At 53.1% G+C, this 115,343-nt stretch carries 104 protein-coding genes, 6 tRNA genes and 1 riboswitch (1 of these 111 running past the window's edge); of the genes, 55 read left to right on the forward strand and 55 right to left on the reverse strand.

Annotated features, from left to right (window positions below):
- The 14 genes from tolQ to sdhC form a co-directional block, all read right to left on the reverse strand.
- Positions 1-528 (reverse strand): protein TolQ (tolQ, locus tag ED901_RS10470; RefSeq protein ID WP_122095861.1); only part of this gene is annotated, 528 nt, incomplete at its 3' end.
- Positions 525-929 (reverse strand): tol-pal system-associated acyl-CoA thioesterase, encoded by a 405-nt coding sequence (ybgC, locus tag ED901_RS10475; protein WP_056771664.1) that lies wholly within the window; start codon positions 927-929, stop codon positions 525-527. The genes tolQ and ybgC, both read right to left, overlap by 4 nt.
- Positions 930-1,080: 151 nt before the next feature.
- Entirely contained in the window at positions 1,081-1,374 is a 294-nt protein-coding gene (ybgE, locus tag ED901_RS10480; RefSeq protein WP_056771661.1) for a cyd operon protein YbgE, read from the reverse strand.
- Positions 1,374-1,487 (reverse strand): cytochrome bd-I oxidase subunit CydX, encoded by a 114-nt coding sequence (gene cydX / locus ED901_RS10485; protein ID WP_013576433.1) that lies wholly within the window; start codon positions 1,485-1,487, stop codon positions 1,374-1,376. Before cydX ends, ybgE begins: the two co-directional genes overlap by 1 nt.
- Positions 1,488-1,497: 10 nt before the next feature.
- Positions 1,498-2,637, reverse strand: coding sequence for a cytochrome d ubiquinol oxidase subunit II (gene cydB / locus ED901_RS10490; protein WP_056771659.1), 1,140 nt, complete (start codon positions 2,635-2,637; stop codon positions 1,498-1,500).
- Positions 2,638-2,651: 14 nt separating this feature from the next.
- Positions 2,652-4,220 (reverse strand): cytochrome ubiquinol oxidase subunit I, encoded by a 1,569-nt coding sequence (gene cydA, locus ED901_RS10495; RefSeq protein WP_122095862.1) that lies wholly within the window; start codon positions 4,218-4,220, stop codon positions 2,652-2,654.
- Positions 4,221-4,937: 717 nt separating this feature from the next.
- Positions 4,938-5,810 carry a succinate--CoA ligase subunit alpha gene (sucD, locus tag ED901_RS10500; RefSeq protein ID WP_056771654.1) on the reverse strand — a complete coding sequence of 291 codons (873 nt, stop codon included), beginning with the start codon at positions 5,808-5,810 and terminating at the stop codon, positions 4,938-4,940.
- Complete coding sequence (sucC, locus tag ED901_RS10505; RefSeq protein ID WP_056771651.1) at positions 5,810-6,976, reverse strand: ADP-forming succinate--CoA ligase subunit beta; 1,167 nt, start codon at positions 6,974-6,976, stop codon at positions 5,810-5,812. The genes sucD and sucC overlap by 1 nt, the downstream gene beginning before the upstream one ends.
- Positions 6,977-7,076: 100 nt before the next feature.
- Positions 7,077-8,312 carry a 2-oxoglutarate dehydrogenase complex dihydrolipoyllysine-residue succinyltransferase gene (odhB, locus tag ED901_RS10510; protein ID WP_056771647.1) on the reverse strand — a complete coding sequence of 412 codons (1,236 nt, stop codon included), beginning with the start codon at positions 8,310-8,312 and terminating at the stop codon, positions 7,077-7,079.
- Positions 8,313-8,358: 46 nt separating this feature from the next.
- On the reverse strand, positions 8,359-11,166 hold the full coding sequence (gene sucA / locus ED901_RS10515) for a 2-oxoglutarate dehydrogenase E1 component (protein ID WP_056771644.1): 2,808 nt from the start codon (positions 11,164-11,166) through the stop codon (positions 8,359-8,361).
- Between the two features lie 384 nt (positions 11,167-11,550).
- Positions 11,551-12,267, reverse strand: a complete 717-nt coding sequence (locus ED901_RS10520; RefSeq protein ID WP_112168978.1) for a succinate dehydrogenase iron-sulfur subunit — start codon at positions 12,265-12,267, stop codon at positions 11,551-11,553.
- Positions 12,268-12,287: 20 nt separating this feature from the next.
- Positions 12,288-14,054, reverse strand: coding sequence for a succinate dehydrogenase flavoprotein subunit (gene sdhA / locus ED901_RS10525; protein ID WP_056771638.1), 1,767 nt, complete (start codon positions 14,052-14,054; stop codon positions 12,288-12,290).
- A 3-nt stretch (positions 14,055-14,057) separates the two neighbouring features.
- The gene (gene sdhD / locus ED901_RS10530) at positions 14,058-14,405 is read right to left on the reverse strand and encodes a succinate dehydrogenase membrane anchor subunit (RefSeq protein WP_095921202.1); all 348 of its coding nucleotides are present in this window, start codon (positions 14,403-14,405) and stop codon (positions 14,058-14,060) included.
- Positions 14,399-14,788: a succinate dehydrogenase cytochrome b556 subunit gene (gene sdhC, locus ED901_RS10535; protein WP_056771631.1), complete on the reverse strand. Its 390-nt coding sequence runs from the start codon at positions 14,786-14,788 to the stop codon at positions 14,399-14,401. The genes sdhD and sdhC overlap by 7 nt, the downstream gene beginning before the upstream one ends.
- A gap of 757 nt (positions 14,789-15,545) precedes the next feature.
- On the opposite strand from sdhC, the gene ED901_RS10540 reads away from it, so the two are divergent.
- Positions 15,546-16,829 (forward strand): citrate synthase, encoded by a 1,284-nt coding sequence (locus tag ED901_RS10540; RefSeq protein ID WP_056771627.1) that lies wholly within the window; start codon positions 15,546-15,548, stop codon positions 16,827-16,829.
- Between the two features lie 76 nt (positions 16,830-16,905).
- Here the strand turns inward: ED901_RS10540 and ED901_RS10545 are convergent, their stop codons facing one another.
- The 6 genes from ED901_RS10545 to pxpB all read right to left on the reverse strand — a co-directional run bounded on the left by ED901_RS10545 (position 16,906) and on the right by pxpB (position 22,292).
- On the reverse strand, positions 16,906-18,339 hold the full coding sequence (locus tag ED901_RS10545) for a DUF1996 domain-containing protein (protein ID WP_122095863.1): 1,434 nt from the start codon (positions 18,337-18,339) through the stop codon (positions 16,906-16,908).
- Positions 18,340-18,481: 142 nt separating this feature from the next.
- On the reverse strand, positions 18,482-19,276 hold the full coding sequence (gene nei, locus ED901_RS10550; RefSeq protein ID WP_122095864.1) for an endonuclease VIII: 795 nt from the start codon (positions 19,274-19,276) through the stop codon (positions 18,482-18,484).
- Positions 19,276-19,926 carry a pyroglutamyl-peptidase I gene (gene pcp, locus ED901_RS10555; protein WP_056771620.1) on the reverse strand — a complete coding sequence of 217 codons (651 nt, stop codon included), beginning with the start codon at positions 19,924-19,926 and terminating at the stop codon, positions 19,276-19,278. Before pcp ends, nei begins: the two co-directional genes overlap by 1 nt.
- Positions 19,927-19,979: 53 nt before the next feature.
- Positions 19,980-20,714 (reverse strand): 5-oxoprolinase subunit PxpA, encoded by a 735-nt coding sequence (gene pxpA, locus ED901_RS10560; RefSeq protein ID WP_122095865.1) that lies wholly within the window; start codon positions 20,712-20,714, stop codon positions 19,980-19,982.
- Complete coding sequence (gene pxpC / locus ED901_RS10565) at positions 20,704-21,633, reverse strand: 5-oxoprolinase subunit PxpC (RefSeq protein WP_056771614.1); 930 nt, start codon at positions 21,631-21,633, stop codon at positions 20,704-20,706. Before pxpC ends, pxpA begins: the two co-directional genes overlap by 11 nt.
- Positions 21,627-22,292: a 5-oxoprolinase subunit PxpB gene (pxpB, locus tag ED901_RS10570; protein WP_122095866.1), complete on the reverse strand. Its 666-nt coding sequence runs from the start codon at positions 22,290-22,292 to the stop codon at positions 21,627-21,629. The genes pxpC and pxpB overlap by 7 nt, the downstream gene beginning before the upstream one ends.
- A 303-nt stretch (positions 22,293-22,595) precedes the next feature.
- Here pxpB and ED901_RS10575 point away from each other — a divergent pair, with 303 nt between their 5' ends.
- Entirely contained in the window at positions 22,596-23,996 is a 1,401-nt protein-coding gene (locus ED901_RS10575; protein ID WP_221298088.1) for an MFS transporter, read from the forward strand.
- A gap of 108 nt (positions 23,997-24,104) precedes the next feature.
- Here the strand turns inward: ED901_RS10575 and ED901_RS10580 are convergent, their stop codons facing one another.
- The 5 genes from ED901_RS10580 to ED901_RS10600 all read right to left on the reverse strand — a co-directional run bounded on the left by ED901_RS10580 (position 24,105) and on the right by ED901_RS10600 (position 28,817).
- Entirely contained in the window at positions 24,105-24,848 is a 744-nt protein-coding gene (locus tag ED901_RS10580) for a type 2 GTP cyclohydrolase I (RefSeq protein ID WP_056771606.1), read from the reverse strand.
- Positions 24,849-25,007: 159 nt separating this feature from the next.
- The gene (locus ED901_RS10585) at positions 25,008-25,988 is read right to left on the reverse strand and encodes an MBL fold metallo-hydrolase (RefSeq protein ID WP_122095868.1); all 981 of its coding nucleotides are present in this window, start codon (positions 25,986-25,988) and stop codon (positions 25,008-25,010) included.
- A gap of 34 nt (positions 25,989-26,022) precedes the next feature.
- Positions 26,023-27,453, reverse strand: a complete 1,431-nt coding sequence (phrB, locus tag ED901_RS10590) for a deoxyribodipyrimidine photo-lyase (RefSeq protein ID WP_122095869.1) — start codon at positions 27,451-27,453, stop codon at positions 26,023-26,025.
- Positions 27,454-27,463: 10 nt separating this feature from the next.
- Complete coding sequence (locus ED901_RS10595) at positions 27,464-28,417, reverse strand: DUF523 and DUF1722 domain-containing protein (RefSeq protein WP_056771599.1); 954 nt, start codon at positions 28,415-28,417, stop codon at positions 27,464-27,466.
- Positions 28,418-28,610: 193 nt separating this feature from the next.
- On the reverse strand, positions 28,611-28,817 hold the full coding sequence (locus ED901_RS10600) for a YbfA family protein (protein ID WP_056771596.1): 207 nt from the start codon (positions 28,815-28,817) through the stop codon (positions 28,611-28,613).
- A 296-nt stretch (positions 28,818-29,113) separates the two neighbouring features.
- Here ED901_RS10600 and ED901_RS10605 point away from each other — a divergent pair, with 296 nt between their 5' ends.
- Genes ED901_RS10605 through kdpE form a run of 6 tightly spaced genes read left to right on the forward strand, consistent with a single transcriptional unit; the run spans position 29,114 to position 37,003 of the window.
- Positions 29,114-29,203: a K(+)-transporting ATPase subunit F gene (locus tag ED901_RS10605; protein ID WP_071823630.1), complete on the forward strand. Its 90-nt coding sequence runs from the start codon at positions 29,114-29,116 to the stop codon at positions 29,201-29,203.
- Positions 29,204-30,892 carry a potassium-transporting ATPase subunit KdpA gene (kdpA, locus tag ED901_RS10610; protein ID WP_122095870.1) on the forward strand — a complete coding sequence of 563 codons (1,689 nt, stop codon included), beginning with the start codon at positions 29,204-29,206 and terminating at the stop codon, positions 30,890-30,892. It abuts the gene before it with no gap.
- Positions 30,893-30,935: 43 nt separating this feature from the next.
- Positions 30,936-33,002 (forward strand): potassium-transporting ATPase subunit KdpB, encoded by a 2,067-nt coding sequence (gene kdpB / locus ED901_RS10615; protein ID WP_056771591.1) that lies wholly within the window; start codon positions 30,936-30,938, stop codon positions 33,000-33,002.
- Between the two features lie 17 nt (positions 33,003-33,019).
- A complete protein-coding gene (gene kdpC, locus ED901_RS10620) occupies positions 33,020-33,613 on the forward strand; it encodes a potassium-transporting ATPase subunit KdpC (protein WP_056771588.1) in 594 nt (197 codons plus the stop codon).
- Between the two features lie 7 nt (positions 33,614-33,620).
- Complete coding sequence (gene kdpD, locus ED901_RS10625; protein WP_122095871.1) at positions 33,621-36,317, forward strand: two-component system sensor histidine kinase KdpD; 2,697 nt, start codon at positions 33,621-33,623, stop codon at positions 36,315-36,317.
- Positions 36,314-37,003: a two-component system response regulator KdpE gene (kdpE, locus tag ED901_RS10630; RefSeq protein ID WP_056771582.1), complete on the forward strand. Its 690-nt coding sequence runs from the start codon at positions 36,314-36,316 to the stop codon at positions 37,001-37,003. The genes kdpD and kdpE overlap by 4 nt, the downstream gene beginning before the upstream one ends.
- Here the strand turns inward: kdpE and ED901_RS10635 are convergent.
- The 3 genes from ED901_RS10635 to seqA form a co-directional block, all read right to left on the reverse strand.
- On the reverse strand, positions 36,993-37,709 hold the full coding sequence (locus ED901_RS10635) for a PadR family transcriptional regulator (RefSeq protein ID WP_056771579.1): 717 nt from the start codon (positions 37,707-37,709) through the stop codon (positions 36,993-36,995). The two genes, kdpE and ED901_RS10635, sit on opposite strands and share 11 nt — an antisense overlap.
- Positions 37,710-37,880: 171 nt before the next feature.
- Complete coding sequence (pgm, locus tag ED901_RS10640) at positions 37,881-39,524, reverse strand: phosphoglucomutase (alpha-D-glucose-1,6-bisphosphate-dependent) (protein WP_056771576.1); 1,644 nt, start codon at positions 39,522-39,524, stop codon at positions 37,881-37,883.
- A 24-nt stretch (positions 39,525-39,548) separates the two neighbouring features.
- A complete protein-coding gene (seqA, locus tag ED901_RS10645) occupies positions 39,549-40,106 on the reverse strand; it encodes a replication initiation negative regulator SeqA (protein WP_122095872.1) in 558 nt (185 codons plus the stop codon).
- Positions 40,107-40,342: 236 nt separating this feature from the next.
- Here seqA and ybfF point away from each other — a divergent pair, with 236 nt between their 5' ends.
- Both ybfF and ybfE read left to right on the forward strand, forming a co-directional pair.
- Complete coding sequence (gene ybfF, locus ED901_RS10650; protein WP_122096113.1) at positions 40,343-41,125, forward strand: esterase; 783 nt, start codon at positions 40,343-40,345, stop codon at positions 41,123-41,125.
- A gap of 263 nt (positions 41,126-41,388) precedes the next feature.
- Complete coding sequence (gene ybfE, locus ED901_RS10655) at positions 41,389-41,670, forward strand: LexA regulated protein (protein ID WP_056772022.1); 282 nt, start codon at positions 41,389-41,391, stop codon at positions 41,668-41,670.
- Positions 41,671-41,745: 75 nt separating this feature from the next.
- Here the strand turns inward: ybfE and ED901_RS10660 are convergent, their stop codons facing one another.
- Positions 41,746-43,410 carry a methyl-accepting chemotaxis protein gene (locus tag ED901_RS10660; RefSeq protein WP_122095873.1) on the reverse strand — a complete coding sequence of 555 codons (1,665 nt, stop codon included), beginning with the start codon at positions 43,408-43,410 and terminating at the stop codon, positions 41,746-41,748.
- Positions 43,411-43,828: 418 nt separating this feature from the next.
- On the opposite strand from ED901_RS10660, the gene fldA reads away from it, so the two are divergent.
- On the forward strand, positions 43,829-44,356 hold the full coding sequence (fldA, locus tag ED901_RS10665; RefSeq protein WP_056771565.1) for a flavodoxin FldA: 528 nt from the start codon (positions 43,829-43,831) through the stop codon (positions 44,354-44,356).
- Between the two features lie 314 nt (positions 44,357-44,670).
- Positions 44,671-45,126: a ferric iron uptake transcriptional regulator gene (fur, locus tag ED901_RS10670; protein ID WP_013576469.1), complete on the forward strand. Its 456-nt coding sequence runs from the start codon at positions 44,671-44,673 to the stop codon at positions 45,124-45,126.
- Between the two features lie 137 nt (positions 45,127-45,263).
- On the opposite strand, the gene chiQ is transcribed toward fur, so the two are convergent.
- The 4 genes from chiQ to nagE all read right to left on the reverse strand — a co-directional run bounded on the left by chiQ (position 45,264) and on the right by nagE (position 51,347).
- Positions 45,264-45,605: a ChiQ/YbfN family lipoprotein gene (gene chiQ / locus ED901_RS10675; RefSeq protein ID WP_122096114.1), complete on the reverse strand. Its 342-nt coding sequence runs from the start codon at positions 45,603-45,605 to the stop codon at positions 45,264-45,266.
- Positions 45,606-45,618: 13 nt separating this feature from the next.
- Positions 45,619-47,031, reverse strand: a complete 1,413-nt coding sequence (locus ED901_RS10680; protein WP_235533394.1) for an OprD family outer membrane porin — start codon at positions 47,029-47,031, stop codon at positions 45,619-45,621.
- 468 nt (positions 47,032-47,499) lie between these two features.
- A complete protein-coding gene (glnS, locus tag ED901_RS10685) occupies positions 47,500-49,170 on the reverse strand; it encodes a glutamine--tRNA ligase (protein WP_122095874.1) in 1,671 nt (556 codons plus the stop codon).
- Between the two features lie 224 nt (positions 49,171-49,394).
- Positions 49,395-51,347, reverse strand: a complete 1,953-nt coding sequence (nagE, locus tag ED901_RS10690) for a PTS N-acetyl glucosamine transporter subunit IIABC (protein WP_056771555.1) — start codon at positions 51,345-51,347, stop codon at positions 49,395-49,397.
- 397 nt (positions 51,348-51,744) lie between these two features.
- Between nagE and nagB the strand changes: the two genes are divergently transcribed.
- From nagB to ED901_RS10745, 11 genes are all read left to right on the forward strand, one after another.
- Positions 51,745-52,545 carry a glucosamine-6-phosphate deaminase gene (nagB, locus tag ED901_RS10695; protein WP_056771552.1) on the forward strand — a complete coding sequence of 267 codons (801 nt, stop codon included), beginning with the start codon at positions 51,745-51,747 and terminating at the stop codon, positions 52,543-52,545.
- An 84-nt stretch (positions 52,546-52,629) separates the two neighbouring features.
- On the forward strand, positions 52,630-53,769 hold the full coding sequence (nagA, locus tag ED901_RS10700; protein WP_056771549.1) for an N-acetylglucosamine-6-phosphate deacetylase: 1,140 nt from the start codon (positions 52,630-52,632) through the stop codon (positions 53,767-53,769).
- Positions 53,770-53,789: 20 nt separating this feature from the next.
- Complete coding sequence (locus ED901_RS10705) at positions 53,790-55,013, forward strand: N-acetylglucosamine repressor (protein WP_056771547.1); 1,224 nt, start codon at positions 53,790-53,792, stop codon at positions 55,011-55,013.
- Between the two features lie 57 nt (positions 55,014-55,070).
- A complete protein-coding gene (locus tag ED901_RS10710; protein WP_056772017.1) occupies positions 55,071-55,823 on the forward strand; it encodes an HAD-IIA family hydrolase in 753 nt (250 codons plus the stop codon).
- Between the two features lie 349 nt (positions 55,824-56,172).
- Complete coding sequence (gene asnB, locus ED901_RS10715; RefSeq protein WP_122095875.1) at positions 56,173-57,837, forward strand: asparagine synthase B; 1,665 nt, start codon at positions 56,173-56,175, stop codon at positions 57,835-57,837.
- Positions 57,838-58,065: 228 nt separating this feature from the next.
- Positions 58,066-58,142 (forward strand) — tRNA-Met (locus ED901_RS10720).
- Positions 58,143-58,150: 8 nt separating this feature from the next.
- Positions 58,151-58,235: transfer RNA gene (locus ED901_RS10725), tRNA-Leu, on the forward strand.
- Between the two features lie 23 nt (positions 58,236-58,258).
- Positions 58,259-58,333 (forward strand) — tRNA-Gln (locus tag ED901_RS10730).
- 64 nt (positions 58,334-58,397) lie between these two features.
- Positions 58,398-58,472: transfer RNA gene (locus ED901_RS10735), tRNA-Gln, on the forward strand.
- A 90-nt stretch (positions 58,473-58,562) separates the two neighbouring features.
- A tRNA-Met gene (locus ED901_RS10740) sits at positions 58,563-58,639 on the forward strand.
- Between the two features lie 60 nt (positions 58,640-58,699).
- Positions 58,700-58,774: transfer RNA gene (locus tag ED901_RS10745), tRNA-Gln, on the forward strand.
- Between the two features lie 105 nt (positions 58,775-58,879).
- Here the strand turns inward: ED901_RS10745 and ubiF are convergent.
- Complete coding sequence (gene ubiF, locus ED901_RS10750) at positions 58,880-60,064, reverse strand: 3-demethoxyubiquinol 3-hydroxylase (RefSeq protein WP_122095876.1); 1,185 nt, start codon at positions 60,062-60,064, stop codon at positions 58,880-58,882.
- A 192-nt stretch (positions 60,065-60,256) separates the two neighbouring features.
- Between ubiF and miaB the strand changes: the two genes are divergently transcribed.
- The 9 genes from miaB to ED901_RS10795 all read left to right on the forward strand — a co-directional run bounded on the left by miaB (position 60,257) and on the right by ED901_RS10795 (position 69,696).
- Positions 60,257-61,681 (forward strand): tRNA (N6-isopentenyl adenosine(37)-C2)-methylthiotransferase MiaB, encoded by a 1,425-nt coding sequence (gene miaB / locus ED901_RS10755; RefSeq protein ID WP_056771538.1) that lies wholly within the window; start codon positions 60,257-60,259, stop codon positions 61,679-61,681.
- 317 nt (positions 61,682-61,998) lie between these two features.
- Positions 61,999-62,997 (forward strand): PhoH family protein, encoded by a 999-nt coding sequence (locus ED901_RS10760; protein WP_371414304.1) that lies wholly within the window; start codon positions 61,999-62,001, stop codon positions 62,995-62,997.
- Positions 62,994-63,467, forward strand: coding sequence for an rRNA maturation RNase YbeY (ybeY, locus tag ED901_RS10765; protein ID WP_122095877.1), 474 nt, complete (start codon positions 62,994-62,996; stop codon positions 63,465-63,467). Before ED901_RS10760 ends, ybeY begins: the two co-directional genes overlap by 4 nt.
- 111 nt (positions 63,468-63,578) lie before the next feature.
- On the forward strand, positions 63,579-64,457 hold the full coding sequence (corC, locus tag ED901_RS10770) for a CNNM family magnesium/cobalt transport protein CorC (protein WP_056771527.1): 879 nt from the start codon (positions 63,579-63,581) through the stop codon (positions 64,455-64,457).
- A 6-nt stretch (positions 64,458-64,463) separates the two neighbouring features.
- Positions 64,464-66,005 carry an apolipoprotein N-acyltransferase gene (gene lnt / locus ED901_RS10775; RefSeq protein WP_122095878.1) on the forward strand — a complete coding sequence of 514 codons (1,542 nt, stop codon included), beginning with the start codon at positions 64,464-64,466 and terminating at the stop codon, positions 66,003-66,005.
- A 457-nt stretch (positions 66,006-66,462) separates the two neighbouring features.
- Complete coding sequence (locus ED901_RS10780; RefSeq protein WP_056771522.1) at positions 66,463-67,359, forward strand: amino acid ABC transporter substrate-binding protein; 897 nt, start codon at positions 66,463-66,465, stop codon at positions 67,357-67,359.
- Positions 67,360-67,553: 194 nt separating this feature from the next.
- Positions 67,554-68,294, forward strand: a complete 741-nt coding sequence (locus tag ED901_RS10785; protein WP_056771518.1) for an amino acid ABC transporter permease — start codon at positions 67,554-67,556, stop codon at positions 68,292-68,294.
- Between the two features lie 2 nt (positions 68,295-68,296).
- On the forward strand, positions 68,297-68,974 hold the full coding sequence (gltK, locus tag ED901_RS10790; protein ID WP_122095879.1) for a glutamate/aspartate ABC transporter permease GltK: 678 nt from the start codon (positions 68,297-68,299) through the stop codon (positions 68,972-68,974).
- The gene (locus tag ED901_RS10795; RefSeq protein WP_056771512.1) at positions 68,971-69,696 is read left to right on the forward strand and encodes an amino acid ABC transporter ATP-binding protein; all 726 of its coding nucleotides are present in this window, start codon (positions 68,971-68,973) and stop codon (positions 69,694-69,696) included. Before gltK ends, ED901_RS10795 begins: the two co-directional genes overlap by 4 nt.
- A 52-nt stretch (positions 69,697-69,748) precedes the next feature.
- Here the strand turns inward: ED901_RS10795 and ED901_RS10800 are convergent, their stop codons facing one another.
- Entirely contained in the window at positions 69,749-70,243 is a 495-nt protein-coding gene (locus ED901_RS10800; RefSeq protein ID WP_056772013.1) for a zinc ribbon-containing protein, read from the reverse strand.
- A 270-nt stretch (positions 70,244-70,513) separates the two neighbouring features.
- Here ED901_RS10800 and leuS point away from each other — a divergent pair, with 270 nt between their 5' ends.
- From leuS to lipA, 14 genes are all read left to right on the forward strand, one after another.
- On the forward strand, positions 70,514-73,096 hold the full coding sequence (leuS, locus tag ED901_RS10805; protein ID WP_056771509.1) for a leucine--tRNA ligase: 2,583 nt from the start codon (positions 70,514-70,516) through the stop codon (positions 73,094-73,096).
- 14 nt (positions 73,097-73,110) lie between these two features.
- The gene (gene lptE, locus ED901_RS10810; protein WP_122095880.1) at positions 73,111-73,758 is read left to right on the forward strand and encodes an LPS assembly lipoprotein LptE; all 648 of its coding nucleotides are present in this window, start codon (positions 73,111-73,113) and stop codon (positions 73,756-73,758) included.
- The gene (gene holA / locus ED901_RS10815) at positions 73,755-74,780 is read left to right on the forward strand and encodes a DNA polymerase III subunit delta (protein WP_056771502.1); all 1,026 of its coding nucleotides are present in this window, start codon (positions 73,755-73,757) and stop codon (positions 74,778-74,780) included. Before lptE ends, holA begins: the two co-directional genes overlap by 4 nt.
- A gap of 29 nt (positions 74,781-74,809) precedes the next feature.
- Positions 74,810-75,478, forward strand: coding sequence for a nicotinate-nucleotide adenylyltransferase (gene nadD / locus ED901_RS10820; RefSeq protein ID WP_205965096.1), 669 nt, complete (start codon positions 74,810-74,812; stop codon positions 75,476-75,478).
- Positions 75,479-75,686: 208 nt separating this feature from the next.
- Entirely contained in the window at positions 75,687-76,004 is a 318-nt protein-coding gene (rsfS, locus tag ED901_RS10825) for a ribosome silencing factor (protein WP_056771497.1), read from the forward strand.
- A 3-nt stretch (positions 76,005-76,007) separates the two neighbouring features.
- Entirely contained in the window at positions 76,008-76,478 is a 471-nt protein-coding gene (gene rlmH / locus ED901_RS10830) for a 23S rRNA (pseudouridine(1915)-N(3))-methyltransferase RlmH (RefSeq protein WP_056771495.1), read from the forward strand.
- 43 nt (positions 76,479-76,521) lie between these two features.
- A complete protein-coding gene (mrdA, locus tag ED901_RS10835; protein ID WP_122095882.1) occupies positions 76,522-78,426 on the forward strand; it encodes a peptidoglycan DD-transpeptidase MrdA in 1,905 nt (634 codons plus the stop codon).
- A gap of 6 nt (positions 78,427-78,432) precedes the next feature.
- Positions 78,433-79,545, forward strand: coding sequence for a peptidoglycan glycosyltransferase MrdB (gene mrdB, locus ED901_RS10840; protein ID WP_056771490.1), 1,113 nt, complete (start codon positions 78,433-78,435; stop codon positions 79,543-79,545).
- A 9-nt stretch (positions 79,546-79,554) separates the two neighbouring features.
- On the forward strand, positions 79,555-80,691 hold the full coding sequence (rlpA, locus tag ED901_RS10845) for an endolytic peptidoglycan transglycosylase RlpA (RefSeq protein WP_122095883.1): 1,137 nt from the start codon (positions 79,555-79,557) through the stop codon (positions 80,689-80,691).
- A gap of 139 nt (positions 80,692-80,830) precedes the next feature.
- Positions 80,831-82,039, forward strand: a complete 1,209-nt coding sequence (dacA, locus tag ED901_RS10850; RefSeq protein WP_056771485.1) for a D-alanyl-D-alanine carboxypeptidase DacA — start codon at positions 80,831-80,833, stop codon at positions 82,037-82,039.
- A gap of 125 nt (positions 82,040-82,164) precedes the next feature.
- Complete coding sequence (ybeD, locus tag ED901_RS10855; RefSeq protein ID WP_056771481.1) at positions 82,165-82,428, forward strand: DUF493 family protein YbeD; 264 nt, start codon at positions 82,165-82,167, stop codon at positions 82,426-82,428.
- Between the two features lie 57 nt (positions 82,429-82,485).
- Entirely contained in the window at positions 82,486-83,184 is a 699-nt protein-coding gene (gene lipB / locus ED901_RS10860; protein WP_122095884.1) for a lipoyl(octanoyl) transferase LipB, read from the forward strand.
- A gap of 168 nt (positions 83,185-83,352) precedes the next feature.
- A complete protein-coding gene (locus ED901_RS10865; protein WP_056771474.1) occupies positions 83,353-84,291 on the forward strand; it encodes a YbeF family transcriptional regulator in 939 nt (312 codons plus the stop codon).
- Positions 84,292-84,651: 360 nt separating this feature from the next.
- Positions 84,652-85,617: a lipoyl synthase gene (gene lipA / locus ED901_RS10870; protein ID WP_056771471.1), complete on the forward strand. Its 966-nt coding sequence runs from the start codon at positions 84,652-84,654 to the stop codon at positions 85,615-85,617.
- A 131-nt stretch (positions 85,618-85,748) separates the two neighbouring features.
- On the opposite strand, the gene tatA is transcribed toward lipA, so the two are convergent.
- The 6 genes from tatA to ED901_RS10900 form a co-directional block, all read right to left on the reverse strand.
- Positions 85,749-85,955 carry a Sec-independent protein translocase subunit TatA gene (tatA, locus tag ED901_RS10875; protein ID WP_056771468.1) on the reverse strand — a complete coding sequence of 69 codons (207 nt, stop codon included), beginning with the start codon at positions 85,953-85,955 and terminating at the stop codon, positions 85,749-85,751.
- 240 nt (positions 85,956-86,195) lie between these two features.
- Positions 86,196-86,993 (reverse strand): amino acid ABC transporter ATP-binding protein, encoded by a 798-nt coding sequence (locus ED901_RS10880; protein ID WP_122095885.1) that lies wholly within the window; start codon positions 86,991-86,993, stop codon positions 86,196-86,198.
- Positions 86,990-87,973 carry an amino acid ABC transporter permease gene (locus tag ED901_RS10885; RefSeq protein ID WP_122095886.1) on the reverse strand — a complete coding sequence of 328 codons (984 nt, stop codon included), beginning with the start codon at positions 87,971-87,973 and terminating at the stop codon, positions 86,990-86,992. The genes ED901_RS10880 and ED901_RS10885 overlap by 4 nt, the downstream gene beginning before the upstream one ends.
- Positions 87,970-88,878, reverse strand: coding sequence for an ABC transporter substrate-binding protein (locus tag ED901_RS10890; protein ID WP_122095887.1), 909 nt, complete (start codon positions 88,876-88,878; stop codon positions 87,970-87,972). Before ED901_RS10890 ends, ED901_RS10885 begins: the two co-directional genes overlap by 4 nt.
- A 193-nt stretch (positions 88,879-89,071) precedes the next feature.
- Positions 89,072-89,866 (reverse strand): deaminated glutathione amidase, encoded by a 795-nt coding sequence (locus tag ED901_RS10895; protein ID WP_056771460.1) that lies wholly within the window; start codon positions 89,864-89,866, stop codon positions 89,072-89,074.
- Positions 89,867-89,883: 17 nt separating this feature from the next.
- The gene (locus ED901_RS10900) at positions 89,884-90,843 is read right to left on the reverse strand and encodes a nitrate ABC transporter substrate-binding protein (protein WP_122095888.1); all 960 of its coding nucleotides are present in this window, start codon (positions 90,841-90,843) and stop codon (positions 89,884-89,886) included.
- Positions 90,844-91,074: 231 nt separating this feature from the next.
- Between ED901_RS10900 and ED901_RS10905 the strand changes: the two genes are divergently transcribed.
- The 4 genes from ED901_RS10905 to ED901_RS10920 all read left to right on the forward strand — a co-directional run bounded on the left by ED901_RS10905 (position 91,075) and on the right by ED901_RS10920 (position 95,228).
- On the forward strand, positions 91,075-92,418 hold the full coding sequence (locus ED901_RS10905) for an aminotransferase class I/II-fold pyridoxal phosphate-dependent enzyme (RefSeq protein WP_122095889.1): 1,344 nt from the start codon (positions 91,075-91,077) through the stop codon (positions 92,416-92,418).
- 22 nt (positions 92,419-92,440) lie between these two features.
- A riboswitch (Fluoride riboswitch) is annotated at positions 92,441-92,503 on the forward strand.
- 64 nt (positions 92,504-92,567) lie between these two features.
- Complete coding sequence (crcB, locus tag ED901_RS10910) at positions 92,568-92,951, forward strand: fluoride efflux transporter CrcB (protein ID WP_122095890.1); 384 nt, start codon at positions 92,568-92,570, stop codon at positions 92,949-92,951.
- A gap of 423 nt (positions 92,952-93,374) precedes the next feature.
- On the forward strand, positions 93,375-94,031 hold the full coding sequence (locus ED901_RS10915; protein ID WP_122095891.1) for a TetR/AcrR family transcriptional regulator: 657 nt from the start codon (positions 93,375-93,377) through the stop codon (positions 94,029-94,031).
- Positions 94,032-94,040: 9 nt separating this feature from the next.
- The gene (locus ED901_RS10920; RefSeq protein ID WP_056771445.1) at positions 94,041-95,228 is read left to right on the forward strand and encodes a multidrug effflux MFS transporter; all 1,188 of its coding nucleotides are present in this window, start codon (positions 94,041-94,043) and stop codon (positions 95,226-95,228) included.
- 86 nt (positions 95,229-95,314) lie between these two features.
- Here the strand turns inward: ED901_RS10920 and cspE are convergent, their stop codons facing one another.
- The 5 genes from cspE to ED901_RS10945 all read right to left on the reverse strand — a co-directional run bounded on the left by cspE (position 95,315) and on the right by ED901_RS10945 (position 101,082).
- Positions 95,315-95,524 (reverse strand): transcription antiterminator/RNA stability regulator CspE, encoded by a 210-nt coding sequence (gene cspE / locus ED901_RS10925; RefSeq protein ID WP_056772010.1) that lies wholly within the window; start codon positions 95,522-95,524, stop codon positions 95,315-95,317.
- Positions 95,525-95,700: 176 nt separating this feature from the next.
- Complete coding sequence (locus ED901_RS10930; RefSeq protein ID WP_122095892.1) at positions 95,701-96,438, reverse strand: DUF2076 domain-containing protein; 738 nt, start codon at positions 96,436-96,438, stop codon at positions 95,701-95,703.
- Between the two features lie 203 nt (positions 96,439-96,641).
- Positions 96,642-97,772 carry an ABC transporter substrate-binding protein gene (locus ED901_RS10935; RefSeq protein ID WP_056771439.1) on the reverse strand — a complete coding sequence of 377 codons (1,131 nt, stop codon included), beginning with the start codon at positions 97,770-97,772 and terminating at the stop codon, positions 96,642-96,644.
- Between the two features lie 207 nt (positions 97,773-97,979).
- The gene (locus ED901_RS10940) at positions 97,980-100,034 is read right to left on the reverse strand and encodes a prolyl oligopeptidase family protein (RefSeq protein WP_122095893.1); all 2,055 of its coding nucleotides are present in this window, start codon (positions 100,032-100,034) and stop codon (positions 97,980-97,982) included.
- A 34-nt stretch (positions 100,035-100,068) separates the two neighbouring features.
- Entirely contained in the window at positions 100,069-101,082 is a 1,014-nt protein-coding gene (locus ED901_RS10945) for a Ppx/GppA phosphatase family protein (protein WP_122095894.1), read from the reverse strand.
- Between the two features lie 341 nt (positions 101,083-101,423).
- Here ED901_RS10945 and ED901_RS10950 point away from each other — a divergent pair, with 341 nt between their 5' ends.
- The gene (locus ED901_RS10950) at positions 101,424-101,669 is read left to right on the forward strand and encodes a hypothetical protein (RefSeq protein WP_056771428.1); all 246 of its coding nucleotides are present in this window, start codon (positions 101,424-101,426) and stop codon (positions 101,667-101,669) included.
- A 70-nt stretch (positions 101,670-101,739) separates the two neighbouring features.
- Here ED901_RS10950 and ED901_RS10955 read toward each other — a convergent pair whose 3' ends face one another.
- From ED901_RS10955 to ED901_RS10975, 5 genes are all read right to left on the reverse strand, one after another.
- Complete coding sequence (locus ED901_RS10955) at positions 101,740-102,258, reverse strand: cupin domain-containing protein (protein WP_122095895.1); 519 nt, start codon at positions 102,256-102,258, stop codon at positions 101,740-101,742.
- 22 nt (positions 102,259-102,280) lie between these two features.
- The gene (locus ED901_RS10960; protein ID WP_235533382.1) at positions 102,281-102,631 is read right to left on the reverse strand and encodes a hypothetical protein; all 351 of its coding nucleotides are present in this window, start codon (positions 102,629-102,631) and stop codon (positions 102,281-102,283) included.
- Positions 102,632-102,673: 42 nt separating this feature from the next.
- The gene (locus ED901_RS10965; protein ID WP_240993911.1) at positions 102,674-103,699 is read right to left on the reverse strand and encodes a diguanylate cyclase domain-containing protein; all 1,026 of its coding nucleotides are present in this window, start codon (positions 103,697-103,699) and stop codon (positions 102,674-102,676) included.
- A gap of 260 nt (positions 103,700-103,959) precedes the next feature.
- Positions 103,960-105,015 (reverse strand): NAD(P)-dependent alcohol dehydrogenase, encoded by a 1,056-nt coding sequence (locus ED901_RS10970; protein WP_056771415.1) that lies wholly within the window; start codon positions 105,013-105,015, stop codon positions 103,960-103,962.
- A 131-nt stretch (positions 105,016-105,146) separates the two neighbouring features.
- Positions 105,147-105,557, reverse strand: a complete 411-nt coding sequence (locus ED901_RS10975) for a cupin domain-containing protein (protein WP_122096115.1) — start codon at positions 105,555-105,557, stop codon at positions 105,147-105,149.
- A gap of 473 nt (positions 105,558-106,030) precedes the next feature.
- Between ED901_RS10975 and ED901_RS10980 the strand changes: the two genes are divergently transcribed.
- Positions 106,031-107,281, forward strand: coding sequence for an MFS transporter (locus ED901_RS10980; RefSeq protein ID WP_122095897.1), 1,251 nt, complete (start codon positions 106,031-106,033; stop codon positions 107,279-107,281).
- Complete coding sequence (locus ED901_RS10985; protein ID WP_122095898.1) at positions 107,278-108,717, forward strand: glycoside hydrolase family 32 protein; 1,440 nt, start codon at positions 107,278-107,280, stop codon at positions 108,715-108,717. Before ED901_RS10980 ends, ED901_RS10985 begins: the two co-directional genes overlap by 4 nt.
- Here the strand turns inward: ED901_RS10985 and ED901_RS10990 are convergent.
- The 3 genes from ED901_RS10990 to ED901_RS11000 all read right to left on the reverse strand — a co-directional run bounded on the left by ED901_RS10990 (position 108,714) and on the right by ED901_RS11000 (position 111,195).
- Complete coding sequence (locus ED901_RS10990; RefSeq protein ID WP_122095899.1) at positions 108,714-109,724, reverse strand: LacI family DNA-binding transcriptional regulator; 1,011 nt, start codon at positions 109,722-109,724, stop codon at positions 108,714-108,716. The genes ED901_RS10985 and ED901_RS10990 overlap by 4 nt on opposite strands.
- A gap of 396 nt (positions 109,725-110,120) precedes the next feature.
- The gene (locus tag ED901_RS10995) at positions 110,121-110,684 is read right to left on the reverse strand and encodes a DUF1440 domain-containing protein (protein WP_056771403.1); all 564 of its coding nucleotides are present in this window, start codon (positions 110,682-110,684) and stop codon (positions 110,121-110,123) included.
- 205 nt (positions 110,685-110,889) lie between these two features.
- The gene (locus tag ED901_RS11000; protein WP_122095900.1) at positions 110,890-111,195 is read right to left on the reverse strand and encodes a hypothetical protein; all 306 of its coding nucleotides are present in this window, start codon (positions 111,193-111,195) and stop codon (positions 110,890-110,892) included.
- Positions 111,196-111,426: 231 nt separating this feature from the next.
- Between ED901_RS11000 and ED901_RS11005 the strand changes: the two genes are divergently transcribed.
- Entirely contained in the window at positions 111,427-112,140 is a 714-nt protein-coding gene (locus tag ED901_RS11005) for a DUF2461 domain-containing protein (RefSeq protein WP_056771397.1), read from the forward strand.
- Positions 112,141-113,651: 1,511 nt separating this feature from the next.
- Positions 113,652-114,359 carry an SOS response-associated peptidase family protein gene (locus ED901_RS11015; RefSeq protein WP_122095902.1) on the forward strand — a complete coding sequence of 236 codons (708 nt, stop codon included), beginning with the start codon at positions 113,652-113,654 and terminating at the stop codon, positions 114,357-114,359.
- On the opposite strand, the gene ED901_RS11020 is transcribed toward ED901_RS11015, so the two are convergent.
- Positions 114,356-115,343, reverse strand: the 3' portion of a protein-coding gene (locus tag ED901_RS11020) for a Y-family DNA polymerase (RefSeq protein ID WP_122095903.1). 278 nt of this gene lie beyond the right edge of the window; 988 of the gene's 1,266 nt are visible here — the last part of the coding sequence; its start codon lies off the right edge, out of view; its stop codon occupies positions 114,356-114,358. The genes ED901_RS11015 and ED901_RS11020 overlap by 4 nt on opposite strands.

The raw sequence follows: 115,343 nt of genomic DNA on the forward strand, positions 1-115,343 counted from the left end.
AATCAGTGCTTCTGCAATACCTGGTGCAACCATTTGCAAGGTGGCTTGTTTCACAGAACCTAAACCGATAAAGGCGTGCATGATCCCCCAGACCGTACCAAACAGGCCGATATACGGGCTGATTGAACCGACGGTACCGAGGAAAGGAATGTGCATTTCAAGGGATTCGAGTTCACGGTTAAAGGAAATACGCATCGCGCGCGAAGAGCCTTCAATCACAGACTCAGGCGCATGGCTGTTCGCACGATGAAGACGCGCAAACTCTTTAAAACCGGAATGGAAGATTTGCTCTGCCCCGCTCAGGGTTTCGCGACGGCCCTGGCTTTCCTGATACAAACGGGAAAGCTCAATACCGGACCAGAATTTATCTTCAAACGCTTCTGCCTCACGGGTGGCGGCATTCAGTACCTTCGTACGTTGAATGATGATCGCCCAAGACGCGACAGAGAAGCACACCAGGATAAGCATAATCAGCTTAACCAGGATGCTGGCCTTTAAAAATAAATCAAGCATGTTCATGTCAGTCACTGCTTAAACTCCGCGACAATAGACTTAGGAAGCGCACGTGGCTTCATTTGGTGTGGATCAATGCACGCAATTAACACTTCTGCAGAACTCAGAAGGTTTCCATGCGAATCAAGAATTCGTTGTGCAAAAGTAAGAGAAGCTCCGCGAATGGACGTAATCTCACTCTGAACATCCAGCATGTCATCTAAACGAGCTGGTGCAAAGTATTCGACCGTCATGCGGCGGACAGCAAAAGCGACGTGTTCTCCCAGCAACTGCTGCTGGTGAAAATTGCGTTGGCGCAACATCTCTGTGCGAGCCCTTTCATAAAAGGCGACGTATCGGGCATGGTAGACCACACCTCCCGCGTCTGTGTCCTCATAGTAGACACGAACCGGCCATCGGAACAACGAATTACTCACTCTACATCCCGTAATGCAATTTGACGGCACTACTATACTCAAGAGGACTGGGGTTGGGAATGGGTTGCATTGCTGGAATGAAAATAATTATGGGCCAGAACGGCCCATAGGAGTTTTACTGTAAATCTGTGTATTTAATCGACAATAAAAGTCAGCTAAAGAAGTAAAACAGACCGGCAGCCAACGCAATCATGGCCAGCAGAGGGCAAAAGAACGCTTTCCACAACGACTTGTGCGGGCGAAACCCCACACCGTGGATAACGCCGCTGCACACGGCCCAAATCAGAATGATCCCATGCCAGACTTCCAGCTGGCTGGTCGACGAGGCAAACATGCCCGGCTTCCAGAAAACGCAGCCGGCAAGCAGCAGTGACATCACCAGTGAAAGGGCCCGCAAGGGGCCCTTGTCGGTGACGGCGTAGAGCTTATCCGCGATCACACTCATTACTTCTCTTCTTTCGCAGCTTTATTGGCTTCGCTGTGCTCAAACGCCAGCGCGGTAATGATACCAAACGAGCAAGCCAGTAAGGTGCCGAGGATCCAGGCAAAATACCACATGGTGTTCTCCTTAATACAACGAATGCTTGTTGTTCTCGATGTAGTGTTTATCGAGGCGACCGAACATCTTGTAATACGCCCATGAGGTGTAAATCAGGATGAGAGGCACAAAGATACAGGCTACAACGGTCATCACTCTCAGCGTCAGCAGTGTGGATGTCGCATCCCACATGGTCAGACTGGCGTTTGGCTCAGTGATGGATGGCATCACGAACGGGAACATCGTGATACCCGCCGTCAGGATCACACAGGCGATGGTCAGTGAGTTACTGATAAACGCCAGTGCACCTTTATTGATGCGTGAGAACAGGATAGTCAGCAGTGGCAGAATCACGCCAAGAGCCGGAATAGCCCACAGGCCTGGCATCTTATTGTAGTTAGCCAGCCATGCACCTGCTTCATGAGAAACCGTTTTGCGCAGCGGGTTAGACGGGCCCGCGTGATCCATTACGGAAGTCACGGTGAAACCATCAATACCTTTTACTAACCAGATCCCTGCCAGCAGGAAGCACACCATCATCACCAGCGCAGAAATCTGCGATGCAGTGCGGGTACGCAGGTGCAGCTCACCCACGGTACGCATTTGCAGATAGGTTGCGCCCTGGGTGATCAGCATGGTCAGGCTGACCAGACCGGCCAGAATACCGTACGGGTTCAGCAGGCCAAACAGATTGCCGGTATAGAACAGACGCAGATCGTTGTCGATATGGAACGGCACACCCAACAGCAGGTTACCGAATGCCACACCGAACACTAATGCAGGCACGAAGCTACCGATGAAGATGCCCCAGTCCCACATGCCACGCCAGCGCGCGCTGTCCAGTTTTGAACGATAGTCAAAGCCCAGCGGACGGAAGAACAATGCACATAGCACCAGCACCATCGCGGCATAGAAGCCGGAGAATGCGGCAGCATAGACCATCGGCCAGGCAGCAAACAACGCGCCGCCTGCGGTGATCAACCAAACCTGGTTGCCGTCCCAGTGCGGGGCGATGGCGTTAATCATGACCCGGCGGTCAGTATCGGTTTTACCGATAATCCGCACCAGGATGCCCACGCCCATATCAAACCCATCGGTGACTGCGAAGCCGATAAACAGCACGCCAATCAGCACCCACCAGATGAACCTTAGCGATTCATAATCAAACATAATTCGACTCCCTTTTACCGAGTTTGCTCAAGTGGCGCTGGAGTTTGTTCAAAATGATAGCGGCCCGTTTTCAGGCTGCTTGGGCCCAGGCGTGCATATTTGAACATCAGGAACATTTCAGCGATCAGGAACAGGGTGTACAGGCCACAAATCAGAATCATTGAGGTCAGTACATCACCTACCGTCAGCGAAGAGTGTGCAACCGCAGTCGGTAACACTTCACCAATCGCCCAAGGCTGACGACCGTATTCCGCCACAAACCAACCCGCTTCCACAGCAATCCACGGTAATGGCAGGCCGAGGAACACCGCGCGGTGCAACCAACGTTTCTGACCAATCTTGCCGCGAACAACGGCCAGGAAGGACAGACCAATCAGCACCAGCATCAGGATGCCGCAGGCAACCATGATACGGAAGGCGAAGTACAACGGCAGGACGCGTGGAATAGAATCTTTGGTCGCTTTCTGAATCTGGACGTCTGTCGCATCAGCCACATTGTCGGTATAGCGTTTAAGCAACATACCGTAGCCCAGATCCTGCTTAGCGTTTTCGAAGTCGCTGCGCACTTTCGGGTCGGTGTTACCTGAACGCAGTTCTTCCAGCAGGGTGTAGGCTTTCATCCCGTTGCGGATGCGCACTTCGTGTTGCGCCATCAGGTCTTTCAGACCGGTGACCGGCGTGTCCACAGAACGCGTTGCGATAAGGCCAAGCAGGTAGGGGATCTGAATAGAATATTCATTTTCCATTTTATCCTGATTCGGCATACCGAACAGCGTGAAGCTGGCAGGTGCAGGCTGGGTATCCCACTCGGCTTCGATAGCGGCGAGTTTGGTTTTCTGCACGTCACCCATTTCATAACCGGATTCATCACCCAGCACGATAACGGAGAGCACGGCAGCCAGACCGAAACTGGCTGCGATGGCGAATGAACGCTTCGCGAAACCGATGTCACGGCCTTTTAACAGGTAGTAAGAGCTGATAGCCAGAATGAACATCGCACCCGTCACATACCCTGACGCTACGGTGTGAACGAATTTAACCTGCGCAACCGGGTTCAGCACCAGCTCGGAGAAGCTGACCATTTCCATACGCATGGTTTCGTAGTTGAAGGTCGATGCAATCGGGTTTTGCATCCAGCCGTTCGCCACCAGGATCCACAGAGCGGATAAGTTCGAACCGAGCGCGACAAACCAGGTCACGGTCATGTGCTGAACTTTTGAAAGTCGATCCCAACCGAAGAAGAATAGGCCAACTAATGTAGATTCAAGGAAGAACGCCATTAAACCTTCAATCGCCAGAGGCGCACCAAAGATATCACCGACGTAATGTGAGAAATATGACCAGTTAGTCCCGAACTGGAATTCCATGGTTAACCCGGTGGCAACGCCCAATGCAAAGTTAATTGCAAAGAGTTTGCCCCAGAATTTGGTCATATCTTTATAGATTTGTTTGCCCGAAAGCACATAAACCGTTTCCATAATTGCCAGTAAAAACGCCATACCCAGCGTTAATGGGACAAATAGGAAATGGTACATGGCTGTTAAAGCAAACTGTAAACGCGACAGTTCAACGATATCAAACATCTTGACCCCTTGCTCCTCGGAGGAAGACCCCAACTTGCGATCTCTGACGAAACGGTTGCCCGTTGCGCCTCATGACTACCAGAATTCAAATCAAATGTGTGCAGAACAGACATACCGGAAATCAGGCGGATACGCCCTCTCGCAGGCATTCTGAACCCCGGAAAAAAACTCGCCTTTAAGCCTCGAACCGGGCCTGGCGGACGGGAGAAATTTCGGGGAAAGTAAACATACAAAAAACTGATGTTACAGAGCCAATATGTTACGCCACTAATTCCACACAATAAATAGGTTTTTTAGTGACCCAAAGCGGATTTACGCGTACAGGTCAATTAGCGTGCAGATCTGCTTCATGCGCTGAAATTGATCTGACGCAATTTAAGCCTATCTCATTGTTTATTTCTATATTAGTGGCAGCAAATTTCGAAAAAATATTTCAGGATGTTACTTGTGAGTTTCAATAGTCTTTATTGATGACTTTATTGTTAATTAATTGTGTTTTTATGGTTGGCGATAATATCCAAATTGCTACTTTAGCAATCCTATTTATTAACCTTTTATTCTCAATGAACCTATCGTGCGTTGTTAATAAAAATGACTGAAATCAGTTATTGTTAAACATTATAGCAGCAATAAAAAAGGTCACCCGAAGGTGACCAACATGTCGAAACGTTGTTTTGCCTCATCCGCCAGGATTTTAACCCGCGGAGAGCATTTTTCTTACTGTGGCAGCAGTGATTTCACCGCTTCGCCGATATCAGCCAGGCTGCGAACGGTTTTCACGCCAGCGGCTTCAAGCGCGGCGAATTTGTCGTCTGCAGTGCCTTTACCACCGGCAATGATGGCGCCAGCATGGCCCATACGTTTGCCTTTTGGCGCAGTCACACCCGCGATATAACCCACAACCGGTTTAGTCACGTGCGCCTTGATGTATGCAGCCGCTTCTTCTTCCGCGTTACCACCAATTTCACCGATCATCACGATCACTTCAGTCTGTGGATCTTCCTGGAACAATTTCAGGATATCGATGAAGTTAGAACCAGGGATCGGGTCACCGCCGATACCGACACACGTTGACTGGCCGTAGCCGTAGTCCGTGGTCTGCTTAACCGCTTCATAGGTCAACGTACCAGAGCGGGAAACGATGCCCACTTTGCCCGGCAGATGAATGTGTCCCGGCATGATGCCGATTTTGCATTCGCCTGGAGTGATAACGCCCGGACAGTTTGGCCCGATCATCACCGCGTCGCTTTGATCCAGCTTCATCTTCACGACCAGCATATCCAGCGTCGGGATGCCTTCAGTGATACAGATGATCAGTTTGATGCCTGCATCCAGTGCTTCCAGGATGGAGTCTTTGCAGAACGGAGCCGGAACATAAATCACAGACGCCGTCGCGCCAGTGGTTTCTACGGCTTCGCGCACGGTGTTGAACACCGGCAGACCCAGATGCTCAGTGCCGCCTTTGCCCGGCGTTACGCCGCCGACCATTTTTGTTCCGTAAGCGATGGCTTGTTCGGAGTGGAAAGTCCCCTGGCTACCGGTGAAACCCTGGCAGATAACTTTGGTGTTCTTGTTGATTAAAATGGACATTATTTCCCCTCCACTGCCGCGACAACTTGTTGAGCCGCATTTGTCAGGCTGGTCGCTGCAATGATGTTCAAACCGCTGTCTGCCAGTTTTTTGGCACCCAGCTCGGCATTGTTACCTTCAAGACGTACCACAACCGGCACGCTGACGCCCACTTCTTCCACCGCACCGATGATACCGTCGGCGATCAGGTCGCAACGAACGATACCGCCGAAGATGTTGACGAAGACAGCTTTCACTTTTTCATCTGACAAGATGATTTTGAAGGCTTCGGTCACGCGCTCTTTGGTCGCGCCGCCGCCAACATCCAGGAAGTTAGCCGGTTCGCCGCCGTGCAGTTTCACGATATCCATGGTACCCATTGCCAGGCCGGCACCGTTGACCATGCAACCGATGTTACCGTCGAGCGCAACGTAGTTCAGTTCCCACTGCGCAGCCTGCGCTTCGCGGGCATCTTCCTGACTGTGGTCGCGCATTTCGCGCAGTTCTGGCTGACGGAACAAGGCGTTGCCGTCTGCACCCAGTTTGCCGTCGAGGCAGATCAGGTCACCCGCGGTAGTGACCACCAGCGGGTTGATTTCGATCAGCGCCAGATCGCGCTCAAGGAAGATGTTCGCCAGACCCATGAAGATTTTGGTGAACTGCTGAACCTGCTTACCGGTCAGACCCAGTTTGAATGCCAGTTCGCGGCCCTGATACGGCTGCGGACCTGCCAGCGGATCCAGTGCCACTTTGTGGATCAGGTGCGGGGTTTCTTCCGCCACCTTCTCAATTTCCACGCCGCCTTCTGTCGACGCCATGAACACCACGCGACGGGAGCTGCGATCGACTACCGCACCGAGGTACAGTTCTTTATCGATGTCAGTGGCTGCTTCAACCAGGATCTGGTTAACCGGCTGGCCCTGTGCGTCTGTCTGGTAAGTGACCAAGCGTTTGCCCAGCCAGTGTTCTGCGAAAGCACGAATTTCTTCTTTGCTTTTCACGACTTTCACGCCGCCCGCTTTACCGCGACCACCGGCATGAACCTGACATTTTACCACCCACGGACCGGCACCGATTTTCGATGCAGCCTCTTCCGCTTCACGCGGGGTGGAACAGGCGAAGCCTGATGGTGCTGGCAGGCCGTAGCGCAGGAAAAGCTGTTTCGCCTGATACTCATGTAAATTCATGATGTTCTATCCATTCTTATTCAGTAGGAGGGCTTTATCAGTGACACGGTGAACCGTGCCACTGAGGGTCGAGATCTCTTTTACTTACCGCAACCGGGGACTAAACGTCCAGCAGCAGACGGGCCGGATCTTCCAGCATCTCTTTAATGGTCACCAGGAAGCCGACGGATTCGCGGCCATCCACCAGACGGTGATCGTAGGACAGTGCCAGATACATCATTGGCAAAATCACCACCTGACCATTGACTGCCATCGGACGATCTTTAATGGCGTGCATACCCAGGATCGCGCTCTGCGGTGGGTTGATGATCGGGGTAGACATCAGGGAGCCGAAGACGCCGCCGTTAGTTACGGTAAAGTTACCGCCGGTCAGCTCTTCCACTTTCAATTTGCCGTCACGACCTTTGATCGCCAGCTCTTTGATTTTCTTCTCGATGTCAGCCATGCCCAGCGTATCCACATCACGCAGAACCGGCGTAACCAGACCACGCGGCGTCGATACCGCAATGCTCACGTCGAAGTAGTTGTGGTAAACCACGTCTTCGCCATCAATAGAAGCATTCACTTCCGGATAGCGTTTCAGTGCTTCAACCACGGCTTTCAGATAGAAGGACATGAAGCCCAGACGCACGCCGTGACGTTTTTCGAAACCATCACCGTACTGCTTACGCAGATCCATGATCGGTTTCATGTTGATTTCGTTGAAGGTTGTCAGCATCGCAGTGCTGTTTTTCGCTTCAAGCAGACGCTCGGCCACGCGTTTACGCAGGCGGGTCATCGGTACGCGTTTTTCGCTGCGTGAACCCAAAGCCGGTGCCGGAGCATCGTTGCCAGCAGCAGGCGCGGAGGCCGGTGCGGCGGCAGGTTTTGCCTCTTTAGCTTTTGCCAGATGTTGCTCAACGTCTTCACGGGTCAGACGTCCGCCAACACCGCTGCCTTTGATGGCATTGGCATCAAGAGAATGTTCGGCAATCAGGCGGCGGATAGCCGGGCTGAGGGCGTCGTTGCTCTCTTCTTCCAGCGCAGCTGTGTGGCGTGCAGCAGGAGTCGCTTCTTTATCGGAGCTTTTCTCGGTGCTTGGTTTGCCAGAGCTGTTACCCGGACGAATGCGCGCCAGAATCTGACGGGAAATGACCGTTGCGCCTTCATCTTCGATGATGCTGTCCAGAATACCCGCTTCGCTCGCCGGGACTTCCAGAACTACTTTATCGGTTTCGATTTCTACCAGTACATCGTCACGCTCAACACTGTCGCCCGGTTTTTTGTGCCAGGTGGCAACCGTCGCATCCGCAACGGATTCAGGAAGGTCAGGGACCAGAATATCTACGCTACTCATTATCAATCCTTCTTATGTTCCATTTAGTTAACTGACGCCAACGCGGTTATTTAACGTTCAGCGCATCGTTAACCAGATCTTGCTGCTGCTTCTGGTGAACGGACATGTAGCCGACTGCCGGAGAGGCAGAGGCCGGGCGTCCTGCGTAACGTAAAGAAGCCCCGAAAGGAATCACTTCACGGAAATTGTGCTGGCTGCAATACCACGCGCCCTGGTTCAGCGGCTCTTCCTGACACCAGACGAAATCATGAACGTGTGAGAATTTCTCAAGCACTTCCTGAATTGCCTTGTGCGGGAACGGATACAGCTGCTCGATACGGACGATCGCGACGTCGGTTTTTTCGTTCTTACGACGTTGTTCCAGCAGGTCATAGTAGACCTTACCTGAACACATCACGACGCGCTTAACCTCTTTCGGATCCAGTTCGTCCACTTCACCAATCGCCGGCAGGAAGCTGCCGTTAGCCAGTTCGTCCAGCGTGGAAACCGCCAGCGGATGACGTAACAGAGACTTCGGTGACATCACGATCAGCGGACGGCGCATACCGCGCAGAGCCTGACGGCGGATCATGTGGTAAACCTGTGCCGGGGTCGACGGGATACACACCTGCATGTTTTGCTCAGCGCAAAGTTGCAGATAACGTTCCAGACGCGCGGAGGAGTGCTCCGGGCCCTGCCCTTCGTAGCCGTGCGGCAGCAGCATCACCAGGCCACACATGCGGCCCCATTTCTGTTCGCCGGAGCTGATGAACTGGTCGATCACCACCTGCGCACCGTTGGCGAAGTCACCGAACTGCGCTTCCCAGATGGTCAGGGTGCGCGGTTCAGCCGTGGCATAACCGTATTCAAACGCCAGCACCGCTTCTTCGGAAAGCACGGAGTCCCAGACGTTGAATTCGCCCTGGCTGTTATGAATGTTCGACAACGGCACATATACCGAACCGTTTTTCTGGTTATGGATCACCGCATGGCGGTGGAAGAAGGTGCCGCGGCCGGTGTCTTCACCGGACAGACGGATAGGAATGCCTTCGTCAACCAGTGTGGCGTACGCCAGGTTCTCGGCACCGCCCCAGTCAAACTTCTTATTCCCTTCGGCCATCTCGTTACGGTCGCCGTAAATTTTGGCAACGCGTGACTGCATTTCGATCGCATCCGGCACATGGCTGACGCGACGCGCCAGTTCCTGCAGACGTTTAAACTCAACCTTGTTCGGATAAGCTTCGTCCCACTCATGGTTCAGATACGGCGACCAGGTGAAAGTGTGCATATCGTTCTGACGCCACTCTTCCACCACACACTCACCGGCATCCAGCGCATCACGGTACAGATTGACCATTTCCGTGGCGTCTTCCAGGCTGGCAACATTCTGCTCAGTCAGGATATCGGCATAGATTTTGCGCGGGGTCGGGTGCTTCTTGATCTTGTTGTACATCAGCGGCTGGGTTGCGCTCGGTTCGTCGGCCTCGTTATGGCCGTGGCGACGGTAGCAAACCAGATCGATCATGACGTCACGTTTAAAGGTGTTACGGAAATCCAGCGCCAGACGGGTGACGAAAGCCACGGCTTCCGGATCATCCGCATTGACGTGGAAAATCGGCGCCTGCACCATTTTCGCGATATCAGTACAGTAATCAGTAGAACGCGCATCTTTTGGATTCGAGGTGGTAAAGCCCACCTGGTTATTAATGACGATACGCACGGTACCGCCCACTTCATAACCACGAGCCAGTGACATGTTCAGCGTTTCCTGAACCACACCCTGGCCGGTAATTGCCGCATCACCGTGAATGGTGATAGGCAGAACCATGTTACTGCGCGCTTCGTCCAGACGGTCACGTCGTGCACGAACGGAACCGATAACTACCGGGCTGACGATTTCCAGGTGCGACGGGTTAAACGCCAGCGCCAGGTGAACCATTCCGCCTTCGGTTTCCACATCAGACGAATAGCCCATGTGGTATTTCACATCACCGGTACCCAGGTGTTCTTTATGTTTGCCCGAGAACTCGTCAAACAGGTCCTGAGGTTTTTTCCCCAGCACGTTAATCAGCACGTTCAGACGACCACGGTGCGCCATACCCAGCACCACTTCACGCGTCCCATTTTTGCCCGCGTGACGGATCATGTCTTTCAGCATCGGCACCAGAGCATCGCCGCCTTCCAGCGAGAAGCGTTTGGCACCGGGGAATTTCGCGCCCAGATAACGTTCCAGACCTTCTGCTGCGGTCAGCTCTTTCAGGAACGTTTTCTTCTCTTCATCAGTGAAATTCGCACGACCGGCCACGGATTCGACACGCTGTTGGATCCAGCGTTTCTCTTCGGTGTTGGTGATGTGCATATATTCCACACCGATGGAGCCGCAATAGGTTTGCTTCAGGGCTTTATACAGCTCGCCGAGCTGCATGGTTTCCTTGCCAATGGCAAAAGAACCGACGTTGAAGGTTTCCTGGAAATCAGCTTCAGTCAGATGGTGGAACGCAGGGTCCAGATCAGGCACATCGTCCAGTTTCCACAGGCCGAGCGGATCAAGGTTTGCGTTCTGATGGCCACGGAAGCGGAAGGCATTGATTAACTGCAACACCTTAACTTGCTTGGCATCCGTTTCAGGATCGCTGATGGAGGAGTTATAACGTGACGCGTCTTTCGCCAGACGGCGGAAGTAGTCCCGTGTTTGAGAATGGAGTTGCTCTGGTTTCACACCCACTGTTGGTAGCTGTTTAAAAATTGAACGCCAGCTATCGTCAACGGAACCAGGATCGGTTAAGTAGTCTTCATAGAGTTGTTCTATGTAAGACTGGTTTGCACCCGCCAGATAGGAGGAATCCAGCCAGGCCTTCATTGCGCCGTTCTGCATCGTGATCCCTTAAGCTTTGAAGCTTTAGTTTTCGCCGTGGTTAATAATAATGACCGTGATACACCGCGGTAAAACGGTTTTCCTTACTAAAACAGTTCGTTGGTTGAGCGTTTGGCTCTTCAAGGAACCTTCAAAAATCCGCCATGCGCGTGACTGACTTTTGAAGTTGCCCTGCTGTCTTTCCTCCTTCTTGGTGCAAATACGCCTGAGATTGATGCCCCTGATTTTTACCCGACTATCTTACTCCAGTCAGGCGCAACTTTGTTGCACTTGTTGCTACTTTGTTATTAAAAATTTACTTATTTGCTATCAGCGCCTCAGTTACTGCATTTGTAACTAAAGAAAGCGGGAACCTGAGTTCCCGCTGTCGCGTGGCTTATATCATCAGGCACCGCGTTGTAGCAGCATCGACTTGATATGACCGATAGCTTTGGTCGGATTCAGCCCCTTCGGACACACACTCACACAGTTCATGATGCTGTGGCAGCGGAATACGCTGAAAGCATCGTTCAGATCGTCAAGACGCGGTTGTGTTTCAGTGTCGCGGCTGTCGATGAGGAAACGGTAAGCGGCCAGAAGACCTGCCGGACCGACAAACTTGTCCGGGTTCCACCAGAAGGACGGGCATGACGTCGAGCAGCAGGCGCAGAGAATACATTCGTACAATCCGTCCAGCTTTTCGCGCTCTTCCGGCATCTGCAAATGTTCACGCGCCGGAGGATTTTTCCCATCATTCAACAAGTAAGGCTTAATCTTCTCATACTGCTTATAGAATTGCCCCATGTCCACCACCAGGTCACGGACAACCGGTAAGCCGGGCAACGGACGGATAACAATTTTTTTGCTGCCATGACGTAAGGTCGATACCGGCGTGATACAGGCCAGACCGTTTTTGCCGTTCATGTTCAGACCGTCAGATCCGCACACGCCTTCACGGCACGAACGGCGGAAGGCCAGCGTCGGATCCTGCTCTTTCAGCAAAATCAGCGCGTCCAGCAACATCATGTCGCGCCCTTCCTGAGCTTCCAGCACATAGTCTTTCATGTACGGCACGTCATCGACGTCCGGGTTATAGCGATAAATCGAAAATTCGAGTTTCATATAATGTCCCAGCTCACGCCCTAGTAAGTACGCGCTTTCGGCGGGAACGCCGCGCGAAGCTTAGGCTGCATGTTCACCTCACGGCGTGTCATGCTCTCGGTTTCCGGCTGATACAGCGTGTGACATAACCAGTTCGCATCATCACGATCCGGGAAGTCAAAGCGGCTGTGTGCGCCACGGCTTTCGGTGCGGTAGTTGGCGGAGACAGCCGTTGAAAACGCGGTTTCCATCAGGTTATCCAGCTCCAGACATTCAACGCGCTGCGTGTTGAATTCTGTTGAAGTATCGTCCAGACGGGCCGTTTTCAGGCGCTCACGGATCACTTTCAGCTGTTCCAGACCTTCTGCCATCGCATCGCCTTCGCGGAAGACCGAGAAGTTATTCTGCATACAGGCTTGCAGATCTTTGCGGATCGCCACCGGATCTTCACCTGAACGGGTGTTGTTCCAGCGGTTCAGACGTTCCAGAGAGACATCGATATCGTCCTGAGACGCATCGCGGCTGTCGCCCTGTTCGGCAATCGATTCCTGCAAGTGCATGCCGGCGGCGCGACCAAACACCACCAGATCCAGCAGTGAGTTGCCACCCAGACGGTTTGCGCCGTGTACGGAAACACAGGCAATTTCGCCAACCGCAAACAAACCTGGGATCACCACGTCTTCGCCCTTCTCGTTCACACGCAGCGCCTGACCGGTCACTTTGGTCGGAATACCGCCCATCATGTAGTGGCAGGTTGGCAGAACAGGAATCGGCTCTTTGATCGGATCAACGTGAGCAAAGGTGCGGGACAGTTCCAGAATACCCGGCAGGCGGGATTCCAGCACTTCACGACCCAGATGATCGAGTTTCAGTTTGACATGCGGGCCCCACGGACCTTCGCAGCCACGACCTTCGCGGATTTCGATCATGATGGAACGCGCCACCACGTCACGACCGGCCAGGTCTTTCGCATTCGGCGCATAACGTTCCATGAAACGTTCGCCGTCTTTATTGAGCAGATAACCGCCTTCACCACGGCAGCCTTCTGTGACCAGAACGCCCGCGCCGGCGATGCCGGTCGGGTGGAACTGCCACATTTCCATATCCTGCACCGGCACGCCTGCGCGCAGCGCCATACCCACACCGTCACCGGTATTGATATGGGCGTTCGTGGTGGACTGGTAAATACGGCCCGCGCCGCCGGTCGCCAGCACGGTCGCTTTGGCTTTGAAATACACCACTTCACCGGTTTCGATGCAGATGGCGGTACAGCCGACGATCGCGCCGTCCTGATTTTTCACCAGATCCAGTGAATACCATTCGGAGAAAATCGTGGTGCCGTTTTTCAGGTTTTGCTGATACAGCGTGTGCAGCAACGCGTGACCGGTACGGTCGGCCGCTGCCGCAGTACGTGCCGCTTGTTCGCCGCCGAAGTTTTTCGACTGGCCGCCAAACGGACGCTGATAAATACGACCGTCTTCAAGACGGGAGAAAGGCAGCCCCATGTGCTCAAGTTCCAGAATCGCTTCTGGCCCGGTTTTACACATATATTCAATGGCGTCCTGATCACCGATGTAGTCGGAACCTTTTACGGTGTCGTACATATGCCATTCCCAGTCGTCCTCATGGGTGTTACCCAGCGCAACGGTAATACCGCCCTGCGCTGACACCGTATGCGAGCGGGTCGGGAAGACTTTGGAAATCAGGGCACAGGACTGGCCCGTTTGTGAAATCTGTAATGCTGCACGCATACCGGCGCCACCTGCACCGATCACCACAGCATCAAACTCTCTGACTGGCAGATTCATTTACTACGCTCCCCAAACAACAATTGTTCCGTAAAGTAGGTAAACCACTAACGTCACGACAATGGCCAGTTGCAGCACAAGCCGAACAGCTACCGGTTTGACATAGTCCGTTAACACCTGCCACATGCCGATCCACGCGTGAATCAAAATCGACAACAGCGCCAGCAGTGTGAATACTTTGGTGATGGAGGAAGAGAAGAAGCCATGCCAGACATCAAAAGTCAGTTCCTGAGCCAGAACCACGAAGCCCAGAATATAAAGGATGTAAAGGGTGAGGATGATCGCGGAAGCACGCAGCAACAACCAGTCGTGCACACCATTGCGTCCTAATGCAGAAACGTTGCTTACCATACGAGGACTCCAGCCAGAATTGACAGCACGACGGTCAGACCGATTGCCACCTGGGCAGAACGGGTACCGGCAGCCAAACTCTCTTCGATATAGCCAAAATCCATCAGCAAGTGGCGGATGCCACCGCAGACGTGATAGGCCAGCGCAGTAAGTATTCCCCAAAAGATGAATTTGACGACGTAGCTATTCATGATGGCAGCCGCTTGCGCAAACCCTTCAGGAGAAGAGAGAGACAGGCCTAACAGCCAGAGGAGGATACCGACGGCGACGAAGGTTATTACGCCAGAGACTCGGTGTAAGATGGACGCTATCGCAGTAACGGGAAACCGGATCGTTTGCAGATCCAGATTGACAGGTCTTTGTTTTTTCACGGTTTTGCCCACACAGCTCTTATTATTTTACTTCCTCCGGTCTGGAGCAGTGTCAGACAGCATTAAGACTGTTTAGCCTTCATCCCTCGCGCTCAAACAACGACATCCAATGTGCTTAAACGGCGCGTGATGCATTTTCAAAGTTTTGCGTTTGGGAAACGTAAAATGCTCAGAAAACAACGCTGGGTGCTCCTACTTCAGGGTTTGCCCGGAGACCTCGTTGAAGTATAGGTTGATCACATTCCCATTACAATTGCCCTACAAATGCTTTATTCACATTTCTGCGAAACAGTGAGTTAGCTCCCAAATTCAACAAATCGCACAAAATAAATTATCGAGTTTGACATTTGATCAACATTTCCATTACATATGTCCCATCCCTGAAGGACTGTGATACTGAGCACATACCGGCGTTACCCTGACGCACCAAAAAGGGGAAAGTATTAAGAGAATCAGTGGATCACACAATCGTAAGACGGGGTCTTCCCTGTCGGGCCAAGTTATGCAAAAGTGGTGATTGTGTAAATCCTCATACTCTTCACAGGTACTGAGCGACAGAACAGTAATGATTTACCGAATCTTTAACAACGATGAAACGCCGCTTGTTTGTCACAGAGCAGTCTGAGACTGCGATTCGACTCAGCTCTACGTTCCCTTCCCATACGATCGCAGAGTTAAGGCTGATAATAATAATGACCTTACAAGGCGTCGCTTCCAGGCATTTCTGTTGTTATCGATTTTTAAAAATAAGGCGCTAAGGAGACTGTAAATGGCTGATAAGAAAGCGACACTTACCCTACAAGGTCACGACCCGATTGAACTGGATGTGCTGTCCGGCACGCTGGGCCAGGATGAAATTGATATCCGCACCCTCGGTTCAAAAGGCCTTTTTACCTATGATCCCGGTTTTACGTCTACCGCATCCTGCGAATCCAAAATCACCTACATTGATGGTGACGAAGGGATTTTGCTGCACCGTGGCTTCCCGATTGATCAGTTGGCGAAAGAGTCCAACTTCCTTGAAGTCAGCTACCTGCTGCTGAACGGTGAAACCCCAACGCCGAAGCAATTCGAAGAATTCAAAACCAATGTGACCCGTCACACTATGGTGCACGAGCAGATCACCCGTCTGTTCCACGGTTTCCGTCGTGATTCTCACCCGATGGCCGTTCTGTGCGGTGTGACCGGCGCGCTGGCTGCGTTCTATCACGATTCCATTGACGTCGAAAACGAACGTCACCGCGAAATCGCCGCCTACCGTCTGCTGTCAAAAATGCCGACCGTGGCCGCAATGTGCTACAAATATTCCATCGGCCAGCCTTTCGTATACCCGCGCAACGACCTCTCTTACGCCGGGAATTTCCTGCACATGATGTTCTCTACGCCATGTGAAGAATACAAAGTGAACCCGATTCTGGAACGTGCCATGGACCGCATTCTGATCCTGCACGCTGACCACGAACAGAACGCCTCAACCTCTACCGTGCGTACCGCCGGTTCTTCTGGCGCTAACCCGTTTGCCTGTATCGCCGCCGGTATCGCGTCGCTGTGGGGGCCTGCTCATGGCGGTGCCAATGAAGCCGCACTGAAAATGCTGGAAGAAATCAGCAGCGTTGATCACATTCCAGAATTTGTGAAACGTGCAAAAGACAAAAATGATTCATTCCGCCTGATGGGCTTCGGTCACCGTGTTTACAAAAACTACGACCCGCGCGCCACCGTGATGCGTGAAACCTGTCATGAAGTGCTCAAAGAGCTGGATCTGAAAGACAACCTGCTGGAAGTGGCGATGGAGCTGGAACACATCGCGCTGAATGACCCGTATTTCATCGAGAAAAAACTCTACCCGAACGTCGATTTCTATTCAGGCATTATCCTGAAAGCGATGGGTATCCCGTCTTCCATGTTCACCGTCATTTTCGCCATGGCGCGTACGGTGGGCTGGATTGCACACTGGAGCGAAATGCACCAGGACGGCATCAAAATTGCCCGTCCACGCCAGCTGTATACCGGCTACGACAAACGTGATTTCCACTCCCAGCTGAAAAAATAAGCTCGTCTCTTTTCAGCAGTAAAAAAAACGCCAACTTTTACGTTGGCGTTTTTTATGGCTGAAAAACATTATTTCTTTATTCGTTCTGCACGCCGACCAGCATCAGTTGTGGTGGATACGTTGTTTCCTTGGTGTTAAAGGTGAAAATATTGGTATTGTTGTTCCCGCCTGTGCTGATACAAAAAGCGATCTGCTGTTGTCCCTTTTGCTGGGCCTGTTTAACCAATGTCGTGACATCAAAATCGCGGTATTGATTTTTCTCATCCAGATACAAGGTAGAGGCCGTCTGGTAATCACAAACAGGATGATTATTCCAGGTGACGGTATTTTCATCCCAGTCCGTGGTGGTCGGGTACATATAAATTGTCATACCACCGGTTGACGTAGTTCTTCCGCCATATATATGGAGTTTATATTTAAACAGCGCTGTCAGCTCATCTGAATACGTCGTTGGCATTGGCGGGATCTGATATTTTAGCAATGTCATTTTTTGCGGATTATTAGTTTCTGACGTATTTTTCGTATTACCCTGTACTAATAACTGTGTGGCTGAACCAAAGTTTTTATCACTCTCTTCCTGATTACTTACATAAGTATCAGCAATAGGATCGTTATAGGCATAAGGCATATAACTTGTGCAATCATAATTATTATTCATGCAGCGTTCCGTCATAAATTTTGCCGCATCTTCTGTCCAGCCGTTAACAAAATCTCCATGCGCGGTATAAACACTGCCCCATTGTTCAAGACGCTGATCGCCGTTCATGATCGGATCCAGTGACAGCTGAACCGTTCTCAGGTCAAGAGATGTTAGCCCGGGGAACAGATAGGCGACATTCATATTTACCGTAGGAATATGCTTCGGATAATCAGCCGGGCAGGCGCCATTATTGTCAGCGTATACCGCGTTAGGCTTATGTGCCGTACCGGAAGGTTTTGCGGCGATGGTTTTACCATCCCAGCAGTTAGGGAACTGAATCCCGATATTAAACTGCAAGGTGTCTCCGTTCGCAGGCTTGGTACAGGTGCGTTCAGCGCTGCTGGAATAACCCGTGCCATCATTACATAAAAAACTAATACGCGGGTTTGGTGACGTGCCCTGGTGATTACCGGCTAAAAGCTGTAAACCGTCCGGAAATGAGGTCAGCGGGTTTTGCGGGCTGTTAACGGTCTGATAATAGGTTTTCTGATACTGAGGCCGGACTTCTGTACCATCCGGCAATTTCAGGGAAGGTGCCCAGTAGGCAGATGAGTCGGCCAGATCTGTACAGGTTGTGGTGGCTTTTTGTCGTAAGGTTGTATATGTCGATGAGGCATCTGTACTTGTATTACCGAAAAAGTCATGCCACATCGCATGCCCCGGCATATTAAACATCATAATAGCGTCATCCCCTAATGTGTGAGAATAAGCACATTGCACACTGGTTTGATAATAATCAGCATGGCTGACAAAGGGAATAACGCTCAGACTACAAATGGAAATAAATAACGCACTGGTACGTTTACGCATAAAACACCCTCAGTTAATTAAACTGCAAAGAGGCAATAAGAGAAAGATATTGCTTTCTTCACTGTATAATTCCCCTGAGGGCATTAAAAATCATACCCGCTCATTCATGAACAGCACAAATCTCATCGCTGTAAATAACATTTTATATCTGGCACACAGGGCACCAGAAAAATGGCCGGGATGACACACTGCCCTTTTCAATCGGATCGCCACACCGCTCGCACGGTTTCCCCGTCCGGCCAAATACTTTAAATCTGAACAGTGCGCCGTGATGCACATTTTCATCCATCGTCCCGCGCGTGGCATAGGACAACCGCGCTACCGACAGGCAAGCATCCGCCAGCGCATCCAGCTCAGCCTCTTTCAGGTCTTTGGGTTTATGCCCCGGCAACAGTTTTGCCAGCCATAAAATTTCCGCCCTCAGGTAGTTTCCCAATCCGGCGAGAAAGGCCTGATCGAGCAACATGCCGCCTAACTGACGGTTGCGAAATTTAGGGGAGAGTAAACGCTCACGAACCTGTGCAACTGTCAGAGAGGCATCGAGTACGTCAGGGCCGATACGCCGCAGGAACGGATGATTCTCTATCTCTGCCGTATCATAAATCCCAATTTCGGACGCGCTGTATAACAGGATCGCCGCATCGGTGGTTTGCAGCTGAACGCGTAACGACCGCTGGGTTTCTTTCGGTATTTCACCGGCATTCACCACCCGCCACACGCCATAAAGCTGATTGTGACTGTACAAGGTAAGACCGTTGGAAAAGTGCGTCAGCAGCGCTTTACCGCGTGTTTCAATGGCCGTGATTTTCGTGCCACGCAGCGCAGACTGATAAGGTTTCAACGAAGGAAAGGCAAACCAGACATCCGTAAGGGGTTTGTTCACCACCGCGCGCACCAGCAGATCGGCCGCGCGGCGAATTTCAGGACCTTCAGGCATCAGTGAGTCGCACCCTCAGCAATTCGCAAATCCTGCTCGGTATGCAGCGCGATGGCGATAGTCAGTTCAAGGGCGTTCATGACAGTGTGTACTGACATACTTGGCTCGCCCGGATGCTTCGCCGCCTGCTCCGGCAAATAAGGAATATGGATAAAACCGCCCTTCACCACGTTGCAGGACGGCTGCGCCAGACGGTGCATCAACCCGTACATCACGTGATTACAGACATAGGTTCCCGCCGTTTGAGATACCGACGCAGGAATGCCCGATTCCCGTAGCCCGTTCACAATCGTCTTAATCGGCAGCGAAGAAAAATAGGCAGCCGGACCGTCAGCGACGATCGCTGCGTCCACCGGCTCATTCCCTTCGTTATCAGGAATACGCGCATCGTCGATGTTAATCGCCACACGCTCAACGCTAAAATCACTGCGTCCGCCCGCCTGCCCTACGCACAACACCATTTCCGGATGCACGTCATCAATCGCGGCATTCAGCGCTTCAATGGCTTTACCAAACACACAAGGCAGCTGGCGCACCACAATCTGCGCGCCCGACAACTCCAGGTCACCCAGTTGTTTCACCACTTCCCACGACGGATTGACGCGCTCGCCGCCAAAGGGTTCGAAACCGGTCACTAAGACTTTACGCATGATAGATCCTTGTTGTAGGGCAAAACGGAACCTCGTCTGGGGTCATGAGATCATTATGAATGAATTTCTATCCCTTGTTCATCAAACGCCTCACGCAACCGCATCGCAAAAGTCAGTGCGTGCTCACCATCACCGTGCAGGCAAACCGTGTCGGCTTTCACCGGCACCCAGACCCCTTCGCGGCTGAGCACTTTCTGCTGCTGAACCATCGTCAGCGTCTGCTCCAGCGCCTGTTGGTCACTGTCAATCATCGCATCGGGCTGACTGCGGGGGACCAGCGCACCGTTGCTCTGGTAGCGGCGGTCGGCGAACACTTCCTGACGCGTTTGCAGGCCCACGCGCTCACCGGCGCGGATCAGTTCGCTGCCCGCAAGCCCCACCAGCCGCAGCGTCGGGTCGACGTCAAAGACCGCGCGGGCAATGGCATCAGCGAGCACGGCGTCGGTCGCTGCCTGGTTGTAGAGCATCCCGTGCGGTTTGACATGTATCATTTTCCCGCCTTCGGCACGGGTAATGGCCGCCAGCGCGCCGAGCTGATACACCACCTGCGCATACACCGTTTCCGGCGGCAGTTGCATGGCGCTGCGGCCAAAGTTTTCGCGATCGGGAAAACTCGGGTGCGCGCCAATTGCCACGCCGTATTTCATCGCCAGGCGCACCGACTGTTGCATGGTCAGGGCGTCTCCGGCGTGAAAACCGCAGGCGATATTGGCGGAACTGACCCGCTGCAACAGCGCCTCATCATTGGCACAGCCTTCACCCAGATCGGCATTAAGATCAACGATCATACAATCCCCGCTTAATCTGTCCGATAAACAGCGACTGTTCGCGTAACGCTTTTTGCGCCTCTTCCGGCGTGCATTTCACAAAATGAATGGGCTCGCCGAGGCGGATCTGCGCCAGATTGTAGAGATCGGCTTCGATCACACAGGCGATACGCGGATAACCGCCGGTGGTCTGCGCATCGGCCATCAGCACAATCGGCTGACCGCCGTGCGGCACCTGCACCACGCCCGGTAACAGGCCGTGAGACAGCATTTCGCGATCCGTTTCCCGTTTCAGCGCGCGGCCATGCAGGCGATATCCCATGCGGTTACTTTGCGGGCTCAGCTGCCATGAGGCGCGCCAGAAAGCATCGCGTGATTCGGCACTGAACTCCTGATATTCCGGCCCGGCTAATGCGCGGATACGATTGCCGAACAGCAACTGTTTGATGCCGCCGGTGCTTTTAGGGGTGTGGAAAGTATCACCGGTTGGCAGCAAATCGCCGTCCTGCAACGCACGCCCGTTAAAGCCGCCGAACTGAGCTTTCAGATCGGTGCTGCGCGAGCCCATCACTTGCGGCACATCAATGCCACCGGAAATCGCCAGATAACTGCGCATTCCGCGCGTCGGCATTTTCATCGTCAGAACCTGGCCCGGCTTCACCGCGTAACGCCAGCCGGTCCAGACGTCTTTCCCGTCGAGCTGGGCGTGGCACCCGGCACCGGTCAGCGCTATCCAGCCTTCGCGATGAAACTCCGCGCTGAACTGCCCGAGGGTGATCTCAAGCCCTGCGGCGTCCTCATCATTTCCGGCCAGCAGATTGGCGATGCGCAGTGCGGGGCCGTCAAGCGCACCGGACTGACTCACACCCTGCTGGCGATAGCCGTTGCGGCCCAAATCCTGCACGGTCGTAAACATCCCGGCGCGTAAAATTTTCAGCATACGCCCTCCTTTTGCGGCACAAAGCGCACGCAGTCACCGGGTAATAATAAGGTCGGCGAGGCGCGCGTGGGGTCAAACATCGCCAGCGAGGTCAGCCCGATCAACTGCCAGCCGCCGGGCGTGGCCAGCGGATAAATGCCGGTCTGGCTGCCGCCGATGCCCACGGAACCTGCGGGTACGGAAAGACGGGGTTCGCCGTGACGTGGTGTCGCCAGCTGTTCCGGCATCCCACCGAGGTAAGGAAAACCCGGCTGGAAGCCCAGAAAATAGACGGTGTAATCAATGCTCGAATGGCATTCCACCACCTGACGCGGCGTCATACCGGTATGGCTGGCGACATTCTCCAGATCCGGGCCCTGCTTCCCGCCGTAAATCACCGGGATCTCAATCAGCCGTGATTCCGGTTCAATGGCTTCACTCTCTTCCCACCAGTTTTGCAGACGTTCAATCGCGTCCAGCGCAGAGCTCTGCGCATCGGTGAGCAGAACCGTCAAATTATTCATGCCGGGAATGACTTCGCGAACGCCAGGATAGGCCGTGCGATCCTGTAAACGTTGGGTCAGTCCCCAGATCCGCTGCTGGCTGGCCAGGGTCACTGGGGGTTCCAGCTCCAGCACTACCGCGCGTTCACCCAGCAGGTAACATCGTGCTCGTTGCACTCAGACACTCCTCAAAGAAGGGTTGTGGATCATCAAGTTATTCAGCAACTCAATATATCGGAATTTGTTTTTAGATTAAGGGTAGTTATGCGGGAAAGCGACTGATGATGTCAACTTGTCCACGGCATGTTCAGGGCGGTGAAGGTTTCCCCTGCCGCCCGCACCTGCTACTCTCGGGGGTGTTGAAGTTTTTTAGCGTTTGGATAACGCATTCTTTACATCAAGAACGTCACAACAAGAAAGGGACGACCCGTGAGAAAACCTTTAGCACTCTTTTTTCCGCTTTATACCACCACATTACTGATGCTGCTCGGTTCCGGCCTGCTCACCACTTACATCTCCCTGCGACTGTCAGCGATACACGTCAGCGGTGCCATGATTGGTGCGATCATCGCGGCTAACTACATCGGGCTGGTGATCGGCGGCAAAGTCGGCCATATCCTGATCGCCCGCGTCGGCCACATTCGTGCGTATGTCTCCTGCTCCGGCATCATCACCGCCGCCGTCCTCGGCCACGGTCTGACCGACATTATTCCGGTCTGGGTGGTACTGCGTCTGATCATCGGCCTGTGCATGATGGTGCAATATATGGTGCTGGAAAGCTGGCTGAACGATCAGGCAGAAGCGAATCAGCGCGGCGTGGTGTTCGGTTTTTACATGGTGGCGTCGTATCTCGGTATGTCGCTGGGCCAGGTGGTGCTGATGCTCGACAGCGGCCTGGGCGTTAGCACGCTTATCATGATTGCACTGTGTTTTGCACTCTGTCTGGTGCCTATCGCCCTGACCACGCGCACCAACGTCGGCCATATGTCGCCCGCCCCCATGGAGCTGAAATTCTTTATCGGCGCGATCCCTAAAGTGCTGGCGATAACCCTGGTGATCGGCATGGTTGTCGGGTCGTTTTACGGCATGGCGCCGATCTATACCAGCCAGCAATCGCTTACCACGCAGCAAACCGGTCTGTTTATGGCGCTGGCGATTTTCGCCGGTCTGCTGGCGCAGTTCCCGCTGAGCTGGCTGTCGGACCGTTATAACCGCAACATGCTGATGCGCATAAACGCGATCCTGCTGGCGGTCGCCGCCCTGCCGCTGGCGCTGCTGACTCACATCTCGTTCCCGCTGCTGCTGGGCATCGGTTTTGTGGTCAGCCTGATGCAGTTCACGCTGTACCCGCTGGTGGTCGCCCTCGCCAATGACATGATCGAACCGGAGCGGCGCGTCTCACTTTCTGCCTGTCTGCTGATGGCATTCGGCGTCGGTGCCTGTATCGGGCCGCTGGCCGTCGGCGCGCTGATGGAGCCGCTGGGCGGCAATATTCTGTACGCCTTTTTCGCGCTGTGCGGTGCCGCCATTGTGGCGCTGAGCCGGACATCGGCCAAAGAAGAAGAGACGGTGATGGCGGTGGATGCGCCGCTGCCGCATATTGCGATGCCGGACAGTCTGAGCAGTTCGCCTCTTTCTCCGGCGCTGAATCCGGCCTTTGACGAGCAGATGATTCAGGAAACCATGCCCGCGCCGGAAAACGTCACCGAACCGGTGGTGGAAGAAAGTGAAGTGGCAGCCGATGAGGAAGAAGAGAGCCCGTATCCGCCGCAGGGCGCAGACCCCGACGTGGATACCGGCTTACAGCGGGCATTTACCTTGCTTGAAGACAGCGTGCCTGATGAAACGACAGAGAAAGCGTCAGCGAAGTCAGAGACGTAAAGCTTGCCGCCCGTGGGGATCCGGCCAGCGCGCAGGAACCGACGCGTACCCGGCGTACGTGACGGTCACCTGCTCTGCCCGGATCCCCCATGGCAAATACGTCAGCCCTTAAGCCGGATTGTCGATGTCGATAAACATGACATCTAATCCGTGATAATCCTGAAGCCATTCGCCCAGCGCTTTCACGCCATAACGTTCCGTGGCGTGATGGCCGGCGGCGTAAAAATGCAGCCCCATTTCGCGGGCAATATGAATGGTTTGCTCGGAAACTTCACCGCTGATGAAAGCATCTACACCAAAGTCTGCCGCCTGCTGAATGAACCCCTGACCACCGCCGGAACACCAGGCGATGCGACGGATCTCATCCGGCCCGCCCTGCGCGCTGTGCAGCACTTTGCGATCCAAAATCACTTCCATACGCTGACGTAATGCTTCACCGGACAGCGGCTTTTTCAGTTCGCCATAAGGCACCAGCGGCATCACTTCTCCCTGCACATCAATGCCGAACAACTCCGCCAGCTGCGCGTTATTGCCCAGTTCAGGGTGCGCATCGAGCGGTAAATGATAACCGTATAAATTGATGTCATTAACCAGCAGGGCTTTCAGCCGGTTGCGCTTCATTCCGCGCACCACCGCCGGTTCATTTTTCCAGAAATAACCGTGGTGCACCAAAATCGCATCTGCTTCCACCGCAATCGCCGCATCCAGCAGATCCTGAGAGGCCGTCACGCCGGTGACCACGCGCTGCACGTTGCGACGCCCTTCGACCTGCAGGCCATTCGGCGCGTAATCATGGAAATTACTGACATCCAGTTTCTGGTTAATCAGGGCTTCGAGCTGGAGATTGTTCATGGTGTTCGGCTTCTCACATAGGGACGATTCTCACGATGATAACCGACATCTCCCCAATGCCCCAAATGCCCGCTGTCTGCCAGCGGGTCTTCTGAGATCCACTGACATTCACGGATTGAAATAAAAAAGGGAAACGTGACCGTTTCCCCTTCCCTGCGTTTACAGCTCGAGCCTGTCGCCCTGCTGCATCCGCACAAACTTCACGCCCAGATTGTTGCCTTTTTCCAGCTGCGCCATGATCTCTTTTTCAGGATCCGCGCCCGCTTTCAGGCTCGGTTTAACATGACTGATAATCACCGTCAGGTCTTTCAGCGAACCGTCGCCGCCCGCATATTGTTGCAGGCTCGCCAGCTCTTTCAGCAGCCAGTGCGGTGTGAGATGGCCATACAGTTTGCTGTCAGGAACATCGTCAGGATAAGAGGTTTCGATGATCAGCCCTTTCAGGCGTTTGGCTTTGATTTCGCTGCCCAGCACGCGCCAGACGGTATCCAGATTCTTCGATTTTTCCACTTCGTCCGGGCCGGTATCCCCGAAGAAGGCAAACGACTGATTGTTGCGGCTCACCAGGATCATGCTCGAAGACGTACCGCCGTGGCTGAGCGGGTAAATATTACCGTCAAGCCCCGTCAGGCCGAGGGAAAAACGTTGTTCAGGGCGCTGTAAGTTCAGGCGATACGTGCCGATGCGCAGACCGCTGCCGGAGTCGGTGAAGTTCGGCCAGACGCGGCCATTGAAGTAATGCTGACGCAGGGTGCCGATGGTGTCGGCGGTGCCATAAATGGGTTTTTTACTGTCTTCCGGCGAACCGATGATCAGCCCCGCCAGATGGTCGAGATGTCCGTGGCTGATAAAATATCCGCCGATCAGGTTGCGGAACACGGCACCCTGCGGGGTCAGCGGCGCGGCATTTTCAGCCGTCACCTGAGGGAAACTGCCCTTCTCCAGCGCCTTACGGATCCCCGGCATCACAGAACCGGCATCCAGCCCGAGGTACAGTTTTTGATCGTCACTGCGCACCAGATACGACGTCAGATTGCCCTCTTCGACCCCTCCGTTGACGCCCAGCGCAACCACATCAAAGGCCGCGATGGCCTGGCTTGCCCAGCACGTCAGCATCAGCGCCAGCAGGTGTTTGTTCATCACATCGCTCCTTGTCGTGGTGATTAGCAAAAGGTCAGTCTGACCGGTTTTTTGCCGCCTCAAACGCCGCCAGCGTGTCTTTTCGCGCCCGTGCGTGATCAATAATCGGCAACGGGTAGTCTAGCACGCGATGGTGTTTTTCTGCCCAGCGATGGGGCTGATGAATGTCTTTTTCCGGCACGTCCGACAATTCTGGTACCCAGGCCTTGATAAATCGTCCGGCTTTGTCGAAGCGTTCGCCCTGCGTTGTCGGGTTAAAAATTCGGAAATAAGGTGCGGCATCGGTACCGGTTGACGCGCCCCACTGCCAGCCGCCGTTGTTCGCCGCCAGATCCCCGTCGAGCAGTTGCGACATAAAATATCGCTCGCCTTCACGCCAGTTAATCAGCAAGTCCTTCACCAGAAAACTGGCGACAATCATACGCAGCCGGTTATGCATCCAGCCCGTGGCATTGAGCTGACGCATGGCGGCATCCACAATCGGGTAACCGGTTTTGCCTTCTTTCCACGCCTGTAATTCGTCCGGGGCATGACGCCAGCGCACACCGTCTGTCCAGGCCACAAAGGGCTGATGCTTGCAAAGCTTCGGCCAGGCCACAATCAGGTGACGGTAAAACTCGCGCCACACCAGTTCGTTTAGCCAGCCAAACGCGCCACCGTCGGTTCTCTCCAGCACCTGCGGGCACTCAGTGCGCAAACGGTTAAGGCACTGACGCGGAGAAAGCACGCCGATCGCCAGATACGGAGACAGAGAACTGGTGCCATCGACCGCCGGTAAATCGCGCTGTTCGAGATAATCCTGCACCCGTTCACGGCAGAAACTGCGCAGCTGATTGCGCGCCGCTTCCTCGCCAATGGGGAAAGCGTCGTCGATGTTTTCCAGCGGATAGTCAAAGGGCATCAGCTTATGCAGCACCGTTTTCTGCCCATGTTCACGCGCTTTCGGCGCAGGCAAAGAGCGGCTGTCGGACTCGGTCAGGCGGGATAAAAATGCCCGGCGAAACGGCGTGTAAACTTTGTACATTTCGTTATTGCCGGTGGTGACAGAACCCGGCGGCAACAGCAGGCTGTCGTCAAAAGCGCGGCACAAAACATCTGCGCTCAGGGTTTTCTCCAGCGCCTCATCACGCAGCCGTTCATTGATTTCATACTGTTTATTGTAAAACAGCGCATCCACCTGTTCGCTGGCACAAAAATCCTTCAGCCAGCTGACGCTCTGCGCAAAATCATCACACTGATGGTAATGCAGCGGGATCCCGCGCTCAGCCAGCGCATGTTGCAGCGCCTGAAGATGCTGATAAATAAACGCGGCCTGACGCGGCGCCATCTCATGCTGTTTCCACTGTTCGGGCGTTGCGACAAAAACGCCAATGACGCGCGCCTGCGGGTCTTCACAGGCGGCGTGTAACGCGCGGTTATCGGTTATCCGTAAGTCATTTCGGAACCAGACTAAATGCGTGGTCATACGTTTCCTTTTAATGTCCGTATCGAAGTCTTAACGCTTCCGGGTAGGGCTCGAAATATCGTTGTCCTGCCAGGTATTCATCCGGATATTCCGACATGTAATGTTTAAGCAAAGTGATCGGCGCCAGCAGCGGTTGCATGCCCTGACGGTAACGGTCGATCAGACCCGCCAGTTCCTGACGCTGTGCCGAACTGAGCTGTTTGCGGAAATAGCCCTGCACATGCATCAGCACGTTGGTGTGATTACGACGGGTGGCTTTGTGATTAAGCAGTTTCATCAGCCGCTGACGGTATTCGATGAAGTAGTCTTCAAGGGATGTCCATTCGGCCATCGCAGCGACAAAGCGCCCCAGCTCACGGTATTCAGGCTGAGAATGGGCCAGTAAAGAGAGTTTGTAACGGCTGTGAAACGCCATCAGTTTGCCGCGCGTCAGGCCGCTTTCACGCAGCTGATTCAGCTCGAACAACGTAAATACGCGCTCGACAAAATTCTCGCGCAGCACCGGATCGTTGAGCCGCCCGTCTTCTTCCACCGGCAGCCACGGATGCTGTTTCATCAGTTCAGCGGTGTAGATCCCCACACCGCTTTTCTTCGCATCCTTACCGTTGGCACTGTACACCCGCACGCGTTCCATGCCGCAGCTTGGCGATTTGGCGCAGACGATGTAGCCGCACAGCGCGGTCAGAGGGGCGACGCGCGTCTCGGAATAGCTCTGCATCTTTTCAGTGATATCAATGGTTTCGTCATTGCTGAAACGCATGGCAACGCCGTCATCCATTCTGACCAGCCGCAGCGCAGGGCGCGGTGTCGGCAAGCCAATCGCCATTTCAGGGCAGATCGGTTCAAAACGCACATACGGCGCCAGTTGCTCCACCGCGAATGCCAGCCGTTTATGCCCGCCATCGAAGCGGACCCTGTCGCCCAGCAGGCATGCGCTGATGCCAATGGGAATCGTTTTAGTCATTGTCAGCTCCGGACGTTGAAAGAGGAAAAGGAGGTGCCCGTAACTCATCACCTGTAGGTATAACCTTAGCACAAGTTATACATAAAAATAATGTTGTACAGGTTTTATCGCGGGCAATAAAAAACCCCGCTGTGAAAGCGGGGTTTCCTGGGTTTCTCAGCCTGCGAAGGGGAGAGGCCGGGAGGGGGCTAACTCAATAAAAATCTTGTGTCGCCATTTCAGCGTGGGTCAGCCAGACCGGTTTGTCGCTGGTTTTCATCCAGACGCGGTGTAAATAGCTGTAAAAACGGGCGCGGTCAGCGCGGAACAGCATGACCGGCAGAGCCAGCACACCGGCTGCGATAACAAAAGCGCGGCGGGCCAGTATGCGGGTCATGGTATATGGCGTGTAATCATTCATGGCGTTGCTCCTGTCATATTTTTCGGAAACTGTAATTGGCGAAAAATATACCGTAATTGATGAAATTTTACCACTCATCTGACCACTTTAATGTGTAAATATTCGCCACTTTTGGCCTGTCGGTGTAATTGAGTTACAGAATGGTTAAATAAATACGCAATTTAGGTTTCTTTTGGGTTTCATTTTTTGCGCATTTTTATACTTTTTTTACACGTTGGGCCGCTTTCTTTTCAGGATCTTTTCCCGCCTTTCCTTATTCTCGCCACAACATAAAAACACACCTGTGGAGGTGGATTGTGAGTGTTGGCGTAATCTGCGGCGCATTACTGGTTCTTCTGCTGCTCGGCTATCTGGTTTATGCCCTGCTGAATGCGGAGGATTTTTAAATGGCTGCAACCGGATTCTTACTGATTGCCAGTTTTATGCTGGTGCTTTTGCTACTGGCAAAACCACTGGGTAACTTTATTGCACAACTGATTGAAGGACAGCCCGGCGCATTTATTCAGCGCATAGAAAACGGTGTTTTACGCACCTCTGGCAGCAGCCATGCCGAAATGACCTGGTGGCAGTACGCGCTGGCGATCATGGTATTTAACATTCTGGGCATTGTTGTCCTGATGGCCATGCTGATGTCGCAGGGCGCATTGCCAATGAACCCGCAGCATTTTGGCGGGCTGTCATGGGATCTGGCGTTTAACACGTCGGTGAGTTTTGTCACCAACACCAACTGGCAGGCCTACAGCGGCGAAAGCACGCTGAGCTATTTCAGCCAGATGGTCGGGCTGACCGTGCAGAACTTCCTCTCCGCCGCGACCGGTATCGCCGTCGCGTTTGCCCTGATCCGTGCTTTTGCGCGCCCTTCAGCGCAGACCCTCGGTAACGCCTGGACGGATTTATGGCGCATCACGCTGTATCTGCTGCTGCCGGTGTCGTTCCTGCTGGCGCTGTTTTTCGTCAGCCAGGGCGTGCTGCAAAATTTCGAAGCGTATCAGCACATCACCACGCTGGAAGGTCTGCAGCAGACGTTGCCGATGGGGCCGGTGGCGTCTCAGGAAGCGATCAAAATGCTCGGCACCAACGGCGGTGGTTTCTTCGGTGCCAACTCTGCCCATCCGTTTGAGAACCCGACGGCGCTGACCAACATGGTGCAGATGCTGGCGATTTTCATCATCCCGTGCGCGCTGTGTTTCGCGTTTGGCCGCGTGGTTGGCGACAACCGTCAGGGCCACGCGCTGGTCTGGGCGATGTCAGTGATTTTCGTGGTTTCCGTGGTGGTGGTGATGTACGCCGAACTCCAGGGCAATCCGCACTTCACCGCGCTCGGTGCCAGCAGCAATATCAATATGGAAGGTAAGGAAAGCCGCTTCGGCATTCTGGCCTCCAGCCTGTATGCAGTGGTCACAACGGCCGCGTCGTGCGGTGCGGTTAACGCCATGCACGATTCCTTTACCGCGCTCGGCGGCATGGTGCCGATGTGGCTGATGCAGATTGGTGAAGTGGTGTTCGGCGGCGTCGGTTCCGGCCTGTACGGCATGTTGCTGTTCGTGCTGCTGACGGTGTTTATCGCCGGGCTGATGATTGGCCGCACACCGGAATATCTCGGTAAGAAAATCGACGTTTACGACATGAAGATGACGGCGCTGGCGATCCTGGTGACACCGACGCTGGTGCTGCTCGGCACCGCGCTGGCGCTGGTCACCGATGCCGGTCGCGCAGGGATTTTAAACCCCGGCGCCCACGGTTTCAGTGAAGTGCTGTACGCGGTGTCTTCCGCCGCCAACAACAACGGCAGCGCGTTTGCCGGGCTGAGCGTCAACACGCCGTTCTACAACCTGTTGCTGGCAGCCTGCATGTTCTTCGGCCGCTTCGGGGTGATCATTCCGGTGCTGGCGATTGCCGGTTCACTGGTGGCGAAAAAGCGCCAGCAGGCAGGCAACGGCACCCTGCCGACGTCCGGCCCGCTGTTTATCGGCCTGCTGGTCGGCACCGTGTTGTTGGTCGGCGCACTGACCTTTATTCCGGCGCTGGCGCTGGGGCCGGTGGCGGAACATTTGCAAGTCTGGTCAGCACAGTAATGCTGCGTAACTCGTTGAACTGATGAATATAGAGACTAAAAAGATGAGTCGTAAACAACGTGCGTTATTTGAACCCCGTCTGATCCGCACTGCCCTGCTGGATTCGGTGAAAAAACTGGATCCCCGCGTTCAGTGGCGCAATCCGGTGATGTTCGTGGTGTATCTGGGCAGCATTCTGACCACGCTTATCTGGCTGGCGATCCTGATGCATCGCACCGATGGCAGCGCGGCTTTTACCGGCAGCGTGTCGCTGTGGCTGTGGTTCACCGTGCTGTTTGCCAACTTCGCCGAAGCGCTGGCGGAAGGCCGCAGCAAGGCGCAGGCGCAGAGCCTGAAGGGCGTGCAGAAAACCAGCTGGGCGAAGAAGATCTACGAACCGCGCCCTGAATCGCCGGTGATTAAAGTCGCCGCCGATACATTGCGTAAAGGCGACTACGTGCTGATCGAGGCCGGTGATACCGTGCCGTGCGACGGTGAAGTTTTGGTCGGCGGCGCATCGGTGGATGAAAGCGCCATTACCGGCGAATCCGCGCCGGTGATCCGCGAATCCGGCGGCGACTTCTCCTCGGTCACCGGCGGGACGCGCGTGCTGTCTGACTGGCTGGTGGTCGAGTGTTCGGCGAACCCCGGCGATACCTTCCTCGACCGCATGATTGCCATGGTCGAAGGCGCGAAACGCCGCAAAACGCCAAACGAAGTGGCGCTGACCATTTTGCTGGTGGCGCTGACGCTGGTGTTCGTGCTGGCGACGGCCACGCTGTACCCGTTCTCGCTGTTCAGCGTGGGCGCCAGCCACGCCGGTATTCCGGTGACCGTCACCGTGCTGGTGGCGCTGCTGGTGTGTCTCATTCCCACCACCATCGGCGGCTTGTTGTCGGCGATCGGCGTGGCGGGAATGAGCCGCATGCTGGAAGCCAACGTCATCGCCACCAGTGGCCGTGCGGTGGAAGCCGCCGGTGACGTGGATGTGCTGCTGCTGGATAAAACCGGCACCATCACGCTCGGTAACCGCCAGGCATCGCAGTTCCTGCCCGCGCCTCAGGTGACGGAACAGGAACTGGCCGATGCCGCGCAGTTATCGTCGCTGGCCGATGAAACGCCGGAAGGCCGCAGTATCGTGGTGCTGGCGAAGCAACGCTTTAACCTGCGCGAACGCGACATTCATTCGCTGAATGCGACCTTTGTGCCCTTCTCCGCACAAACCCGCATGAGCGGCGTCAACGTCGGCGAGCGCAGCATCCGTAAAGGTGCGGTCGATGCGATCCGTCGTCATGTGGAATCCAACGGCGGCACCTTCCCGAAAGCCGTCGATGGCCTGGTGGAAAACGTTGCGCGTAAAGGCGGCACGCCGCTGGTGGTGGCGGAAGGCGGCAAAGTGCTGGGCGTGGTGGAGCTGAAGGATATCGTTAAAGGCGGCATCAAGGAACGCTTTGCCGAGCTGCGCAAAATGGGCATCAAAACGGTGATGATCACCGGGGATAACCGTCTGACCGCGGCGGCGATTGCCGCTGAAGCGGGCGTGGATGATTTTCTGGCAGAAGCCACGCCGGAAGCCAAACTGGCCCTGATTCGTCAGTATCAGTCGGAAGGCCGTTTAGTGGCGATGACCGGCGACGGGACCAACGACGCCCCGGCGCTGGCGCAGGCTGACGTGGCGGTAGCGATGAACTCGGGCACCCAGGCGGCGAAAGAAGCCGGGAACATGGTCGATCTCGATTCCAACCCGACCAAGCTGATCGAAGTGGTGCACATCGGTAAACAAATGCTGATGACGCGCGGATCGCTCACCACATTCAGTATCGCCAACGACGTGGCGAAGTATTTCGCCATCATCCCGGCGGCGTTTGCGGCGACCTATCCGCAACTGAATGCGCTGAACGTCATGCACCTGACGTCGCCGTCTTCGGCCATTATGTCAGCGGTCATTTTCAACGCGCTGGTGATTGTGTTTCTGATCCCGCTGGCGCTGAAAGGCGTGAGCTATAAAGCCATGAGTGCCGCCGCGCTGCTGCGCCGCAACCTGTGGATTTATGGCGTCGGCGGTCTGCTGGTGCCGTTTGCCGGTATCAAGCTTATCGACATGATTCTGACCGTTTTACATCTGAGCTGATTTTGAGGAAGACCACTATGTCCGTAACAAAAATGTCCTATGTCCGTCCGGCTCTGGTGATGACGGTTCTGCTGACGCTGGCGACTGGCGTGGCGTATCCGCTGCTGACCACCGGCGTTTCCGAGCTGGTGTTCCGCGCGCAGGCGATGGGTTCGCTGATGAAAGACAGCGGCAATAAAGTGATTGGCTCACAGCTCATCGGGCAGAATTTTACCCGCAATGATTACTTCTGGGGCCGCCCTTCTGTCACGTCTGATTCGCCGTATAACCCGATGGCCTCGGCGGGCAGTAATCTGGCAGCCAGTAACCCGGCGCTGGATCAGGCGGTGAAAGACCGCGTGGCGGCGCTGCGCAAAGCCAATCCGCAAAGCCCGGCGACGGTGCCGGTGGATCTGGTGACCGCCAGCGGCAGCGGGCTGGACCCGCAGATTTCCGTTGAGGCCGCGCAATGGCAGGCACCGCGCATTGCCACCGCGCGCGGACTGCCACTGGCGCAAGTGAATAAATTGATTGATGATAATACATCATCACCGCTGATAGGTTTCCTCGGCCCCGACGTGGTCAATGTGCTCGGGCTGAACCAGGCGCTGGATGCACTGAAAGCTCAATAAGGAAAATATGACTGACGATCGCCCCGATCCTGACAGCCTGCTGGCGCTTGCCAATGAGAAGCCGCGCGGGCAACTGAAAGTCTTTTTCGGCGCCTGTGCGGGCGTCGGAAAAACGTTCGCCATGTTGCAGGAAGCACAGCGCCTGCGCGCCACCGGTCTCGACGTGCTGGTTGGCGTGGTGGAAACTCACGGACGGCAGGAAACGCAGGCACTGCTGCCGGGGCTTTCGCTGTTACCGCCAAAACGCATTCAACATCGTGGCCGTCAGGTGCAGGAATTTGACCTCGACGCCGCGCTGGCCCGCCGCCCTGCCCTGATCCTGATGGACGAACTGGCGCACAGCAACGCCGCCGGTTCGCGCCACCCTAAACGCTGGCAGGATATCGAAGAATTACTCAATGCCGGTATCGACGTTTTTACCACCGTGAACGTTCAGCATCTGGAAAGCCTGAACGACGTGGTCAGCGGCGTCACCGGCATTATCATTCGTGAAACCGTCCCCGACCGTTTGTTTGATGACGCCAGCGAAGTGGTGCTGGTGGATCTGCCTCCCGATTCCCTGCGTCAGCGCCTGAAAGAAGGCAAAGTTTATATTCCCGGTCAGGCCGAGCGCGCCATCGAACACTTCTTCCGCAAAGGCAATCTGATTGCCCTGCGCGAACTTTCCCTGCGGCGCACCGCCGATCGCGTTGACGATCAGATGCGCGAATACCGCGACGATCAGGGTGTCAACCGCGTCTGGCATACCCGCGATGCGCTGCTGTTGTGCATCGGGCACGGCGGCGGTAATGAGAAACTGGTGCGCGTCGCTTCACGGCTGGCGGCGCGTCTTGGCTGTGTCTGGCACGCGGTGTATGTCGAAACCCCACGTCTGCACCGTTTACCGGAAGGCCAGCGCCGGGCCATTTTGCATTCGCTGAAACTGGCGCAGGAGCTGGGTGCAGAAACCGCCACGCTTTCCGAGCCACATGAAGAACAGGCGATTTTGCGCTACGCCCGCGAGCACCGTCTGGGCAAAATCATGATGGGTCGCCGCCGTGAAAAACGCTGGAAGCCCGGCGGCAGTTTTGCCGACAAGCTGGCCGATATCGGGCCGGATCTTGATCTGATCATTGTCGGGCTGGAAGATTCCCCGGCATCACCGGCGCGCAAAGAGCAAGATTCACGCACTTTCGCCGACCGGTTCAGCCGCCAGCTGTGGGGCTGTTCGCTGGCCGTGGCGCTGTGCGCAGTGATTACGGTGATGTCGCAGTGGCTGGTGCCGACCTTCGATCAGGCCAACCTGGTGATGGTCTATCTGCTCGGCGTGGTGGTCGTTGCGTTGTTTTATGGCCGCTGGCCGTCGGTGCTGGCGGCGGTGATTAACGTCGTCAGCTTTGATCTGTTTTTCGTACAGCCACGCGGTTCGCTCGCCGTGACTGACGCGCAATATCTGGTGACCTTCGGCGTGATGCTGCTGGTCGGGATCCTGATCGGCAATCTCACCGCCGGGGTTCGTTATCAGGCGCGCATCGCCCGCCACCGCGAAAAACGCGCCCAGCATTTGTATGAAATGTCGAAAAGTCTCAGTCAGGCGCTGACGCCGGAAGCCATCGCGCAAACCAGCCGCCACTTTATCTCCTCCAGTCTGCACGCGAAAACCGCCATTCTGCTGCCGCAGGAAAATGGCGAACTGGCGCAGCCCGCCGGAGAGGTCACCGCCATCGTGGTGGACGACGCGATCGCCCGCTGGAGTTTCGACAAAAAACTGCCAGCCGGCGCGGGCACTGACACCCTGCCCGGCGTGCCGTATCAGCTGCTGCCGCTGGTCGCTTCAGGAGAATCGCGCGGGCTGCTGGCGGTCGAACCGCCGAGCATCCGTCAGTTACTGGTGCCGGAACAGCAGCGCCTGTTGCAGACCTTTACCGTGCTGATTGCCAATGCCCTCGAGCGTCTGCATCTCGCCGCCCAAGCCGAATCCGCGCGGCTGGAAACCGAACGCGAGCAACTGCGCAACTCGCTGCTTTCGGCGCTTTCTCATGACCTGCGCACGCCGCTGACGGTACTGTTCGGGCAGGCAGAAATCCTGACGCTGGATCTGGCGTCGGAAGGCTCAAAGCACGCGCCGCAGGCCAGCCAGATCCGCCAGCAGGTGCTGAGCACCACGCGGCTGGTGAACAATCTGCTGGATATGGCGCGCATTCAGTCCGGCGGATTTAATCTGCGCAAAGAGTGGCAGTCGGTGGAGGAAATCACCGGCAGCGCGCTGCGGATGCTGGAACCGGTGCTGGCGCACGACAACATTGAGATCGATTTACCGAAGGAAATGGTGCTGGTAAATTGCGACGCCAGCCTGATCGAACGGGTGCTGATCAATCTGCTGGAAAACGCCCATAAATATGCCGGAACGGGCGCGACGATCGGCATCAAAGCCACGCCGTTCGACGAATGGCTGGAGATTGAAGTCTGGGATAATGGCCCCGGCATTGCGCCGGGCAGCGAACACATCATCTTCGAGAAATTCGCGCGCGGAAACAAAGAGTCGGCCATTCCCGGTGTTGGTTTGGGATTAGCCATATGTCGTGCCATTATTGAGGTGCACGACGGACGGATCTGGGCTGAAAACGGCCCGAACGGCGGTGCACGTTTTCGTTTCAGGTTGCCGCTCGAGGCGTTGCCTGAGATGGAAAGTGACATGGAATCAGACATCAATGAGGTATCGTGAGCGCATCCCCGGTCAATATTCTAATTGTTGAAGACGAAAAAGAGATCCGCCGCTTTGTGCGCACGGCACTGGAGGCGGAAGGCCTGCGGGTGTTTGAAAGTGAAACGCTGCAACGCGGGCTGATTGAGGCCGGAACCCGTAAACCGGATCTGATCATTCTCGATCTCGGTTTACCGGACGGTGACGGCCTGACCTATATTCGCGATTTACGCCACTGGAGCGCTATCCCGATTATTGTGCTGTCGGCACGCACCAGCGAGGAAGACAAAATTGCGGCGCTGGATGCCGGTGCCGATGATTTCCTCACCAAGCCGTTTGGCGTCGGTGAACTGCTGGCGCGGGTTCGCGTGGCATTACGCCGCCATGCGGGCAGCGCGCAGGAAAGCCCGCTGGTAACGTTTGCGGATGTGACGGTGGATTTGATCAACCGGCGCGTGCAGCGTAACGGAGAAGATTGTCATCTGACGCCGATTGAGTTTCGCCTGCTGGCCGAACTGCTGGCAAACAGCGGAAAAGTCATTACTCAGCGTCAGTTACTGAGCCACGTCTGGGGCCCGAATTACGTCGAACACAGCCATTATCTGCGCATCTACATGGGGCATCTGCGCCAGAAGCTGGAAGCCGACGCCACCCGGCCACGTCATTTACTGACTGAAACCGGCGTGGGCTATCGTTTTATGCCTTAGGCTGGTCAGTTTCCGGTTTGGCTTCGCCAAATTCGGCTTCCAGACTTTCCGCTGCCTGCTGCAAAATCGCGCTCACACGCACCACCTGCTCCGGCGTTAAATCTGCACGCATCATGTTGCCGCGAAGCGCGTGACGCAGGCGGTGCATCGCATCGTGAATCCCCTCAGCCAGATTGTTTTCGCGCGGACGCTGCGCCCCCGCCAGACGGGCAAAAATCGCATCGACTGCCTCCTGATGTTGCGCCAGTTCCACTTTGCCGGCGTCAGTGATCTGATAGCTTTTACGGCCATTACCGGTGGCGACAGGCTCGAGGAAATCCTGCTCTTCCAGCAGCGTCAGCGTCGGGTAAATCACGCCAGGGCTTGGCACGTAAAGGCCTGAAGAGGCTTCTTCGATGGCTTTGATCAGCTCATAGCCGTGGCTCGGCTTTTTCGCCACCAGCGCCAGCAGCACGCGGCGTAAATCACCGTGTTCAAACAGACGATGTACTCCGCGCTCACCACGCCCCCCGCGGCGACCTTCGCCACGTCCGCGACGCTCATGCCCTTCTTCACCGCGTTCTTCGCCACGATGACGTCCATCACGGCGTAACATGTGGCGTTCGCTGTGGTCGCTGCATTCTGATTCATGGCGGCAATGACCGCGATGCCCTTCTTCCCGGCTACCGTGACCGCGATGACGGCCTTCAAACATTTTACTAAACATAATGCATGTCCTATTTAGATATATCGAATTATTTCGATATATCTAAACTAGATCAGTTTTTCGACACTGGCAAGCAGGAATGCGCATTTAGATATATCTTTTTGTATCTGAACGACAGGCAAAAAAAAAGCGCTGAATAATCAGCGCTTTTGATGAGAGGAAGAAAGGGGCTTATTTGGCGTCGGCGAGCACTTTGCTGACGATTTCTACCGCTTCTTTCTCGATTTGTTCGCGGTGTTCAGCACCGAGGAAGCTTTCACAATAGATTTTGTAGGCTTCTTCTGTGCCGGACGGGCGTGCCGCGAACCAGCCGTTTTTGGTCATCACTTTCAGGCCGCCGATAGACGCGCCGTTACCCGGCGCGTTGGTCAGACGGGCAGTGATCGGGTCACCGGCCAGCGTGTCGGCTTTCACCTGTTCAGGAGAAAGTTTGGACAGCGCGGCTTTTTGCGCGTGAGTCGCAGGTGCCTGAATACGGTTGTAGCTTGGCGCGCCAAAGCGGGCAGCCAGCTCGTTGTAATGTTCCTGCGGGTTCTTGCCGGTGACGGCGGTAATTTCCGCCGCCAGCAGGCACATGATGATACCGTCTTTGTCGGTAGACCACGGAGTGCCGTCGAAACGCAGGAAAGAAGCCCCTGCACTTTCTTCGCCACCAAAACCGAAGCTGCCGTCAAACAGGCCATCAACGAACCATTTGAAACCGACCGGCACTTCCACCAGTTTACGGCCCAAATCTTCCACCACGCGGTCGATCATCGCACTCGATACCAGCGTTTTACCGACGGCAACGTCTTTGCCCCACTGCGGACGGTGCTGGAACAGGTACTGAATCGCCACCGCCAGATAATGGTTCGGGTTCATCAGACCGGCTGGCGTCACGATGCCGTGGCGGTCGTAGTCAGGGTCATTGGCGAAAGCCAGATCGAATTTATCACGCAGCGCCAGCAGACCGGCCATGGCGGATTCCGACGAACAGTCCATGCGGATCACGCCGTCGTGGTCGAGGTGCATGAAACGAAAAGTCTGATCGACTTCATCGTTCACCAGCGTCAGATCCAGTTTGTAATGCTCAGCAATACGTTTCCAGTATTCGATACCGGAACCGCCGAGCGGATCAACGCCCAGTTTCAGGCCCGCTTTCTGAATCGCGGCCATATCGACGATCTCGGTCAGCCCTTCGATAAACGGCTGAACCAGATCCTGTGCCACCAGATGACCGCTTTTCCACGCCTGATCCAGAGACTGACGCTTCACACCGGCCAGTTTTGCTGCCAGCAGCGCGTTGGCGCGTTTCTCAATAACGGAGGTCAGATTGGTATCTGCCGGGCCGCCGTTGGTCGGGTTGTATTTGATGCCGCCATCTTCCGGTGGGTTGTGCGATGGGGTGATGACAATGCCATCAGCCAGCGCGCCGCCTTTGCGGTTATGGGTCAGGATCGCGTGAGACACCGCCGGAGTGGGGGTGAATCCGTTATCTTCCTGCACAATGACGTCAACGCCATTGGCCGTCAGCACTTCCAGCACAGAAATAAACGCCGGTTCGGACAGCGCGTGGGTATCTTTACCCACGTAGCACGGGCCGGTGGTGCCCTGCTCTTTACGCACTTCGGCAATCGCCTGAGCAATGGCCAGGATGTGCGCTTCGTTAAAGCTGTGACGCAACGAACTCCCGCGATGGCCGGATGTGCCGAATTTCACAGCATGCGCTGTGTTAGCCGGATCCGGTTGCAGAACGTAATACTGTGACGTTAACTGCGCCACGTTGATCAAATCGCTTTGCTGAGCAGGTTGCCCTGCACGGGGGTGATTAGCCATTGGCGCTTCTCCCTGACGCTGAAATTAGAGGGTGCCGCACACTTTGTCAGTCAGTTCCGCAGGGAACTGCATGAACTGCATGATGTGTTCGATCATGCTGCGTTTGCGACCTGTGTTGGTATTTGTAATAACCCAATACGGCGTTCCGGGAACGTGTTTAGGCTTGGTATGAATGCCGTTTTGCAGCAACGTTTGCTGGTCACCGGCAAAATAGGTCCGCGTGCGGCCAGTCAGTGACTCGGTCGCAACAGCAAATTCTTTCGCGTTAAGGTTGTAGAGCGTAGACAGGATCAACATAAACCGGTTGACCGCTTTGGTCTGCTCTGCGTACTCGTCAGACAGCAGCATTTCACGCACGGCACGGACTTTATCGCGCGACGTCGGTGCCGGAGCGGCAGCGGCGGGTTTTCCCGCAGCCACGGTGCCGGCAATAACAGGAGTGTTCGCGGGCGCGGCAGGCGAGGTCTGACCGGCAGTAAATTTCAGCATGCGGCGCAAAATATCAGACGCACTCTCACCGATGGCTTGTGTGTGGCTGGCAATATAGCGGTAGAGTTCTTCGTCAACCTCAATAGTTTTCATCTTTATCCAGTACTGTTTTTCTACTTAATTCAAAAGGATTATACAAATTTCTACGCAGTAACGAACAGGGGAATTGTGCCGCGAAGCAAAAAGCAGAATTATTACCTTTTCGCTGCATGCTGGCCCCGGCCTGTTCTGTCCCACATAGTGAAATCCCGCTCAGGCATCTGGCAGAAACTTTCTGTTTTGAAAAATTATCCGCCACTCATGATAACCTAATGAGATTGTTTATCTGTATGAACTTCGCCATGAAATTACATTATCGCCTGCAAGAACCTGAAGTGGCTGGCAGCACTGCCCTGCCGGTTTTGTTAATCCACGGTTTGTTCGGAACCCTTGATAATCTGGGCATTCTGGCCCGCGACCTGAAACAACAGCATAGAGTGTTGCAGGTTGATTTGCGTAATCACGGCCAGTCCGGCCGCGCGGATGAGATGTCTTACGCCGCGATGGCGCAGGATTTAGTGGAAACGCTGGATGACGTCGGTTTCCAAAAAATCATCGTTATTGGCCATTCAATGGGCGGAAAAGCGGCCATGGCGCTGACGGCGCTTATCCCCGATCGCATCGAAAAGCTGATTGCCATAGATGTCGCGCCGGTGGATTACCACGTGCGCCGCCATGACGAGATTTTTGCGGCGATCAACGCAGTGACGAAAGCAGGGCTGCGCGACCGCACCTCCGCCACGGAGTGTATGCGTGAGCATATAAAGGAAGACGGTGTGATCCAGTTCCTGCTGAAGTCGTTCGCGCAGGGAGAATGGCGCTTCAACGTGCCGGTGTTGCTCAGTCAATACGACACCATTACCGGCTGGGAAGACGTCCCGGCGTGGGATCACCCGGCGCTGTTTATCCGTGGCGGGTTATCGCCGTATGTACAGGATGAATATCGCAGCGCCATTGCCCGCCAGTTCCCGCAGGCGAAAGCGCATGTGGTGGCCGGTGCCGGTCACTGGGTGCATGCGGAAAAACCTGAGGCGGTGTTGCGCGCTGTGCATCGTTTCATCGATGCAGCCTGAGGTTTAACATCCTGGGGATAAATTGTGCAAAAAGTCTGCACAACGTCAGAAGTTATCATGAAATCAGGGCAATCAGGCGTTGTGAACCCCAGGCGCGCTAGGGTATGATTGCGCGCTATAATTTTTGCCGCCCCGTTTCACTCAGGTCGAGTGGCGGGAGGTGAATTGGGTCAGGGTTTCTTAGCCCGAAATGTGTGAAACGCTCGTCAGGAATCGGCTTGCCGTTTTCCGATGTAAAAACTTCCCTGGTTGTACCGCTACCTATGGCAAAAGAACAACTGGATCGCACGACGATTGATCTGTTCGCAGATGACCGCCGTCCGGGGCGTCCAAAAACAAATCCGCTATCCCGTGATGAACAGCTCAGGATCAACAAGCGCAATCAGTTACGCCGCGATAAAGCGAGCGGTCTGCGTCGCGTGGAGCTGAAAATGAACGCCGATGCTGTTGATACCCTCAATAAGCTGGCAGAAGAACGCAATATCAGTCGTAGCGAATTGATTGAAGAGATGCTGCTTGCGCATCTTAACGGTCATGAAGGCTGATTGAAAACGGGTAACCTTCTCAGGCTACCCGTTTGTTTTTTCTTACTTATTCCCGGCTAACTTCCTTTTTCCCACTCAGAACGTTTCCCAGTTTTCAGCACTCTTCGCCGACATCATTCCTGTGTCCGGTCGCAATAACGGCGCTGGCATCTTACCGGTCGGTTTTGCCCCAACGCGCGTCACGCTGTCGCTGAGTTTAAAGGTCGCGACGGCGTTGTTCAGCAATGCAGCCTGCTCTTCCAGAGAGACGGCGGCCTGAGACGCCTGTTCAACCAGCGCGGCGTTCTGCTGCGTGACGCTGTCCATCTGCGTCACGGCCACAGCTACCTGGCTGATGCCTTTACTTTGCTCATCAGATGCTGACGCGATTTCGGCCATAATATCCGTGACGTGTGTGATCGAACGCACCACTTCATTCATGGTCTGACCGGCGTTTTCGACCAGTTTGGAACCGCTGTCAACGCGGGAAACGGATTCGCTGATCAGCGACTCAATCTCTTTTGCTGCCTGCGCACTACGCTGTGCCAGATTGCGCACTTCGCTGGCGACCACGGCGAACCCGCGGCCCTGTTCGCCTGCACGGGCGGCTTCAACCGCGGCATTCAGCGCCAGAATGTTGGTCTGGAAGGCGATACTGTTGATGACCGAGGTAATCTCCGCGATTTTCTTCGAGCTGCCTGAAATATCTTTCATGGTGCTGACCACATCCGCGACAATACTGCCGCCCTTCTGCGCCGTGGTAGAGGCTTCTATCACCAGCTGGCTGGCGTGATGCGCGTTGTCAGCATTGTGTTTCACCGTGGCTGTCAGCTCTTCCATGCTGGCCGCCGTCTCTTCCAGCGCAGACGCCTGCTCTTCGGTACGGGAAGAGAGATCGTTATTGCCGGCAGAAATTTCAGACGCGCCCTGGTAAATATTGTTCGTGCAGTTACGGATGGTTTGCACGGTATTCACCAGACTGGCCTGCATGATGTTCAGTAACGGAATCAACTTACCGGCGCAGTTTTTACCGAACTCTTCCATGTTATGCGTCAGGTCACCACTGGCAATCAGCGCGAACTGATCGCGGAGTTTATCCAGCGGTTTGACTAACGCCATCACCAGATAGCGATCGGTCAGCAGCAGGATAATCAGCCCAATAACAAACGCGGTGATCTGAATCACTTTGCTGAGATTAGTCAGATGATTAGACTCCGTTTGCGCCGCGCTGAAATCCACCGCGATCTGGCTGCTGACTTTTTGCATGGCAGCCCCGAAATCACGGCTTAACGCCGGAACGCCAGACTGCGACAGCTGATTGTACGCATCGATATTTTTGCTGCTGGCGGCCTCAAATAACGGCTTCACGCCCTGCGTTATCAGACTTTCCCAACGGGTGAGTAATTCCTGAACCGCTGAATCTTCCAGCCCCGGATGCGGGGCCGCTTTGAAATCCGCCTGCGCCTGCGTCAGGGCTTCAAGGGATTGTTTTGCGGTATCAAAAATTTCCGGCCCTTTGGTCGGATCGGCCTGAAGCTGCGACACCGCACGGCTTAAGCGGGTTACGGTACGAAAATACTGATCATTTCCTTTGCTGATCAGCGCCATATTGTTGACGAGCTCAGAACTGTTGCGGGTGTTTTGCGTCAGCGTATTCAGTGAGTTAACGGTGTAAAGGGATACACCCGCCCACATAACGCAGAAAACGCCAAGAATGGTTAATAACGCGGCCCTGATGGTGATATTTTTTAAAAACTGCACGATATGCCTCTCTCGAAACATGACTGTTTCTGGTCTGAGGATTGAGGGGGATGCGGAGAATCAAGACAAGTAACCATCAGGCAAGTGCCCCAGGACATGTTTGAACACCTCTCCGGGCATCGATTTCTTTATTATGTTGAGATTGCTCTCGCATCATCTATCGGCGGGACGTGCTTAAAATTTAGTATTGTTAAGATATATTTCTTCACTTTGCTTTTAACCCCGTCAATTTTGAGGATTTTATCTGGATTAAAAGCACACGAAGGCGATACCACTTAAAAAGATTGCCCGATAAACTTATTCGTCAGTTAAGAAGGCGAGCAGAAGCATATTCTCCGCCTCACGAGTTTGCTATTATCAGCACTATTATTGCCTGCAATGTAGGGCTTATCATTGAGAACAAGAGGTTAGACATCTTATGGCCGTAGTAGGAATCTTCTTTGGATCCGATACAGGTAACACCGAAAACATCGCAAAAATGATCCAGAAACAACTGGGTAAAGATGTTGCTGAGGTGCATGACATTGCGAAGAGCAGCAAAGAGGATCTGGAAAAATTCGATATTTTGCTGATCGGTATTCCAACCTGGTATTACGGTGAAGCTCAGTGTGACTGGGACGATTTCTTCCCAAGCCTGGAAGAGATAGATTTTGAAGGTAAGCTGGTTGCGCTGTTTGGTTGCGGCGATCAGGAAGACTACGCAGAATATTTCTGTGATGCGCTGGGCACCGTGCGCGACATCATTGAGCCACGCGGCGCGGTGATTGTGGGTCACTGGCCAACCGAAGGCTATCACTTCGAAGCATCCAAAGGTCTGGCAGATGATAAACATTTCATTGGACTGGCTATTGATGAAGACCGTCAGCCGGAATTAACCAATGAGCGCGTTGACGCCTGGGTTAAGCAAATTACTGAAGAATTGAGCCTTTCAGAAATTATTGGCTAAAAACCCTGTTGGCCCTGAGGATTTATTCTACAATTAAAGGGCCAAACTATTACTGAAATTAACAATTTAGCCACAACAAAATTGTTACTTTCGGTGGTATCAAGGTACACTGAGTTCATCTGTTTTTTCTATCGATCAAGTCGTTGCATTGTCTTATGTGACTGGCATTTAGTGATCTTTATTAACAGGCTATCGTTTAGGGGATCGGCACACTTCCGTTAAAAGAAGGATCCTAATCGAAGAATTTTGTGCCGCTGATGCCACAGGCTCCATGCCTCAACTTGATTAGCACATAGTAACAGGACTGAATCCGCATGACTGACAACAACACCGCACTGAAGAAAGCCGGCTTAAAAGTCACGCTTCCGCGCCTTAAAATCCTGGAAGTGTTGCAAGCGCCGGAAGGTCATCACGTTAGTGCGGAAGATCTGTACAAACAATTGATTGATATGGGTGAAGAGATTGGTCTGGCGACGGTTTACCGCGTTCTGAACCAGTTTGATGACGCCGGTATCGTGACCCGCCATAACTTCGAAGGCGGCAAGTCCGTGTTCGAACTGACTCAGCAACACCATCACGATCACCTGATTTGCTTAGATTGTGGCCGTGTTATTGAATTCCGCGACGAATACATTGAAGGTCGTCAGCGCGAAATTGCTAAAAAACACGGTATCAAACTGACCAACCACAGCCTGTACCTGTACGGCCACTGTGAAGCAGGCGACTGCCGCGAAGATGACTCTTTGCACAATGACAAACCTGCGCAGTAATCTGCCGGGCTCGTTGATATCGACCTAAAATTAACCGCTGAAAAGCGGTTTTTTTATGCCCGTTTATCAGCGATGAAAGACATAAAAAACCCCGGCAAGCCGGGGTTTTCTGTCTCACCTTCAGGGATTGACGAGGTTTACTGCACCGGCGCAGGTGAGTTATTGGCTTTAATTTCCTTCCAGATTTTTCCACAATCGGCGGCGTAAGCCTGCCCGTCTCCGGTTTTGCGTGCCGTCAGGCAGCGCTGGTAATCCAGCACGCGTACCGTTTCCTGTTGTGCAAACTGCTGGTGAGCTTTCTCTTCCTTCAGAACGTTAAGAACCGCCTGGCAGGATGCAAGTTTGTCCGGCGAGCCTTCGGCAGTGTTGATGCAGGCGCTGTAAGCCTTGCGCAGTCTGGCATCTTCAGCCTGCCCTGACGTCTGGGAACAACCGGCCAGCAATAAAGACGTGGTCACGATCAGCAGTAATTTATTCATCGACATAGTGACCTCAGAAAATAGTGAATGGAGCGATAACGATAAATTTCACATCTTTTTCATCCTGGAAGATGTTGCCGTAACCACCGCCCCAGCTCGGAATATCTGAATGGTTGTCATACTGGGTGTAATGCAATTTGAACAACGTGCCTTTGGCGCGCCCTTCCTGAAGGGTGTAAAGCGCATCCAGACTCCACGCACTTTCTTTCAGACGCTGGCTTTGGTCATAAACTGCATTGGTGCTTGGCTTGGCATCCCATGCATAAACATAGGAACCGCCGACCGCGAAGCCCGGCAGATCCCATTTCGCCAGATCATATAAAACACCGGCATATACCGCTTTTTCGCCGTTGGCGTTGAAGTCGGAACGGTTATCCCACCACACATCGAGACGACCATTGGATGAGGAATACGTTGGGGTCATACGCTGAAGGAAGTAGCCCTGATTCCCCTCCGCCTTGACCATCGTCCCTTCCAGACGCCAGTCAAACTGGCCGGTGGTATAACCGAACGTCAGAGCCTGCAACCATGCCAGCCCATCGTACAAACTGTTAGGATCGTTTTTATCACTGATGCGGTCTTCTGCACCGTAGAACTGGTAGCTGGTGGTCAGCGGGTTACCCAGCAGATCCATTTTGTAAGAGGCTTTAGCGAAATACTGATCGACGTAGCTTTCCGCTTCGCCATAGGCGGCTTCGAGCACCAGATCATTTTTGAAGTCGTATTTCGCGCCCAGCGAGTGAATATAGGAAACACCGGTTTTTTTGTCATTCTGGCGGAAATCATCCATTTCCAGATGCCACGGTGATTTATATTCATCCGCCCACATGTAAGAGAAACTTAGTTCGCCCGGCTCGCCAAAATCATGTTTATATCCGGCTTCTGCGCCGCGATACGTGCCCGGCATGAAACTCCAGTGCGGCGCAATCAGGGTTTGGCCGGTAGGCTGAATGTAACCCGCGTGGCCCCAGAAGCCGCCGTATTTGAACTTACCGGCAGCTTTATACAGGCTGACTCCGCCTTTATCGCCAGAGTAATCTTCATCGTAGGCGTGATTTTTTGAGGAGAATGCAATTTCGTTCGGGTGGCCGCTGTCGCTGGCTTCGGCCATTTCAATTGCCGTAAAAGCTGCAACGTCGATGCCGAACATATCCCACGCATAACCGGAGGAGAAATCCAGATTCAGGTTGGCGGTGGCATGAGAAAGGTTAGTGGCGTATTTATCGTAATCAGGGTTGTTGACGGTGACTTTAGAGCCGTCGGGGCGGGTTTCTTCTTTGGTTTTATTCAGATCTTTGCGATCACGTTCGCGCTGCCAGTAATACACGCCACCGGTGAGCGTCGAATCATCAATAAAGCCCGCCGCGTTTGCCTCTTCAGAAAACATTAATCCGCCACCCAATAAGGTGCCGGCCAGAGAATACATCACAGGTTTCAGATAAGCCGATCCCCTGCCCCGGTTAAGGTGCTTGTGCATAGAAATTCCTCATTTTTGACTAAAAAGTAACTGCAAAACCCAAACGGGTATTAAAAGCGGGCGTCAGAGACGTCACCGTAAAAGCAAGGGTAGAGTATTTTTCGCGACGCGAATTATCAATGAGTAATTCATCATTGATCTCTGAAATATGACAAAGTGCACATAAAGATGAAAAAGTATTACAGAAAGAACTTTGTGGGAATTTAAGCGAGGGAAAAAGTGAAAACAATTAAGAATCAAATAACTAAAAAGGATAAGTCTGTGGTTTACACGTTTCAGCTTTCAGGGGTATTTAATCAGAGCCGCTAAAAAGTGCGCATCATAAACACATTAATTCGCGACAGAAATCAATTTCGATATTGCTTAAGGCATAAAAAAACGCAGCCGAAGCTGCGTTAAAAATAAGTCTTACTTCAATCAGACGACGGGTTTGCTTTCCCAGGTATCGCGCAGACCGACGGTGCGGTTAAACACCAGATGCTCCGCGCTGGAATAGCGGCTGTCGGCACAGAAGTAACCTTCACGTTCGAACTGCAGGCTGACTTCCGCCTGCGCCCCTGCCAGAGAAGGCTCTACAAAGCCCTGAGCGATAACCAGTGACTCCGGGTTGATGGTGGTCAGGAAATCCTCTGCCTGACCGGGGTTCGCTACGCTGAACAGACGGTCATACAGACGGAATTCTGCTGGCTTACCTTCAGTGGCGGAAACCCAGTGGATCACACCTTTCACCTTGCGGCCATCAGCAGGATCTTTGCTCAGCGTGTCGATATCGTAAGAACAGAAGATAGTGGTGATATTCCCTTCGGCATCTTTCTCAATGCGTTCCGCTTTGATCACATACGCATTGCGCAGGCGCACTTCTTTGCCCAGCACCAGACGCTTGTACTGCTTGTTAGCTTCTTCGCGGAAATCAGCCTGATCGATGTAAATCTCACGGGTGAAAGGCACGTCGCGGGTGCCCATTTCCGGCTTGCTCGGATGGTTTGGCATTTTCACCTGTTGCACGTCATCACCGGTAAAGTTTTCAATGATCACTTTAACCGGATTGATAACAGCCATGGCGCGCGGTGCGTTCTCGTTCAGATCGTCGCGAATGCAGGATTCCAGCGCCATCATTTCGACGTTGTTGTCTTGCTTGGTCACGCCAATACGACGACAGAATTCACGGATCGATGCAGCGGTATAACCACGGCGGCGCAGACCTGAAACGGTCGGCATACGCGGGTCGTCCCAGCCTTCTACAATCTTCTCGGTCACCAGCAGGTTCAGCTTACGCTTGGACATGATGGAGTATTCGAGATTCAGACGGGAAAACTCATACTGACGCGGATGGCATGGAATAGTGATGTTATCCAGCACCCAGTCATACAGACGGCGGTTGTCCTGGAATTCCAGCGTACATAACGAATGGGTGATCCCTTCCAGCGCATCGGAAATGCAGTGGGTGAAATCGTACATCGGGTAGATGCACCATTTTGTGCCGGTCTGATGATGCTCAGCGAACTTAATACGGTAGATAACCGGATCGCGCATCACGAAGAATGGCGATGCCATATCGATTTTGGCACGCAGACAGGCCGCACCTTCAGCGAATTCACCGTTGCGCATTTTTTCAAACAGCGCGATGTTTTCTTCCACGGAGCGATCGCGGTACGGGCTATTTTTACCCGGCGCAGTCAGGGAACCGCGATATTCGCGAATTTGGTCGGGGGAAAGTTCATCAACGTAAGCCAGACCTTTGTTGATCAATTCCAGCGCGTAAGCGTGCAGTTGATCGAAATAGTCTGAAGAGTAGTGGATATCACCGCTCCAGTCGAAGCCCAGCCACTGGACGTCGTGCTTGATAGACTCAACGAATTCGATGTCTTCTTTTGCCGGGTTGGTATCGTCAAAACGCAGATTGCACTGACCCTGATAGTCTTGTGCAATGCCGAAGTTCAGGCAGATAGACTTTGCATGGCCGATATGCAAATAGCCATTAGGCTCAGGCGGGAAACGGGTGTGAACGGTATTGTGTTTCCCGGTCGCCAGATCTTCATCAATAATCTGACGGATAAAATTTGTTGGGCGGGCTTCAGCCTCACTCATTGTGCAATTCCTCTACGCAACATTGACTCTACGGATAACCGCTTATGTTCCAACAAGCCACGTCGGGAAACAACCGTTAGTTGCATTAAATCGTGGTTATCCCCTCACAGGCTGTCCGAAAACAATAAAAAACGGGAAGAGATCGCTCTCTTCCCGTTTTGTTATCGCTGTAATGACATTTTCAGCAGCGGCGGTGACTGACACCGCCTCACTCAGTCAAAAAATTATTTGCCCTGAATGTCGAACAGCTTGGTCTGACCCGCGACCACTGAGCCGCTCGCCAGTGCACTGACACCGGTGTAATCATCGATATTGCTGACGACGACCGGGCTAATCATTGAGCGCGCATTGGCATTCAGATAATCCAGATCCAGTTCCAGCACAGGCTGACCGGCTGTCACAGTGGCACCTTCTTCGACCAGGCGGGTAAAGCCCTGACCGTTCAGCGTAACCGTATCAATCCCCATGTGAACCACGATTTCAGCGCCAGAAACAGTTTCCAGGCAGAACGCATGATTGGTGTTGAAGATTTTCACCACAGTGCCCGCAGCAGGCGATACCACGATTTTACCGGTAGGACGAATGGCGACACCATCACCAACGGCTTTGCTGGCGAAGGCTTCATCAGGTACCTGATCCAGCGCCACGATGTCACCGGTGACCGGAGACACCAGGGTTTCAACCACCGTTTTCACTGTGTTTGGCACGGCCTGAGGGGCAGCGTTGCTCATGGCGACTGGCGCGGCAGTTGCCACACCGGCAGCAACCGGACCACGGGCAATCACCTTCTTCATGGCATCGGCCAGAGATTCAGCTTTTGCACCCACAATAACCTGGATACTTTGTTTATTCAGACGAACGATACCCGATGCACCAAGGCGCTTACATGCAGCATCGTCAACCGTACCCGCATCTTTTACATTCAGACGCAGACGGGTAATACACGCATCAATTCCTTTGAAGTTATCAGAACCGCCCAACGCACCGATGTAGCTCAGCGCCAGCTGGTTAAGACCTTCTTCAGTATTGCTGTTGGCTTCCGGTGCACCCATGTCTACCGTGTCATCTTCGCGACCCGGCGTTTTCAGGTTGAACATACGGATGATCACGCTGAACAACACGAAGTAGATGATGAAGAAGACCACACCCATCACCAGCAACATCCAGACGTTTTTACTTGCCGCTGGCAGGTTGTACATCAACGCATAGTCGATCGCACCCGCAGAGAAAGAGAAGCCTGCATGGATACCCAGCGCCGTGGCAACGTACAGGCTGATCCCGGTCAGGATGGCGTGCACTAAATAGAGCAGCGGAGCGAGGAACATGAAGAGGAATTCTAACGGCTCGGTGACACCGGTCAGGAACGCCGTAACCGCAACGGACACCAGCATACCGCCAACCAATGGACGACGTTCTTTAGGCGCTGCGAAGTACATCGCAAATGCTGCACCTGGCAGACCAAACATCATGATTGGGAAGAAGCCGGACATGAACATCCCCGCCGTGCCGTCACCCGCGTAGAAGCGGTTGATGTCACCGTGGAACACAGTGCCTGCAGCGTTGGTGAAGTCACCAATCTGGAACCATGCGATGGTGTTCAGTACCTGATGCAGACCAGTTGGGATCAGCAGACGGTTAACGAAACCAAAGATACCGGCACCGAATGCACCCGCGCCCACGATCCACTCACCACCGGCGCGGATAGCATCCTGCACCGGAGGCCAGACGTAACCGAAGATCGCGGCCAGAACCAGACAAAAGAAGCCGGTTGCGATAGGAACGAAACGTTTCCCACCGAAGAAGCTCAGGAAGTCAGGCAGTTTGATATCAGACCAGCGGTTGTAAACCATACCGCCCACCAGACCGGTGATAATACCGGCCAGCACGCCCATGTTAACGGCCGGGTTAATGGTGATCATCGCTTTGGTCAGGATAAAGTAACCGATGCCGCCTGCTAATGCTGCGGCACCTGCGTTGTCTTTAGACCAGCTGGACGCCACACCGATGGCGAAAATGAGCGCCAGGTTATCGAAAATCCCGCCACCGGCTTGCGCGATGAAAGGCATGTTAAGAAGATCAGGCTGACCGAAGCGCAGCAATAACGCAGCGACCGGCAGTACGGCTATCGGCAGCTGTAGCGCTCTGCCTAAACGCTGAAAGAATCCAAGAATATTCACATTTCCCCCTATCCGCCGTCAGGCGAATCACCTAAGTAGTTTAATTAGTATGGTTACTACCTTTACTGTTTACCGTTCCGATTTAACCAACTGCTCTGCGAGTGTAAAAAGATTATTTCGTATCGCAAATTAAAACCTCTCTTTTTGTGATAATTGTCACCAAAAAGAGGTGATAACATGCCATCAGACTGGTCAACACACAAAACTTATTTTATTATTAAAAAAATCTAGACGGTATTGTGCCAGCCATAAACTTTCACGGTGGTTTACGCTTAACAAGACCGCCTTTGAACCGAAGAACTTTTGCTTTTGTTTTGTCTACACATGTCCCAAGGTCTTCAGTTTCGACTAAGGGTATGAACAGTATATTCAATATTCTGAAATCAAGAGGTACGTGATGAGACTTATTCCTTTAAATACCACCACTGAAGTCGGCAAATGGGCTGCGCGCCATATCGTTGAGCGCATCAATGCCTTCAAACCTACTGCTGAGCGCCCTTTCATTCTCGGTCTTCCTACCGGTGGTACCCCGCTTGAAGCTTACAAACACCTTATCGCTATGCATAAAGCAGGCCAGGTTAGCTTCAAAAACGTCGTGACCTTTAACATGGATGAATATGTTGGCCTGCCGCAGGAACACCCTGAGAGCTATCATACCTTCATGTACAAAAACTTCTTTGATCACGTTGATATTCCAAGTGAAAATATCAATCTGCTGAATGGTAATGCGCCAGATATCGATGAAGAATGCCGCAAGTACGAAGAAAAAATTAAATCCTACGGCAAAATTAACCTGTTCATGGGCGGCGTAGGCAATGATGGCCATATCGCGTTTAACGAACCGGCTTCTTCACTGGCATCCCGCACGCGTATCAAGACGCTGACTCATGAAACCCGCATTGCGAACTCCCGTTTCTTCGACAACGACGTGTCTCAGGTGCCAAAATACGCCCTGACCGTTGGCGTAGGTACACTGCTGGATGCGGAAGAAGTGATGATCCTGGTGACCGGCCACGCGAAGGCGCAGGCGCTTGAAGCCGCTGTTGAAGGTAACATTAACCACATGTGGACCATCAGCTGCCTGCAACTGCACGCGAAAGCCGTTATGGTGTGTGACGAGCCGTCCACCATGGAACTGAAAGTCAAAACTGTTAAATATTTCCGCGAGTTAGAAGCGGAAAATATGAAAAATCTTTAACTAAACATTATGCCCGAAGCCAGTCGCGTTGCAGCACCGCAGCGGCCGCGCGACTGGAGCAGGGCAAACGTACTAGGGGGCATGATGTACGCATTGATTAACGGCCGGATCTATACCGGTCATGACGTTCTGGATAACCACGCGGTCGTGATTGCTGACGGCAAAATCGAACGTGTCTGCCCGCTCAGCGAGCTGCCAGAAAATGTGGAAACCCGCGATCTGGACGGTGCCATTCTTGCTCCCGGATTTATCGACCTGCAGCTTAACGGCTGTGGCGGCGTGCAGTTCAACGATTCTCTGGAAGCCATTTCCGTAGAAACGTTAGAGATCATGCAGAAAGCCAACGAAAAATCTGGCTGTACCAGTTTCTTACCGACGCTGATCACCTGTAGCGATGACTACATGAAACACGGTATCAGCGTGATGCGCACTTATCTGGAAAAATACCCCAATCAGGCACTGGGTCTGCACCTTGAAGGGCCTTATCTCAGCCCGGAGAAAAAAGGCACCCATAATCCGGCCTTTATCCGCCTGCCAGACAGCGCAATGATTGATTTCCTGTGTGCAAATGCCGAAGTGATTACTCAACTGACGCTGGCACCTGAACAGGTCGATGCAAAATACATTCGCCAGCTGCGTGATGCAGGGATTGTGGTGTCCGCCGGACATTCCAATTCAACGTATGAGCAGGCGCGCACCGGTTTCGCCGCCGGTATCTCCTTCGCCACGCACCTTTATAATGCAATGCCTGCCATTACCGGCCGCCAGCCTGGCCTGATTGGTGCAATTTTCGATACACCTGAAGTCTATACTGGCGTGATTGCTGACGGTTTGCACGTTGACTGGGCGAATATCCGCAACGCGAAAAAGCTCAAAGGTGACAAGCTGGTGCTGGTCACAGATGCCACTGCGCCAGCAGGTGCCAACATTGATGAGTTCATTTTTGCCGGTAAAACAATATACTACCGTGATGGACTCTGTGTGGACGAGAACGGAACACTGAGCGGCTCTGCCCTGACCATGATCGAAGCGGTACAGAACAGCGTCGAACATGTTGGCATCGCACTGGATGAAACGCTGCGTATGGCGTCACTTTATCCGGCACGCGCTATCGGTTTCGACGACCAGTTAGGCAGCATCGAAGCAGGCAAAGTCGCCAACCTCACCGCGTTCACTCATGATTTTAAAATCACAAAAACTATCGTTAACGGTGACGAAGTTTAATTGAGCGGATAACAGCATTGATGACAACTGGCGGACAGCAGGCACAAATCGGCAACGTTGATCTGGTTAAGCAGTTAAACGGCGCGGCGGTTTACCGCCTGATTGATCAACAGGGGCCCATTTCGCGCATTCAGATTGCCGACGTGAGCCAGCTTGCGCCCGCCAGTGTGACCAAAATCACCCGACAGTTACTCGAGCGTGGCCTCATAAAAGAGGTGGAACAACAGGCGTCCACCGGGGGCCGTCGCGCGATTTCGATCATCACCGAAACCCGCCCTTTTCATACCATCGCCGTACGCCTTGGTCGCCACGATGCGACGATTACGCTCTACGATCTCAGCGCCAAATCACTGGCCGAACAGCATTACGCCCTGCCGGAACGCACTCAGGAAACCCTTGAGAACGCGCTCTTTGAGGCGATCTCGCAATTTATCGAGCTGAACCAGCGCAAAATCCGCGAGCTGATTGCGATTTCCGTCATCCTTCCCGGCCTGGTTGATCCAAACAAAGGTATCGTGCGTTACATGCCGCATATCAGCGTCGGCGCTTGGAAATTAGTGGACGCGCTCGAAGCCCGCTTCAAAGTCACCAGTTTTGTCGGCCACGATATCCGCAGTCTGGCGCTCGCTGAGCACTATTTCGGTGCAACCCGCGACTGTCAGGACTCCATTTTAGTTCGTTTGCACCGCGGTACCGGCGCGGGAATTATTGTTAACGGGCAGATTTTTCTGGGCAGTAACGGAAATGTGGGCGAGATCGGCCACATTCAGATCGACCCGTTGGGTGAACGCTGCCATTGCGGGAATTTTGGCTGTCTGGAAACCGTTGCTGCCAACGCGGCCATCGAAAATCGCGTGCGTCATCTGCTCACACAAGGCTATGCCAGCAAACTCAGCCTCAATGACTGTTCGATTTCCGCTATTTGCAAAGCGGCAAACCGCCACGATGCCCTCGCGACGGAAGTGATCGACCACGTAGGTCGTCAGCTGGGAAAAGCCGTGTCGATTGCCATCAACCTGTTTAATCCGCAAAAAGTGGTGATTGCCGGTGAAATTACTGAGGCCGATAAAGTCCTGCTGCCTGCGATTCAAAACTGCATTAATGCGCAGGTTCTGAAAGATTTTCGCCGCAACCTGCCGGTGGTGACGTCGGCGCTGAATCATCAGTCGGCGATTGGCGCTTTTGCACTGGTCAAACGCGCCATGCTCAATGGCGTTCTTTTGCAGCGTCTGCTGGAAAATTAAGACGTGCTATAGTTGTTGGCTGCCAGAAATGGAGCTGGAAAAGTGGGTTTGGAAATCATGACTATAAAGAATGTTATCTGTGACATTGATGGCGTGCTGTTGCACGACAATACCGCAGTACCCGGCGCCGATCGTTTTCTCGCCCGTATTCAGGAACAGGGAATGCCTCTGGTCATTCTCACCAACTACCCTTCTCAGACCGCGCAGGATCTGGCAAATCGCTTCAGTGCGGCCGGTCTTGACGTGCCGGAAAGCGCTTTCTTTACCTCCGCCATGGCGACCGCAGATTTCCTGAAACGTCAGGAAGGCAAAAAAGCCTACGTGGTCGGCGAAGGTGCGCTGATCCACGAACTGTATAAAGCCGGTTTCACCATTACTGACATCAATCCTGATTTTGTGATCGTCGGCGAAACCCGCTCTTACAACTGGGATATGATCCATAAAGCGGCGTTCTTCGTTGCGAACGGCGCACGCTTTATTGCCACCAATCCGGATAACCACGGCCACGGATTTACCCCGGCCTGCGGTGCGCTGTGCGCGCCCATCGAAAAAATCACTGGCCGCAAACCCTTTTATGTCGGTAAACCGAGCCCGTGGATCATTCGCTCAGCGCTCAACAAAATGCAGGCGCACTCCGATGGCACGGTGATTGTGGGTGACAATCTGCGAACCGACATTCTGGCAGGCTTCCAGGCCGGTCTGGAGACTATTCTGGTGCTCTCCGGCGTTTCAACACTCAATGACATCGAAGGCATGCCGTTCCGTCCGACCTGGATTTATCCTTCTGTCGCTGATATCGATATCATTTAACGACGTCCTTTAAGTCTCTGAAAGCGAGCCCTGACTTTTGTTATGGCTCGTTTTTTTTTGTCTTGTTGCTTGTTTTATCTCCTCTTTTCTCATTTTTTGCATGCCCGTCAATATTTCGCGATAAAATTGATGATTCATCAATAAAAACATCTTAAAACTAATAATCCGCTAAAGATCTGCACCTGTTAACAGACTATTTGTCAGAAGAGCATTAAACCGCTTGCACAGGATGGGGGTTTTGACGCATTTTCATAGTCAGCAACGCAACATCGCCAGACTCAAACAGAAAGACCGGCAACGTTGACCCTCATAAAAATGACAGCCAGAGAAACGTTAGGGAGAAAGACTTATGTGTTCAATTTTCGGTGTGCTCGATATCAAAACTGACTCCGTCGAGCTGCGCAAAAAAGCGCTGGAACTTTCGCGCCTGATGCGCCACCGCGGACCCGACTGGTCCGGCGTATTTGCCAGCGATAAAGCGATTTTATCGCATGAGCGTCTGTCCATTGTCGACGTCAACAACGGTGCACAGCCTCTGTACAACGCAGCACACACCCACGTTCTGGCTGTAAACGGCGAAATCTACAACCACCAAGCTTTGCGCGCTGAGTTAGGCGACAAGTATGAATTCCAGACAGCTTCAGACTGCGAAGTGATTTTGGCGCTGTATCAGGAAAAAGGTCATGACTTCCTCGATGACCTGCAAGGTATGTTCGCCTTTATTCTCTATGACACAGAAAAAGACGCTTACCTGATTGGCCGCGATCATCTGGGCATCATCCCGCTGTACATGGGTTATGACGAAAACGGCAACATGTATGTGGCGTCAGAAATGAAAGCGCTGGTGCCGGTTTGCCGCACGATCAAAGAATTCCCGGCGGGCAGCTTCCTGTGGAGCCAGGACGGTGAGATCCGCGAATATTATCATCGCGACTGGTTCGATTATGACAACGTCAAAGACAACGTTACGGATGCCAAAGCATTGAAAGATGCGCTGGAAGAGTCTGTAAAAAGTCACCTGATGTCTGACGTGCCTTACGGCGTGCTGCTGTCCGGTGGTCTTGATTCCTCCGTCATTTCTGCGATTACTAAGAAATTTGCCGGTCGTCGTATCGAAGACAAAGATCAAAGCGAAGCCTGGTGGCCGCAACTGCACTCCTTTGCTGTCGGACTGGAAGGTTCACCCGATTTACGCGCAGCCAAAGAAGTGGCAACGCATTTGGGCACCGTGCACCATGAAATTCATTTCACCGTGCAGGAAGGGCTGGATGCAATTCGCGACGTGATTTATCACATCGAAACCTATGACGTCACCACCATTCGTGCTTCGACGCCGATGTACTTAATGTCGCGTAAAATCAAAGCGATGGGCATTAAAATGGTGCTGTCGGGTGAAGGCGCAGACGAAGTCTTGGGCGGATACCTTTACTTCCATAAAGCACCAAACGCCAAAGAATTCCACGAAGAAACCGTGCGTAAACTGCTGGCCCTGCATATGTATGATTGTGCCCGCGCCAACAAAGCGATGTCTGCCTGGGGCGTTGAAGCCCGCGTACCGTTCCTGGACAAAAAATTCCTCGACGTGGCAATGCGCCTGAACCCGAAAGACAAGATGTGCGGCAACGGTAAAATGGAGAAACATATCCTGCGTGAATGTTTCGAGTCCTATTTACCACACAGCGTTGCATGGCGTCAGAAAGAGCAATTCTCTGATGGTGTGGGCTACAGCTGGATCGATACGTTAAAAGAAGTGGCTGCTCAGCAGATCACCGATCAACAACTCGAAACTGCACATTTCCGTTTCCCGTACAACACGCCGACCTCGAAAGAAGGCTACCTGTACCGTACGATTTTTGAAGAGTTATTCCCGGTTCCAAGCGCGGCAGAATGCGTGCCTGGCGGCCCTTCAGTGGCCTGTTCTTCTGCGAAAGCCATCGAGTGGGATGAAGCGTTCAAAAACATGGACGATCCTTCTGGCCGTGCGGTGGGCGTACACCAGTCTGCCTACAAATAATCGATTTCAGGGTTACTCTTCCCTTCATTAATGGGCCACTTTTGGCCCATTTTTTTATGGGTAAAGCCAGTAAAAATAATGTCTTTTGCCCAATTAATCACCAGAGTGGTTATAAGCCAGACAAATGAACGCCATCAACGCTTTTTCTCCAAAAAAGGTGTTGACGCAAAACGGTCATATACGCATAATGCGCCCCGCAACGCCGATGAAGGTAGCGCGAAAAAAGATGGCTACGTAGCTCAGTTGGTTAGAGCACATCACTCATAATGATGGGGTCACAGGTTCGAATCCCGTCGTAGCCACCATCTTTTTTGCGGGAGTGGCGAAATTGGTAGACGCACTAGATTTAGGTTCTAGCGCCGCAAGGTGTGCGAGTTCAAGTCTCGCCTCCCGCACCATTTCCGGACATCGGTAGCACAGTTGGGGTATCGCCAAGCGGTAAGGCACTGGTTTTTGATACCAGCATTCCCAGGTTCGAATCCTGGTACCCCAGCCATTTCTTTATTGTCATGTCATTGATGTGTCAGCAGAGAAAACCCAGTTTGAAGTTGTTGTACTGTTGGGGTATCGCCAAGCGGTAAGGCACTGGTTTTTGATACCAGCATACCCTGGTTCGAATCCAGGTACCCCAGCCATACTTCTTCTTTTTGCTGGTAAGCACTTGAAATTTATTATTAAGTTAGTTAAATTAGTGCTTGAAGTTTTGAAGTAAATCAGTAAAATTTGGCTACGTAGCTCAGCTGGTTAGAGCACATCACTCATAATGATGGGGTCACAGGTTCAAATCCCGTCGTAGCCACCATTTTACAACTGAGCATTCTTATTAAAGAGTTCAATTGTAGAAAGCAGTAAGAAACACCATTGGGGTGTCGCCAAGCGGTAAGGCTCTGGTTTCTGATACCAGCATACCCAGGTTCGAATCCTGGCACCCCAGCCACATTAGAAAGGCCCGCAAATTATTTTGCGGGCCTTTTGCATTTCTGAGCGTTATTTTTCTGCCATGTTTTAGCTGGCAGAGGACATTCTGCCAGCCTTCTGATCGTCAGATCCCCAGTGCGTATTTCAATGCTTTCGTCTTCAGGCCACCGGCGCGCTCAGCAGTCATCAGCGCCAGATTACGCAAGGCTTTCACTGGCGCCAAATCATTGCTAAACGCGGTGTAGAACAAATCCATTCCACTTTGCATCAGCAAATTATCCAGACGTCGCTGACGCTGATAACGCAACAACACCTTTTCGCTGCTCCAGGCTTCATCATGATCACGCGCTTTTTCCAGCACGGATAATAACGACTCAACGTCACGATAGCCCAGATTCACGCCCTGCCCGGCTAGCGGGTTGATGGTATGCGCTGCGTCACCGACCAGGGCTAACCCCGGTAAGACATAGCGCTGGGCATGGCGGCGAACCAATGGGAATGCCCCGGCAGACAGCGCCTGAACCTTTCCAAGCCGCGCCGGAAAGGCCTGCATAATTTCTGTGGTCAGCTGTTTCATGTTCAGCGTTTGCAAATAACGGATACGCTGCGGGCTGTCGTACCAGACCAGCGAGGCCTGATGCCCAAACAGTGGCAGGAAAGCCCGCGGACCTGACGGAAAGAATTGCTGCCATGTGACATCCTGATCCGGCGTTTGTGTTTCGACATTAATCAGCATGCAGTTCTGACGATACTGCCAGCCATCCACGCCAATCCCTGCGAGCTGACGCACCAGCGAGTTTGCCCCGTCAGCAGCAATCACCAGCTGCGTATGCAGCAGCTCACCGGTGGTGAGCTGAAGCGACCAGGTATTGTCGTCATGCTTTAAGAGATGGCGCAATTTTGCCGGGCAAAAACGGGCAAGATTCGGACAGGCATCAAACTGCTGCCACAGAGCAAGCTGAAGCACACGGTTTTCTACCATGAACCCGAGCTCCGGCAACCCGAGGGACTGCGCATCAAACTTCACTTCGGAGCCATCGACCTCCCAGGTTTCCAGGCGGCGGTAAGGCACTGAACGCATTTTTTCAACGGCATGCCACGCACCCAGTTTCTGTAAAAAACGTGCAGATGCACAGCCAATGGCGGAGATGCGTAAATCAGCCGGTGCTGAAGGATCAAATCCGGCAGGCTCTTCATTCTCGATCAATGCCACCTGCAGGCCCTGCTGTGCCAGACCAAGCGCCGCCGCAGCCCCCACCATCCCGCCACCGACAATCACTGCATCAAATAACTTCTCAGGATTATTCATTTTATTCCGGCTTTTTATTCAGTTCATTGAGCAAAGTGTACCGGATTTTTGTGTCTGCATCAGAACCTAAGCTGCTTTCCTGCACTGGTCACCACCGGAGTGAGGGTTTACAATAGTTCCCCTGAACTGCGCTATGCATTGCGGCATTGCCAAACATCCGTTTTTTCCTCCGTATTGAGTACTGACACGCTGATGACTAAAAAACTGCACATTAAAACCTGGGGCTGCCAGATGAATGAATACGATTCATCCAAAATGGCAGACCTTCTCGAAAGCACCCACGGTTATCAGCTGACGGATAATGCTGAAGAGGCGGATATTCTCCTGCTCAACACCTGTTCAATCAGGGAAAAAGCTCAGGAGAAAGTGTTCAGCCTGCTCGGCCACTGGAAATTACTCAAAAAGAAAAACCCGGATGTGATTATTGGTGTCGGCGGCTGCGTGGCCTCTCAGGAAGGTGAATTGCTGCGTAAGCGCGCGCCGTGCGTGGATATCGTCTTCGGCCCGCAGACCCTGCACCGCCTGCCGGAAATGGTGAATCATGTGCGCGGAACGCACAGCCCTGTCGTGGACATCAGCTTCCCGGAAATCGAAAAATTCGACCGTTTACCTGAGCCCCGTGCCGATGGCCCAACAGCGTTCGTCTCTATTATGGAAGGGTGCAATAAATATTGCAGTTTCTGCGTCGTGCCTTACACCCGTGGCGAGGAAGTCAGCCGTCCTTGTGATGACGTTCTGTTTGAAGTCGCGCAACTGGCGGCGCAAGGCGTACGTGAAGTTAATCTGCTCGGGCAGAATGTGAACGCCTATCGCGGCGAAGCGTTTGAAGGTGGGATCTGTACGTTTGCAGAATTGCTGCGTCTGGTTGCCGCGATTGACGGCATTGACCGCATTCGCTTTACCACCAGCCATCCGGTTGAATTCACTGACGATATCATTGAGGTGTATAAAGATACGCCGGAGCTGGTGAGCTTCCTGCATCTGCCAATTCAGAGCGGTTCAGACCGCATCCTGACCATGATGAAACGCCCCCATACGGTGCTGGAATACAAATCGACCATCCGCAAATTACGCGCTGCACGTCCGGATATCCATTTCAGTTCTGACTTCATTATCGGCTTCCCTGGCGAAACCCACGATGATTTCGAACGCACCATGGACCTGATTGCACAGGTCAATTACGACGTTAGCTTCAGCTTCATCTACTCACCACGCCCCGGCACCCCCGCAGCAGACATGGTCGATGATGTCGCAATGGACGAGAAGAAACAGCGTCTGGCGCTGTTGCAGGACAGAATTACGCAGCAGGTCATGCGCTTTAGTCGCGCCACGCTCGGCACGGTTCAGCGTATTCTGGTCGAAGGAACATCGCGTAAGGATATTATGGAGCTGACCGGGCGCACGGAGTGTAACCGCGTGGTTAACTTTGAAGGCACCCCCGACATGATTGGTAAATTTGTCGACGTGGAAATCGTCGATGTGTATACCAACTCGTTGCGTGGCGTAGTCGTGCGGACCGAAGAGCAAATGGCGCTGCGCCTGCATGAATCGCCGCAATCTGTGATCGCCCGTACGCGTAAAGAAAACGAATTAGGCGTTGGAATGTATCAACCCTGAATCATCAAAGTAATGCATTAAAAAACCTGCACAGGGCGCTTTGGCGTCCTGTTTTCATTTAAGAATTTCCACATTACGGCCGTCAGAAGGGTTTAATTTTTCGCGACAGGCCGCATATTCGAATGAAGGTCCCTGCAACGCGTGCCGCAGCGCAGCATATTTTGCCAAGGGGATGTATTATTAACTCAGGTATGGTTAACGGCTGTCAGCAGTTCGCAGCCGGGTAAAATCGCAACAGGTCCAAAGTGGCCCAGAGGATTCGTTTGAACGTTGTAACACAAGAGATTTTACTGGAGCCTGAAGACAATCAGCGCCTGATGAGCCTGTGCGGGCCGTTTGATGACAACATCAAACAACTGGAACGCCGGTTGGGCGTGGAAATCAACCGTCGTGATAACGCATTTAAACTGGTCGGTAAAAGCCTGGCCGTCGCCGCAGCGGCAGATATCCTGCGTGACTTATACGTCGACACGGCACCGGTGCGTGGTGAAACTCAGGATATCGATCCTGAGAAAATCCATCTGGCCATTAAAGAAAGCCGCGTGCTGGAGCAAACCGCAGAAAGCGTGCCTGACTATGGCAAATCGGTCATCATCAAAACCAAACGTGGGATGGTGAAACCGCGTACGCCGAATCAGGCGCAGTACATCGCCAATATTTTCGATCACGACATCACCTTTGGTATCGGTCCGGCGGGTACGGGTAAAACCTATCTGGCGGTGGCCGCTGCCGTTGATGCGCTGGAGCGTCAGGAAGTGCGTCGCATTCTTCTGACCCGCCCGGCAGTAGAAGCCGGTGAAAAACTGGGCTTCCTGCCTGGCGATCTCAGCCAGAAAGTTGACCCGTACCTGCGCCCGTTGTATGACGCACTGTTCGAAATGCTTGGTTTCGAGAAAGTCGAAAAGCTGATTGAGCGCAACGTGATTGAAGTCGCCCCGCTGGCCTACATGCGTGGCCGGACACTCAATGACGCCTTTATTATTCTCGACGAAAGCCAGAACACCTCTATTGAACAGATGAAGATGTTCCTGACCCGCATTGGTTTCAACTCCAAAGCGGTGATCACCGGCGACGTGACGCAAATTGACTTACCGCGCCATCAGAAATCCGGTCTGCGCCACGCCATTGAGGTACTGTCGTCGGTTGAAGAGTTAAGCTTTAACTTTTTCCACAGTGAAGACGTGGTTCGCCACCCTGTCGTGGCGCGTATCGTTGTCGCGTACGAAGCCTGGGAAGAAGAAGATCAGAAACGCCGCGATGCGATTACCGCAGAGCGTAAACATGAACACATTTCATCCCAACAGGTCAGTCAATGAATACGGTAATCCTCGATCTACAAATTGCCTGTGAAGAGACAGCAGGTTTACCGTCAGAAAATGACTTTCAGACATGGCTGGAAGCCGTGCTTCCACAGTTTCAGGAAGAATCAGAAGTCACCATCCGTCTGGTCGATATCCCTGAAAGCCATGAACTTAATATGACGTATCGTGGCATGGATAAACCGACCAACGTGTTATCCTTCCCGTTCGAAGCTCCTCCGGGCATGGAAATGCCGCTGCTGGGCGATTTGATCATTTGTCGTCAGGTCGTCGAGAAGGAAGCCAAAGAGCAGGAAAAAGAGTTGCTGGCACACTGGGCACATATGGTTATTCACGGCAGTTTGCATTTGCTGGGGTATGACCATATCGTTGACGAAGAAGCCGAAGAAATGGAATCGATTGAAACTGAGATCATGCAGGGGCTGGGTTATCCGGACCCGTATATTTCAGAGAAAGAAGATAACTGAGATTAGTTCTGTCTATAGCAACCCGATGGAAAGGAGAGTTCTCCTTTCCATCGGCGTTTACTAAGCGAGCTAAATATTTTTCACTAACACGAGTAAAACAAACCAAACGCCATGAGCGATGACCATTCACAAAATAGTGACAGCCCCAGTCCCAAGAAGGGCTTCTTTTCCCTTATCCTTAGCCAACTTTTTCACGGTGAACCTAAAAACCGTGGCGATTTGGTTGAGCTGATCCGTGATTCAGAACAAAACGATCTGATCGACCCCGATACCCGTGACATGCTGGAAGGCGTGATGGATATCGCCGAGCAGCGCGTCCGGGACATCATGATCCCCCGTTCTCAAATGATCACGCTTAAACGCAATCAACCGCTGGAAGAGTGCCTCGATGTCATCATCGAATCTGCCCACTCACGCTTCCCGGTGATCAGCGAAGATAAGGATCACATTGAAGGCATCCTGATGGCCAAAGACTTGCTGCCGTTTATGCGCACAACGTCTGAGCCATTCAGCATCGATAAAGTGCTGAGAACCGCCGTGGTCGTTCCTGAGAGCAAACGCGTCGACCGCATGCTGAAAGAATTCCGCTCCCAGCGTTATCATATGGCGATTGTCGTTGATGAATTCGGCGGCGTTTCCGGTCTGGTGACCATCGAAGATATCCTCGAACTGATTGTCGGCGAAATCGATGATGAGTACGACGAAGCGGAAGATCTGGATATCCGCCAGCTCAGCCGTCACACGTATACTGTTCGCGCCCTCGCGCCGATTGAAGACTTCAATGAAGTGTTCCAGACAAATTACAGTGACGACGAAGTTGATACTATTGGTGGTCTGGTCATGCAGTCCTTCGGCCATTTACCGGCCCGTGGTGAAAGCATTGAAATTGACGGTTACCTGTTCAAGGTTGCGATGGCAGACAGCCGCCGTATCATTCAGGTTCACGTAAAAATACCGGACGACGCGCCGCAACCAATACTGGAAGAATAATTCTCCATGGCAATTGCCTCTTTATACCAACGCCAGCGGGTTCGCGCCCTGCTGGCGCTCTTATTCGGTGCCTGTGGCACGTTCTCCTTTTCCCCTTATGACTTCTGGCCTGCTGCGATTTTATCGCTCTGCGGCCTGCTGGCATTAACGCTGGATCGCCGCCCGTCTCAGGCCTCGCTGATCGGCTTCTTCTGGGGAATGGGTCTTTTTGGCAGTGGCGTAAACTGGGTGTATGTCAGTATCGCCACCTTTGGCGGCATGCCGGAAGCCATCAACCTGTTTCTGGTGGTTTTGCTGGCGGCGTATTTGTCGCTTTACACCATGCTGTTTGCCGGCGTATTCAGCAAACTATGGCCGAAAACAACCTGGTGGAAACTGGCGCTTGCCGCGCCCGCCCTATGGCAAATCACCGAGTTTTTGCGTGGCTGGGTGCTGACTGGTTTTCCGTGGCTGCAATTTGGCTACAGTCAGATCGACGGTCCGCTGAAAGGCCTCGCGCCGATCACCGGTGTTGATGGCATTACGCTGCTGCTGACGTCGTTGAGCGGCCTGCTGGTTTACGCATTCCACCAGCGGCGCATCACGCCGGGAATCATTGCGCTGGCCATGTTATTGCTGCCGTGGCCGTTGCGTTACGTTCACTGGTATCAGGAACAGACGGACAAAACGGTGGATGTCGCGCTGGTTCAGGGCAACATTCCACAGTCGATGAAGTGGGATCCGAAAGCGCTGGAAAGTGCTTTGCAAACCTATCTGGATCTCAGCCGCCCGTACCTTGGCAAAGCCAATATGATCATCTGGCCGGAATCAGCAATTTCAGATATTGAATCCGATCAGCAAGCCTTCCTGAGTATGGTGGATAACATCTACCGCTCGCACGGCACGCAGCTGGTTACCGGCGTTATTGATGCCCGTCGCAATGAAGAAGGCATGAAGGTGTATAACAGCGCCATTGTGCTCGGCGGCGAGCAGTCTTACCGCTATCCGGACGACAACCGTTTCAATAAACATCATCTGGTACCGTTTGGGGAATTCGTGCCACTGGAAACCATACTGCGCCCTCTGGCACCGTTCTTCGATTTACCGATGTCGGGGCTGACCAGCGGGGCGTACGTCCAGAAACCACTGATGGTCAGCGGCCTTAATCTGACCACCGCGATTTGCTATGAAGTGGTATTTGGTGAACAGGTGCGCGATAACCTGCAACCGGATACTAACTTTCTGCTGACGATTTCCAACGATGCCTGGTTCGGCCATTCGATTGGTCCGTGGCAGCATTTCCAGATGGCGCGCATGCGTTCACTGGAACTGGGGCGCCCTCTGCTGCGCAGCACCAACAACGGTGTTACCGCGGTTGTGAATGCGCAGGGTGACATTACGGCCGAAATTCCGCAGTTTACACGCCAGGTGCTGAACGTGAAGGTTACGCCCACTACCGGCATGACCCCTTACGCACGCATGGGCTGGTGGCCGGTGTGGTTTGTGACCCTGCTCATGGCCGTTGTGGCTATCTGGCTGGGACGTCGTAAAGGCCAGATCATCCCCTGATGTAAGTCATCAATAAGCCCTGTTAAGACAGGGCTATACTGTCAGGCGCCTTCGGGCGCCTGTTCTTTTTTGTCGCAACCCCTTCCCTGCCTGCAAAACCCCTCCCTGTTACCTGCTGCCGATTGTTTGAAAGGCGGTATTAAGCGCTGAATTTTAATTTGCCTTCGAAGTTAAATCAGGCCAACTGGCACGCGTTTTGCTACATCTGTTTGAAAGATATCTGATTAGTGACATTTTTTGACGTCTTGCATCATTTTGGTACAAAAAGGCTGTTCCTCATGCACTTTTGAAGTGCATAGCCTGTTGTCTGCTTTGATTTGGTGCGCGCCCCGTCTCAAAAAAGAAACAATGTTGTTTCATAAATTTCACATTCAGTTATTTTCTAGCTTCATATGACGAGGCATTAGCACTTTCTGATCCCTGAGTTTGGATCCCTAATGACAGCAAGGAGTTGGACATGCAATTGCGCAAATTGGCGTTATCAGTACTGTTGGCAAGCGTTGCCGCAAGCAGCTTTGCCCACGCGGAAGAACTGACCGGCACTCTGAAAAAAATTAAAGATAATGGTGTTATCGTCGTCGGTCACCGTGAGTCCTCGGTGCCATTCTCTTACTACAATAACGAACAGAAAGTCGTAGGTTATTCACAGGACTATTCCAACGCTATCGTTGATGCAGTCAAGAAAAAGCTGGACCTGCCCAACCTGCAAGTAAAAATGATGCCAATCACCTCGCAAAACCGTATCCCGCTGCTGCAAAACGGCACTTACGATTTTGAGTGTGGTTCAACCACCAATAATCTGGAACGTCAGCAACAAGCGGCCTTCTCAGACACCATCTTCGTTATCGGCACCCGTCTGTTAGTCAAAAAAGGCTCAGATATCAAAGATTTCTCTGACCTGAAAGGCAAAACCGTCGTGGTCACCTCCGGCACCACCTCTGAAGTGCTGCTGAACAAACTGAACGAAGAGAAGAAACTGGATCTGCGCATTATCAGCGCCAAAGACCACGGTGACTCTTTCCGTACGCTGGAAACAGGCCGTGCGGTTGCGTTCATGATGGATGATGCACTGCTGGCGGGCGAACGTGCTAAAGCCAAAAAACCTGATAACTGGGAAATCATCGGTACGCCGCAGTCGAAAGAAGCTTACGGCTGCATGATGCGTAAAGACGATGCGGAATTCAAAAAACTGGTTGATGACACCATCGTGAAGGCGCAAACCTCCGGTGAAGCAACCAAGTGGTTTGAAACCTGGTTCAAAAAACCTATTCCTCCGAAAAACCTGAACATGAACTTTGAATTGTCTGACGACATGAAAGCCCTGTTCAAAGCACCAAACGATAAAGCACTGTAATAGTAAGCAGACGGGTAGTACCGGGTATTAAAAATAAAGGCTGGCCAACCAGCTTGTGATGATGGTCCGAAAGGACAGACAGACCAGATGCGGGGTGGTCGTTCCCCACCCCGCATTTTTTCCGCCACTCACCCATGTTTATGGTTACGTCATCACTCAGAGGGGTAGTTTATTACCCGTGTCATGGAGTTTTTATGTCAATAGATTGGAACTGGGGCATCTTCCTGCAAGACGCCCCCTTCGGCAATACCACCTATCTGGGCTGGATTTGGAATGGATTTCAGGTCACGGTCGCGTTGTCGATTTGTGCCTGGATTATTGCCTTCTTCGTCGGCTCCCTGTTCGGTATTTTGCGTACCGTCCCCAACCGTTTTCTCTCCGGCATCGGTACCTGTTACGTTGAATTGTTCCGTAACGTGCCGCTGATTGTGCAATTCTTTATCTGGTATCTGGTGGTGCCTGAGCTATTGCCGGAAAACATCGGCATGTGGTTCAAATCAGAACTCGCGCCGAACGTGCAGTTCTTCACTTCTTCCGTTATCTGTCTCGGCCTGTTTACCGCTGCCCGCGTGTGCGAGCAGGTACGCGCCGCCATCCAGTCGTTACCCAGCGGACAACGCAATGCCGGTCTGGCGATGGGGCTGACGTTGCCTCAAACCTACCGTTATGTGCTGCTGCCAAATGCCTACCGTGTGATCGTTCCACCGATGACCTCCGAGATGGTCAATCTGGTGAAAAACTCCGCCATTGCCTCAACCATCGGTCTGGTGGATATGGCGGCACAGGCCGGTAAGCTGCTTGATTACTCTGCGCATGCGTATGAATCATTTACTGCCATTACCGTCGCCTACGTCCTCATTAATGCGGTGATTATGCTGCTGATGCATTTTGTAGAACGTAAAGTCCGCCTGCCGGGCAACATGGGAGGTAAATAAATATGCATGAATTTGACTGGAGTTCTATTGGCCCCGGCCTGCCCTATCTGTGGCAAGGCATGGTCATTACCCTCAAGATCACCTCACTGGCGATTGTCGTGGGGATCCTCTGGGGTACCCTGCTGGCGGTAATGCGTCTGTCGACCTTCAAACCGATCAGCTGGTTTGCCTCGGCGTACGTCAATCTGTTCCGTGCGGTTCCTCTGGTGATGGTGCTGTTGTGGTTTTATCTGATTGTGCCGGGCTTTCTGCAGAAAGTGCTCGGGCTGTCACCGAAAACCGATATCCGCCTGATTTCCGCGATGGTGGCATTTGCGTTATTTGAAGCGGCTTATTACTCAGAGATTATCCGTGCAGGGATCATCAGTATCGCCCGCGGGCAGTCTTCTGCCGCACTGGCGCTGGGCATGACCCAGTGGCAGTCGATGAAGCTAGTTATCCTGCCGCAGGCCTTCCGTGCGATGGTGCCTTTGCTGCTGACGCAGGCCATCGTGTTGTTCCAGGATACCTCGCTGGTCTATGTGCTCGGCCTCGCAGACTTCTTCCGCAGCGCCTCCAACATTGGTGACCGTGACGGTACGCTGGTGGAGATGGTGTTGTTTGCAGGACTTATTTACTTTGTTATCAGCCTTTCCGCTTCCTTGCTGGTGCGCTATTTGAAGAAAAGGACCGTTTCATGATTTCACTGAAGAATGTTTCTAAATGGTACGGGCACTTCCAGGTGCTCACCGATTGCAGTACCGAAGTTAAAAAAGGTGAAGTTGTGGTGGTGTGCGGGCCGTCCGGGTCAGGGAAATCGACGCTGATTAAAACCGTTAACGGCCTCGAGCCCGTGCAAAAAGGGGAGATTCTGGTTAACGGCACACAGGTGAACGACAAGAAAACCAATCTGGCGCAGCTGCGGGCGAAAGTCGGCATGGTGTTCCAGCATTTCGAACTGTTCCCGCATTTGTCCATCATTGACAATCTGACGCTGGCTCAGGTCAAAGTGCTGAAACGTAATCAGGCGGAAGCAAAAGACAAAGGGCTGAAACTGCTGGATCGTGTGGGGTTATCTGCGCACGCCAACAAATTCCCCGGTCAGCTTTCCGGAGGACAGCAGCAGCGCGTGGCGATTGCCCGTGCACTGTGTATGGATCCTATCGCCATGCTGTTTGACGAACCGACCTCCGCGCTTGATCCGGAAATGATCAATGAAGTGCTGGACGTCATGGTTGAGCTGGCAAACGAAGGCATGACGATGATGGTGGTGACCCACGAAATGGGCTTCGCCCGCAAAGTGGCTAACCGCGTGATCTTCATGGATGAAGGAAAAATTGTGGAAGATCGGAATAAAGACGACTTCTTCAATAATCCGCAATCCGATCGTGCCCGTGACTTCCTGGCAAAAATTCTGCACTGATAAGATGATTCAGCCTGCCACCGGGAGAACCCGGTGCAGGCTGACTTATCAATCAAGGTTCAAAAGCATGGCGTGAAAATTCAGTATGTCCGCATTTAGGGCATTTACTCAGGATTTCAGGCGTATACACCGCCAGGCTGAACTGGCAATTCTCACACACCAGATTCCCCAGCCCCACCACTTCCCCGCTGTGATACACACCGTGATGATTCACGTCTTTAAAGACTTCTTTCCATTCAAGCTGCGTTTTGTCGGTCATGTCCGCCAGCTCTTTCCACAGACTTTCTTTCAGTACCCGCATAAACACGCTGTCGGTGCTGTCATCAGCGACGGCCTGCTGGTTCTCGGTATAATTACGGGCAAATTCATGCAAATCACGCCGCACGGCGGAGGTTAACTGTTCAATCTGGATTTCAGACAGCTTGCCTTCCTCCTGCAAACGTACGCGGGCATCCTGTACCAGCGCACTGATATCACGTTCACCATTTTTTAATCGCTCAGTCAGCGAAGTGACTAACTGACGGTAATTTTGGGTAATATTGCTCATCATTTCCTCTCCTTGAACACACATAACCGTTCACCCGGCAGTTGCTTACTTGTCTTTATTTTAGTCGTAAATCCCTGATCCGTGGCGAAGATTATCCCGGCCTGCTTCGCAGATTGTGAATAATGGGCCATATGCGGGCAGAAATCCCCGTTAGCCCGTCGCTGGGTGTTGTTGCTGCCTCTGCTTATCGGCTATGCTATGCGGATCTTTTGATTAAAACTTTTTGAGCTACAGGCGTAGCTGTTTTCACTCACAGGACCACCGGCCGCCATGCAAGAGCAATACCGTCCAGAAGACATCGAGTCACACGTTCAGCTTCACTGGCAAGAGAAGCAAACTTTCAAAGTTACCGAACAGCCTGGCAAGGAGAAGTACTACTGTCTCTCCATGTTGCCTTACCCGTCAGGCCGCCTCCACATGGGGCACGTGCGCAACTACACCATCGGTGACGTGATTTCCCGTTATCAGCGCATGCTCGGTAAAAACGTTCTGCAGCCAATCGGCTGGGATGCATTCGGCCTGCCAGCTGAAGGCGCGGCGGTGAAAAACAACACTGCCCCTGCGCCATGGACGTACGAAAATATCGAATACATGAAGAACCAGCTAAAACTGCTGGGCTTCGGCTATGACTGGGATCGCGAAATTGCGACCTGCAAACCCGATTACTACCGCTGGGAACAATGGTTCTTCACCAAGCTGTATGAAAAAGGCCTGGTTTATAAGAAGACTTCCGCGGTGAACTGGTGCCCGCATGATCTGACCGTTCTGGCGAACGAACAGGTGATTGACGGCTGCTGCTGGCGTTGTGATACCAAGGTAGAACGCAAAGAAATTCCACAGTGGTTTATCAAAATCACCGATTACGCCGATCAGTTGCTTAACGATCTGGACACGCTGGAAAGCTGGCCGGAGCAGGTGAAAACCATGCAGCGCAACTGGATTGGCCGTTCCGAAGGCGTGGAAATCACTTTTGACGTGGCTGACAGCGACGAAAAAGTGACGGTTTACACCACCCGTCCGGACACCTTCATGGGCGCGACTTATGTCGCCGTGGCAGCGGGTCATCCGCTGGCGCAACAAGGTGCACAAAACAATCCCGCCCTGAACGATTTCATCGACGAATGCCGTAATACCAAAGTGGCCGAAGCAGAAATGGCGACAATGGAGAAAAAAGGCATGGCAACCGGCCTGTTTGCTATTCACCCGCTGTCCGGTGAAAAGCTGCCAATCTGGGTCGCTAACTTCGTTCTGATGGAATACGGCACCGGCGCAGTGATGGCCGTTCCGGGTCACGACCAGCGTGACTGGGAATTCGCCACCAAATATAACCTGCAAATCAAACCGGTTATCCTGAACGCCGATGGCAGCCATCCTGAAATCACCGCAGAAGCGATGACCGAGAAAGGCACGCTGTTCAATTCAGGCGAATTCGACGGGCTGAACCACGAAGACGGTTTCAATGCCATTGCTGACAAACTGGTTGCTCAGGGTGTCGGTCAGCGCAAAGTTAACTACCGTCTGCGCGACTGGGGGGTTTCCCGTCAGCGTTACTGGGGCGCCCCTATCCCGATGATCACGCTGGAAGACGGCACCGTGATCCCGACACCAGAAGATCAACTGCCGGTCATTCTGCCGGAAGATGTGGTCATGGACGGCATCACCAGCCCAATCAAAGCCGACCCTGAGTGGGCAAAAACCACCGTGAACGGCATGCCGGGTCTGCGTGAAACCGACACCTTTGACACCTTCATGGAGTCTTCCTGGTACTACGCACGCTACACCTGTCCGCAATACGACGAAGGTATGCTGGATCCGGCTGCGGCCAACTACTGGCTGCCGGTTGATCAGTATGTGGGCGGTATCGAACACGCCATCATGCACCTGATGTACTTCCGCTTCTTCCACAAACTGATGCGCGATGCGGGTCTGGTTGATTCTGACGAACCGGCTAAACGTCTGTTGTGTCAGGGCATGGTATTGGCTGATGCCTTCTATTACACCGGCAACAGCGGCGAACGCGTCTGGGTTTCCCCGGTAGATGCCACCGTTGAGCGTGACGAGAAAGGCCGTATCACTAAAGCGACCGACCCGCAGGGCCGTGAGCTGGTGTATGCCGGTATGAGCAAGATGTCCAAGTCTAAAAACAACGGCATCGACCCTCAGGTTATGGTCGAGAAATACGGCGCAGACACCGTACGTCTGTTTATGATGTTCGCTTCTCCGGCAGAAATGACGCTGGAATGGCAGGAGTCCGGCGTTGAAGGGGCTAACCGCTTCCTCAAACGTGTCTGGAAACTGGCCTTTGAGCATTCCCAAAAAGGTGCCACCGCCGCGCTGGATGTTGCGTCACTGAACGAAGCGCAGAAAGATTTGCGTCGTGATGTGCATAAAACCATTGCGAAAGTGACCGATGATATCGGCCGTCGTCAGACCTTTAATACCGCGATTGCCGCTGTGATGGAACTGATGAACAAGCTGGGCCGTGCGCCGCAGGAAAGCGAACAAGATCGCGCCCTGCTGCAGGAAGCCCTGCTGGCCGTGGTTCGCATGCTTTATCCGTTCACTCCGCACGTGTGCTTCAGCCTCTGGCAGGCGCTCAACGGCGAAGGTGATGTGGATACCGCACCGTGGCCACAGGCTGATGAACAGGCTATGGTCGAAGACTCCAAACTGGTCGTTGTGCAGGTGAACGGTAAAGTGCGTGCTAAAATCACCGTAGCCGCTGATGCTACCGAGCAACAAGTGCGCGAGCGTGCGGCAGAAGAACATTTGGTCGCTAAATATCTGGATGGGGTTACGGTTCGCAAAGTAATCTACGTCCCGGGCAAACTGCTTAACCTGGTTGTAGGTTGAGTCAAGGAGGAGCTGTGCGACATCGAATAGTGACACTGCTGCTGACCGCAGCAGTCATGGTTACCGCAGGCTGTGGATTCCACTTACGTGGAAAAACCAATGTGCCTGACGAACTGCAAACTATCGTTCTGGACAGCGGGGATCCGTACGGGCCGTTAACGCGGGATATCCGTTCACAATTGCGTTTAAGCAATGTGACAATCGTTGATGATCCAACCGGTAAGCACAAAGATATTCCATCACTGCGAATCGGGCCTGAACTAAGCGGTCAGACTACTGCCTCGGTATTCCAGGACGGTAAAACGGCTGAGTATCAGATGCAGATGAGCGTCAGCGCGACGGTTCTGATGCCGGGTAAAGACATCTATCCGCTCCACGTGACTGTCTTCCGTTCATTCTTTGATAACCCGTTAACGGCGTTGGCAAAAGATAACGAACAGGAGATTATCCGGGAAGAAATGCGTCAGCAGGCCGCTCAACAACTGATCCGTAAATTATTAACGGTTCACGCGTCTGAAATGCGTAAAGCAGAGCAAGTTGATGGCCAGGTAGAAGTGATCACTACCGGTTCCTCTGCCAGCAAATCCTCTGATGCCATGACGTCCCCGTCGTCTGTTACCCCTGCGGTATCAACGACACCGGCCAGCACAACGGCACAATGATCCGAGTTTACCCGGAACAACTCGACGCGCAGCTCCGTGAAGGGCTGCGCGCTTGTTATGTGTTATGTGGCAATGATCCGCTTCTTTTGCAGGAAAGTCAGGACAGCATCCGCAAAGCGGCGCAGCTGGCTGATTTTCAGGAACACTACACGTTTATTCTCGATGCCCATACCGAATGGGATTCAATTTTCAGCACCTGTCAGGCACTGAGCCTGTTTGCCAGCCGGCAGACACTGATGTTGATGCTGCCTGAAAATGGCCCTACCGCGCCAATGGCAGAACCGTTACTGAAGCTGACCACGCTGCTGCACGATGATATTTTGCTGGTCCTTCGTGGCACAAAACTCACCAAAGGCCAGGAAAACAGCGCGTGGTTTAAAGCGCTGAGTGATAAAGGCGTGTTTGTCAGTTGCCAGACGCCGGAGCAGGCACAGCTCCCACGCTGGGTAACCCGCCGTGCAAAAGCCCTTTCGCTTGAGCTCGATGAGCCCGCCAATCAGCTACTATGCTACTGCTACGAAGGCAATTTACTGGCTTTAGCACAATCCCTGGAACGCCTTTCACTGCTTTATCCGGACGGGAAACTGACATTACCCCGGGTAGAAGCGGCCGTGAATGATGCGGCGCATTTCACGCCATATCACTGGCTTGATGCACTGCTGGCGGGAAAAAGTAAACGCGCCTGGCATATTTTGCGTCAGCTGCAACAGGAAGACAGCGAACCGGTAATATTGTTGCGCACTGTGCAACGCGAACTGCTGATGTTGCTGAACCTGAAACGTAAAATGGACAGCACGCCGCTGCGTACGTTGTTCGATCAGCAAAAAGTCTGGCAAAATCGCCGCACACTGGTGACGCAGGCGCTTCAGCGTTTATCTCTGGAAGAACTTTATCGGGCGGTACGTTTGCTGACGCAAATGGAAATTACGCTCAAGCAGGATTACGGTCAGTCCATTTGGCCGGAGCTTGAAAGTCTTTCCATGCTACTTTGTGGCAAACCTTTACCCGCCAGTTCGTACTGACGCAGGACTTGGACATTTCCATGCCGGTTATCCCTACGCTCTCCTCTGACGATACTGAGCCGTTACAGGCTTTTTTTGGCGGGACTTTCGATCCTGTTCATTTCGGCCATCTCAAACCAGTCACGCGTCTGGCGCAGGACATCGGTCTGGAACGTGTGACGTTACTTCCCAACAATGTCCCCCCGCATCGCCCGCAACCCGGTGCCAGCCCGCAACAGCGTTTGCGCATGGCAGAACTGGCCGTGGAGGGGAATCCGTTATTTTCAGTGGACCCCCGTGAGCTGTCCGTCGACACCCCATCGTACACCATTGAGACACTTGCAACGTTACGTAAAGAACATGGCGAGAGCTGTCCTCTGGCGTTTATCATTGGCCAGGACTCGCTGTTGACGTTACATAAATGGCATCGCTGGGAGTCTTTGCTGGATTTTTGCCACCTGATTGTCATGGCACGACCGGGTTATCAGGAACAACTCGATACACCGGCGCTCCAGCACTGGTATGATGCCCACCGGGTGACTGAGCCTCAAAAACTCAAACAACGCCCTGCCGGTTTCATTTATCAGGCGCATACACCTTTGCTGAATATTTCAGCGACACAAATTCGCGAGCGCCGCCAGGCCGGTCTTGATTGTTCAGATCTGCTGCCTTTCGCCGTTGAGCGCTATATAGAATCACAGGGCTTGTACCGCGCGTAGCCATCGCGTGGTATACTGCGCCGCTAAATTTCGGCTCCCGATAACGTCGCGTCTTTCATCAATTTAATTTATTGATTATTAAACGCTTTAAGACGTTTTACAGATTGCCGCTATGCCACTCCTTCATGAGAACGATCATCGCTCAGGTGCTTCACCGGCGGACGTCTTATGGAGTCAACGTGTTTCAAAACATCCCCAGGGGGAACCTTTGCAAGGTAAAGCGCTCCAAGATTTTGTTATCGATAAAGTCGATGACCTGAAAGCACAAGACATCATTGCCATTGATGTTGTAGGTAAATCCAGTATTACTGATTGCATGATTATTTGTACCGGTACATCCAGCCGTCACGTTGTCTCTATCGCCGGTCACCTGGTGGAAGAAGTCAAAGCCGTGGGCATTGATGCAATGGGTGTAAAAGGCATTAACGAAGCCGACTGGGTTGTTGTCGATCTGGGTGAAGTGATTGTTCACGTCATGCAGGAAGAAAGCCGTCAGCTTTACGAGCTCGAGAAACTCTGGGGCTGATACGTGAAACTGCAACTTGTCGCCGTCGGCACCAAAATGCCAGACTGGGTACAAACCGGTTTTACCGATTATCTGCACCGTTTTCCCAAAGATATGCCGTTTGAACTGACTGAAGTTCCGGCAGGGAAACGTGGGAAAAATGCAGACATCAAACGCATTCTTGAAAAAGAAGGCGAACAGATGCTGGCTGCAGTCGGAAAGGGAAACCGCATTGTCACGCTGGATATTCCAGGGACACCGTGGGAAACCCCGCAACTGGCGCAACAACTGGAACGCTGGAAACAGGACGGGCGCAACGTCAGCCTGTTGATAGGCGGTCCGGAAGGGCTGGCACCGGCCTGTAAGGCCGCGGCGGAACAGAGCTGGTCGCTCTCTCCGTTGACGCTTCCGCACCCGCTGGTTCGGGTTCTGGTCGCGGAAAGCCTTTACCGCGCCTGGAGTATCACCACCAATCATCCATACCACCGCGAATAACGGGTGGTGAATTGAATGTCAGCAACATGAATTAAGTAGTGGGATGAAAATAGATCGTAACCCTTTTCGCGACTATACGGCTGAATCAGCCCTCTTCGTGCGCCGTGCACTGGTGGCGTTTATCGGCATTCTGCTACTTAGCGGTGTCCTGGCCTTCAATCTGTATAACCTGCAAATTGTTCGTTTTCAGGACTACCAGACCCGTTCCAATGATAACCGGATTAAGCTGGTGCCCATTGCGCCCAGCCGCGGGATTATCTATGACCGCAACGGCACCCCCCTGGCGCTAAACCGCACCATTTACCAGCTCGAACTGGTACCGGAAAAGGTGGATGACTTACAGGCCACGCTGGAAGCCCTCAAGCCTATCGTCGATTTAACCTCTGACGATATCGATAATTTTAAGAAAGAACGTCAGCGTTCCCGCCGCTTCACGTCCATTGCGGTCAAAACCGCACTGACAGAAGTTCAGGTCGCCCGTTTTTCTGTAAACCAGTTTCACTTCCCCGGCGTGGAAGTAAAAGGCTATCAGCGCCGCTACTATCCTTACGGATCTGCGCTGACGCACGTCATTGGCTATGTGTCGAAAATTAACGATCGTGATGTGGAACGTCTGGATAAAGACGGGATTCTGGCAAACTACGCGGCCACGCATGATATCGGCAAACTCGGCATCGAACGCTATTACGAAGACACCCTGCACGGCAAAACCGGTTACGAAGAAGTCGAAGTTAATAACCGTGGACGGGTGATCCGCCAGTTGCACGAAGAACCGCCGCAGGCAGGTAAAGACATTTATCTGACCATCGATCTGCCTTTGCAGCAGTATATTGAAGAACTCCTGACCACCAGCCGCGCGGCGGTAGTGGTGAGCGATCCGCGTGATGGTGCGATACGCGCGCTGGTTTCCAACCCAAGCTACGATCCGAATCTGTTCGTCGAGGGGATCTCCAGCAAAGATTACACCCGTCTGCTAAACGATGCCGATAAACCGCTGATCAACCGCACCACGCAGGGCGTGTATCCACCGGCCTCAACGGTAAAACCTTACATTTCTGTGTCTGCGCTGACCTCCGGCGTGATCACCAAAAACACCTCATTATTTGATCCGGGCTGGTGGCAGTTACCAGGCTCGGATAAGCGTTATCGCGACTGGAAACACTGGGGGCACGGGCGTCTGAACGTCACCAAAGCGCTTGAGGAATCCGCCGATACTTTCTTCTACCAGGTTGCGTACGATATGGGTATCGACCGGCTTTCAGAATGGATGGGCAAATTTGGTTACGGGCATTATACCGGGATCGATTTATCGGAAGAGCGCAGCGGAAATATGCCAAACCGTGACTGGAAGTTTAAACGCTTTAAGAAACCCTGGTATCAGGGTGACACCATTCCGGTCGGCATCGGGCAAGGCTACTGGACAGCCACGCCGATACAGATCATGAAGGCGATGACGACGTTGATCAATGACGGGGATGTCAAAACACCGCATCTGTTGTTGAGTACCACAAATGACGGCAAGCAGGTGCCTTATCGCCAGGAGGAAACCACGCAAATTGGTGATATCCATTCCGGCTACTGGGAAATTGCCAAAGACGGCATGTACGGCGTAGCCAACAGGCCGAACGGTACCGCAAGGAAATATTTTGCTGATGCGCCTTACAAAGCCGCGGCGAAATCCGGTACAGCACAAGTTTACGGTTTGAAAGCCAATGAAATCTATAATGCGCATAAGATTGCCGAGCATCTGCGTGACCACAAACTGATGACCTCTTTTGCCCCGTACGACAAGCCCACCGTGGCTGTTGCCGTGGTGCTGGAGAACGGCGGTGCGGGTCCGGCGGTGGGGACAATTTCCCGACAGATCCTCGACCATATTTTATTGGGCGACAACAAGACACAATTACCGGCTGAGGCCCCCGTGGCACCCGGAACCGAAGGTGATTAACCGGCAATGACTGAGAACCAACAAAAAAGATCATTGTGGTCGAAAATGCATATCGACCTGACGATGCTGCTGATCATTCTTGCGCTACTGACCTACAGTGCGTTCGTGATGTGGAGCGCCAGCGGTCAGGATATGGGCATGATGGAACGTAAAGTCGGCCAGATCCTGATGGGGCTGGTGATCATGCTGGTCATGGCGCAAATCCCGCCACGCGTCTATGAAAGCTGGGCGCCGTATCTCTATATTTTCTGCGTATTCCTGCTGGTGCTGGTGGATGCGTTCGGCAGTATCAGTAAAGGCGCACAACGCTGGCTGGATCTGGGCATCATCAAATTCCAGCCGTCAGAACTGGCAAAAATCGCCGTACCGCTGATGGTGGCGCGTTTTATCAACCGCGACGTCTGCCCGCCTTCGCTGAAAAATACCGCCATTGCGCTGGCGCTGATTTTCATCCCTACCCTGCTGGTGGCGGCACAGCCCGACCTCGGCACCTCGATTCTCATCGCCGCTTCCGGCTTGTTCGTGCTTTTCCTGTCAGGCATGAGCTGGAAACTGATTGCCGTCGCCGCCATTCTGGTCGCGGCCTTTATCCCGATTCTGTGGTTCTTCCTGATGCACGATTATCAGCGCGACCGCGTGATGATGTTGCTGGATCCGGAAAGCGATCCGCTCGGGGCGGGCTATCACATTATTCAGTCGAAAATTGCCATCGGCTCAGGTGGTTTCTCCGGTAAAGGCTGGCTGCACGGCACCCAGTCCCAGCTGGAATTCCTGCCGGAACGCCACACCGACTTTATCTTTGCCGTGCTTGCCGAGGAACTGGGGCTGATTGGCGTTCTGGTGTTACTCGGCCTGTACTTATGCCTGATTATGCGCGGACTGATGATCGCCGCCCATGCCCAGACAACCTTTGGGCGGGTGATGTCCGGCGGCCTGATGCTTATACTGTTTGTCTATGTGTTTGTTAACATCGGCATGGTCAGTGGTATTGTCCCGGTGGTTGGGGTACCTTTGCCTCTGGTCAGCTATGGCGGGTCAGCACTCATCGTGCTAATGGCAGGGTTTGGTATCGTCATGTCGATACATACTCATCGAAAAATGATGTCAAAAAATTTATAGAGGTGAGCAATGCGTAAGGAGTGGCTTGGAGCTGTCATTATCGGTTTGCTGTTAAGTGGTTGTGCCACTGAAGAGACACAGCAACAACAACCGGCACCGCAGCAAGCCTACAATGGCCCTGTGGTAGAAATCGGCGGGGCTGATCCGCGTTACGAACCTTATAACCAGGGCACGATGCAGGATTATACCGTTAACGGTAAAACCTATAAAATCGTCAAAGATCCGTCCAACTTCTCGCAGGTAGGTCAGGCAGCCTGGTACGGGCAAGAAAACGGCGGGAACACGACCGCGATTGGCGAAGAATTTGATCCGACTGCCATGACCGCCGCCCACCCTACACTGCCGATCCCAAGCTATGTGCGCGTGACGAACATGGCAACCGGCCGCATGCTGGTCGTGCGTGTCAATGACCGTGGTCCTTATGTGCCGGGTAAAATTATTGACCTGTCACAAGCCGCCGCCGATCGCCTGAATCTGACCAACAGCACGAAAGTACGTATCGATTTCATTAATGTGGCGCAGGACGGCACGATGACAGGGCCGGGCACCATCGGCACGACCGTCGCCAAACAGTCTTACGCATTGCCTGCGCGCCCGAGTTTAGGGGCCAGTGAAATGGGCACGCCAACGCTGTCTGCTGAACCGGTAAATGCTGCGGATGTCCGTCCGATCAGCAACAGTACGCTGAGCAATCCAGGCGCTGCCCCGCTCACAAATGATGAGAGTGGAAATGCCAGCGTCACGGCCGAGACGCAATCCGGTAACAGCGGCAGCGGAGGTTTCCTCAGTGCACCGACGCCGCTGCGTAATGGCGTTCTTGAAAGCAGTGAACCTGTCGCCGCACCGGTCATGGCCAGTGCAGCGCCTGTCGCCGCGACGGCTGCCGTGGCAGCATCTGCGCACACGTCTGCCATCCCGACCTCAGGCTATATGGTTCAGGTTGGCGCGCTGAGTAATCCGCAAAATGCACAGCTTTGGCAGAAAAGCCTCAGCCAGCGTTTCTCGGTGCCAGGAAAAGTTCAGGCTAATGGCAGCACCTATCGCGTGCAGCTCGGCCCGTTCAGCACCCGCCAGCAGGCCGAACAGTTGAAACAACGACTGGCCAGCGAAGCACAGCAGCAATCCTTCGTCACAGCCGGTATGTAACCGATTGGAACAGGGCGTAAGCCCTGTTTCATAAGTAAAAATCAGTAAGCGCCGGTAATCGCAGATGTCTGACGTCTGACTCTTCTGCTATAGTGACGCACGTTTATCACCTACTCCTACGGATGTTGTTGTCCCGATCATGAAACTTGTAAACACTTCACGTCTCGTCAAAAGCCTCGCATTTGGCACCGTCATCTCCTTCAGTGCAGCGTCCGCTTATGCCGACGATGTTAATTTAAAAACAATGATCCCTGGCGTTCCGCAAATTGATGCAGAAGCCTATGTCCTGATCGACTACAACTCCGGCAAAGTGTTGGCAGAAATGAATGCCGATGCGCGTCGTGACCCGGCCAGCCTGACTAAAATGATGACCAGCTACGTGATCGGTCAGTCCATCAAAGCAGGTAAAATCAGCCCGACCGATATCGTCACCGTCGGCCAGGATGCCTGGGCAACCGGCAACCCGGTCTTCAAAGGTTCTTCCCTGATGTTCCTCAAACCGGGCGATCGCGTGCCGGTTTCTGAACTGAACCGTGGCATTATTTTACAATCAGGTAATGATGCCTGCGTGGCGATGGCTGACCATGTCGCCGGCAGTCAGGACGCCTTCGTTGCCATGATGAATAACTACGTCAACGCGCTCGGCCTGAAAAATACCCACTTCGGTACAGTTCATGGTCTGGATGCGGAAGGCCAGTACAGCTCGGCGCGTGATATGGCGTTGATCGGCCAGGCACTGATCCGCGATGTGCCGGAAGAGTACGCCACCTACAAAGAGAAAGAATTCACCTTTAACAATATCCGCCAGATGAACCGTAACGGTTTACTGTGGGATAACAGCCTGAACGTGGATGGCATCAAAACCGGTCATACCGAATCTGCAGGTTATAACCTGGTGGCTTCAGCGACTGAAGGCCAGATGCGTCTGATCTCAGCGGTGATGGGTGGTCACACCTACAAAGGGCGTGAAGTTGAAAGCAAAAAGCTGCTGACCTGGGGCTTCCGTTTCTTCGAAACCGTTTCTCCGCTCAAAGCAGGCAAAGAGTTCGCATCTGAACCCGTCTGGTTTGGTGATACCGATCGTGTGGCGCTGGGCGTGGAAAAAGATGCTTACCTGACCATCCCTCGCGGTCGTATGAAAGATTTGAAAGCCAGTTACGTCATCAATACGCCAGAACTGCACGCACCATTGCAGAAAAATCAGGTGGTCGGCTCGATCAACTTCCAGCTTGATGGCAAAACCATTGATGAGCGCCCTCTGGTTGTCATGAACGAAGTGAAAGAAGGCGGTTTCTTCGGGCGTATCGTGGATTACATCAAACTGATGTTCCATCACTGGTTTGGTTAATTTGCCTGCTTGAAATAGTTTGCAACAGTACCCATATAGTGGGTATAGATATTAGCTCCCGCTCCGGCGGGAGTTATACTTTCAGAGACAATACTTAATACGCGGTACAACACGCTGGAGTGCACATGAAAACCAAACTGAACGAACTGCTCGAATTCCCTTGCACCTTTACCTACAAAGTAATGGGCCTGGCACAACCCGAGCTGGTGGACCAGGTTGTGGAAGTCGTGCAACGCCATGCGCCTGGCGATTACAATCCTCAGGTAAAACCGAGCAGCAAAGGGAATTTCCACTCCGTTTCTATTACGATCACTGCCACGCACATCGATCAGGTCGAAACCCTGTACGATGAGCTGGGTAACATCGAAATTGTCCGCATGGTGCTGTAAGCCCTTTCTGAATGATCCGCGCCTGAGCGACTCTCTCGCGCGGTTTTTCCCCTTCTGATGACGATAACCGCCGTGCAATCACAAAATCCGCAAGAACGTATCGTACTGCGCCAGCTTGGCCTGCAGCCTTATGAACCGGTTTCACTGGCTATGCATCATTTCACTGAACACCGTACAGCCGACTCTTTGGATGAGATCTGGCTGGTTCAGCATCACCGCGTCTTTACTCAGGGTCAGGCGGGCAAAGCAGAACACGTGCTGATGCCGGGTGATATTCCTGTTGTCCAGAGCGATCGCGGCGGCCAGGTGACCTACCACGGCCCCGGCCAGCAGGTGATGTACGTGATGGTAGATTTGAAGCGGAAAAAGCTCGGCGTACGCCAGCTAGTTACCGCCATCGAACAGACCGTTGTTGATACGCTGGCGCATTTTTCCATTGATGCCTATCCGCGTGCCGATGCGCCGGGTGTGTATGTTGATGGCAAAAAAATCTGCTCTCTCGGGCTGCGCATTCGCAAAGGATGCTCACTGCATGGTCTGGCGCTGAACATTGATATGGATTTGGAACCTTTCCATCGTATCAACCCTTGCGGTTACGCCGGGCTGGAAATGACGCAGGCCAGTCTTGAGAAGCCGGGGCTGACGGTTGATGACGTCATGCCTGTACTGGTAAAATCTTTTAATCATCAACTTAATTATCTGCAGGTTGATGATCTTCCATGGCGGCCGGAGGCATATTCCTCCCCCACCCTGTGATGCCGGATTGTGTATCAGGCAGGCAAAACGACTAATAACGAGTTTTACGGCGAGATTTGGTTTAGTATCACCGGGTTAAGTATCGCAAAGCATCTGATCGCTTACGGATAAGCGCACCCCCGGCCACCCGCACGCCGGGACAGTCTTCAACACTGTCAGGAATGTTTTATGGATGATAAAGATATTAGTGCCAGCCTGAATAAGCTCCGCAATTTGGATCTCAACCTGCTGACAGTTTTTGAAGCGGTGTATCTGCACAAAGGCATTGTTCATGCAGCAAAAGCGCTGAACCTGACTCCGTCGTCGGTCAGCCAGTCTATTCAAAAGCTACGCAATACCTTCCCTGATCCTTTGTTTATTCGCAACGGCCAGGGCATCAGCCCGACAGCCTATGCCACTAACTTGCATAAACACATCAGTCAGGGACTCAGCGCCATTCTCACCGGGCTGGACTTCACGCACGATAATGATAAATCTCGCGTACTGACGGTGAGTTGTTTCCCCTACATTGCGCTGATTACTTTCCCGCTGATCCTCAAAGAACTTGAGAAAATAAACTGTAACTACACCCTGAAGCACCTTCCGCTCAGTGATCCTGAAGATACCCTGATCCAGCACCGTGCCGATTTAGTGATCGACACCAGCCCGTTGTTCAACAAATCGCTCAGGGGCTGCACGCTGATGTCGGATCACACCGTATTTGTGTGCCGCGAGAACCATCCGACCGTGAGCAAAACGCTGACGACTGAACAGGCGCTGACCATGCCGCAAACGACGATCATGACCAATGCCAGCGACCTGAGAAGAATGCAGTTTGAGCTCAGTGAATCCCTGCCCGATCGCCCGATTGTGTTCACCAGTTATAACGCGATCAATATTCTCTCAATGGTTGCCAATACTGATCTGCTGGGCATTTTGCCGGAAAAGATGGTGGATATGTTCGCCCCCACGTTCAAAGTGCAAAAACTGAGCTGCGAAATTCCCACACTGTCATACAGCGTGATCATGTATTACAACAAAACCGCCAAGAGCGACAAAACCTTGAGCATGATTATCGATGCTATTGATGTTGCGTTCGCCGGGCAGGAAAAGCGTTCTCGTTCGTAACGTCTGAAAGATTAACCCGATGCCCGGGGGAATACCGGTTTTCCTCTTGTAAATTTCCACGGGCAGTTAAAAATTTACACACCATTAACACCCTCCTGCCTCGCCCGCCACACCCGGTAAATACCTTTTATTTTCAGTTGATTATGATAATGCATAACCCGCGATTATCTCTTCAGGGTGTGACTCAGGTTAAATATTTGCAGCATTTAGCACTTCATGTCATGACGAAGGGCTGAACGAAGTGATGCTTCAATGATATAATTTCCGCATTATTTCTACTTTTTTTGATGAATCAGCCAGTTCATTGAATGTCCTGAAAAATCTCGAGTTACGAGAGACAAACCTGGAAGCTGCAAGACTATGAGTAAACCGATTCAGATGGAACGCGGCGTTAAATACCGCGATGCAGATAAGATGGCGTTAATCCCGGTGAAAACCGTGGTCAGCGACCGGCAGGAAATGTTACGTAAGCCGGCATGGATGAAAATCAAATTGCCTGCCGACTCATCCAAAATTCAGGGCATCAAAGCGGCACTGCGCAAGAACGGCCTGCACTCCGTTTGTGAGGAAGCGGCCTGCCCGAATCTGTCAGAATGCTTTAACCACGGCACCGCGACCTTTATGATCCTCGGCGCCATTTGTACGCGCCGCTGCCCGTTCTGCGACGTGGCCCATGGCCGCCCGACCGCGCCAGACACTAACGAGCCTGAAAAACTGGCACAGACCATTGCGGATATGGGCCTGCGTTATGTGGTGATCACCTCGGTTGACCGTGACGATCTGCGCGACGGCGGTGCTCAGCACTTTGCCGATTGTATTGCCGCCATTCGTCTCAAAAACCCGACGATTAAAATCGAAACGCTGGTGCCTGATTTCCGTGGCCGTATGGATCGCGCGCTGGACATTCTCAATGAGACACCGCCAGACGTCTTCAACCACAACCTGGAAAACGTTCCGCGCGTTTACCGCCAGGTGCGTCCGGGGGCAAACTACGAGTGGTCGCTGACCCTGCTGCAACGTTTCAAAGAAGCGCATCCGGAAGTGCCTACCAAGTCAGGCCTGATGGTGGGGCTGGGTGAAACTAACGAAGAAATTATCGAAGTGATGCGCGATCTGCGCCGTCACGGGGTGACCATGCTGACGCTCGGCCAGTACCTTCAGCCAAGCCGTCACCACCTGCCAGTGCAACGTTACGTAAGCCCGGAAGAGTTCGATCAGATGAAAGAAGCCGCGATGGAAATGGGCTTCACTCACGCGGCCTGCGGTCCGTTCGTGCGTTCGTCTTATCACGCCGATCTGCAAGCGAAAGGGATGGAAGTTAAATAATCTGAGGCGCTGAAGTCACCTTCAGCGCTTAATATTTTGTTACTTCTTTATGCCTGAATGCAAAAAAGGTTGTTCGCGAGAACAACCTTTTTTATTTTGGCCGCCACGCCAGAGACTTCAGTACGGAATACTCAGTCTTTATGCTCTACGCGCTTTTCTTCTTCAGCCGTTTTTTCAGCTGTCGCAGGTGCCGGGGTAGCATCATCATTCATCGCTTTCTTAAAGCCACGCAGTGCAGCACCCAGGTCACCGCCCAGAGAGCGCAACTTGCTGGTACCGAACAACAGAACGATCAGCACGCCGACCACTAACAATTTAGTAATACTTAGACCTTCCATAAATACCTTCTTTACACTGAGTGCCAGAAAACAGCGGTAACAACCTGTCATTATTAACGGCCATTCACGACGCTAATACAAACCGAAAATGTAACAGAACGGATCCAGTATTGTGCGCATTATGACCAGCGACGGCGATTATGAGCGAGAACCACCTGCTCATAAAGCACTTCTGCCATCAGCTGGAGGAAATACGCTGCAAACTTGATGTTGACCCGGATTTTGTTGCACCGCTGCCCGTCAGATAAAGCGGCTTAAGAAGGCCTGCGTGCGCGGATGCTGTGGATTAACCAGCACTTCGCCCGCCGTTCCCTGTTCGACCACAACACCGCGATCCATAAACACCACGCGGTCTGCCGCCTCTTTCGCAAAACCAATTTCATGCGTCACAACAATCATCGTTAAGCCCTGCTTCGCCAGATCCCGCATGGTCGACAGCACTTCGCCCACCAGTTCCGGGTCGAGCGCCGAGGTCGGCTCATCGAACAGCATCAGTTTAGGTTTCACCGCCAGCGCGCGGGCAATGGCCACACGCTGTTGCTGTCCGCCAGAGAGATGGCGCGGATAAGCATCGGCTTTATCGCTCAGACCGACCTTTTCCAGCAGCTCGCGGGCATATTTTTCCGCCTCCTGCCGCGACTCTTTATGCACGCCAACCGGGGCTTCGATAATATTTTGCAGCACGGTCATGTGCGGATAAAGATTGAATTGCTGGAACACCATACCGATATCCCGGCGCTGGCGTGCAATCGCCCGTTCAGACAATTTATGCAGCCGCTCGCCACGCAGCTCATACCCGATCTGCTCGCCACCCACCATGATTGAACCGCGATCGATATCTTCCAGATGATTGATACAGCGCAAAAATGTGGATTTACCCGAGCCCGAAGGCCCGAGGATGACCACAACTTCGCTGGGTTTCACATCCAGATCTATGCCTTTCAGCACTTCATTGTCGCCGTAACTTTTATGCACGTTACGGGCAACCACCAGTGACGCCGGTTCGGATGACCCGATGTCGGAGGGGAAATGACTCATAAGTCCTCCTTTCGGGCCATGCCCGGTGAATTCATGATCGGCGCGGCCTTTTCTTCCGCAGCATGTTGACGGCGCTTCACGCTGGGCAACGTGCGGCGCGTGCCACGGGAGTAGTAACGCTCGATGGCGGACTGTCCGAGATTAAGCAACGACGTGATGAACAGATACCAGATCACCGCAACCATCAGCATCGGCACCACTTCGAAGGTCCGGTTGTAAACGGTTTGCACCGAATATAACAGGTCACCCATGGCAATGACGCTGACCAGCGACGTCGCTTTGATCATACTGATCAGCTGGTTACCGGTAGGCGGAATGATCGAGCGCATGGCCTGAGGAATAATGATCCGGCGCAGCGCACGGCCACGGCTCATGCCAAATGCCTGGGCCGTTTCAGCCTGACCGTTATCGACTGACAGCAAACCGGCGCGAATGATTTCTGCCATGTACGCGGCCTCATTCAGCGCCAGCCCCGCAATGGCGGCCGTCAGCGGTGTGATCAAATCATTGGTATTCCAGCTCATGTATTCAGGGCCAAACGGAATGCCCAACACCACGCGCGGGAACAACGTCGACATGTTGTACCAGAACAACAGCTGAACCAGCAGCGGGGTACCCCGGAAGAACCAGATATAAAGCCCTGCCAGCTGCCGCAGCAATAAGCTGTTCGACAAACGCGCTATCGCCAGCATCAGACCAATGAACACACCGAGCACCATTGAAACGACGGTCAGGCCGAGCGTGACGCCCAGACCTTTAATCACCGTACCTTCCGTGAACCATTGGGCAACAACGTGCCATTCAAAGTTTTTATTCTGCGAGATGCCCCAGAGAACATCCGCGGCGATCAGCAGCACCACAATCCATGCCACCCAGCGGCCAACGCTGCGTGGCGCATGGGAGAACTCAACGTTACGACGTGGATCCTGCGTATAGTCGTCCTTGACTGCCGGCTTTAAACTATACGTTTTATCGGTCATTTAGGTTGTGCCTTTGCCAGATTGATGCCCGGTGCCTGGATCATGTTGCCTTCCAGACCCCATTTTTTCATGATGATGGCATAGGTACCGTTATCAAAAAGCTTCTGATAACCGGCGAGAATCGCATCCCGCACCGCTGAGTCTTTCGGCACCACCGTCCCCTGGAAAATATCACCGAAACCATTCGGCTGGCCGGTACCGGTCAGTTCCAGCTGGCCATTGGCTTTCTCAACAAAATAGGTCAGCGGCGCCTGAGAAGAGAAGAATGCGTCAGAGCGGTTGGAACGCACCGCCAGAATGGAGGTTGGCTGATCGCTGAACGATTGCACGGTCACGGCAGGTTTGCCGTCTTTCACGCACACCTCAGACTGCTTGCGGATAACCTGTTCCGCTGAACCCCCCGCCATCACGGCAATGCGTTTGCCGCAGGTATCGCCGAGAGCATTGATCTTTTCCGGGTTGCCTTTACGCACACCAAACACAACGAACTCTTTGACGAAATCGACGAAATCATTCTTAGCCTGACGATCAGGATAATCGCCAATCGGGCCGATGCCCATCTGGTAGCGGCCAGCGGCCATACCGCTGAGGATCCCGGACAAACCGGTCACCGAGGCATGTTCAATTTTTACACCCAGCACTTCTCCCAGCGCATGGGACAAATCGGCACTCGCGCCGTCGAGGCCGTTGCTGCCGGTCACGATTTCATAAGGAGGGAAAGAGCCATTATTCACAGAGGTCATTACACCCGACTTCTGAATGTCCGCAGGTAATTTGGCGTGGATCGCCGGGTCCATCGTCTGAGTCGGGATCGCAACACTTTCAGCAGCAAAAGCATTTAAGGAAGACACGGAAAGTAAAGCAGCAGTCAGCACCGCGGCCTGACGTAATTGTTTTGCCATCATCTCTTATTCCTCTGTGTAAAAAATCAGTCTGTGAGTTTATGAATGTTGTGTATTTATAATTGGAGCCTTCCGTGGCGAACTTCTTTTGAGTGATATTTTTGGGGTCTTTCTTTACAACGAGTTCCCTGGTGAGGCGCTCGCGTTACTGCCTTGAGCACTGAATATCAGCCGTTGAGGACCGGCCGGTTCAGGCTCAGTCGTTGTGCAGCTGCGGCAAACCAAAACGACGGTTTGCCAGCACCGGCAACACTTTTCGGGCATGTGCCAGACGTGCTTTGTCCAGCTCGGCAAATATCAGGGCGGGCGCTTCGGCGGCGCGGGCAATCGCCACGCCCAGCGGATCCACCACCATACTGTTGCCGATATTACGCTCGCCACATTCACCCACTGCCACCATGTAACTGGTATTTTCCAGCGCGCGAACCGAGACCAGCATGTCCCAATGCATTTCTTTCAGCGGACCTTTTACCCAGGCAGCAGGCAGCACCAGCACGTCTGCGCCATCCAGCACCAGACGGCGCGCCAGCTCCGGGAAACGCACGTCGTAACAGGTCATCAGGCCGATGTTAAACCCGGCCACCTCAACCAGCGGCGGCACATCATCGCCCGCGGTGACGTTCTTGGATTCCTGAGACGAGAAAGCGTCATACAAATGCAGCTTGCGGTATTGCGAAATAATTTCGCCATTGCGGATAGAAATCAGCACGTTATAGGCACGATTGTCTGGCGCAGGCGTATGCACGCTCATCATGGTGGTCATCTGATTGCCACGACTGGCGGCCAGCAACTGACTGACAAACGGGCCGTCCAGCGGTTGTGCGGCTTTCAGAACTAAATCCGGATCAGTGATGTCGCGCGCCAGAATACCTTCCGGCAGCACCAGCAAATCTGCGCCTGCTTCCAGGGATTTCGCCATCAGCGAAAGGCAGGTTTCTACGTTAGCTTCCCACTCGCGGGAAACGGCAAACTGACCTAATGCAACTTTCATCGTGATTTCTCCGGCCATTAACGGGTGGCAAATTGCGGGAACAAATCTGCCGGCGTCAGGCGCTGAGCGGTCAGCCCCTGGGCATGTAATTCATAAGCAAAATCGTCGATCATTTTTTCGTTGGCGGCGAAACCGTTTGCATTCCAGTTCGCAGGCAAATCGACCACTGTGCGGCGTAAATCATCCAGCAACCACGGCGTGGTATCGGCGTATTTCGCGCGCTTATCCATCCAGAGTTCATAAGACTGATCGATAATGTCGCTTAACGCCTGCGGCAGCCAGGGGTGAGCTTCAGCCAGCGCCGGTTTGATCGCCAGTAAGTGAATACCGGGGATGTAACCCACGCGGTTAAAATAGGCCAGTTCAGCCGCGCGGAAATCCGGCTGGAACTGACGGAAACCGGAATCCGGTTTAAAGAAGCCGTCGGGCATAAATGGCGTGAAGATCGCGTCCAGCCAGCCTTCCTGCAACAGTTCCATCATAGGACGTTCGCCCGGAACCGCTTCGATGCGCCCTTCGCGGCCAAAACCCGCCAGGCGATCAACAATCGGGTGCGCCTGCGTCAGACGGCCCACGTACCAGTTAGCGTCTTCGATACCCACGCCTTCCAGCGCCAGCAGCGTACGGGTCCAGGTATTGCCTGAATCCTGCCAGCCGGTAAGGCCGATGCGTTTACCCGCCAGTTGCGACAGCTCGGTCAGCGGGCTGTCTTCGCGGGTGATAATGCAGCGCTGACGAAAACCGCGCATCAGGAAGTGCGGTATGGCCAGCAGATCGGTTTCACCACGGGCGCGGCCCTGGGCATAGCGGCTGAAAGAGACTTCACCGGCGTCGTACTTCTCGCTGGTCGCCAGGTTATCGACCAGCGTACCCACACGATCAATCTCGAGGGTAAACCCTTCAGGTTTAAGATCGCCCAACGCCAGTGGCGTAAAATAATCCCAGTCACGAACGGCCAGCCTGATGGTAATCGTCACATCTATCCCCTTAAGTGTCAGCATTTGATATGCAGAAAGACAATGCTGCGCTGCGCAGTTTGTTCATCATTCGTTCACAAACTCGTCCACAAACGCATTAGATTCTTTTACGAAGGAGATGATGTTCACGACAGCATGATTATTTTATCGCCTCCGTTGGCTAAGTTTGATACTAATGGCATAAATTAATATGTACAATAGAATCTTTGTTACTGAACAAAAGGCAAAAAAATGGCTGAAAACTCCCCGGAAAAAACGCTGGACGCAGAATGGTTAGCAATACAATTGCAGGACCGTTCAATGCGGGGTATTGCGATTGAAACGGCGGCGCTGATCCGCTCGGGCGTGATCGAAATTGGTACCCATCTGCCTGCCGTTCGTGAGCTGGCGCAGGCGTTAGGCGTCAGCCCGGCCACGGTTTCCGCCGCCTGGGGCCAGCTGCGTCGGCAAAAAGTCATTGCCGGACGCGGCAGAAATGGCGTCTGGGTTTGCGGCGACATGCTTTCACCGCGCCCTGCCCGTTTTGAAAAAATCGGTAACTTTGGTGAGCACATCATCGCCGATCTGGCGCTGTCTTCGCCCGATCCCGCGCTGTTGCCAGATCTGCATGAAGCTATGCAGCAAGGGGTCAGCGCCGATAACCTCAACAGCTATCAGCGCGAAGCCATTGCCCCGGCATTACTGGAGGCGGTGAAACCTGACTGGCCGTATGACGCACCGGCGTTTATGGCGGCTGACGGCGGGTTCGATGCGATGAATCTGGCACTGCAAACCTTACTGATGCAGGGCTCAGTGGTCGCGATTGAAGACCCGACGGCCACGCGATTGCTGGATATGCTGGATAATCTCGGCGCGCAGGTGGTGCCGGTAAAATGTGATGAATTCGGCCCGATCCCGGAATCACTGAGCCACGCGCTGGCCAAAAATCCGTCGGCATTTATTTTCCAGCCCCGCACTCATTCCCATTGCGGCCATGCACCTGATGCAGAACGTTTTGCGGCACTGGCGGCCATTCTCGCCGGGAGCAATGCACTGATTATCGAAGACGATGGCATCGGACAGCTCTCCGCTTATCCGCCGGTCAGCATGGGCAGCGTCCTGCCGGAGCGCACCGTACACGTGCGCTCCTATTCAAAAGCCTATGGCCCGGATTTACGGCTGGCCGTGCTTTCCGGTTCTGAAGATCTTGTTAAGCAAATCAAATCTTTCCGTAACTTTGGCGCAGGCTGGTCGAGCCGCATTTTGCAACAAGCGCTGGCATGGCTGATTAAGGATCAGAACACTCAGGAAGGGATTACGCATGCCAAAGCGATTTATGCCGCACGGCGCAAGGCAATGTCAGATGCCCTGCGCATCCGCGGTGTGAACATCCCTGAGCGCGACGGGCTGGCGATGTGGATCCCGGTGCCGTCAGAGCAGTTCGCGCTGGTGACGCTGGCCGCGCGCGGTATCGCCGTGTTGCCGGGAGAGCGCTGCCGCATCGGACCGGGGCAGTTTATCCGCATCAGCACCAGCCAGATCCACGCAGATAAAGTCGATCTGATTGCCGATGCCATTGTGCTGGCGATGGGCTGACGTTTTACGCTAAAATCAGCCCCTGCTGTATGGAGATGACATTCCTCCCAAACCGCCTTTACCGGCTGATGATGTCTACGCAATCTCGCGAGAGGTTCGTAGCATCGCGCCCGGACCTTTCTGTTTTTTCTCTGTTTATAAGGTTTTCTATGTTCAGCACCTTACTTGCAGTTTTTATTGGCGGCGGTATTGGCAGCGTTGTCCGTTGGTATGTCAGCCTGAAAATGAACGGAATGAGCCCGGTGCTGCCTGCCGGCACATTGACGGTCAATCTGGTCGGCGCATTTATCATCGGGCTGTGTATCGCCATTTTCAGCCGGATGACGCATCTTGATCCGGTATGGAAAATGCTGATCACCACCGGCTTTTGCGGCGGGTTAACCACGTTTTCCACCTTCTCGCTCGAAGTGGTGTACATGTTGCAGGACGGTCGTTTTGGCGCAGCCTTACTCAATATGGCGCTCAATCTCGCCGGTTCACTCGCCATGACCCTGCTGGCGTTTGCACTGGTCAGTTGGTACAGCGCGCACTGACTCACCCCGGCGGCGATCTCTTTTCTGCTCTGAGACGCCGCCGTGGCTTCATTTTTGTGACCTGCGTTCCGCTTCCTCTCCTTTGTCTTAATGTTTCCTTCATGTTCTGCCGTGATAATGGCCAGCATCAATTCCGGTTCATTCATGTACACATGAGGTATGCCATGTTTTCTGCTCCAAAAACGTCATCCGAATATCTGGTTGTGGCCCTTTGCGTCCTGACCGTCGCCGCTTTTTTCCAGGCGTACTTCGCTTAATCACACCGCCTGCAGGTTGTGATACCCCTCTTTAAGCTGACGGCGCATTTCTCTGGAATGCGCCGTTTTGCCGTCTTCATCATACAAATATTTACCTGCCGGACCTTATTGCCTATAATTGAGAATGATCGTTCACACCCATTAACGGCGACCCGCCAGGACATCCATGCTTGCCCCACAAACCTGCACTAAAGACGCGCGCATCAACGCCCGACGTGACCAGATCATCGCCGCCGCCCGCCTGTGTTTTCGCAAACATGGTTTTCACGGTGCCGGTATGGCTGAAATCGCCAAAACGTCACAGCTCAGCGTGGGACAGATTTACCGCTACTTCGACAATAAAGACGCCATCATCGAAGAAATTGTTCGCCGGATGGTGACGAATAAAATTCAGCTGATCACCGGTAATGCCCATAATTTACAGCAGGTAGCGCACAATCTGGCGCACCGGCGCATCGGCAATCTGAGCTCGCCGTTTAAAGAAGACATCTGCATGGAACAAAAAGAACAGGCCGAAATAGATCACGCCCTGATGCTCGAAGTCGCTGCCGAAGCGACCCGCAATCCGGTGGTAGAGAAGATCTGGCGTGACTCAGAAAAACAACTGTTCAATGAAGCAAAATCCTTCTTAAGTAAAAGTTTCCCGCAGTTTTCAGATGCCGAAATGACCGCAAAAGTGGAAAGCCTGGCGGTCATCTGCGAAGGCACCGCATTCCGCCGCCTGACTACCGCTCACGCTGATGCAGAGCGCCTGGAAGCCTTATACCATCGCTACTTTCAGGATCTGTTCAACACGGATTTTCTCTCCCCCAAACCGGAATAACTCTTCACCATGAGCGCTCACTTGCATGAAAAACGCCTCGGCTACGCCCTGGTTCTCGGCTCACTCGCGGCACTCGGTCCGTTGTGTACCGACCTGTATTTACCGGCTCTGCCGGAGCTGGCCGGAGAGCTGAATACCTCGACCGCCAGCGCCCAGCTAAGCCTCACTGCCGGTTTACTCGGCCTCGGTTTCGGCCAGCTGATCTTTGGTCCGCTCAGCGATCGTTATGGCCGTATTCGCCCGCTGTTATGGTCGCTGGCTCTGCTGCTGGCGGCGTCGGTGTGGTGTGCCATGGCGCAGGATATCCATCAGCTGATCGTCGCCCGCTTATTGCAGGGGATCGCCGGTGCAGGTGGCGCGGTATTGTCCCGCGCCGTCGCCAGAGATTTATACAACGGGCATGAACTCACGCGGTTCTTTGCGTTACTGATGCTGGTTAACGGGCTGGCACCGATCATTGCGCCGGTGCTGGGTGGTGCGATGCTGAGCTGGATGAACTGGCGGGGGATTTTCGGCGTACTGGCGGTGATCTCCATCATGCTGTTTGCTTCCGCTGCGCTGAAACTGCATGAAACCTTGCCGCAGGAACGCCGTTCGCAAGGCGGAATTTTCAGTATGCTCGGCTCGGTCTTTTCGCTGCTCAGGCACCGTCCGTTTATGGGGTTGTGCCTGACGCAGGGGTTCGTGATGGCAGGAATGTTTGCCTACATCGGCGCATCGCCCTTCGTGTTACAGCAGATTTACCACCTCAGCCCGCAGATGTTCAGCCTGTGTTTTGCCGTTAACGGCATCGGGTTAGTGATTTCCGCGCAGGTATCAACGCGCTTTAGCCGTCGCTATGGCGAAATGGCGCTGGTTAAAACCGGATTGTGTATTGCTGCCGTAGCCTCTGTCGCGCTGGTGATTGCCGCAAGCCTTGGCGCACCGCTGATTATGCTGCTGATACCGCTGTTCTTCTCGGTGATGGTGATCGGGATTGTCAGCCCGAATGCGGGATCGCTGGCGATGCAAAGTCAGGGGAAAAATGCGGGCAGCGCGTCGGCACTGCTGGGCGTATGCATGTTTGCGCTGGGTGCGATTGCCGTGCCCGTCACCGGCTTTGGCAGTATGCCAGCGCTCTCGATGGCGCTGACCATGCTCGGATGCTACGCGATTGCCATCGTGCTGTTTATGACGCTGGTGAAAAAACCGGCGTAATACTCTGCGTATTACAGGCAACATCTTCTGCGTATTACAGGCAAAAAAAAACCCGCTTCGGCGGGTTTTTAAGTAATCGGCTAAAGTCAGATAGCGATAACGTTAGCAGCCGACGGGCCTTTGGCACCATTGGTGATTTCGAACTCTACGCGTTGGCCTTCAGCAAGGGTCTTGAAGCCCTGGCTGGAAATAGCAGAGAAATGAACGAAAACATCTTTGCTGCCATCTTCAGGGGTAATGAAACCAAAACCTTTAGATTCATTGAACCACTTAACGCTACCTTTAATCTTAGACATCAAACTTACCTTTACGTGAATGTTGGACACAAAATGTGTGTCAAATACAGTACAGCAACAGATCTCCATTTTGTCCAGAATTCTGATGGCAATAAGCGATAAACCTCTCATTCCTGACTTTTCATTGCCGCTTTCTTCTGCAAAATCAGCCATCCACGGCGTGCTGTCGCGAGACGTCAGAAAAACGAATCGTCGTCATCGTTGAAATCATCAGAACCCATATCATCGGAACCGAAGCCGGAATCGAGATTGTTGTCGCCCAGGGAAGCATCTTCCCAGGACGGCTGATTGCTGTCGAAACCCTGGTTATTGTTGTCCAGAAAACTGCTGTCAGCAGGATTGAGATCCTGCACCGGCGGTTCCTCAATGATATTGACGATTTCCTGTGGCTGACTGTGATGGAACATACCGGTCAGCATATCGGCCAGCACCACGCCACCGGCCACACCCGCCGCCGTGCGCAGCGCGCTGCCCAGAAAACCCGGCGCCTGCGGAGCCTGAGCCGGTGCCGGCTGTTGTCCGGCATATTGCGGTGGCTGTTGAGTCTGCGCGCCCCACCCCTGCGTGCCGGGAATTGGCTGACTGCCCTGCTGCGCCGTGCGCTGCGGTTCAGGCTGGGAAGATCCCCCGCCAAACAGTCCGGCCAGAAAACCGCTGCTCTGGGGTTTGCTCTGCTGCGCCTGCTGCAACTGCCCGATCTGCTGTTGCAACGCCTGCACCTGGCCGTTGAGTTTGGTCAGCGCCGCTTCCTGAATAATCATCGCCTGCGCCATGTAGTAAGGAGCCGACGGCTGCTGGCGGATATGATCCTGAATCACACGTTCCGCTTCCGCATCACGCGGCGCAGTGCTGGACTCAGCTTGTTGCAAGCGACTAAAAAGCCCGTCAATTAAACGCTGTTCTTCAGATTGCATACATTCACCTTGTTGATATGGCGTAATTCGCCGTGCGTCGCCCGCTGCAACACACAGCCAGAACTTACGAATCACACTAATACAATTGAATTAAAGTATGAATTAACCGAGTGTCAACGAATGTGACGAATGTAAATGGCGTTCGGGGAGTGCTGCGCAGAAGGAAACCCGCCTGCCGGAAAGCAGGCGGGAGAAGGCCGTACTTATTTTTTAGCTGACCAGCCGAGGATGAAGTCCTGATCCGGCAGCTGGGTGTATTGACGCACGATGTCGTGATACGTCTTCGCAGGATCCAGGGTTTTGAACTCCTGCGGATAGATAAATTTCGCCAGATATTCCATCCCAACGATGTTGTACGGATGGTTATAGAACTGGTGATAAATCGCGTAAACATTGCCGTTCATTACCGCAGGAATTTGCGCCACACCGGTACGTGAGGTCAGCACTTTCGCTTCTTTATCCAGGCTGGCCTGATCGGCACCGTAGCCGAAAGGCAGAATGTGAGTGACAGAACCGCCCTTCGGACGCGCGGAACCGGTCATGATATAGACGTCCGGCTTCATGCTGATCACCTGCTCCAGCGACACGGTGCCCGACGCGCCCGGCAACAGTTTACTGCCAATATTGTTGGCCTCTACCGCCTGGATCAGTTTGCCCCAGCCTGCGTTGCCGTGCGTGAAACAACAGGAATCATCGCGGCCGGCAATGGGTTCGATGAAGACGTTAGGTTTGTTTTTAATGCCCGCGACGGCTTTCTGAATGCTCTGCAGATGCTCGTTATAGAACTGCGTGTACGCACGGGCATTGTCTTCCTGATTCATCACTTTACCCAGCAGATCGATGCTCGCTGCGGTATTTTTTGCCGGGTCCAGTTCGTAGTCCAGGAATACCACCGGAATGTGCAGTCCGGCGAGTTTATCCAGTACACCGGCCTGCGCCAGGGAATCTTTTGCACGCAACTGGGCGATCATCAGATCGGGTTTCTTCGCGATCACGGTTTCCAGATCAATCTGCCCTTTATCACTGAAGCCCATATCGAGGATCTTCGCAGATTCCGGCCATTTGCTTTTCAGCATGTCCCAGGTGCCGCTGTCGGTTTTCTTCAGCAGGTTATTCCATGCCACCACGTGCTGGAAAGGATTGGCCTTATCCAGAACCGCCAGGGCCAGCAAATCACGGCCATCCTGCAAAATCACGCGCTGCGGCGCTTTATCGATAGTGACTTTCTGCCCGGCTAAGTCCGTCACGGTAAGCGGGTACGTGGTGGCAAAAGTGGAGAACGATGCGGCCATCAGACCGGCAACAGACAGCACGCGAGCGGTGTTCTTATACATGCAAAGCCCCGAAAATGAGAATGAATGAAAAGTGATTTTGATAATTGTTATCAAAAAAGGAGGAAATAATAAACACGGAATGATTGATGAGGCAATGGTTTTGCAGGGATGAGCGAGGATAAAACATGTCGAAATATGAACGGGATACCTGAAAGGCATCCCGTTTGGCTTAAGTCATAGGGTAAATTTACCGCACCGGTTAACCGGTTACCGGCCAATAAACCGCAGCAGGAATTCGCTCACCATCGCCCGTTTAAAGGCAGACTGTGCCTTGTCCGCCGCCGCGCTGTGCCCGCCTTCGGTATTCTCATAAAAATAGACATCAGGAATACCCATCGCCTGCATTTTCGCTGCCATTTTACGCGCATGGTCTGGCCCGACGCGGTCATCGCTGGTGGCCGTTGAGAACAGCACCGGCGGGTATTTTTTTGCCGGAGAGAGGTTGTGATACGGCGAGAACTCGCGGATAAAAGCCCACTCTTCAGGATCCTGCGGGTCGCCGTACTCGGCAATCCACGAAGCACCGGCAGAAATCTGCGTGTAACGTTCCATATCCAGCAACGGCACTTCGCAGACAATCGCCCCGAATAATTCCGGGTAACGCGTCAGCATATTGCCGACCAGCAGACCGCCGTTGCTGCCGCCCTGCGCGGCAAGATGCGCCGCAGAGGTGACGTTACTGGCGATCAGCGCTTTGGCGACTGACGCGAAATCTTCATATGCCCGCAGACGTTTCTCTTTCAGCGCCGCTTTGTGCCATTCAGGTCCGTATTCGCCCCCACCGCGAATATTGGCCAGAACAAATACACCGCCGCGATCCAGCCACGCCACGCCGCTGACGCCGAGATAATACGGATCCAGCGACACCTCAAACCCGCCATAACCGTACAACAGCGTCGGATTTTTACCGTCATACACCACGTCTTTGCGGCAGATAACAAAATAAGGCACGCGGGTGCCGTCGTCGGATTGCGCAAAATGCTGGCTGACCTGATACCGGGACGCATCGAAATGCGACGGATCCTGTTTCAGTAATTCCGCTGGCTGGTGTGCGCCGTTATCCAGATCCCCCAGCGACAGGCTGGCCGGTTGCAGGAATCCGCTGACACTCATGAAATATTGGTTCGAATCGTCTGCCACGCCCCAGGCATTGATTTTGCTCAGTTCCGGCACATGCCCGAACGGCTCACGCCGCCAGTCACCCTGTTCCGGCGTCAGGACTTCGAGGCGGTTTACCACGTCGCGCGTGATACTGAGAATGATGTGATCGCGGGTGCAGGAATACCCGCTGAGCTGATCCTGTGCGGTCGGCACAAACAGCGGTTTCAGCGCGCGCTCACCGGCCATAAAGGCGTCAAAATTCATGGTCAGCAGAGAACCCGAGGGCCAGCTTTCGCCGCTGACCTGCCATTCGCTGGCAGGTTGGATCAGGATCCACTCGCGCCACGAGCTGAATTTAGCATCGGCCGGCACATCAATTTTGACCAGATGCTTTTTCTCATCCAGCAGGAACACTTCGCGATGATAAAAGTCGATCACCCGCACCACATAATCGTGTTCGAAGCCTTTAAAACTGTCGTGATAGCCGACCGCCATCATGTCTTTTTTACCGGCGCTGTAAACCGTTGTGGCTTCGCTGAGCGGTGTGCCGCGTGACCAGATTTTCACGATGCGCGGGTAACCGGAGTCGGTGAGTGAATCTTCCCCGAAGTCGGTGGCGACAAACAGATGGTCATGATCAATCCAGCCCGTGCGACTTTTCGCCACCGGCAGGAAAAAGCCGTCAGAGACAAATTCGCGCGTTTGCAGATCAAACTCACGCACTTCCGACGCATCCCCGCCGTCGGGTGAAAGAAAAATCAGCGCGCGCTTAAAATCGGGTTTGAGCGGGTACACGCCGTGGTACACCCAGTCTTTCCCTTCCGCTTTGCCCAGCGCGTCGATGTCCAGCAGCGTTTCCCAGTGCGGCTCGGCTTTGCGGTACTCCTCCAGCGACGTGATGCGCAGCAGGCCGCGCGGATTCTGCGCATCCTGCCAGAAGTTGCACCAGGTTTGGCCGAATTTGCCGATGCCGGGGATCTGATCCGGAGAATTCAGCGCCTCAAGCACTTTCTGGCGAAGAGGCTCGAAATCGCGGCCTTGGGTAAACGCCGCCAGCGTGACCGGATTTTGTTCATGCGCCCAGGCCAGCGCCTGCTCGTTGCGTATGCCTTCCAGCCAGATAAAGTCATCCTGCTGCGGGGTTGTTGAGTCAGTCGTCATGCGGTTCTGCTCCTTCAGTCATGAGTTTGCGAAGTTATTGCACCAGGATGCCCTGAATCAGGCTGGCCTTGACCACGGTCACCTGCGAAATGTTCAGCGCCTGCATAAAGCCTTCCACCAGCAGTAAATTACTGACGTCGGTGGCGCGATATTCACCGGTAAGTTCGCTGTCGCCTTTCCATACCTGATTTTTTGACACGCGCTGCACATCTTCCAACGTGTAAGTATTGTTCGTCAGACGCAGCTGATCTTTTACTGAATAGCCGTGAACACCACCGATACCAATCACCCGGCGGGTCTGCGCATCCTGTTTGATTTGCGGGCTGACGTGCGTTCTCGCATAGAAATTCACGTAACGCAGCACGGTATTGCGCAGCGAACCGATCGGGTTCGGAGACGCGGCTTTATCCAGCGCCTGATTCTTCAGCACGCTGATAATAAATTCTTTCAGCGTCACCGACGCCAGTTTGCCCTGATAAATGTCCGTGACCGTTTTGCCGTTTTGCTCACGCAATGCCGTCATCTGCATCGATCCGCCGCCGATGTCCCACACCAGCAAATCTTCATTTTTCACGCTGTTGTCATGCAGTGCGGCTTTCGCCGAGAGGAACCCCAGCGCGGCTTCCTGTTCCTGCGTGATGATGCGCAGCTGGACCTGTGCCTGCTGGTTAAACAGGTCGATCACCTGCTGCCCGTTTGACGCCGAGCGGAACACGGCCGTCGCCACACCGGTGATGCGCTGCGGGTGGAAAGTGCGGGCCTTGTCCACCATCTCTTTCAGCGCAGTGACGCCCTGCTGCTGCATCGCGCTGCTGATTTGATTGTTGCCGGATTTGCCTAAATCTTCGTTAAACGCCAGCGGACGCTGATCTTCATACAGCACTTTGCCCAGCTGATGACGGCAGATATCGACCTGTGCGACCTGAATTTTAGTGGTGCCCGAGCCCATATCAATACCGGCGCGGGTTTCTATACACTGGCTGGCCAGCGCCGAAAAAGTGCTTAATGCCAGTACCAGCCCCAGAAGACTATTACGTGTGAAATTCATTTCATCCTGCCCTGAAAAATATAACAAAAATCATAAAGCACTCAGGAATACCTGTTTTATCGCTGTGATTTCAAGCTTTTTTGCTTTCTGTTTACCCGCTGGCTTTGCCAAAAAGCGCAATGCGGCGGCATAAAAAAAGCGAAAAGACACTGCATTTTGTCCTAAATAATGAGTTATGCGATCCAGCGATGATCTGGCTATGGCTTTTTGTGAGTCAGTTCAAGCATTGAAATAACAGGAACGCCTATAAAGAAATCATTACCTTGTGATGACAAAAAATGACGGAATTGTGAGGTAAGAATGAGGCACTAAATCAGGCAGTACGATAAAGGAGTAGAAATATGGAATGGAAAATTATAGATATCCTGAACATCCCGCACACAGGCTTGAAATATATCTGCATTCAGGCATTTAAAAACCTGAAGCTGATTTTGTCAGTCGATGACAATTTCTCCCTGAAGACCGGTGACACGTTAGAAATCACACCGGAAGGTTATTCACTGAACCGCCATGAACCACAAACGCTGAAGATCCACCGCATGATGCCGTATTGTCAGCAACGCTGGCAGTCGCTTTCCATCCAATGAAGACGTCTTTGACATGATGATCCCCGCTTTGATGAAAGTGTTAAATGCATTACTCGAATAAAAAAGCCGGTTATGACACCGGCTTTTTTTTATCTCTTTTTTGGTCAGATAACCCGTCATGCTCGCCGAACGCCTGCTGCGGCACATCCACCCAGCGGTCTTTACGTGTGGCTTCGTATTGCTGATTCTTGGGATAGTAGATCCGATTCTCCGCTTTATTGGCTTCGCCAATCGTCAGTAAATGCACCTCATCATCAGTGTTATTAATGAAGGTATGACAGATACCGGTTCCCTGGGGAAATGCGACGGCATCACCCGGTTTCAGCGGGTGCAAATCCCCGTTGATCCAGGCATCCGGATGCCCCTGCAACACATACACGAACTCATCTTCCGCACTTTCTGCGTGCGGGTAGCAGGTACGACGCCCCGGTAACAAACGTTCGTGGTGAATACCGATACGCGTCAGTCCCAGTGCTTTACCGAGCGGCGCGCCAATTGACATCAGCTCATCATCGCCGGGATAACTGCCGTCGTCCGGGCCTTCAAGCTCCGTCCAGTGACGGATAAAATCGGGTCTTTGCTTGCTCATAGTGCCTCTGAGGAAACTGGATTTAATACTGCGTTGGCGATTTCACCGGCGTGGCATAAATGCTTTGCACCTGCTCTTTAGGCAGACAGGCAAATTTTATGTGCACCTTTTCGCCGTCATTACTTTCGCCCAGCGTCTGGAATTTTCCGCTACAGAAATCAAAAATCTTTTTATAGGTATCCGCGCGGCGGTGACGTTCCAGAATGGAAAATACGGACGAAAAATAACTCGCCTGCCCCTGCGCGAAAGACGCATCGAAATTGGCAGGACGATAGGTTTCATCGCCCACCGGTTCATCAATACTTGAGCATCCTGCCAGTAAACTCATCAACACTACTGTTGCTATCATCACTTTTTGACTATTTTTCATCATTATTCATCCCGAAAAATGTTTATCCCAATCAGAAAAAAAAGGTTATGCCCTGCCTGCACTGCCAATACTGTTTTTGCCATTTTGCTTCACGCTGGCAACCGCACGCTCGGCGGCGGCCAGCCATTGATGGTAATCTTCCCGCCCGCGTGACGTGGCAATCCCCACACTCAGCGAACACTGGAAACCCGCGTCCTGCGACAGGCGGATCTCCGACACCTTGAGTAATAACCGGTACCCCACCGCGTAGGCTTCTTCTTCGGAAATTCCCGGCAAGATCACCACAAACTCATCGTCGCCCAACAGCGCCGGAAAATCATGTTCGCCGGTTTCCTGACGCAATATCGTCGCAACGGCCCGCAGGACATAGTCGCCCGCCTCAGTGCCGAACAGGTCGTTCACCATTTTCAAATCATCGACATCCAGCACCATCAGGCACGAAAGATCGTGTTTTGAACGCTCGAACTCCAGCATCAGCCGTCGGTCCAGCAACCGGCGGTTCGGCAACCCCAGAAAAGGATCCATCAGCGCGGTTTTTTCCAGTTCATGCTGTTTATCACGCAGTTTTCTGGAGATGGAATAGTTGGCGGCGCTGAAGGCGATAATGTAAATCGTCGACAGCGGCAGCGTCAGCCACAGCGTTCTGTCGGTGACCACGGGATACAACGTCATGCCGGACAACGGCCAGCACACAATAAAACCGGCGCAGAAGAACACCATCGCACGGCGTAATAACCGCCAGCCGCCCGCTGAGAAGCGGTCAGCAATAAGGATAGACGTAATAATGGCCGACGGCAGCGGACAGATCCCCATCATCGCCACCCAGGCGCCTCCGGCAATGGCATCAAAAGCCAGATTTCTGAACTCAGCCTGATTCGATTTTTTAGCGCGGCGGGAAATCCGCATGGCGACGTGTGGCCAGACAAACACATTGAGTACCAGCAACCCGAGAGGCAGCCAGGATGCGCCGCGCTCCACCAGCACCGACGCGATCGGGAAAAAGCACAGGAAAGTGCCCAGCATGCGCATGAGATACATTCGTCGCAGAAAACGATCCGAACGTTCACGCACGTGGTGATCATCCGGGAAATAATATGGCATACCTGACAAAGCTCGCTGAATGTAATTCTTTTTATAGTAGTCGAGTTAGTGATAACTCATCTACAAAAAGCACGGTATTCAATGGCAGGAACAGAGGGTGTTTTTGACTTATTTAGAGCGTCTTAGGAATTTAACGGGGAAATTTGAGATAACACTGGCAAATGAATAAAAAACGGCCATATCAGAATGGGCATTCCAATATGGCCGGGAGGGGTCATCTGACTTTTTTCTTACGCCGTCAGCGTCGCCATATCGATCACAAAGCGGTATTTCACATCACTTTTCAGCATACGTTCGTAGGCGTCATTGATGTCCGGCATGCTGATCATTTCGATGTCAGAGCCGATACCGTGTTTAGCGCAGAAATCGAGCATTTCCTGCGTTTCCGCAATACCGCCAATGCATGAACCGGCGACAGAACGACGGCCCAGAATCATCGACAACGTGCTGAGCATCGGGCTGATATCACCGAGGAAACCGACGAAGACCAGCGTACCGTCGATATTCAGCGTTGGCATGTACGGGTTGATATCGTGGACATAAGGAACGGTATCGATGATGAGATCGAACTCGCCTTGGGTGGCCGCCATCTGTGCGTCGTCTGTGGAAACAACGATGTGATGCGCGCCCAGACGGCGGGCATCTTCCGCTTTACCGGCGGAACGGGTGAACAGCGTCACTTCTGCGCCCAGCGCGTTGGCCAGTTTCAGCGCCATGTGGCCCAGACCGCCCAGACCGACCACGCCGACTTTGCTGCCTTTGGTGATGTTCCAGTGACGCAGCGGCGACCAGGTGGTGATGCCCGCGCACAACAGCGGCGCAGCGGCTTTGAGATCGATACCTTCCGGCATTTTCAGCACGAAGCTTTCACTCGCCACGATGGTTTTGGCGTAACCGCCGTAAGTCGGCATATGGTCGTGACGGTCAACGCTGTTGTAGGTTTGCGTGTTGCCCTCCAGACAGTATTGCTCCAGACCTTTTTCGCACGGGGTGCAGACACGGCAGGAATCGACCATACACCCGATGCCGGCGTAATCACCGACTTTGAACTGAGTGACGTTTTTACCGACTTTCGCCACGCGGCCTACCACTTCGTGGCCGGGAACCAGCGGATAAGTGCTGAATCCCCAGTCGTTGCGCGCCTGATGCAAATCAGAGTGGCAGACGCCGCAGTACATCACGTCGATGACAACGTCATCTTCACGCGCTTCGCGTTGTTCGAATTCAAAGGGAGCTAAAGGCACTTTGGCTGACTGAGCAGCGTATCCGAGAACTTTCAGGGTCATGTTATTTCTCCGAAATGAGGGGTGAGCACGGACAAAGGCCCTGACATAACCATGTCAGGGCTGGAAATCTGAAGCGGGACCGCGTTTCTGCCGATGACGGAAACCCGGCCTGCGCGTTAATGATGACGGAATTAACGTTTCTGATACTGGGCGTCGGTCACTTTTTCCAGCCATTCGACCGGGCTGCCGTTCAGGGATTCGGCGATCGCAATATGCGTCATGGCATTTTCCGGCGTCGCGCCGTGCCAGTGTTTAACCCCTTCCGGGATCCACACAATATCCCCCACGCTCATGTCGCGGATCTCGCCGCCCTCTTCCTGTAACCAGCCGCGACCGTGGGTCACAATCAGCGTCTGCCCCAGCGGATGGGTGTGCCATGCGGTGCGTGCGCCAGGTTCGAAGGTCACGGTCGCACCGCCAACGCGGGCAGATTCGGTGCCGCTGAACGGCGCGTCAATACGCACGTTGCCGGTGAAGTAACTTTCCGGTCCTTGCTGCGATGGGGTGGAGCCGTTCCGGGTGATTTTGATTTTTTCGCTCATTGAATTCTCCGCTTCGGCATAAGCTGCCGGGGCCATACAGGACATCATGATAGACAGTGAAAGCGTAGTTGCTCTGATGCCGTTCATGTCACTTTTTCCTTCATGATGGGCTGCGTGAGTGTAGTGGCACTACGTTACCGCCATACGGCGAACAGGACTAGGCAGCAAAATGTGAAAGGCGCTATGAGGAGAATTCATCAATCAGGCGGCGGACAGGCTCAACAATTAGCACCAAAAATAAACAGTTATCTTTCGCCCGCAAGCCGCCGAAGTTGCCGGGTTGTGCGGGCTGTCCGGTGTTCCCCCGCAGCCGCTGAACTGATCGGCAAAAATGTGTAGTGAAGATCACACTTTAAATATGTTAACGTTAACATTTGTGATTAACATCATAAATCCATTATCGCCTGTCTGGGAAAAGCAATAAGTTAACGTTAACAATGTGAACTACCTCTTCGAATGCGCACGGATATGCCATGAAAACAAGTCACCGAAGTCACTACATTCTGTTAAGCGGATTACTTTTCTGCTTCTTTTACACCTGGTCATCTGCTTTTTCGCTGATCTCACTTTGGCTCAGCCAGAAGGTCGGGCTAAAAGGCGCGGAAACGGGGTTATTCTTTTCCGCCATTGCCCTGACGGCGCTGTGCGCGCAGCCGCTGTACGGTTTTATTCAGGACAAGCTGGGGTTACGTAAAAACCTGCTGTGGGCCATCGGCATACTGTTACTGGCCAGCGGACCTTTCTTTATCTTCGTCTTTGCCCCGCTGCTGCAAATCAATATTCTGTTGGGCGCCGCCGCTGGTGGCTTATACGTAGGCGCGACGTTTTTTGCCGGGATTGGTGCGCTCGAATCTTATACCGAGCGGGTCAGCCGTATCTTGGGGTTTGAGTTTGGTAAAGCCAGAATGTGGGGATCGCTCGGCTGGGCCGCCGCCACCTTCCTCGCCGGGATCCTGTTTAACATCAACCCGAACCTTAACTTCTGGATGGCTTCGTCTTCTGCGATCATTTTCCTGCTGCTGCTGTGGCGGCTGCGTGAGGTGAAGACCGATGCGCTGAATCAGCTCGAGTACGGCAAGCCCGGTAACCTCCAGCTTTCTGATGCGATTGCCCTGTTCCGTCTGCCGCGTTTTTGGGCGCTGATTGTGTTTGTGACCGGCGTCAGCGTTTACAACGTCTACGATCAGCAGTTTCCGGTGTACTTCGCTTCTCTGTTCCCGGACGTTAAAAACGGCAATGAGATGTACGGTTTCCTTAACTCCTTCCAGGTGTTTTTAGAAGCGGGCGGCATGTTCCTCGCGCCGTTCGTCGTCAATAAAATCGGGGCAAAAAACGGCTTGCTGCTCAGCGGGCTGATTATGGCGCTGCGCGTTTTTGGTTCAGGTCTGGCAGCGGATGCGGTGACCATTTCCTGCATGAAACTGCTGCACGCCGTGGAGCTGCCGATCCTGCTGATCGCCATGTTTAAGTACATCACCACCCGCTTCGACCCGCGCCTTTCAGCCACGCTGTATCTGGTCGGGTTCCAGTTCATCACGCAGGTGTGTGCCAGTGTGTTTTCCCCGCTGGCCGGTTACGGCTACGACCGGATCGGCTTTGCCGACACCTACATGATTATGGGGATGCTGGTGCTCATCCTCACCACGATCTCGGGATTCCTGCTCATCGGCGAAAAGAGCCGGACAACCCCTTCCGTATTATTCAAAAAGAGTGAGATTTTATGAAACAGCGACTGGAACGCGCAGAACAGGCGTTGCGCGACGGAGCAGCAACGCGCGGCAAATCCTTTTACCCGCATTTTCACCTCGCGCCACCGGCGGGATGGATGAATGATCCGAACGGACTGATTTATCACCAGGGGCGATATCACGCGTTTTATCAGCATCACCCGTTTAGCGAGAACTGGGGACCGATGCACTGGGGGCACGCCACCAGTCAGGACATGGTGAACTGGCAACATCAGCCTGTCGCACTGGCGCCGGGCGAAGAGTATGACCGGGACGGCTGTTTCTCCGGCAGCGCCGTGGACGATAACGGCGTGCTGAGCCTGATTTACACCGGCCACGTCTGGCTGAGCGGCGAAGGCAATGACAGCGCCATCCGTGAGGTGCAATGCCTTGCCACCAGCGAGGACGGCATTCATTTCACCAAACAGGGCATGGTGCTCACACCACCGGATAACATCATGCATTTTCGTGATCCGAAAGTCTGGTACGAAGACGGCCACTGGTGGATGGTGATCGGGGCGCGGGATGACAGCGATATCGGCCAGGTGTTGTTGTACAAGGGCAACAGCCTGCGCGACTGGACATTCGACCGCGTGCTCGCCAAAGCCGACCGCAACACGGGTTACATGTGGGAATGCCCGGATTTTTTCCCGCTTGGCGATGAACATATTCTGATGTGTTCCCCGCAGGGTATCAAAGCGCAAGGCGATGATTATCTGAACTTATTCCAGAGTGGCTGCCTGCGCGGAACCTGGCGACCGGGACAGGAGTTTGAGGTTCGCGAAGGTTTCCGCGAGCTGGATCACGGCCATGATTTTTATGCGCCCCAGTCATTTACCGCAGCCGACGGTCGTCGGGTGATCATCGCCTGGATGGACATGTGGGAATCCGTGATGCCGTCAAAGGCCGAAGGCTGGGCGGGTTGCATGACGCTGCCGCGCGAACTGACACTGCACGATGGCAGCGTGCGGATGGTTCCGGTGGAAGAAGTGCAGACGCTGCGCCGTGAGCATTCTCCTCTTTCGCCATGCCTGCTCAGAGACAGCGTTCTGCACATCGCAGATGACGCACAGGCGCTGGAGATCATCACCCGGTGGGATCGCCCTGCCTGCGACGCAGAACGTTTCGGTATCAAACTCGGTGACGGCGTGACCCTCTTTGTGGACACACGGGCGCAGAGACTCTGTCTGGAAAGGGACTTCCCGATGCACGGGATCAAAGACCAGCGCAGCATGGCGTTAACGCAAGGAAAGGTGCTGGAACTGCGGATCTTTATCGACAGCTCGTCTGTGGAGATTTTCGTTAATCAGGGAGAAGCAACGTTAAGCAGCCGGATTTACCCGCAGCCCGGTCAGCGCGCCCTCTCCTGCTTCGCCGCTCACGGACAGGCGGCGTTGGTTGAGGGAGACGTCTGGAGGCTAAGCGCGGGTTAACGCTGAACGCACGATAAAGACGCGCGCTCCAGCACGGGCGAGGCGATCTTTATCAGGCCGTGATTGGGGCGTTGTTCAATAAGATGCAGCACCGCTTCACGGCCTATTTCGCTGTGCGGCAATTGCACCGTGGTCAGCGGCGGAAGGAACAGATCGCCGATACCGACCATGTTGTCATACCCGAGCACCGCGACCTGTTGCGGTATCGCAATCCCCTTCGCCAGCAGCACCTGATACGCCAAAAAGGCAATACGATCATTGCCGCACACCAGCACGTCGAAATCCGGCTTTCCGCCGGGGATAAAGCCCTCAAGCATTGTCACAACATCGCGATAATGCTCATCGCCCAGCGCCATATGCAGCTGACGAAGATGTTCTGCCGCCAGCCCCGCTTCGCGCCATGCCTGTTCCGCACCGGCGCGACGGCGGGTTCCGGCGGGGATGGACTCAGGTAAATAAATGCACAGCGGATGGCGGTAGCCTTTGCGGATCAGCAGCTTGGTCGCCTGATACTGGCCGTCAAAATCATCAGGGATGTAGCCCGGCAGCGCGTGTTCACGGCTCAGGCAATTCGCCAGCACCAGATTTTTATCCACCAGACGCGAGGGAATATCGACCTCACGCAGCCCCATGGTGGTAAAAATAATGCCGTCCGGACGCTGGGAAAGCAGCTGGCTGACCGCGCGCTCGCTGTCTTCCTGCGAGGTAATGCTGACCAGAAAACTGCTCCAGCCAAATTCGCGGGCCGTGAGTTCAATCGAGAGAAGCAGTTCAACGGAGAATGGCGTCGTGGCGGTATCGAGCGCCAGCACGCCGAGCGTGGAGACTTTGCTGCTTTTGCCGCGCATCTTGCGCGCCGAGAAATCCGGCACATAGTGAAGTGCGTCAATGGCCTGCTGCACGCGCGCCAGCGTTTCCGGCTTCAGCCTTTGCGGCTCATTAATGGCGCGGGACACCGTCATAAGCGAGACGGATGCCCGTTGTGCTACTTCTTTCAGCGAAGCCATAACTCTCCCGATTGGCAATTTTACAGCCCTGATCCTACACACAAAAACGCCGGTAGCGTAAGCCTAAATCTGTGACGGCGGGTTAATTCTCGCCTGAACTTCTCAGGCAGGCGCAAGAAGAAAAGACACCTTTCGCCGGTGTCTTTTCTCTATCTGCACTTAACATTGATAAAGGTGATTATTTAATTGATATACACATAACAATGAAATTAATACAACGTAATATGACGCGGGATTTTATATCAATACATCATGAGTTGGTTATAGATGTTTTTTAGAAACTAAATCAAACCTTCCCTATAAAAACTTATTCCATTCTTTATTTTAATGATAATAAGCAGACATAAAAAAAACCCGCCGACAGAGTCAGGCGGGCTTGATACTCAGGATGATGCATTAACGGAAAGGCGAATCCATCGGCACTTCAGCATCAGGTTCATGCGTGATTCGGTTTCTCAAATCACGGCGGATCATTTCAATCGCCCAGAACCAGAAGATGTGGCCCAGTAATTCAGACACATATTCATCCAGCGGAAGCCCGGACAATGGAGGTGTCAGACCCAGCAGCGGGAAACTTATCCAGTGGACGGCAACAGTCGCAATAATACCGGCCAGCGCACCCTGCCATAATTTTACTTTCGGGAAGACTTCCGCGACCAGGCAATAGCCTATCGCGAAGACCAGGGAGAAAATAATATGGGTAATATGGACAGGATTAATAATATGTTCAGAGAACTGGTAAACGGCATGCGTCGGATCAATGCCCAGATAATCTCTCAGGAACAAATACGGCGGGTTAAATTCATCGCGACCGCCTGAGAAAGTACGCGGGGGCAAAGGCACTTCTGCGCCCCACTTCACGAAAGCTGACATCACACCGGCAATAATACCGACAAAAAAAGCCACGCCATAACGGCGACGGTTCGGTGCAGTCATCACAAAAAAGTCTTTAATTTTCATAGATCCCCAGTAGTCAGTAAATTTCCGTAAAGAGTAAAACTTTACAGATTGTTACCGTTGATCTTGATCAGGGTTCTATGGATTTTACTCATAAACAGAAGATTTAAAGGGATAAGCCCTTTGGCGCATGACAGAAAGGGAATATGCAGATGGTAAATTTCATGCGTTATTCGCGTAGGATTTTGTCACCCCATGATAACTTTACTTACCGCTCCAAAATCTCCTGAACCCAATCATTCCAGCAATCGCACCCAAGTTGCGACTCGATGGTATTAGGCTTGTTTTCAATCCACCACGCTTTCACCACGTCATATTCAGAGAGGGTCAGTGCGAAGCGCCGCCAACGTCCCATCCGGCCATCTTGATCGCAGGGATCACTGCCCGCCAGGAAGAATTCATTCAGGAAAGGCAACGGAGGAAAATAGCCAGAACCGCTGATGATACCAAATATGCCGTAAAGCACGTTGGTATTATCCTCTAAGACGCGCTTAGCATTATTAATATTATCCATATAAATCCCTGCGGCTGATGTTTACCCTATTATATTGCTCTGAATTATATTTAACAGAATAAGTCTGCTCCATGGCCGCCAGCTCCCACCTGATTCTGGCAGGCTTTCAGGCGCCCACTGCGTTTTCCTCGGTTGTCAGAAAAATTTTTGCTTTTCAGTTTGCACTGAGCCGTCTCTGGCGTCAGGATCTCCTCTGATTCTTTTCATGGCAGTGATTAAGGCTTATCGATAATGACGACCCAGACACCTGAAACGCCGGTTCCGGCAGGGACAATTTTTAGCGCAGCCGGTTTGCAATTTCTGAATAAACTCGCACAAAACAACTCCCGCGACTGGTTCAAAGCGAATCAGGATGAATACGAAAATACGCTGAGAACCCCCGCACTGCGGTTTATCGAACACATGCAGCCAGAGATTATTGCCATTTCCCCGAGGCTGACTGCCGTCGCCAGAAAAGTGGGCGGCAGCCTTATGCGTCCGCAGCGGGACAGCCGTTTCAGCAAAGATAAAACGCCTTACAAAACCAATGTCGGCATCCAGTTTCGCCATTTTCAGGGCAAAGATGTCCACGCCCCCGGACTCTATCTGCACATTGCCGAAGATAACTGTTTTCTCGCGGCGGGGATCTGGCATCCGGAATCTAAAGCGTTAAATGCGATCCGTACGTGCATTGATGAGAATCCGAACGCCTACAAGAAAGCCCTTAAGACATTGCACGACAACGGTTTCGTGATGGATGGCGATAGCCTGATTCGTCCGCCAAAAGGCTACGACAAAAACCACCCGTTGTTAGAGGAATTAAAGCGCAAAGATTTTATCGCGATTAAAAATATCGCCTTCGAGGATTTGTGCAAACCTGATGTGGTCGAGTTTTGCGCGGCACAGTTCAGGCACTGTGCGCCGCTGATGGCTTACCTGTGTTTTGCACTTGAGCTGGATTTCTGAGGCAACAGGAAGAGCAGTACAGGACATCTTGCACACTGAATTTCAGGCATAAAAAAAGACGCCAGCGGGCGTCTGTTTTTTTCGGTTTTACACCGCGAAGATGGTACGCCCTACAGGGCTCGAACCTGTGACCTACGGCTTAGAAGTTCTAAGAACCGTGCTATAAATCATTAACTTACCGCATGAAACCTCGCTCACACGTCCCATCATGCAAAAAGATGACAAGCGTTCTCAACGCTCGTCATTTCTTATGCGTCCCATCTTTGTCCCATCCTCTTCAGAAGCCTTGTTTTCCACAAGATAGCTAAACCCCACTTAATTACTAAAGATTAGCGTTTAGCTTAGAGCATGGAAAATTGCCTTATTCAAAACCTTGCACTATTCTCAAAACAGCTGACATAAGATCAGCAAGCCTGCCAAGGCCATGAACACCTACCTACTGATAGCCTGACGTTAACTCGGGCTTTTTTTTGGACTGAAATCTGACAATCAATGCATATCAGACTACCTTAACTCAGCTGACATAAGCGCAGCAAGCCTGTAAAGCCAAACCATTCATACCCTTACAAAAGCCAGCCTAGACAACGGGCTTTTTTTTTACCTGCTTAATGATGAATATCTAAGCATTAGCTAATCTTTAGAGTGGGTGGAGTAACCGCCATCCAGAAGCGTAATATTGATACCTTTGATTTTTGCCCGCTGTCCAAGCGGGCTTTTTTTAACGCTAAAGGACACTGAAATTTCTTTAATTTCAAAACTCAATTCATTAAGCCAAATTTTCAATAGCTACTAATATGTTTTCGGGAGCATCGCTCTCGTTCCAAAACTAAATTTAGTGGCGATTCACTGGCCTTCGTTCGCGGGGGCTTTTTTACGCCCTAACATTACCCCATTGAGCGAATACAGCCACTTATGGGTAGTATCCTATAGATTGGATAATTATTATCACGCTACGCTTATCCCGTTCTACCCGAACAGATTACGAATGTAGAAACTGATGTTTATTGCCCGCCTGCCGCGGGCTTTTTTTATGATTTCTTTATCAGTAAATCCACTGCATGCCTATATCTGTTCTGGTATTGCATATGTGTAACTTTATGATGCTGCCTTTCAAGATATGTAATTAGGCTCTCTACACTCAACACTTTCCCCTGCTCAAGCACAGCCAACACTGCGTCGCCAATTTCTCTTCTGACTAATAAATTTTCTTCTTCAGTCTGCATATCAACCTCAAGTAGTTTTTCACTGAGATTAGCACACTGATTTGCCTAAACCTTCAAATACCCGGCTTGTCACAGAACGAGTCATTCTTCGCATTATAGATGATAAGTCTCCCTACTCCCGATCATGAACTCACCCTCAGTTAACGCTTCGCCGAACTCAATGAAGACATTCTTCTCGTCCTGCGATTCGATGCCGCGACGCGGTGCAGATAACCTCTGCAGCCAGTGCTTTTATTTGTGCAAGCAATTTCCACCTATACTTAAAGACCGCCAATGGAGGATTTTTATATGTGTGGACGCTTCACTCAGTACGAACCACGATCTCATTACATTGAAGTTATCTCTCCTGATAAAGAATTCGCCAGTGGCATTGATGACATACCGCTCGACCGTTACAACGTAGCACCCGGTACCCGCGTCCTTTTGCTCAATCAGCGCGAGGATAAAATATTTCTCGATCCTGTTAACTGGGGATATCAACCTGGCTGGGCGAAGGAATCAAAGCGGCCACCGATGATCAATGCGCGTGTTGAAACTGTGGCTACGAGCAGGATGTTTAGACCGTTGTTCGAGCATGGACGTGCATTAGTGATGGCCGATGGTTGGTATGAGTGGAAGAAGGATCCTTCTGACACGAAAATAAAACAGCCTTATTTTATTTATCACAAATCTCACACTCCCTTGTTCTTTGCAGCTATTAGCCGGTTCCATCCTGAAGCTGAAGATGCGCCTGATGATGACGGATTTGTGATTATCACAGCCGCCAGCGATGAGGGCTTGTTAGATATTCATGACCGCCGGCCGCTGGTACTTGATCGCGATCAGGCGCTTGAATGGCTCGACGGCGATACCCTGCCAGAACGCGCGCTAGAAATTGCAGAAAAGGAGTCGATTCCGCCTTCTGCATTCGACTGGCATCCAGTTACGAAGAAGGTAGGTAGCATCAGGAATAACGGTCCGGAACTCATTGAGCCTATAAATGACCCGCTTGTTTAAACTCTAACGCGCATCAGGTCACTAAAACGCGTCGTGTAAGCGGGAGACAGCATCTGGCGTTTCATTTCCCATGTTTTTTGTATGCCCTGACCTGCAAACCACACCCGTCCTTTTCCGCTGTGATTGATCCCATCGAGAACAGCCATGAGTTGCTCACTGTTAGAACGTGGTTTGTACTCATCAAAAAGGCCAAGCTGGGCAACTCCCTGACTGTAGAAATCCCCCAGCATCACACCGCATTTCTGAAACCTGTGGCCATCCTGCCAGATTGCATCAAGGCATTTGGTTGCGGCAGCCACTATATCCCGGCTGTCTTGGGTGGGTATCTGCAGCTTAGTGCCAGCTGTCTTACCAAAGTAGACCTCATTCACAGCAAAAGGACTCGTTTTAACGAACGCTGATATATGGCGACAATATTGACGCTCACCGCGCAGCTTCTCTGCTGCCCTCACTGCATGACTGCATATTGCTTCACGCATCAGCTCATATTCTGTCACGCGATCACCAAATGAACGGGAACAGACGATCTGCTGTTTAGTGGGAGCAAACTCTTCAAGTTCTAAACAGGGTTCACCGCGCAACTCACGCACAGTACGCTCAAGCACGATATTGAAATGCTTACGTATGAGCGGCGTCGGCGCATCGGCCAGTTGCAGGGCTGTCTTTATGCCCATGTCATTAAGCTTTTTCGATATACGCCTGCCCACACCCCACACATCCCCAACTTCGACTAAGGCCATAAGCTTACGTTGTCTTGCAAGTAGAGAAAGGTCAACAACACCTCCTGTCTTCGTCCATTTCTTTGCAGCATGGTTAGCCAACTTAGCAAGAGTCTTAGTCGGCGCAATGCCTACGCCAACCGTGAGCCCAGTCCATTGCAGAACTTTCGCCCTCACTTCGCGCCCGAACTCTTCCAGATTTTGACAATTACTGACGCCCTGTAAATTCATGAAGGCTTCGTCAATAGAATAGACCTCGACCGCC

The organism is Rahnella sp. Larv3_ips (assembly GCF_003697865.1).
Classification (GTDB): domain Bacteria; phylum Pseudomonadota; class Gammaproteobacteria; order Enterobacterales; family Enterobacteriaceae; genus Rahnella; species Rahnella rivi.

What these genes read in the sequence shown, in the direction of transcription:
- ybgE (WP_056771661.1), bottom strand. Translation starts at nt 1,374, where the DNA reads ATGAGTGTGATCGCGGATAAGCTCTACGCCGTCACCGACAAGGGCCCC.
- cydX (WP_013576433.1), bottom strand. Translation starts at nt 1,487, where the DNA reads ATGTGGTATTTTGCCTGGATCCTCGGCACCTTACTGGCTTGCTCGTTT.
- cydB (WP_056771659.1), bottom strand. Translation starts at nt 2,637, where the DNA reads ATGTTTGATTATGAATCGCTAAGGTTCATCTGGTGGGTGCTGATTGGC.
- cydA (WP_122095862.1), bottom strand. Translation starts at nt 4,220, where the DNA reads ATGTTTGATATCGTTGAACTGTCGCGTTTACAGTTTGCTTTAACAGCC.
- sucD (WP_056771654.1), bottom strand. Translation starts at nt 5,810, where the DNA reads ATGTCCATTTTAATCAACAAGAACACCAAAGTTATCTGCCAGGGTTTC.
- sucC (WP_056771651.1), bottom strand. Translation starts at nt 6,976, where the DNA reads ATGAATTTACATGAGTATCAGGCGAAACAGCTTTTCCTGCGCTACGGC.
- odhB (WP_056771647.1), bottom strand. Translation starts at nt 8,312, where the DNA reads ATGAGTAGCGTAGATATTCTGGTCCCTGACCTTCCTGAATCCGTTGCG.
- sucA (WP_056771644.1), bottom strand. Translation starts at nt 11,166, where the DNA reads ATGCAGAACGGCGCAATGAAGGCCTGGCTGGATTCCTCCTATCTGGCG.
- ED901_RS10520 (WP_112168978.1), bottom strand. Translation starts at nt 12,267, where the DNA reads ATGAAACTCGAATTTTCGATTTATCGCTATAACCCGGACGTCGATGAC.
- sdhA (WP_056771638.1), bottom strand. Translation starts at nt 14,054, where the DNA reads ATGAATCTGCCAGTCAGAGAGTTTGATGCTGTGGTGATCGGTGCAGGT.
- sdhD (WP_095921202.1), bottom strand. Translation starts at nt 14,405, where the DNA reads ATGGTAAGCAACGTTTCTGCATTAGGACGCAATGGTGTGCACGACTGG.
- ED901_RS10540 (WP_056771627.1), top strand. Translation starts at nt 15,546, where the DNA reads ATGGCTGATAAGAAAGCGACACTTACCCTACAAGGTCACGACCCGATT.
- ED901_RS10545 (WP_122095863.1), bottom strand. Translation starts at nt 18,339, where the DNA reads ATGCGTAAACGTACCAGTGCGTTATTTATTTCCATTTGTAGTCTGAGC.
- nei (WP_122095864.1), bottom strand. Translation starts at nt 19,276, where the DNA reads ATGCCTGAAGGTCCTGAAATTCGCCGCGCGGCCGATCTGCTGGTGCGC.
- pcp (WP_056771620.1), bottom strand. Translation starts at nt 19,926, where the DNA reads ATGCGTAAAGTCTTAGTGACCGGTTTCGAACCCTTTGGCGGCGAGCGC.
- pxpA (WP_122095865.1), bottom strand. Translation starts at nt 20,714, where the DNA reads ATGATCGTTGATCTTAATGCCGATCTGGGTGAAGGCTGTGCCAATGAT.
- pxpC (WP_056771614.1), bottom strand. Translation starts at nt 21,633, where the DNA reads ATGCTGAAAATTTTACGCGCCGGGATGTTTACGACCGTGCAGGATTTG.
- ED901_RS10575 (WP_221298088.1), top strand. Translation starts at nt 22,596, where the DNA reads ATGCTGCTCGGTTCCGGCCTGCTCACCACTTACATCTCCCTGCGACTG.
- ED901_RS10580 (WP_056771606.1), bottom strand. Translation starts at nt 24,848, where the DNA reads ATGAACAATCTCCAGCTCGAAGCCCTGATTAACCAGAAACTGGATGTC.
- ED901_RS10585 (WP_122095868.1), bottom strand. Translation starts at nt 25,988, where the DNA reads ATGAACAAACACCTGCTGGCGCTGATGCTGACGTGCTGGGCAAGCCAG.
- phrB (WP_122095869.1), bottom strand. Translation starts at nt 27,453, where the DNA reads ATGACCACGCATTTAGTCTGGTTCCGAAATGACTTACGGATAACCGAT.
- ED901_RS10595 (WP_056771599.1), bottom strand. Translation starts at nt 28,417, where the DNA reads ATGACTAAAACGATTCCCATTGGCATCAGCGCATGCCTGCTGGGCGAC.
- ED901_RS10600 (WP_056771596.1), bottom strand. Translation starts at nt 28,817, where the DNA reads ATGAATGATTACACGCCATATACCATGACCCGCATACTGGCCCGCCGC.
- kdpA (WP_122095870.1), top strand. Translation starts at nt 29,204, where the DNA reads ATGGCTGCAACCGGATTCTTACTGATTGCCAGTTTTATGCTGGTGCTT.
- kdpB (WP_056771591.1), top strand. Translation starts at nt 30,936, where the DNA reads ATGAGTCGTAAACAACGTGCGTTATTTGAACCCCGTCTGATCCGCACT.
- kdpC (WP_056771588.1), top strand. Translation starts at nt 33,020, where the DNA reads ATGTCCGTAACAAAAATGTCCTATGTCCGTCCGGCTCTGGTGATGACG.
- kdpD (WP_122095871.1), top strand. Translation starts at nt 33,621, where the DNA reads ATGACTGACGATCGCCCCGATCCTGACAGCCTGCTGGCGCTTGCCAAT.
- ED901_RS10635 (WP_056771579.1), bottom strand. Translation starts at nt 37,709, where the DNA reads ATGTTTAGTAAAATGTTTGAAGGCCGTCATCGCGGTCACGGTAGCCGG.
- pgm (WP_056771576.1), bottom strand. Translation starts at nt 39,524, where the DNA reads ATGGCTAATCACCCCCGTGCAGGGCAACCTGCTCAGCAAAGCGATTTG.
- seqA (WP_122095872.1), bottom strand. Translation starts at nt 40,106, where the DNA reads ATGAAAACTATTGAGGTTGACGAAGAACTCTACCGCTATATTGCCAGC.
- ybfF (WP_122096113.1), top strand. Translation starts at nt 40,343, where the DNA reads ATGAACTTCGCCATGAAATTACATTATCGCCTGCAAGAACCTGAAGTG.
- ybfE (WP_056772022.1), top strand. Translation starts at nt 41,389, where the DNA reads ATGGCAAAAGAACAACTGGATCGCACGACGATTGATCTGTTCGCAGAT.
- fldA (WP_056771565.1), top strand. Translation starts at nt 43,829, where the DNA reads ATGGCCGTAGTAGGAATCTTCTTTGGATCCGATACAGGTAACACCGAA.
- fur (WP_013576469.1), top strand. Translation starts at nt 44,671, where the DNA reads ATGACTGACAACAACACCGCACTGAAGAAAGCCGGCTTAAAAGTCACG.
- chiQ (WP_122096114.1), bottom strand. Translation starts at nt 45,605, where the DNA reads ATGAATAAATTACTGCTGATCGTGACCACGTCTTTATTGCTGGCCGGT.
- ED901_RS10680 (WP_235533394.1), bottom strand. Translation starts at nt 47,031, where the DNA reads ATGTATTCTCTGGCCGGCACCTTATTGGGTGGCGGATTAATGTTTTCT.
- glnS (WP_122095874.1), bottom strand. Translation starts at nt 49,170, where the DNA reads ATGAGTGAGGCTGAAGCCCGCCCAACAAATTTTATCCGTCAGATTATT.
- nagB (WP_056771552.1), top strand. Translation starts at nt 51,745, where the DNA reads ATGAGACTTATTCCTTTAAATACCACCACTGAAGTCGGCAAATGGGCT.
- nagA (WP_056771549.1), top strand. Translation starts at nt 52,630, where the DNA reads ATGTACGCATTGATTAACGGCCGGATCTATACCGGTCATGACGTTCTG.
- ED901_RS10705 (WP_056771547.1), top strand. Translation starts at nt 53,790, where the DNA reads ATGACAACTGGCGGACAGCAGGCACAAATCGGCAACGTTGATCTGGTT.
- ED901_RS10710 (WP_056772017.1), top strand. Translation starts at nt 55,071, where the DNA reads ATGACTATAAAGAATGTTATCTGTGACATTGATGGCGTGCTGTTGCAC.
- asnB (WP_122095875.1), top strand. Translation starts at nt 56,173, where the DNA reads ATGTGTTCAATTTTCGGTGTGCTCGATATCAAAACTGACTCCGTCGAG.
- ubiF (WP_122095876.1), bottom strand. Translation starts at nt 60,064, where the DNA reads ATGAATAATCCTGAGAAGTTATTTGATGCAGTGATTGTCGGTGGCGGG.
- miaB (WP_056771538.1), top strand. Translation starts at nt 60,257, where the DNA reads ATGACTAAAAAACTGCACATTAAAACCTGGGGCTGCCAGATGAATGAA.
- ED901_RS10760 (WP_371414304.1), top strand. Translation starts at nt 61,999, where the DNA reads ATGAGCCTGTGCGGGCCGTTTGATGACAACATCAAACAACTGGAACGC.
- ybeY (WP_122095877.1), top strand. Translation starts at nt 62,994, where the DNA reads ATGAATACGGTAATCCTCGATCTACAAATTGCCTGTGAAGAGACAGCA.
- corC (WP_056771527.1), top strand. Translation starts at nt 63,579, where the DNA reads ATGAGCGATGACCATTCACAAAATAGTGACAGCCCCAGTCCCAAGAAG.
- lnt (WP_122095878.1), top strand. Translation starts at nt 64,464, where the DNA reads ATGGCAATTGCCTCTTTATACCAACGCCAGCGGGTTCGCGCCCTGCTG.
- ED901_RS10780 (WP_056771522.1), top strand. Translation starts at nt 66,463, where the DNA reads ATGCAATTGCGCAAATTGGCGTTATCAGTACTGTTGGCAAGCGTTGCC.
- ED901_RS10785 (WP_056771518.1), top strand. Translation starts at nt 67,554, where the DNA reads ATGTCAATAGATTGGAACTGGGGCATCTTCCTGCAAGACGCCCCCTTC.
- gltK (WP_122095879.1), top strand. Translation starts at nt 68,297, where the DNA reads ATGCATGAATTTGACTGGAGTTCTATTGGCCCCGGCCTGCCCTATCTG.
- ED901_RS10795 (WP_056771512.1), top strand. Translation starts at nt 68,971, where the DNA reads ATGATTTCACTGAAGAATGTTTCTAAATGGTACGGGCACTTCCAGGTG.
- ED901_RS10800 (WP_056772013.1), bottom strand. Translation starts at nt 70,243, where the DNA reads ATGAGCAATATTACCCAAAATTACCGTCAGTTAGTCACTTCGCTGACT.
- leuS (WP_056771509.1), top strand. Translation starts at nt 70,514, where the DNA reads ATGCAAGAGCAATACCGTCCAGAAGACATCGAGTCACACGTTCAGCTT.
- holA (WP_056771502.1), top strand. Translation starts at nt 73,755, where the DNA reads ATGATCCGAGTTTACCCGGAACAACTCGACGCGCAGCTCCGTGAAGGG.
- mrdA (WP_122095882.1), top strand. Translation starts at nt 76,522, where the DNA reads ATGAAAATAGATCGTAACCCTTTTCGCGACTATACGGCTGAATCAGCC.
- mrdB (WP_056771490.1), top strand. Translation starts at nt 78,433, where the DNA reads ATGACTGAGAACCAACAAAAAAGATCATTGTGGTCGAAAATGCATATC.
- rlpA (WP_122095883.1), top strand. Translation starts at nt 79,555, where the DNA reads ATGCGTAAGGAGTGGCTTGGAGCTGTCATTATCGGTTTGCTGTTAAGT.
- dacA (WP_056771485.1), top strand. Translation starts at nt 80,831, where the DNA reads ATGAAACTTGTAAACACTTCACGTCTCGTCAAAAGCCTCGCATTTGGC.
- ybeD (WP_056771481.1), top strand. Translation starts at nt 82,165, where the DNA reads ATGAAAACCAAACTGAACGAACTGCTCGAATTCCCTTGCACCTTTACC.
- lipB (WP_122095884.1), top strand. Translation starts at nt 82,486, where the DNA reads ATGACGATAACCGCCGTGCAATCACAAAATCCGCAAGAACGTATCGTA.
- ED901_RS10865 (WP_056771474.1), top strand. Translation starts at nt 83,353, where the DNA reads ATGGATGATAAAGATATTAGTGCCAGCCTGAATAAGCTCCGCAATTTG.
- lipA (WP_056771471.1), top strand. Translation starts at nt 84,652, where the DNA reads ATGAGTAAACCGATTCAGATGGAACGCGGCGTTAAATACCGCGATGCA.
- tatA (WP_056771468.1), bottom strand. Translation starts at nt 85,955, where the DNA reads ATGGAAGGTCTAAGTATTACTAAATTGTTAGTGGTCGGCGTGCTGATC.
- ED901_RS10880 (WP_122095885.1), bottom strand. Translation starts at nt 86,993, where the DNA reads ATGAGTCATTTCCCCTCCGACATCGGGTCATCCGAACCGGCGTCACTG.
- ED901_RS10885 (WP_122095886.1), bottom strand. Translation starts at nt 87,973, where the DNA reads ATGACCGATAAAACGTATAGTTTAAAGCCGGCAGTCAAGGACGACTAT.
- ED901_RS10890 (WP_122095887.1), bottom strand. Translation starts at nt 88,878, where the DNA reads ATGATGGCAAAACAATTACGTCAGGCCGCGGTGCTGACTGCTGCTTTA.
- ED901_RS10895 (WP_056771460.1), bottom strand. Translation starts at nt 89,866, where the DNA reads ATGAAAGTTGCATTAGGTCAGTTTGCCGTTTCCCGCGAGTGGGAAGCT.
- ED901_RS10905 (WP_122095889.1), top strand. Translation starts at nt 91,075, where the DNA reads ATGGCTGAAAACTCCCCGGAAAAAACGCTGGACGCAGAATGGTTAGCA.
- crcB (WP_122095890.1), top strand. Translation starts at nt 92,568, where the DNA reads ATGTTCAGCACCTTACTTGCAGTTTTTATTGGCGGCGGTATTGGCAGC.
- ED901_RS10915 (WP_122095891.1), top strand. Translation starts at nt 93,375, where the DNA reads ATGCTTGCCCCACAAACCTGCACTAAAGACGCGCGCATCAACGCCCGA.
- ED901_RS10920 (WP_056771445.1), top strand. Translation starts at nt 94,041, where the DNA reads ATGAGCGCTCACTTGCATGAAAAACGCCTCGGCTACGCCCTGGTTCTC.
- cspE (WP_056772010.1), bottom strand. Translation starts at nt 95,524, where the DNA reads ATGTCTAAGATTAAAGGTAGCGTTAAGTGGTTCAATGAATCTAAAGGT.
- ED901_RS10930 (WP_122095892.1), bottom strand. Translation starts at nt 96,438, where the DNA reads ATGCAATCTGAAGAACAGCGTTTAATTGACGGGCTTTTTAGTCGCTTG.
- ED901_RS10935 (WP_056771439.1), bottom strand. Translation starts at nt 97,772, where the DNA reads ATGTATAAGAACACCGCTCGCGTGCTGTCTGTTGCCGGTCTGATGGCC.
- ED901_RS10940 (WP_122095893.1), bottom strand. Translation starts at nt 100,034, where the DNA reads ATGACGACTGACTCAACAACCCCGCAGCAGGATGACTTTATCTGGCTG.
- ED901_RS10945 (WP_122095894.1), bottom strand. Translation starts at nt 101,082, where the DNA reads ATGAATTTCACACGTAATAGTCTTCTGGGGCTGGTACTGGCATTAAGC.
- ED901_RS10950 (WP_056771428.1), top strand. Translation starts at nt 101,424, where the DNA reads ATGGAATGGAAAATTATAGATATCCTGAACATCCCGCACACAGGCTTG.
- ED901_RS10955 (WP_122095895.1), bottom strand. Translation starts at nt 102,258, where the DNA reads ATGAGCAAGCAAAGACCCGATTTTATCCGTCACTGGACGGAGCTTGAA.
- ED901_RS10960 (WP_235533382.1), bottom strand. Translation starts at nt 102,631, where the DNA reads ATGATGAAAAATAGTCAAAAAGTGATGATAGCAACAGTAGTGTTGATG.
- ED901_RS10970 (WP_056771415.1), bottom strand. Translation starts at nt 105,015, where the DNA reads ATGACCCTGAAAGTTCTCGGATACGCTGCTCAGTCAGCCAAAGTGCCT.
- ED901_RS10975 (WP_122096115.1), bottom strand. Translation starts at nt 105,557, where the DNA reads ATGAGCGAAAAAATCAAAATCACCCGGAACGGCTCCACCCCATCGCAG.
- ED901_RS10980 (WP_122095897.1), top strand. Translation starts at nt 106,031, where the DNA reads ATGAAAACAAGTCACCGAAGTCACTACATTCTGTTAAGCGGATTACTT.
- ED901_RS10985 (WP_122095898.1), top strand. Translation starts at nt 107,278, where the DNA reads ATGAAACAGCGACTGGAACGCGCAGAACAGGCGTTGCGCGACGGAGCA.
- ED901_RS10990 (WP_122095899.1), bottom strand. Translation starts at nt 109,724, where the DNA reads ATGGCTTCGCTGAAAGAAGTAGCACAACGGGCATCCGTCTCGCTTATG.
- ED901_RS10995 (WP_056771403.1), bottom strand. Translation starts at nt 110,684, where the DNA reads ATGAAAATTAAAGACTTTTTTGTGATGACTGCACCGAACCGTCGCCGT.
- ED901_RS11000 (WP_122095900.1), bottom strand. Translation starts at nt 111,195, where the DNA reads ATGGATAATATTAATAATGCTAAGCGCGTCTTAGAGGATAATACCAAC.
- ED901_RS11005 (WP_056771397.1), top strand. Translation starts at nt 111,427, where the DNA reads ATGACGACCCAGACACCTGAAACGCCGGTTCCGGCAGGGACAATTTTT.
- ED901_RS11015 (WP_122095902.1), top strand. Translation starts at nt 113,652, where the DNA reads ATGTGTGGACGCTTCACTCAGTACGAACCACGATCTCATTACATTGAA.